The organism is Kocuria sp. HMSC066H03 (assembly GCF_001812045.1).
GTDB lineage: Bacteria > Actinomycetota > Actinomycetes > Actinomycetales > Micrococcaceae > Kocuria > Kocuria rhizophila.
The window spans coordinates 115,344-230,686 of the sequence record NZ_KV807503.1; the positions used below are offsets into that span (position 1 = coordinate 115,344).

At 71.6% G+C, this 115,343-nt stretch carries 93 protein-coding genes, 1 tRNA gene and 5 pseudogenes (2 of these 99 cut by a window edge); 54 read left to right on the top strand and 45 right to left on the bottom strand.

Features of this window, described 5'->3' with window-relative positions; all coding sequences use genetic code 11:
• Together greA and HMPREF2833_RS00495 are read right to left on the bottom strand one after the other, a co-directional pair.
• On the bottom strand, positions 1-51 hold the beginning of the coding sequence (gene greA / locus HMPREF2833_RS00490) for a transcription elongation factor GreA (protein WP_019310182.1). Its footprint begins 447 nt before the window's first position; the window shows 51 of its 498 coding nt (coding positions 1-51); its start codon is at positions 49-51; the stop codon falls past the left edge of the window.
• 165 nt (positions 52-216) lie between these two features.
• Positions 217-705, bottom strand: coding sequence for a DUF4307 domain-containing protein (locus HMPREF2833_RS00495; RefSeq protein WP_019310181.1), 489 nt, complete (start codon positions 703-705; stop codon positions 217-219).
• Positions 706-840: 135 nt separating this feature from the next.
• Here HMPREF2833_RS00495 and mca point away from each other — a divergent pair, with 135 nt between their 5' ends.
• The 3 genes from mca to HMPREF2833_RS00510 all read left to right on the top strand — a co-directional run bounded on the left by mca (position 841) and on the right by HMPREF2833_RS00510 (position 4,545).
• Entirely contained in the window at positions 841-1,755 is a 915-nt protein-coding gene (gene mca, locus HMPREF2833_RS00500) for a mycothiol conjugate amidase Mca (RefSeq protein ID WP_019310180.1), read from the top strand.
• On the top strand, positions 1,752-2,192 hold the full coding sequence (locus HMPREF2833_RS00505; protein ID WP_019310179.1) for a hypothetical protein: 441 nt from the start codon (positions 1,752-1,754) through the stop codon (positions 2,190-2,192). The genes mca and HMPREF2833_RS00505 overlap by 4 nt, the downstream gene beginning before the upstream one ends.
• Positions 2,193-2,316: 124 nt before the next feature.
• Positions 2,317-4,545 carry a thioredoxin domain-containing protein gene (locus HMPREF2833_RS00510; RefSeq protein WP_059280843.1) on the top strand — a complete coding sequence of 743 codons (2,229 nt, stop codon included), beginning with the start codon at positions 2,317-2,319 and terminating at the stop codon, positions 4,543-4,545.
• A 12-nt stretch (positions 4,546-4,557) separates the two neighbouring features.
• Here the strand turns inward: HMPREF2833_RS00510 and HMPREF2833_RS00515 are convergent, their stop codons facing one another.
• Positions 4,558-5,265, bottom strand: a complete 708-nt coding sequence (locus tag HMPREF2833_RS00515; protein ID WP_082698293.1) for a PAQR family membrane homeostasis protein TrhA — start codon at positions 5,263-5,265, stop codon at positions 4,558-4,560.
• A gap of 136 nt (positions 5,266-5,401) precedes the next feature.
• Here HMPREF2833_RS00515 and HMPREF2833_RS00520 point away from each other — a divergent pair, with 136 nt between their 5' ends.
• Positions 5,402-6,163, top strand: coding sequence for an isoprenyl transferase (locus tag HMPREF2833_RS00520; protein ID WP_059280844.1), 762 nt, complete (start codon positions 5,402-5,404; stop codon positions 6,161-6,163).
• 222 nt (positions 6,164-6,385) lie between these two features.
• On the top strand, positions 6,386-7,828 hold the full coding sequence (locus HMPREF2833_RS00525; protein WP_223110450.1) for a PhoH family protein: 1,443 nt from the start codon (positions 6,386-6,388) through the stop codon (positions 7,826-7,828).
• Positions 7,829-7,964: 136 nt separating this feature from the next.
• Here HMPREF2833_RS00525 and HMPREF2833_RS00530 read toward each other — a convergent pair whose 3' ends face one another.
• The gene (locus HMPREF2833_RS00530) at positions 7,965-8,735 is read right to left on the bottom strand and encodes a hypothetical protein (protein WP_070636202.1); all 771 of its coding nucleotides are present in this window, start codon (positions 8,733-8,735) and stop codon (positions 7,965-7,967) included.
• Between the two features lie 79 nt (positions 8,736-8,814).
• Between HMPREF2833_RS00530 and HMPREF2833_RS00535 the strand changes: the two genes are divergently transcribed.
• Positions 8,815-9,354, top strand: coding sequence for a prepilin peptidase (locus HMPREF2833_RS00535; RefSeq protein ID WP_059280890.1), 540 nt, complete (start codon positions 8,815-8,817; stop codon positions 9,352-9,354).
• 73 nt (positions 9,355-9,427) lie between these two features.
• Positions 9,428-9,895: an NUDIX hydrolase gene (locus HMPREF2833_RS00540; RefSeq protein WP_059280846.1), complete on the top strand. Its 468-nt coding sequence runs from the start codon at positions 9,428-9,430 to the stop codon at positions 9,893-9,895.
• A 122-nt stretch (positions 9,896-10,017) separates the two neighbouring features.
• On the opposite strand, the gene HMPREF2833_RS00545 is transcribed toward HMPREF2833_RS00540, so the two are convergent.
• From HMPREF2833_RS00545 to HMPREF2833_RS00560, 4 genes are all read right to left on the bottom strand, one after another.
• Positions 10,018-11,760 carry a pyruvate dehydrogenase gene (locus tag HMPREF2833_RS00545; RefSeq protein WP_019310171.1) on the bottom strand — a complete coding sequence of 581 codons (1,743 nt, stop codon included), beginning with the start codon at positions 11,758-11,760 and terminating at the stop codon, positions 10,018-10,020.
• 346 nt (positions 11,761-12,106) lie between these two features.
• On the bottom strand, positions 12,107-13,513 hold the full coding sequence (locus HMPREF2833_RS00550) for a class II fumarate hydratase (protein WP_070636204.1): 1,407 nt from the start codon (positions 13,511-13,513) through the stop codon (positions 12,107-12,109).
• Positions 13,514-13,854: 341 nt separating this feature from the next.
• Entirely contained in the window at positions 13,855-14,505 is a 651-nt protein-coding gene (locus HMPREF2833_RS00555; RefSeq protein ID WP_180956178.1) for a carbonic anhydrase, read from the bottom strand.
• A 195-nt stretch (positions 14,506-14,700) separates the two neighbouring features.
• Positions 14,701-15,576 carry a DUF4245 domain-containing protein gene (locus tag HMPREF2833_RS00560; RefSeq protein WP_070636206.1) on the bottom strand — a complete coding sequence of 292 codons (876 nt, stop codon included), beginning with the start codon at positions 15,574-15,576 and terminating at the stop codon, positions 14,701-14,703.
• A gap of 137 nt (positions 15,577-15,713) precedes the next feature.
• Between HMPREF2833_RS00560 and glpX the strand changes: the two genes are divergently transcribed.
• Both glpX and HMPREF2833_RS00570 read left to right on the top strand, forming a co-directional pair.
• Positions 15,714-16,721, top strand: coding sequence for a class II fructose-bisphosphatase (gene glpX / locus HMPREF2833_RS00565; protein ID WP_019310167.1), 1,008 nt, complete (start codon positions 15,714-15,716; stop codon positions 16,719-16,721).
• 114 nt (positions 16,722-16,835) lie between these two features.
• Positions 16,836-18,341, top strand: coding sequence for a hypothetical protein (locus HMPREF2833_RS00570; RefSeq protein ID WP_070636209.1), 1,506 nt, complete (start codon positions 16,836-16,838; stop codon positions 18,339-18,341).
• A 50-nt stretch (positions 18,342-18,391) separates the two neighbouring features.
• Here the strand turns inward: HMPREF2833_RS00570 and HMPREF2833_RS00575 are convergent, their stop codons facing one another.
• The 5 genes and pseudogenes from HMPREF2833_RS00575 to HMPREF2833_RS12825 all read right to left on the bottom strand — a co-directional run.
• Positions 18,392-19,147 (bottom strand): SDR family NAD(P)-dependent oxidoreductase, encoded by a 756-nt coding sequence (locus HMPREF2833_RS00575; RefSeq protein ID WP_019310166.1) that lies wholly within the window; start codon positions 19,145-19,147, stop codon positions 18,392-18,394.
• The gene (locus HMPREF2833_RS00580; protein WP_029603238.1) at positions 19,144-20,136 is read right to left on the bottom strand and encodes a lipid II:glycine glycyltransferase FemX; all 993 of its coding nucleotides are present in this window, start codon (positions 20,134-20,136) and stop codon (positions 19,144-19,146) included. The genes HMPREF2833_RS00575 and HMPREF2833_RS00580 overlap by 4 nt, the downstream gene beginning before the upstream one ends.
• A 55-nt stretch (positions 20,137-20,191) precedes the next feature.
• Positions 20,192-21,871, bottom strand: a complete 1,680-nt coding sequence (locus tag HMPREF2833_RS00585; protein WP_019310164.1) for an LCP family protein — start codon at positions 21,869-21,871, stop codon at positions 20,192-20,194.
• A 202-nt stretch (positions 21,872-22,073) separates the two neighbouring features.
• Complete coding sequence (gene purE / locus HMPREF2833_RS12820; RefSeq protein ID WP_275439788.1) at positions 22,074-22,577, bottom strand: 5-(carboxyamino)imidazole ribonucleotide mutase; 504 nt, start codon at positions 22,575-22,577, stop codon at positions 22,074-22,076.
• A 90-nt stretch (positions 22,578-22,667) separates the two neighbouring features.
• Positions 22,668-23,798: pseudogene (locus HMPREF2833_RS12825) on the bottom strand (5-(carboxyamino)imidazole ribonucleotide synthase); the annotation flags it as partial.
• Positions 23,799-24,034: 236 nt separating this feature from the next.
• Here HMPREF2833_RS12825 and HMPREF2833_RS00595 point away from each other — a divergent pair.
• Entirely contained in the window at positions 24,035-24,700 is a 666-nt protein-coding gene (locus HMPREF2833_RS00595; RefSeq protein WP_019310162.1) for a GtrA family protein, read from the top strand.
• Here the strand turns inward: HMPREF2833_RS00595 and HMPREF2833_RS00600 are convergent.
• Positions 24,697-25,413: a TIGR03089 family protein gene (locus tag HMPREF2833_RS00600; RefSeq protein ID WP_070636211.1), complete on the bottom strand. Its 717-nt coding sequence runs from the start codon at positions 25,411-25,413 to the stop codon at positions 24,697-24,699. The two genes, HMPREF2833_RS00595 and HMPREF2833_RS00600, sit on opposite strands and share 4 nt — an antisense overlap.
• A gap of 222 nt (positions 25,414-25,635) precedes the next feature.
• On the opposite strand from HMPREF2833_RS00600, the gene HMPREF2833_RS12800 reads away from it, so the two are divergent.
• Genes HMPREF2833_RS12800 through HMPREF2833_RS00620 form a run of 4 tightly spaced genes read left to right on the top strand, consistent with a single transcriptional unit; the run spans position 25,636 to position 28,838 of the window.
• A complete protein-coding gene (locus HMPREF2833_RS12800; RefSeq protein WP_059280853.1) occupies positions 25,636-26,205 on the top strand; it encodes a WhiB family transcriptional regulator in 570 nt (189 codons plus the stop codon).
• A 5-nt stretch (positions 26,206-26,210) separates the two neighbouring features.
• Positions 26,211-26,798: a DUF3499 family protein gene (locus HMPREF2833_RS12770; protein WP_070636213.1), complete on the top strand. Its 588-nt coding sequence runs from the start codon at positions 26,211-26,213 to the stop codon at positions 26,796-26,798.
• Between the two features lie 58 nt (positions 26,799-26,856).
• A complete protein-coding gene (locus HMPREF2833_RS00615; protein ID WP_070636427.1) occupies positions 26,857-28,128 on the top strand; it encodes a L,D-transpeptidase in 1,272 nt (423 codons plus the stop codon).
• A gap of 59 nt (positions 28,129-28,187) precedes the next feature.
• Entirely contained in the window at positions 28,188-28,838 is a 651-nt protein-coding gene (locus HMPREF2833_RS00620) for a TIGR01906 family membrane protein (RefSeq protein ID WP_246829051.1), read from the top strand.
• Here HMPREF2833_RS00620 and HMPREF2833_RS00625 read toward each other — a convergent pair.
• Positions 28,822-30,456 (bottom strand): dolichyl-phosphate-mannose--protein mannosyltransferase, encoded by a 1,635-nt coding sequence (locus tag HMPREF2833_RS00625; protein ID WP_019310156.1) that lies wholly within the window; start codon positions 30,454-30,456, stop codon positions 28,822-28,824. The genes HMPREF2833_RS00620 and HMPREF2833_RS00625 overlap by 17 nt on opposite strands.
• Positions 30,457-30,554: 98 nt before the next feature.
• Between HMPREF2833_RS00625 and rsmI the strand changes: the two genes are divergently transcribed.
• A complete protein-coding gene (gene rsmI, locus HMPREF2833_RS00630) occupies positions 30,555-31,475 on the top strand; it encodes a 16S rRNA (cytidine(1402)-2'-O)-methyltransferase (protein WP_083310879.1) in 921 nt (306 codons plus the stop codon).
• A 143-nt stretch (positions 31,476-31,618) separates the two neighbouring features.
• On the opposite strand, the gene HMPREF2833_RS00635 is transcribed toward rsmI, so the two are convergent.
• Genes HMPREF2833_RS00635 through HMPREF2833_RS00645 form a run of 3 tightly spaced genes read right to left on the bottom strand, consistent with a single transcriptional unit; the run spans position 31,619 to position 36,446 of the window.
• On the bottom strand, positions 31,619-34,096 hold the full coding sequence (locus tag HMPREF2833_RS00635; RefSeq protein WP_244246126.1) for a transglutaminase TgpA family protein: 2,478 nt from the start codon (positions 34,094-34,096) through the stop codon (positions 31,619-31,621).
• Complete coding sequence (locus HMPREF2833_RS00640; protein ID WP_019310153.1) at positions 34,093-35,478, bottom strand: DUF58 domain-containing protein; 1,386 nt, start codon at positions 35,476-35,478, stop codon at positions 34,093-34,095. The genes HMPREF2833_RS00635 and HMPREF2833_RS00640 overlap by 4 nt, the downstream gene beginning before the upstream one ends.
• Before the next feature lie 17 nt (positions 35,479-35,495).
• Positions 35,496-36,446: an AAA family ATPase gene (locus HMPREF2833_RS00645; protein ID WP_019310152.1), complete on the bottom strand. Its 951-nt coding sequence runs from the start codon at positions 36,444-36,446 to the stop codon at positions 35,496-35,498.
• A 179-nt stretch (positions 36,447-36,625) separates the two neighbouring features.
• Between HMPREF2833_RS00645 and HMPREF2833_RS00650 the strand changes: the two genes are divergently transcribed.
• Complete coding sequence (locus HMPREF2833_RS00650; protein WP_070636220.1) at positions 36,626-37,627, top strand: TatD family hydrolase; 1,002 nt, start codon at positions 36,626-36,628, stop codon at positions 37,625-37,627.
• Positions 37,628-37,704: 77 nt separating this feature from the next.
• Here HMPREF2833_RS00650 and HMPREF2833_RS00655 read toward each other — a convergent pair whose 3' ends face one another.
• Positions 37,705-38,898: a hypothetical protein gene (locus tag HMPREF2833_RS00655; protein WP_141564913.1), complete on the bottom strand. Its 1,194-nt coding sequence runs from the start codon at positions 38,896-38,898 to the stop codon at positions 37,705-37,707.
• A gap of 196 nt (positions 38,899-39,094) precedes the next feature.
• On the opposite strand from HMPREF2833_RS00655, the gene rsmA reads away from it, so the two are divergent.
• The 6 genes from rsmA to HMPREF2833_RS00685 all read left to right on the top strand — a co-directional run bounded on the left by rsmA (position 39,095) and on the right by HMPREF2833_RS00685 (position 44,911).
• Positions 39,095-40,045 carry a 16S rRNA (adenine(1518)-N(6)/adenine(1519)-N(6))-dimethyltransferase RsmA gene (rsmA, locus tag HMPREF2833_RS00660; protein ID WP_019310150.1) on the top strand — a complete coding sequence of 317 codons (951 nt, stop codon included), beginning with the start codon at positions 39,095-39,097 and terminating at the stop codon, positions 40,043-40,045.
• Positions 40,042-41,031 (top strand): 4-(cytidine 5'-diphospho)-2-C-methyl-D-erythritol kinase, encoded by a 990-nt coding sequence (locus HMPREF2833_RS00665; RefSeq protein WP_070636222.1) that lies wholly within the window; start codon positions 40,042-40,044, stop codon positions 41,029-41,031. The genes rsmA and HMPREF2833_RS00665 overlap by 4 nt, the downstream gene beginning before the upstream one ends.
• Positions 41,032-41,156: 125 nt before the next feature.
• Positions 41,157-42,599, top strand: coding sequence for an RNB domain-containing ribonuclease (locus HMPREF2833_RS00670; RefSeq protein WP_070636224.1), 1,443 nt, complete (start codon positions 41,157-41,159; stop codon positions 42,597-42,599).
• 57 nt (positions 42,600-42,656) lie between these two features.
• Positions 42,657-42,971: an antibiotic biosynthesis monooxygenase family protein gene (locus tag HMPREF2833_RS00675; RefSeq protein WP_019310144.1), complete on the top strand. Its 315-nt coding sequence runs from the start codon at positions 42,657-42,659 to the stop codon at positions 42,969-42,971.
• A 62-nt stretch (positions 42,972-43,033) separates the two neighbouring features.
• Positions 43,034-43,672, top strand: coding sequence for an HD domain-containing protein (locus tag HMPREF2833_RS00680; protein WP_070636226.1), 639 nt, complete (start codon positions 43,034-43,036; stop codon positions 43,670-43,672).
• Between the two features lie 195 nt (positions 43,673-43,867).
• Positions 43,868-44,911 (top strand): GTP-binding protein, encoded by a 1,044-nt coding sequence (locus tag HMPREF2833_RS00685; protein ID WP_101888483.1) that lies wholly within the window; start codon positions 43,868-43,870, stop codon positions 44,909-44,911.
• A gap of 24 nt (positions 44,912-44,935) precedes the next feature.
• Here the strand turns inward: HMPREF2833_RS00685 and HMPREF2833_RS00690 are convergent, their stop codons facing one another.
• Positions 44,936-46,795: an ABC-F family ATP-binding cassette domain-containing protein gene (locus HMPREF2833_RS00690; RefSeq protein WP_039102237.1), complete on the bottom strand. Its 1,860-nt coding sequence runs from the start codon at positions 46,793-46,795 to the stop codon at positions 44,936-44,938.
• A 225-nt stretch (positions 46,796-47,020) separates the two neighbouring features.
• On the opposite strand from HMPREF2833_RS00690, the gene HMPREF2833_RS00695 reads away from it, so the two are divergent.
• The 4 genes from HMPREF2833_RS00695 to HMPREF2833_RS00710 all read left to right on the top strand — a co-directional run bounded on the left by HMPREF2833_RS00695 (position 47,021) and on the right by HMPREF2833_RS00710 (position 50,470).
• Positions 47,021-47,767 carry a hypothetical protein gene (locus tag HMPREF2833_RS00695; RefSeq protein WP_019310140.1) on the top strand — a complete coding sequence of 249 codons (747 nt, stop codon included), beginning with the start codon at positions 47,021-47,023 and terminating at the stop codon, positions 47,765-47,767.
• A 56-nt stretch (positions 47,768-47,823) separates the two neighbouring features.
• A tRNA-Gln gene (locus HMPREF2833_RS00700) sits at positions 47,824-47,895 on the top strand.
• A 22-nt stretch (positions 47,896-47,917) separates the two neighbouring features.
• Positions 47,918-49,435: a bifunctional UDP-N-acetylglucosamine diphosphorylase/glucosamine-1-phosphate N-acetyltransferase GlmU gene (gene glmU, locus HMPREF2833_RS00705; protein ID WP_050899458.1), complete on the top strand. Its 1,518-nt coding sequence runs from the start codon at positions 47,918-47,920 to the stop codon at positions 49,433-49,435.
• Positions 49,436-49,489: 54 nt separating this feature from the next.
• Positions 49,490-50,470 carry a ribose-phosphate diphosphokinase gene (locus tag HMPREF2833_RS00710; protein ID WP_019310138.1) on the top strand — a complete coding sequence of 327 codons (981 nt, stop codon included), beginning with the start codon at positions 49,490-49,492 and terminating at the stop codon, positions 50,468-50,470.
• A 237-nt stretch (positions 50,471-50,707) separates the two neighbouring features.
• Here the strand turns inward: HMPREF2833_RS00710 and HMPREF2833_RS00715 are convergent, their stop codons facing one another.
• Complete coding sequence (locus HMPREF2833_RS00715; RefSeq protein WP_070636228.1) at positions 50,708-52,366, bottom strand: GH25 family lysozyme; 1,659 nt, start codon at positions 52,364-52,366, stop codon at positions 50,708-50,710.
• 334 nt (positions 52,367-52,700) lie between these two features.
• Positions 52,701-54,179 (bottom strand): sugar transferase, encoded by a 1,479-nt coding sequence (locus tag HMPREF2833_RS00720; RefSeq protein WP_070636230.1) that lies wholly within the window; start codon positions 54,177-54,179, stop codon positions 52,701-52,703.
• Between the two features lie 722 nt (positions 54,180-54,901).
• On the opposite strand from HMPREF2833_RS00720, the gene HMPREF2833_RS00725 reads away from it, so the two are divergent.
• Both HMPREF2833_RS00725 and pth read left to right on the top strand, forming a co-directional pair.
• On the top strand, positions 54,902-55,537 hold the full coding sequence (locus HMPREF2833_RS00725; protein WP_070636232.1) for a 50S ribosomal protein L25/general stress protein Ctc: 636 nt from the start codon (positions 54,902-54,904) through the stop codon (positions 55,535-55,537).
• A gap of 247 nt (positions 55,538-55,784) precedes the next feature.
• The gene (gene pth / locus HMPREF2833_RS00730) at positions 55,785-56,372 is read left to right on the top strand and encodes an aminoacyl-tRNA hydrolase (protein WP_039102231.1); all 588 of its coding nucleotides are present in this window, start codon (positions 55,785-55,787) and stop codon (positions 56,370-56,372) included.
• Between the two features lie 120 nt (positions 56,373-56,492).
• Here pth and nhaA read toward each other — a convergent pair whose 3' ends face one another.
• The gene (nhaA, locus tag HMPREF2833_RS00735) at positions 56,493-57,788 is read right to left on the bottom strand and encodes a Na+/H+ antiporter NhaA (RefSeq protein ID WP_019310133.1); all 1,296 of its coding nucleotides are present in this window, start codon (positions 57,786-57,788) and stop codon (positions 56,493-56,495) included.
• Positions 57,789-57,900: 112 nt separating this feature from the next.
• Complete coding sequence (locus HMPREF2833_RS00740; protein ID WP_070636234.1) at positions 57,901-58,401, bottom strand: DUF2505 domain-containing protein; 501 nt, start codon at positions 58,399-58,401, stop codon at positions 57,901-57,903.
• A gap of 502 nt (positions 58,402-58,903) precedes the next feature.
• Between HMPREF2833_RS00740 and HMPREF2833_RS00745 the strand changes: the two genes are divergently transcribed.
• From HMPREF2833_RS00745 to HMPREF2833_RS00755, 3 genes are read left to right on the top strand one after another with little or no spacing between them, the layout of a single operon-like run.
• Complete coding sequence (locus tag HMPREF2833_RS00745) at positions 58,904-60,196, top strand: glycosyltransferase (RefSeq protein WP_246829052.1); 1,293 nt, start codon at positions 58,904-58,906, stop codon at positions 60,194-60,196.
• A 37-nt stretch (positions 60,197-60,233) separates the two neighbouring features.
• Positions 60,234-62,093, top strand: a complete 1,860-nt coding sequence (locus tag HMPREF2833_RS00750; protein WP_070636237.1) for an alpha/beta fold hydrolase — start codon at positions 60,234-60,236, stop codon at positions 62,091-62,093.
• Between the two features lie 7 nt (positions 62,094-62,100).
• The gene (locus tag HMPREF2833_RS00755) at positions 62,101-63,633 is read left to right on the top strand and encodes a lipopolysaccharide biosynthesis protein (protein ID WP_070636239.1); all 1,533 of its coding nucleotides are present in this window, start codon (positions 62,101-62,103) and stop codon (positions 63,631-63,633) included.
• Here the strand turns inward: HMPREF2833_RS00755 and HMPREF2833_RS00760 are convergent.
• The 4 genes from HMPREF2833_RS00760 to HMPREF2833_RS00775 all read right to left on the bottom strand — a co-directional run bounded on the left by HMPREF2833_RS00760 (position 63,606) and on the right by HMPREF2833_RS00775 (position 67,991).
• Positions 63,606-64,691: a glycosyltransferase gene (locus HMPREF2833_RS00760; RefSeq protein WP_070636241.1), complete on the bottom strand. Its 1,086-nt coding sequence runs from the start codon at positions 64,689-64,691 to the stop codon at positions 63,606-63,608. The two genes, HMPREF2833_RS00755 and HMPREF2833_RS00760, sit on opposite strands and share 28 nt — an antisense overlap.
• 69 nt (positions 64,692-64,760) lie before the next feature.
• On the bottom strand, positions 64,761-66,140 hold the full coding sequence (locus HMPREF2833_RS00765; protein WP_070636242.1) for a hypothetical protein: 1,380 nt from the start codon (positions 66,138-66,140) through the stop codon (positions 64,761-64,763).
• Positions 66,137-67,321, bottom strand: coding sequence for a glycosyltransferase (locus HMPREF2833_RS00770; protein WP_223246114.1), 1,185 nt, complete (start codon positions 67,319-67,321; stop codon positions 66,137-66,139). The genes HMPREF2833_RS00765 and HMPREF2833_RS00770 overlap by 4 nt, the downstream gene beginning before the upstream one ends.
• Positions 67,311-67,991 (bottom strand): YveK family protein, encoded by a 681-nt coding sequence (locus tag HMPREF2833_RS00775; protein ID WP_070636246.1) that lies wholly within the window; start codon positions 67,989-67,991, stop codon positions 67,311-67,313. Before HMPREF2833_RS00775 ends, HMPREF2833_RS00770 begins: the two co-directional genes overlap by 11 nt.
• Positions 67,992-68,232: 241 nt before the next feature.
• Here HMPREF2833_RS00775 and HMPREF2833_RS00780 point away from each other — a divergent pair, with 241 nt between their 5' ends.
• Together HMPREF2833_RS00780 and HMPREF2833_RS00785 are read left to right on the top strand one after the other, a co-directional pair.
• Positions 68,233-69,270, top strand: a complete 1,038-nt coding sequence (locus HMPREF2833_RS00780; protein ID WP_070636248.1) for a glycosyltransferase family 2 protein — start codon at positions 68,233-68,235, stop codon at positions 69,268-69,270.
• A gap of 64 nt (positions 69,271-69,334) precedes the next feature.
• Entirely contained in the window at positions 69,335-70,132 is a 798-nt protein-coding gene (locus HMPREF2833_RS00785) for a sirohydrochlorin chelatase (protein WP_070636250.1), read from the top strand.
• On the opposite strand, the gene HMPREF2833_RS00790 is transcribed toward HMPREF2833_RS00785, so the two are convergent.
• Positions 70,105-70,944: a uroporphyrinogen-III synthase gene (locus HMPREF2833_RS00790; RefSeq protein WP_070636252.1), complete on the bottom strand. Its 840-nt coding sequence runs from the start codon at positions 70,942-70,944 to the stop codon at positions 70,105-70,107. The genes HMPREF2833_RS00785 and HMPREF2833_RS00790 overlap by 28 nt on opposite strands.
• 231 nt (positions 70,945-71,175) lie before the next feature.
• Here HMPREF2833_RS00790 and mfd point away from each other — a divergent pair, with 231 nt between their 5' ends.
• The 3 genes from mfd to rfbD all read left to right on the top strand — a co-directional run bounded on the left by mfd (position 71,176) and on the right by rfbD (position 77,471).
• Positions 71,176-74,961 carry a transcription-repair coupling factor gene (gene mfd / locus HMPREF2833_RS00795; protein ID WP_070636254.1) on the top strand — a complete coding sequence of 1,262 codons (3,786 nt, stop codon included), beginning with the start codon at positions 71,176-71,178 and terminating at the stop codon, positions 74,959-74,961.
• 75 nt (positions 74,962-75,036) lie between these two features.
• Entirely contained in the window at positions 75,037-76,035 is a 999-nt protein-coding gene (gene rfbB, locus HMPREF2833_RS00800) for a dTDP-glucose 4,6-dehydratase (protein ID WP_070636255.1), read from the top strand.
• The gene (rfbD, locus tag HMPREF2833_RS00805; protein ID WP_070636258.1) at positions 76,032-77,471 is read left to right on the top strand and encodes a dTDP-4-dehydrorhamnose reductase; all 1,440 of its coding nucleotides are present in this window, start codon (positions 76,032-76,034) and stop codon (positions 77,469-77,471) included. Before rfbB ends, rfbD begins: the two co-directional genes overlap by 4 nt.
• A 77-nt stretch (positions 77,472-77,548) precedes the next feature.
• Here the strand turns inward: rfbD and HMPREF2833_RS00810 are convergent, their stop codons facing one another.
• Entirely contained in the window at positions 77,549-77,977 is a 429-nt protein-coding gene (locus tag HMPREF2833_RS00810) for a hypothetical protein (protein ID WP_070636260.1), read from the bottom strand.
• A gap of 104 nt (positions 77,978-78,081) precedes the next feature.
• A complete protein-coding gene (locus HMPREF2833_RS00815; RefSeq protein WP_019310117.1) occupies positions 78,082-78,894 on the bottom strand; it encodes a purine-nucleoside phosphorylase in 813 nt (270 codons plus the stop codon).
• Between the two features lie 75 nt (positions 78,895-78,969).
• Between HMPREF2833_RS00815 and HMPREF2833_RS00820 the strand changes: the two genes are divergently transcribed.
• A complete protein-coding gene (locus HMPREF2833_RS00820) occupies positions 78,970-80,394 on the top strand; it encodes an NAD(P)H-quinone dehydrogenase (RefSeq protein WP_070636431.1) in 1,425 nt (474 codons plus the stop codon).
• A gap of 88 nt (positions 80,395-80,482) precedes the next feature.
• On the opposite strand, the gene HMPREF2833_RS00825 is transcribed toward HMPREF2833_RS00820, so the two are convergent.
• The 3 genes from HMPREF2833_RS00825 to HMPREF2833_RS00835 all read right to left on the bottom strand — a co-directional run bounded on the left by HMPREF2833_RS00825 (position 80,483) and on the right by HMPREF2833_RS00835 (position 84,714).
• Complete coding sequence (locus HMPREF2833_RS00825; protein WP_070636262.1) at positions 80,483-81,895, bottom strand: MFS transporter; 1,413 nt, start codon at positions 81,893-81,895, stop codon at positions 80,483-80,485.
• Between the two features lie 264 nt (positions 81,896-82,159).
• Positions 82,160-83,971 carry an acetyl/propionyl/methylcrotonyl-CoA carboxylase subunit alpha gene (locus HMPREF2833_RS00830; RefSeq protein WP_070636264.1) on the bottom strand — a complete coding sequence of 604 codons (1,812 nt, stop codon included), beginning with the start codon at positions 83,969-83,971 and terminating at the stop codon, positions 82,160-82,162.
• Between the two features lie 104 nt (positions 83,972-84,075).
• Positions 84,076-84,714 (bottom strand): Maf family protein, encoded by a 639-nt coding sequence (locus tag HMPREF2833_RS00835; RefSeq protein ID WP_070636266.1) that lies wholly within the window; start codon positions 84,712-84,714, stop codon positions 84,076-84,078.
• A 411-nt stretch (positions 84,715-85,125) separates the two neighbouring features.
• Here HMPREF2833_RS00835 and HMPREF2833_RS00840 point away from each other — a divergent pair, with 411 nt between their 5' ends.
• The 3 genes and pseudogenes from HMPREF2833_RS00840 to HMPREF2833_RS00845 all read left to right on the top strand — a co-directional run bounded on the left by HMPREF2833_RS00840 (position 85,126) and on the right by HMPREF2833_RS00845 (position 87,378).
• Positions 85,126-85,545: a hypothetical protein gene (locus tag HMPREF2833_RS00840; RefSeq protein ID WP_070636268.1), complete on the top strand. Its 420-nt coding sequence runs from the start codon at positions 85,126-85,128 to the stop codon at positions 85,543-85,545.
• A gap of 139 nt (positions 85,546-85,684) precedes the next feature.
• Positions 85,685-86,412 (top strand): annotated as a pseudogene (locus tag HMPREF2833_RS12055) (integrase core domain-containing protein); the annotation flags it as partial.
• Positions 86,413-86,514: 102 nt separating this feature from the next.
• Positions 86,515-87,378: an SDR family oxidoreductase gene (locus HMPREF2833_RS00845; protein WP_070636270.1), complete on the top strand. Its 864-nt coding sequence runs from the start codon at positions 86,515-86,517 to the stop codon at positions 87,376-87,378.
• Between the two features lie 156 nt (positions 87,379-87,534).
• Here HMPREF2833_RS00845 and HMPREF2833_RS12615 read toward each other — a convergent pair.
• Positions 87,535-87,702 (bottom strand): annotated as a pseudogene (locus HMPREF2833_RS12615) (IS110 family transposase); the annotation flags it as partial.
• A gap of 435 nt (positions 87,703-88,137) precedes the next feature.
• On the opposite strand from HMPREF2833_RS12615, the pseudogene HMPREF2833_RS12830 reads away from it, so the two are divergent.
• The 3 genes and pseudogenes from HMPREF2833_RS12830 to HMPREF2833_RS12835 all read left to right on the top strand — a co-directional run.
• Positions 88,138-88,350 (top strand): annotated as a pseudogene (locus HMPREF2833_RS12830) (DDE-type integrase/transposase/recombinase); the annotation flags it as partial.
• Positions 88,351-88,440: 90 nt separating this feature from the next.
• Positions 88,441-88,884 carry a nuclear transport factor 2 family protein gene (locus tag HMPREF2833_RS00855; protein ID WP_070636272.1) on the top strand — a complete coding sequence of 148 codons (444 nt, stop codon included), beginning with the start codon at positions 88,441-88,443 and terminating at the stop codon, positions 88,882-88,884.
• A gap of 174 nt (positions 88,885-89,058) precedes the next feature.
• Positions 89,059-89,855 (top strand): annotated as a pseudogene (locus HMPREF2833_RS12835) (IS481 family transposase); the annotation flags it as partial.
• Here HMPREF2833_RS12835 and HMPREF2833_RS00865 read toward each other — a convergent pair.
• The 5 genes from HMPREF2833_RS00865 to HMPREF2833_RS00885 form a co-directional block, all read right to left on the bottom strand.
• Positions 89,849-90,319 carry a DUF779 domain-containing protein gene (locus HMPREF2833_RS00865; protein ID WP_083310881.1) on the bottom strand — a complete coding sequence of 157 codons (471 nt, stop codon included), beginning with the start codon at positions 90,317-90,319 and terminating at the stop codon, positions 89,849-89,851. The pseudogene HMPREF2833_RS12835 and the gene HMPREF2833_RS00865 sit on opposite strands and share 7 nt — an antisense overlap.
• A 27-nt stretch (positions 90,320-90,346) precedes the next feature.
• Positions 90,347-91,870 carry an acetaldehyde dehydrogenase ExaC gene (locus HMPREF2833_RS00870; RefSeq protein WP_070636276.1) on the bottom strand — a complete coding sequence of 508 codons (1,524 nt, stop codon included), beginning with the start codon at positions 91,868-91,870 and terminating at the stop codon, positions 90,347-90,349.
• Between the two features lie 143 nt (positions 91,871-92,013).
• Positions 92,014-93,477: a dicarboxylate/amino acid:cation symporter gene (locus HMPREF2833_RS00875; RefSeq protein WP_070636435.1), complete on the bottom strand. Its 1,464-nt coding sequence runs from the start codon at positions 93,475-93,477 to the stop codon at positions 92,014-92,016.
• 104 nt (positions 93,478-93,581) lie between these two features.
• Positions 93,582-95,318 carry a DUF885 domain-containing protein gene (locus HMPREF2833_RS00880; protein ID WP_070636278.1) on the bottom strand — a complete coding sequence of 579 codons (1,737 nt, stop codon included), beginning with the start codon at positions 95,316-95,318 and terminating at the stop codon, positions 93,582-93,584.
• 55 nt (positions 95,319-95,373) lie between these two features.
• The gene (locus HMPREF2833_RS00885; RefSeq protein ID WP_070636280.1) at positions 95,374-96,480 is read right to left on the bottom strand and encodes a MauE/DoxX family redox-associated membrane protein; all 1,107 of its coding nucleotides are present in this window, start codon (positions 96,478-96,480) and stop codon (positions 95,374-95,376) included.
• Positions 96,481-96,839: 359 nt separating this feature from the next.
• Between HMPREF2833_RS00885 and HMPREF2833_RS00890 the strand changes: the two genes are divergently transcribed.
• Positions 96,840-97,589, top strand: coding sequence for a hypothetical protein (locus HMPREF2833_RS00890; RefSeq protein ID WP_070636281.1), 750 nt, complete (start codon positions 96,840-96,842; stop codon positions 97,587-97,589).
• Between the two features lie 109 nt (positions 97,590-97,698).
• On the opposite strand, the gene HMPREF2833_RS00895 is transcribed toward HMPREF2833_RS00890, so the two are convergent.
• The 3 genes from HMPREF2833_RS00895 to HMPREF2833_RS00905 all read right to left on the bottom strand — a co-directional run bounded on the left by HMPREF2833_RS00895 (position 97,699) and on the right by HMPREF2833_RS00905 (position 100,058).
• Positions 97,699-98,037, bottom strand: coding sequence for an acyl-CoA carboxylase subunit epsilon (locus tag HMPREF2833_RS00895; RefSeq protein ID WP_070636283.1), 339 nt, complete (start codon positions 98,035-98,037; stop codon positions 97,699-97,701).
• On the bottom strand, positions 98,034-99,617 hold the full coding sequence (locus HMPREF2833_RS00900) for an acyl-CoA carboxylase subunit beta (RefSeq protein WP_047979345.1): 1,584 nt from the start codon (positions 99,615-99,617) through the stop codon (positions 98,034-98,036). The genes HMPREF2833_RS00895 and HMPREF2833_RS00900 overlap by 4 nt, the downstream gene beginning before the upstream one ends.
• A gap of 159 nt (positions 99,618-99,776) precedes the next feature.
• Positions 99,777-100,058, bottom strand: coding sequence for a YciI family protein (locus tag HMPREF2833_RS00905; RefSeq protein ID WP_070636285.1), 282 nt, complete (start codon positions 100,056-100,058; stop codon positions 99,777-99,779).
• Between the two features lie 129 nt (positions 100,059-100,187).
• On the opposite strand from HMPREF2833_RS00905, the gene HMPREF2833_RS00910 reads away from it, so the two are divergent.
• The 4 genes from HMPREF2833_RS00910 to HMPREF2833_RS00925 are packed head-to-tail and all read left to right on the top strand — an operon-like array spanning position 100,188 to position 103,756.
• Complete coding sequence (locus HMPREF2833_RS00910; RefSeq protein WP_070636287.1) at positions 100,188-101,084, top strand: biotin--[acetyl-CoA-carboxylase] ligase; 897 nt, start codon at positions 100,188-100,190, stop codon at positions 101,082-101,084.
• A complete protein-coding gene (locus HMPREF2833_RS00915) occupies positions 101,081-101,689 on the top strand; it encodes a hypothetical protein (RefSeq protein ID WP_070636289.1) in 609 nt (202 codons plus the stop codon). Before HMPREF2833_RS00910 ends, HMPREF2833_RS00915 begins: the two co-directional genes overlap by 4 nt.
• The gene (locus tag HMPREF2833_RS00920; RefSeq protein WP_070636291.1) at positions 101,682-102,842 is read left to right on the top strand and encodes an adenylate/guanylate cyclase domain-containing protein; all 1,161 of its coding nucleotides are present in this window, start codon (positions 101,682-101,684) and stop codon (positions 102,840-102,842) included. The genes HMPREF2833_RS00915 and HMPREF2833_RS00920 overlap by 8 nt, the downstream gene beginning before the upstream one ends.
• Positions 102,839-103,756: a PP2C family protein-serine/threonine phosphatase gene (locus HMPREF2833_RS00925; protein ID WP_070636292.1), complete on the top strand. Its 918-nt coding sequence runs from the start codon at positions 102,839-102,841 to the stop codon at positions 103,754-103,756. The genes HMPREF2833_RS00920 and HMPREF2833_RS00925 overlap by 4 nt, the downstream gene beginning before the upstream one ends.
• Positions 103,757-103,997: 241 nt before the next feature.
• Here the strand turns inward: HMPREF2833_RS00925 and HMPREF2833_RS00930 are convergent, their stop codons facing one another.
• The gene (locus HMPREF2833_RS00930) at positions 103,998-106,112 is read right to left on the bottom strand and encodes an acyl-CoA dehydrogenase family protein (RefSeq protein ID WP_070636294.1); all 2,115 of its coding nucleotides are present in this window, start codon (positions 106,110-106,112) and stop codon (positions 103,998-104,000) included.
• Positions 106,112-106,828, bottom strand: coding sequence for a TetR/AcrR family transcriptional regulator (locus HMPREF2833_RS00935; RefSeq protein WP_223246117.1), 717 nt, complete (start codon positions 106,826-106,828; stop codon positions 106,112-106,114). Before HMPREF2833_RS00935 ends, HMPREF2833_RS00930 begins: the two co-directional genes overlap by 1 nt.
• A 72-nt stretch (positions 106,829-106,900) precedes the next feature.
• Here HMPREF2833_RS00935 and HMPREF2833_RS00940 point away from each other — a divergent pair, with 72 nt between their 5' ends.
• From HMPREF2833_RS00940 to HMPREF2833_RS00965, 6 genes are all read left to right on the top strand, one after another.
• Complete coding sequence (locus HMPREF2833_RS00940; RefSeq protein ID WP_070636296.1) at positions 106,901-108,298, top strand: acetyl-CoA C-acetyltransferase; 1,398 nt, start codon at positions 106,901-106,903, stop codon at positions 108,296-108,298.
• A gap of 49 nt (positions 108,299-108,347) precedes the next feature.
• Entirely contained in the window at positions 108,348-109,730 is a 1,383-nt protein-coding gene (locus HMPREF2833_RS00945) for a 3-oxoacyl-ACP reductase (protein WP_070636298.1), read from the top strand.
• Between the two features lie 4 nt (positions 109,731-109,734).
• The gene (locus HMPREF2833_RS00950; protein ID WP_070636299.1) at positions 109,735-110,814 is read left to right on the top strand and encodes a MaoC family dehydratase; all 1,080 of its coding nucleotides are present in this window, start codon (positions 109,735-109,737) and stop codon (positions 110,812-110,814) included.
• A 227-nt stretch (positions 110,815-111,041) separates the two neighbouring features.
• Positions 111,042-113,384 (top strand): NAD-dependent DNA ligase LigA, encoded by a 2,343-nt coding sequence (gene ligA / locus HMPREF2833_RS00955; RefSeq protein ID WP_070636301.1) that lies wholly within the window; start codon positions 111,042-111,044, stop codon positions 113,382-113,384.
• Complete coding sequence (locus HMPREF2833_RS00960) at positions 113,381-114,265, top strand: inositol monophosphatase family protein (protein ID WP_019310092.1); 885 nt, start codon at positions 113,381-113,383, stop codon at positions 114,263-114,265. Before ligA ends, HMPREF2833_RS00960 begins: the two co-directional genes overlap by 4 nt.
• Before the next feature lie 430 nt (positions 114,266-114,695).
• Positions 114,696-115,343, top strand: the 5' portion of a protein-coding gene (locus tag HMPREF2833_RS00965; protein WP_083310882.1) for a LysM peptidoglycan-binding domain-containing protein. 36 nt of this gene lie beyond the right edge of the window; 648 of the gene's 684 nt are visible here — the first part of the coding sequence; its start codon is at positions 114,696-114,698; the stop codon falls past the right edge of the window.

Consider the following 115,343-nt stretch of genomic DNA (forward strand, 5'->3'; position numbering starts at 1 on the left):
GAGCCGGTCGTACGCTTCCTGGGTGAGCCAGGCTCCCTCTTGTGCAGGCACTGTGCCTCCGTTCTCCGGTGTCCGTCGCCCTGACGGTCACGTGTGAAAAACCCCGCCCCGGGGCGAGCCGTGTGGCCCAGCGCTTCCGGGTCGGGGATGTGGTCTTCGGGCAAGTGTAGAGGACGCTGCGCCCGCACCCCAAAGTGACGCGGGGCACTCGGTGCGTCAGCCGGAGGTGTTCCAGCAGGAGTCCACGCCCGCGGTGTTGGCCAGGTTGGTGGTGCGCACGGGCACCCGGTGGGTGCTGGTGCGGCCGTTGAGCTCGTCCTCGGGGACGTGGCCGATCGTGACCTCGTTCCACCCCACCACGGCGTACTGCTCGTTCAGCGCCTGCACGGCGCACGTGACGGTCTGGTCCGGGTCCTTGGTGAGGTCGAAGTCCGCGTAGACCTGCCCGGCGTCCATGATCTTGAAGCTGACGTCCTTGGCCACGGGCTGCTGGGACTCGCCCCGCACGATCCACGTGACGAACAGTGCCGCCACCAGGGTGGCCGCCACCGCAATGAGGATCCAGCCCCTTGCCCCGGGGCCGCGGCGGGGCGTGCCCGCCACGGTGCGGTGGCCCGATCCGTAGCGCTGGGAGAGCACCCGCTCCGTGGCGGGCTCCTCCGGCGTGCGCCGGGCGTCGGAGGGCTGGGAGGTCGCGGAACTCATGGCCTCCACTGTACCCAGCGGGAATGGGTGCGCACTGGGCGGACGGGCCACCGTCCGGCGGGTTCGGGCGGCGTGATCGGCGTAGGATACCGGGGGTTGTCATTTTCGCTTCGACGTCTTGGAGGCATCCGTTCGGTGACGGACTATTCGCAGCTTCGTTTGTTGGCCATCCACGCCCACCCGGACGACGAGTCCAGCAAGGGCGCGGCGACCATGGCCCACTACGCCGGGCTCGGCGCCCGCGTCATGGTGGCCACGTGCACCGGTGGTGAGCGCGGTTCGATCCTCAACGCCGAGATGGAGGGCGACGTCCGGGCCGAGCGGGACCTGCCGGGTCTGCGCCGCCACGAGATGGCCTCGGCCGTGTCCGCTCTGGGAGTCGAGCACCGCTGGATCGGGTTCGTGGACTCCGGGCTGCCGGAGGGCGATCCCCTGCCCCCGCTGCCGTGGGGCTGTTTCGCCCTCCAGCCCCTGCAGCGCGCGGCCGCGCCGCTGGTGCAGCTGGTTCGTGAGTTCCGCCCGCACGTGATCCTGAGCTACGACGAGAACGGCGGGTACCCCCACCCGGACCACATCCAGACGCACAAGGTCTCCATGGAGGCGTACCTGCGCGCAGGAGACCCCGCGGCGTACCCGGGAACGGGGGATCCCTGGACGCCGGCCAAGCTGTACTACGACCGCGCGTTCAACCCGGAGCGCTTCCTGGCCCTGCACGAGGCCCTGGAGGCCCGGGGGCTGACGTCCCCGTACGCGCAGCGCATCGCCGCGATGCAGGAGTCCGATCCCGAGGGCCACCAGCCGCCCGTGCCCCGGCACGAGACCACCACGCAGGTGCGCTGCCCGGAGCAGTTCCCCGCCCGGGACCGCGCGCTGAGCAGCCACCGCACCCAGGTGGATCCCCGCGGCATGTTCTTCGCGGTCTCCGCCGAGACCCAGGCGGAGGTGTGGCCCTGGGAGGACTACACCCTCGCGGAGTCCCGGGTGGAGACCAGCCTGCCGGAGACGGATCTCTTCGCCGGGATCGACCCGACCACGACCCCACGGAAGTGAGTGCCGCCGTGCCCACGCTGCTGACCGTTCTGACCGCCGCGACCCCCGCTCCGAGCCCCGACACCACCCTGAAGCCGGGTCTGGATCCAAGCCAGGTCTCGCCCGGGCTCGTGGGCTTCCTCATGACGTTCGTGCTGACCGCCGCGGTGGTTCTGCTCGTGATCGACTTCAACCGCCGCAACCGCAGGCTGCGCTACCGCGCGCAGTACGCCGAGCAGCGCGCTGCGCAGGAGGAGCAGGCCCAGGGGGCGGCTCCGGCAGCGGAGCACCTCGCCCCCCGCCACGGTGGTGCGGAGCGGACGGCGTCCGCCGGGGACGGTTCGACCGGGGCGCGGTCGGCGAGCGGCCGTCCACACGACGTCGCCCGCCCCCACCGCGGCGACGGCGATGCCGCCCGCCCGGACACCGTCGACGGTTCGGAGCAGCCCCGCTCCTGACGTCCGGGCGGTACCGACCGCGCAGCGCGCCGTCCGTACCGCGAGCATTGGCGCGGGAGCGTTCCGCGCTCCGGCCACCCCGCCGGGTGGGTGGGGTGGCGGGGCGCTGTGAGACGGTGGTGCCATGACGAACCGTCTGGCGCACGCCACCAGCCCGTACCTGCTGCAGCACGCCGAGAACCCCGTGGACTGGTGGGAGTTCTCCCCGGAGGCCTTCGCCGAGGCCCGGGAGCGCGACGTCCCCGTGCTGCTCTCCGTGGGCTACGCGGCGTGCCACTGGTGCCACGTGATGGCCCACGAGTCCTTCGCGGACCCGCAGACCGGGCACCTGGTCAACGAGCACTTCGTGGCCGTCAAGGTGGACCGGGAGCAGCGTCCGGACGTGGACTCGACCTACATGGCGGCCACCCAGCTGCTCACGGGCCAGGGCGGGTGGCCCATGACGGTCTTCCTCACGCCGGAGGGTCGCGCGTTCCACGCCGGGACCTACTTCCCGCCGCGCCCAGTCCAGGGGCGACCGTCCTTCCGGCAGGTGCTCGCCGCCGTCACCGAGGCGTGGACCGAGCGCCGCGACGAGGTGCTGCGGGGCGCGGACCAGGTCACCGAGGCGCTGTCCCGGCACCCCGAGCTCGTGGAACGGATGCTCGCGGAGGCGGGGCCCGCCGTCGTCGTGCCCTCCGGTGGGGAGGCGGACGACGCCGCGGGACGGCTCGTGGGTGCGTGGCTCGACGGCCTGGAGGTGGCGCGCGACGCCGCCCACGAGGGGTTCGGCACGGGCGCCAAGTTCCCGCCGTCCCCGGTGCTCGACGCCCTGACGCGAGTGGCGCGGGTGCCCTCACCGGAGACGACAGGACCCGGCTCGGCTGCCGCGCTCGGGCAGCCCGGTGCCGATTCGCGCGCCGACGAGGCGGCGGACGCACCGGTTGTCGAGGGCTCCGCCACCGGTCGTGACGGCTCCGGTCGCAGCGGCCCCGAGAACGGGTCGACCGGTTCCGCGCACGCGGCCGCCGAGCAGCGCCGACGGTCCGCGCGCGAGCTGCTGTGCGCCACCCTGGACGCGATCGTGCGGGGTGCTCTGCAGGACCACGTGGGCGGCGGATTCTTCCGCTACTCGGTGACCCCGGACTGGTCCCTGCCGCACTTCGAGAAGATGCTCTACGACAACGCCCAGCTGCTGCGCGTGCTCGCCCGCACCGTGGAGCTGCTGGAACGCGACGGCACGGACCCGGCGCGCGCGGCCCGGTACCGCAGGGCCGCCGAAGCCCTCGTCGAGTGGCTGCACCGCGAGATGATCACGGGAGAGGGTGCCTTCGCGGCCGCGCTGGACGCGGACAGCACCCCCGCCGCGGACGAGCCGCACGCCGAGCGGGAGGGCGCCTACTACACCTTTGCGCGCGACCGGGGCCCCCGGAGCGGAGCGGACCGGGGACACCCCGAGCCCGTCACCGCGAGCTGGGGCGAGGCCGGGGCCCTCACGGGAATCCTCGACGAGAGCGTGCGGCACGAGCTGTGGGAACGACGCGTGGCGCGCGAGGCACCCCACCGGGACGACAAGGTGGTCACCGCCTGGAACGGCATGATGGTCACGGGTCTCGCGGAGGCGGCGGTGCTGCTCGACCGGCCGCAGTGGCTGGAGACGGCGGGCACGGCGGCGCAGTTCCTGTGGGAGCGGCACTGGGACCCCGAGCGGGGGACGCTCGCGCGGACCTCGCGCGGCGACGTCGCGGACCCCCACGAGGGCGCGCTCGAGGACCACGCGTGCTTCGGGGCGGGACTGCTCGCCCTGTACCGCGCCACGGGGGACACCACGTGGTACGAGCGCAGCTGCGAGATCGCGGACGTGACGGTCCGGCGCTTCCTGCGGGGCGGTCGCGTGCTCGAGACCGCGGAGCTGGACGACACGCTCGCGGCGGCCGGTGCCACGGGGCGCGCCGAGCCGTTCGACGACGTCGCCGCGTCCAGCGCCGCCGTGCTTGGCCGGTGGCTCTCGGAGCTGTCCCGGCCCGAGGTGGGCGGGCGCGAGAGCGGGGACGTGGTCGCCGCGGTGACGGCGGCGGCCACGGGTGTGGTGCTCAAGGCACCCACGGCCGCCGGTGGGATGGTCTCCGCGGTGCTGGCGGGGCAGCAGCCGCCGCAGCTGCTGCAGGTGGCGGACGCCTCCCCGGAGCAGTGGCGCGAGGTGCTGGAGGGCGTGGGCGCCGCCCGCGTGCTGAACACCCTCGCCCTGGAGTCCCGTGTGGCACCGTACGGCGCGCCGCAGGACACCGGCTCCGGGTTCACCGTGTGGCGGTGCCGGGACGGGCGGTGCGAGCTGCCCGTGCACTCGGTCGAGGAGCTGCTGCGCCGGCTCTGAGCGGTGCTCGGTTCAGGACGCGAACATGGCGAGCATGATCGAGATGTAGTGGCACACGAAGCCCACGATGGTGCACGCGTGGAAGACCTCGTGGAAGCTGAACGTTGCGGGGCGCAGCCGCGGCCACTTGGTGGCGTAGCAGACGGCGCCGGCGATGTACGCGGCGCCGCCGCAGATCAGCAGCACCGTGGCCGGGACGTTCACCGCGAAGAACGCGGGCAGGTACAGCAGGGCGATGCACCCCATGACCACGTAGAGCGGGGTGTACAGCCACCGGGGCGCACCCAGCCAGAACACCCGGAAGAGCACGAGCAGCGCGCCGATGGACCAGATCACGGCGAGCAGCACGGTGGCCGGGCCGCTGGGCAGGAAGCTCACGGCCAGCGGGGTGTAGGTGCCGGCGATGATCAGGGCGATGTTGGAGTGGTCCAGTCTGCGCAGCACCGCGTTCATGCGGGCGCCCCAGTAGAAGCGGTGGTAGATGGCAGAGGTCCCGAACAGCATCACGGCAGTGATCGTGTAGACCAGGCACGCCAGGCGCAGCTGCAGCGTGGGTGCCACCACGATGGCCACGACCCCCATGGCGATCGCGAACGGGCTGAAGCCAGCGTGGATCCACCCGCGCCAGGCGGGCTTCTTCTCCACCGTGAGCTCGCCGTGGCGGGTGTGTCGGACCACGGTGGGGGGTGCGGGGGTCTGGGCCGCACGATCTTCTCGCATGCTGGGTACCACTGCCTTCCAGGACGGCCCGGACTGCGCCGGGGCGGTGGGGCGCTGCTGGACTGCGCTTGACCTACGGGTAGTTTAGAACGTGTGGAACCACGCAGGCCGACGCGAAGCAGGGGGTAGGAACGCCGTGAAGCTCCCCCGAGTGCTGTACTCCTTCTACGAGCATCGCCTGGCCCGCACCCTCGCACCCGAGGAGCTGCCCCACCACGTGGGTGTGCTGGTGGACGGCAACCGACGCTGGGCCAAGCAGTTCGGGGCCACCACGGAGGAGGGCCACCGGGCCGGGGCGCGCAAGATCGTGGAGTTCCTGCGCTGGTGCCACGAGCTCGACGTCCAGGTGGTCACCCTCTACATCCTCTCCACGGAGAATCTCAACCGCCCGCCCGAGGAGCTCGAGGCGCTGCTGGACATCATCACCCAGCTCATGTGCGAGCTGCAGGACGAGGGCATCTGCCGCATCCAGCCGGTGGGCGCACTGTCCACGCTGCCTGCGGCGCTGCAGGAGCAGCTCGAGTGCAGCGCCCGCAGGACCGCCGACAACCCCGGGCCGCACCTCAACATCGCGGTGGGCTACGGCGGGCGCCAGGAGATCGTGGACGCGGTGCGCGAGGTCCTCGCGGACGCCGCCGCCCGGGGGGAGTCCCTCACGGGGATGGCCGAGTCGCTGAGCGTGGAGCACATCTCCGACCACCTCTACACGCGGGGGCAGCCGGACCCGGACCTCTTGATCCGCACCTCCGGCGAGCAGCGGCTCTCGGGCTTCCTGATGTGGCAGTCCGCCTACAGCGAGTTCTACTTCTGCGAGGCCCTGTGGCCGGACTTCCGCCGCGTGGACTTCCTGCGGGCGCTGCGGGACTACGCCCGCCGCCAGCGCCGCTTCGGGGGCTGACGGGCGGCGCACCGTTCCGGCCCGCGGAGGCGTTCACCGATCCGTGGGTGCGGTCATCGGACACGGGCGTTCACCGTGGTTCCCACGGGGATGCCGGGCGGTGCCGTTTCCACGGCGGATGTTCACGCCTCGTTCACCGCGGGGCCGGGGCGCTCTTCCTCTCGGCTCCTAGCGTGGAACCACCCGGCACGTGCCGGCCCGAACCCGCGTGGAAAGGCCCCCATGAGCAGCGACACCTCCGTGGCACCCGTTCGTTCCGCAGGACTTCCCGGCCAGGACGCACCCGTGGGGATCGCGCCTTCCGCCGGGGCCTCCGGTTCCCCGGTGGACCCGAGCGGCCTGGCCGGAGCAGCGCAGCCCGCGGACACAGCCCGCGCGGTGCGCAGCTACGTGATCGACACCTCCGTGCTGCTCTCGGATCCGCGGGCCCTGCTGCGCTTCGCGGAGCACCGTGTGGTGGTGCCCATGGTGGTGATCACCGAGCTCGAGGCCAAGCGTCACGACCCGGATCTGGGCTACTTCGCGCGCAAGGCGCTGCGGCTGCTCGACGACCTCCGCGTGACCCACGGCGGGCTGGACCGCCCCGTGGAGCTCCCGGGTGGTGGGTGCCTGGCGGTGGAGCTCAACCACGTGGCGGACACGGTGCTGCCCCAGAGCTTCCGGCTCAAGGACAACGACTCCCGCATCCTCTCGGTGGCCGCGAACCTCGCGCAGGAGGGTCACGACGTGTGTGTGGTCTCCAAGGACCTCCCGATGCGCGTCAAGGCCTCCGCCCTGGGTCTGGCTGCGGACGAGTACCGTGCCGAGTGGCTGGGCGGGGACGACGAGTACACGGGCGTGGCCCAGCTGGACGTCCCGGACGACGTCGTCTCCGGGCTCTACCTGGACGGGCACGCGGAGGTGGAGGGGGCCCGTGAACTGCCCGTGAACACCGGCCTCGTGGTGCGCTCCTCCGCGGGCAGCGCGCTGGCCCGCGTGCAGCGCGACGGGCAGGCGCGGGTGGTGGCCGCGGACAAGGACGTCTTCGGCGTGCAGGGCCGTTCCGCGGAGCAGCGCCTGGCGATCGACCTGCTGCTGGACCCCTCCGTGGGGATCGTGTCCCTGGGCGGGCGCGCGGGCACGGGAAAGTCCGCGCTCGCACTGTGCGCTGGGCTCGAGACCGTGCTGGAACGTCGCGAGCACCGCCGCATCATGGTCTTCCGCCCCCTCTACGCGGTGGGCGGCCAGGACCTCGGCTACCTGCCTGGCACCGAGGAGGAGAAGATGAACCCGTGGGGCCAGGCGGTCTTCGACACCCTCTCCGCTGTGGTCTCCCCGGCCGTGGTGGACGACGTCGTGGCGCGCGGCATGCTCGAGGTGCTGCCTCTGACCCACATCCGTGGGCGCTCGCTGCACGACGCATGGGTGATCGTGGACGAGGCCCAGTCCCTCGAGCGCAACGTGCTGCTCACGGCGCTGTCCCGGATCGGGCAGAACTCCAAGGTGGTGCTCACCCACGACGTGGCCCAGCGGGACAACCTGCGGGTGGGTCGCCACGACGGCGTCATGGCCGTGGTCGAGGCGCTCAAGGGTCAGGAGCTGTTCGGCCATGTGACCCTCACCCGGTCGGAGCGCTCGCCCATTGCCGCGCTCGTCACGGACGTCCTGGAGCGTCACGACGTGTGACGCGCCCCGTGCACGGACGGCCGCGGCGGCGTCGGGCGGGGGACGACGCCGCCCGGTCCGGTGGGAGGGGAGCGGCGTACCCTCGGCGTCCCCCACGGCCGCGATGCCGAGTGTGGGACCGCACGTGGCAGTGCGGCTACGAGGCGGCCACGGGCCAGGGCACGTGGCGGGAGACGTCCGTGAGGTCGAAGTCCTGGCGGGTGAAGAGGTCGTCCAGCATGTACTCGTCCACCGCCTCGATCACGAGCCGGTGGCCCTGCCCCGCGTGGGGGCCCCGGAGCACGTGCGAGTAGACGCACACGCTCGTGGCGGTGTCCACCGCGATGCGTGTGGGGCCGGGGGCCAGGGGGTGGGCGTCCGTCACGGGGCGGTAGCGCGGCGTGGGCTCCACGGTGGCGCACCACACGCGGCGTCCGGCGAAGGCCCCCGCCACCACGGAGTGCAGCGCAGCGGGGCGCTGCTCCGGGAGGTAGGGAGGCACGGGCGCCGACCCCACGCACTCCACGGGATCCAGGATCGCCTGCCAGCGGCCGCCGCCGAACACCGGGTCCCCGTAGGCGGCCTCGGGTCGGCGGGTGACCAGGCCGTGGTCGTCGTAGAGCGGCGCCACCAGGGCGGGCGGGAGCAGCCACGAACGGGGAGTGTCTGTGACGTAGAAGTCGTCACGGGAACGCTCCAGGGACGTGGAGGTGTAGAGGGGCTCACCGTGCAGCGTCTCGACGCGCAGGTCCGAGGGGCGCCGCAGCCACGCCCGCACGGGTTCCGCGGGCGTGGCTGCGGCGCCCCCCACCCAGTGCAGTGAGAACCGCAGGGTGTCCCAGCGCCACGGCGAGGAGCGGCAGAGGGCCGCGAAAGTCTCCTCGGAGGCGTCCGGGTGGGCGGGCCGGGTCTGCCAGGGAACGCTCATGGGCCCAGTCTACGAAGCCGCCCTGCACAGCCCCTGCAACATCTCCGGCAGGCGGCTGGGCGGTGCCTACCATGGCCCCATGATGCAGCCCAACTCGGCGGGCATCGGGGGATTCGTGGGGGACCACCTGCAGGAAGCGGCACTCAGTGCCCAGCTCGCGGCAGTGCTGTGCGCGCTGGCCGTCCTGGTGCTCGCGTGCTCCGGGGTGTGGCTCGCGGCCACCGACATCCGCGAGCACCGACTCCCCGGTTCCGTGGTGCGACCGCTCTACCCCGTCACGGTCCTGCTGCTGGGCGCCGCGGCGGTCCTCGGGGACGACCCCGAGCGGCTCGGGTGGATGCTGTGGGGGATGCTCATCATGGGTGGGCTGTTCCTGGCGCTGAGACTGGCGCATCCCGCGGGCATGGGACTCGGGGACGTCCGGCTGGCGGGTGTGCTCGGGATCCTCACCGGCTTCTCCTCCGTGACGCACACCGTGGTGGCGCTCGCGGCCACGTTCCTGCTCGCGGGCGCCTTCTGCGCTGTGCTGCTGCTGTCGGGGAGGGCAGGACCCACCAGCCGCATTCCCCTGGGGCCGTTCATGATCGTGGGAAGCTTGGGTGTGGTGGCGTTCGTGTGACAGGGCCCTCCTGAACCCGCCCACCGCCGCAGTTCTGCACCCCTGCACCCCTGCACCCCGAGGAGATCACCCCATGGCCGTCCCGGACTTCATCCAGCAGCTGCGGCGCAGCATCGGCCACGACCTGCTGTGGCTGCCCGGCTGCACCGCCGTGGTGCTGCACGAGGGCAAGGTGCTGCTCGGACGGCGCGCGGACAACGGGAACTGGGGGCTCATCACCGGCATCGTGGAGCCGGGGGAGGACCCCGGTGTGGCCGCCCGTCGGGAGTGCCTGGAGGAGACGGGGGTGGAGATCACCGTGGATGCCCTGGTGCGGGTCAAGGCCGGAGGGGAAGTGGAGTTCCCCAACGGGGACCGTTGCCAGTTCCTGGACCACACGTTCCTGTGCAGCTACGTGGGCGGGGACGCGCGGGTCGCGGACGACGAGTCCCTCGAGGTCGGCTGGTACCCCGTGGACGCCCTCCCGGAGATGCCTGAGCACCAGGCCGAGCGGCTGCACGCGGCGCTGGAGTTCACGGGGCGCACCGGCTTCGAGAGCTGAGCCCGCGCCCGGACACGCGACGACGCCGCGGGGGCGGCCCCGCGGCGTCGTCGTCCGTGCGTCCCCGGGCGGTAACGGGCCCCGCCGGGAAGGAGCCAGCCGGGACGGACCCGGCCGGCGGATCAGCCGCGCGGGATGTTGCGCAGGTTGGAGCGGGCCATGGAGACGGCCTCGCCGGCGCCGCGGTTGAGCACGATGCGGGACATCGCAGTGGCGAAGCCGAAGACCTGGTCCTTCTTGATCTCCGGGGGGATGGACAGGGCGTTGGGGTCGGTGATGACCTCCACCACGGACGGGCCCTGGTGGGCGAGCGCGGTGGTGAACGCGGACTCGAGGTCCTTGGGCTTCTCCACCCGGATGCCCTGCATGCCCATGGCGGTGGCGATCTGCGCGTAGTTCGCCTGGGGCACGTCCACGCCGAAGTCCGGCAGCCCGTCCACGAGCATCTCCAGCTTGACCATGCCCAGCGTGGAGTTGTTGAACACCACCACGGTCACGGGCAGGTTGTAGGCCGCGAGCGTCAGCAGCTCGCCCATGAGCATGGAGAGCCCGCCGTCACCCGACATGGAGATGACCTGGCGTCCCGGCTCGGCCAGCTGCGCGCCGATCGCCTGCGGCAGGGCGTTGGCCATGGACCCGTGCAGGTAGGAGCCCAGGATGCGGCGGGTGCCCAGCGGATTGATGTAGCGGGCGCTCCACACGTTGCACATGCCGGTGTCCGCGGTGAACACGGCGTCGCGGGCCGCCACCTGGTCCAGGATGGACGCCGCGTACTCCGGGTGGATGGGTGTCATCTTCTCGACCTTGCGGGTGTACGCCCCCACGGCCTTGTTCATGAGCTTGTCGTGCTTGGCCAGGGTCTTGTCCAGGAACGAGCGGTCGGACTTGACCGTGAGCTCGGGCAGCAGCTTGAGGATCGTGGACTTCACGTCACCGTGCACGGGGATGTCCACGCCGGTGCGGCGCCCGATCACGGTGGGATCGGTGTCCACCTGGATGGTGGTGACGTCCGGGAGGAACTGGTCGTACGGGAAGTCCGTGCCGAGCATGAGCATCACGTCGGCGTCGTGCAGCCCCTCCGCCGCGGCACCGTAGCCCAGCAGCCCGGTCATGCCCACGTCGAACGGGTTGTCGTACTGGATCTGGTCCTTGCCCCGCAACGAGTGGCCCACGGGGGCCTTCAGGGTGTCCGCGAGGGCAATCACCTCGTCGTGGGCGCCGGCCACGCCGATGCCCGCGAAGATCGCGACCTTCTTGGCCGAGTTCAGGGCCTGCGCCATGCGCTCGACCGTCTCGTCCGAGGGAACGACGGCGCTCGGTGCCGGCACGGCGAACGGCCGGGCCTCCACCGCGACGTCCGAGTCCGCGAGGTCACCCGGCAGCGTGACCACGGAGACGCCGGGGCTGGTCACGGCGAACTGGATCGCGGAGCTCACCACGGCGGGGCACTGCTGCGGGGTGCTCACCAGCTCCGAGTACACAGAGCACTCGGTGAAGATCCTGTCCGGGTGGGTCTCCTGGAAGTACTCGGAGCCGATGTACTGCGAGGGGATGTGGGAGGCGATGGCCAGCACGGGCGCACCGGAGCGGTTGGCGTCGTACAGCCCGTTGATCAGGTGCAGGTTGCCCGGTCCGCACGAGCCCGCGCACACGGCGAGCTTGCCGGTCAGCTGGGCCTCGGCGCTCGCGGCGAACGCACCGGCCTCCTCGTGGCGCACGTGCACCCAGTCGATCCCGCCCTTGGCGGAGCCGCCGGTGCGGCGCACGGCGTCCACGATGGGGTTGAGGCTGTCGCCGACCACGCCGTAGATGCGCTCCACGCCGGCTTCCACGAGCTGCTGGACGATCTGTTCTGCGAGCTTCACACTGTCTCCTCGAAGGAACGGCCCGCCGCGGGAGCACCCGGGCGGGCATCACGAATGTCTCTGCCCTCCAGGGTAGACCCGGATCCTTGCAGCCGAAAAGATCTGTGGGCAACGGAACACCGGCGCGTGCGGTGTCCCACGAGGGCCCCGCAGCCGCTCGGTCCCGCGCCGGACGGACGGGGACCGGGCGCGCGGACCCAACCCTGCGGCGTCGTCCGCGCGGCGCACTGCGGGGCCGGCGCGAGGTCCCCGGCCCGGAACCGGAAGGACCCGGCCACCCCTCACGGGGAGGCCGGGTCCTGTCACGCGCCCGCCGCGCAGGCGGGCGCGGCGGTCAACCGGTGGCTCAGTGGTTGCCCGTCATGGTGGTGACGTCCAGCGCCTTGTCGAGCTGCTCCTCGGTGAGCTTCTCGCCGTCCATGTAGCCGAGCTCGATGGTCGCCTCGCGCACGGTGACCTTGTTGGCCACGGCGTGCTTGGCGATCTTCGCGGCGGCCTCGTAGCCGATGGCCTTGTTCAGCGGGGTCACGATCGAGGGGGAGGCCTCGGCCAGGAAGCGGCAGCGCTCCTCGTTGGCCTGCAGCCCGTCCACCATCTTTTCCGCCGCCACGCGGGAAGAGTTGGCGAGCAGGCGGATGGACTCGAGCAGGTTCGCGGCCATCACGGGGATGCCCACGTTCAGCTCGAACGCGCCGTTGGTGGAGGACAGCGCCACGGTGGTGTCGTTGCCGATCACCTGGGCCGCCACCTGGATGGTCGCCTCGCAGATCACGGGGTTGACCTTGCCCGGCATGATCGAGGAGCCCGGCTGCAGGTCCGGGATGTGCAGCTCGCCCAGACCGGTGTTGGGCCCGGAGCCCATCCAGCGGATGTCGTTCATGATCTTCATGTAGGAGTACGCGATGTTGCGCAGCTGCCCGGAGGCTTCCACCAGGCCGTCGCGGTTGGCCTGCGCCTCGAAGTGGTTGCGGGCCTCCGTGAGGGGCAGCCCGGTCTCCTCGGAGAGCAGCTCGATCACACGCGCGGAGAAACCGTCCGGGGTGTTGATGCCGGTGCCCACGGCGGTGCCGCCCAGGGGGACCTCGGCCACGCGCGGCAGGGAGGCGTCGATGCGCTCGATGCCGTAGCGCACCTGCGCGGCCCAGCCGCCGAACTCCTGGCCCAGGGTCACGGGGGTGGCGTCCATGAGGTGGGTGCGCCCGGACTTCACGACGTCCTTGAACTCCGCTGCCTTCTTCTCCAGGGAGGTGGCGAGCACGTCCATGGCCGGCTTGAGGTCGTTGATCAGGGCGTTGGTCACGGCCACGTGCACCGAGGTGGGGAACACGTCGTTGGAGGACTGCGAGGCGTTGACGTGGTCGTTCGGGTGGACCTCCACACCGGCGGACTCCAGCGCCCGGGACGCCAGCGTGGCAAGCACCTCGTTGGTGTTCATGTTCGAGGAGGTGCCGGAGCCGGTCTGGAACACGTCGATCGGGAAGTCGGCGTCGTACTCGCCGGAGGCCACGGCGTCTGCTGCGTCGCGGATGGCCTGCGCGCGCTGCGCGTCCAGCACACCCAGCTCCTCGTTGGCGGTGGCGGCGGCCTTCTTCACCTGGGCGAGGGCCCTGATGTGCTCGCGCTCCAGGGTGGTGCCGGAGATGGGGAAGTTCTCCACGGCGCGCTGCGTCTGCGCACGGTAGAGCGCGTTCTTGGGAACGCGCACCTCGCCCATGGTGTCGTGTTCGATGCGGTACTCGGTGTTTTCAGCCATGGCCCCAGTTTAGGCGCCCGCACCGCCGCGCGCCCGCTGCTTCGGTGCACGCGCGGCCGCATGACGGACGACGACGCCGCCCGCCCGGGTGCCGCAGCGTCGTCGCCCGCCCGGAGGCCTTCGCACGGACCTCCGGTGGGGAACCCGCACCCGCAGCTGCACGCCTCCGCGCGGACCGGGACGCTCTCATGTGTCGATAGTGCACAAGATGGGCCGTGATGCTGCGTTTGCTCCACACCACAGCATCACGCGGGTGTGCGGGGCGGGGCGGGGCCGCGGCGGGGCGGGGCTGCGGCTGTGCGATGCGGGCGGCGCGGGGCGTGAGGTAGGCCCCGGGAGGCTCAGGCCTCGCCGAAGGCGGGGTCCTCGCTGTAGACCAGCTCGGCCTTGCCGTCCGCGAGGTGGTAGAACACGCCGATCACAGCGGCGTCCCCGCGGGTGACTGCAGTGGAGATCGCGGCGGAGTGGTCCATGAGCCGTGCGGCGGTCTGCCGGGTGTGCTCCACGACCATGTCCTGCAGGTCCGCGTCCCCGGCGCGCTTGGCCTCCAGGACGGACGGGGTGATGCGCTCCACGAGGTCGCGCTGGAAGCCGCGGGGCAGCTGTCCGGACTCCACGGAGTCCTTGGTGGCCGTCACCGCGCCGCACGAGTCGTGGCCGAGGACCATGATCAGCGGCGTGCCGAGCACCTCGATCGCGTACTCCAGGGAGCCGAGCACGGCGTTGTCGATCACCTGACCGGCGGTGCGGATCACGAAGGTGTCACCGAGGCCGAGGTCGAAGATGATCTCCGCGGCCAGCCGGGAGTCGGAGCACCCGAAGATCACGGCGAACGGCTTCTGGGACTGCGCGAGGTCCTTGCGGCGCTGCGCGTCCTGGTGAGGGTGCTCGGTCTCCCCGGCGATGAAGCGGGCGTTGCCGTCCTGCAGGGCGCGCCACGCCTCGAGCGGGGTGCGGGGGGTGTGGTCCACGGCGGTGGTTTGAGTGCTCACGCAACGGCTCCAGGGTGCTCGAAGGGTACGCGGGCGCCGATCGGGCCCGCATCGGTTCCAGGGTAGACCGGCTCACGCCGTGGTTCTGCGGGGCCGCGGACAGCGGCCTGAGTCCGGTCGGTCAAGGCGATCTTGGCGGTCCCGAGGTCCCTGAGCTCCCGCACCGCAGGGGCCACCCCTGGACACGGCGGGGGATCAGGAGCCGGACAGCGACTGCGCGACCTGCTCGAACTCCGCGTCCGGTGCCTTGCCGCTGAGCACCACGGTGGAGTCCTTGAGGTCGGCGACCCACGCCGTGTACTCCTCCTGCTTGTCCGTGGCTTCGCGGTGGTGCAGGGTCCACGTGACCCCGCCGACGGTCTTCTCGCCGGTCTGCGGAGCCTGCTCGGTGCGCTGCGCGAGCCACGTGGGGTTGGGCTCGGCCGTCTGCACGAGGTCCACCAGGTGGTACTCGGGGGAGAGGTATCCCACGTTCCACAGCGGCACGCCGTCCTCGGAGTTCTCGGTCCAGCGCGCGTAGTTGGCGCTCCACCCCTCGGGCAGCTGCGGGGCCGCCGGGGTGAAGGGCGCCTGGTCCGCCACGAACGCGGCCTCCTGGCCCACGTCCACGTTCGCGCGGTAGGGCTGTCCGTCCGGCTTGGGCTGAAGCCACAGGAACGGCAGCAGCAGGAGCATGAGCACCACCATGGAGATGACCATGCCCCGGATGGGGGCGTTGATCCGCGCCGCCTGCTTGGTGGTCAGCTGGGGGACGGGCTGCTCGGCGTCCCCGGCGTTCTCCGTGCCGCTGCCCACGCCGCCCGGTCCACTCTCCGGGGCGGCGCTCTCCGCACCGGGGACGGGACCAGCGCTCCCGGAATCACCCTCGATGCTGGGAGGGGAGGACGCACCGGGGGTGCTGGTTGCACCGGAGGCGGGCGGGACCCCGGGACCGTCGACCGCGCCGCCACTGTTCCCGGGAACGGCCGCGGCGCCGTCGGTGCCGGCGGGGGAGCGGTGGGCGGCGGCGCCGTCGGCGGGGTGATCGCCGTGGGCGGAGCGGGGGTCGGGGCCGGAAGCAGAGGAACTCACGCGCTCCATTGTGCCGTGCCCGCGCGGACCGTCCCAACAGCGGGGCCCGGGGATATGCTGGGGACACCCGTGGTGGTGCCCCGGGTCCCCGCAGCACGCGGACCGGGCGCCGCCGTAACTCGAAGGTGAGGAACAACGTGGCAGAGACGACCCAGCAGGGCTCGGGAAATGTGGCGGACCGCAACTTGGCACTGGAGCTGGTGCGTGTCACGGAGGCCGCGGCGATCGCGGGCGGCCACTGGGTGGGCGCCGGTGACAAGAACAGCGCGGACGGCGCGGCCGTGGACGCCATGCGCTCGTTCCTCTCCACCGTGGACTTCAACGGCACCGTGGTGATCGGCGAGGGCGAGAAGGACGAGGCGCCCATGCTGTTCAACGGCGAGCAGGTGGGCAGCGGAGCGGGGCCGGCCTCGGACGTGGCCGTGGACCCGATCGACGGCACCCGGCTCACCGCGTTGGGCATGAACAACGCGCTCGCGGTGATCGCCGTGGCGGACGGCGGCTCCATGTTCGACCCCTCGGCCGTGTTCTACATGGACAAGCTCGTGGTGGGCCCCGAGGCCGCGGACATGGTGGACCTGCGCCTGCCCGTGAAGCAGAACATCCACCTGGTGGCCAAGGCCAAGGGCGTCAAGCCCAATCAGGTCACCGTGTGCGTGCTGGACCGCCCGCGCCACCAGGGACTCGTGGAGGAGATTCGCGCCACGGGTGCCCGCACCCGCATGATCCTGGACGGGGACGTGGCCGGGGCGATCGCCGCGTGCCGCGAGGGCACCGGAGTGGACATGATGATGGGCATCGGCGGCACCCCGGAGGGCATCGTCACCGCGTGCGCCGTCAAGGCCACCGGCGGCGTGATCCAGGGTCGGCTGGCCCCCACGGACGAGACCGAGCGCCAGAAGGCCGAGGAGGCCGGGCTGGACGTGGACCGCATCCTCACCACGGACGAGCTCGTGACCTCCGACAACTGCTTCTTCGCCGCCACCGGCATCACGGACGGCGACCTGCTGCGGGGTGTGCGCTACCGCGGCCGCACCATCACCACGCAGTCCATCGTGATGCGCTCGCACTCTGGCACGGTCCGCATGGTCGAGGCAGAGCACTTGGCCACCAAGTGGGAGAAGTACGAGCGCCGCCAGGGCTGAGCCTCCACATCCCCCACGAAGCGCGTGCCCACCCGAGTTCGGGTGGGCACGCGTCGTTGGTGCCGGCCGCTAAGCTGGGGCGCGGTGCATCGGGCCCGAGGAGAGGAAACAGGCGTGGCGTTGAGCGTGACCCCGTGCGGCAACCGGAAGAGCTGGGACGCCCGCGTCCGGGTCACCGGAGGGCACCCGGACCTGCTGTGGGGCATCGGGGAGGCCGAGGCCCTCACGGGCGAGCGCGTGAGCGTGGAACGGGTGGCCGTGGACCGCGCGAACCAGACCGTGGGCTACGGGCAGCTTCTGGTCCACGCGGAGGACCGCCACACGGTGGTGGACGCCAAGTCCCTGCACGTGAAGAACCCGCGGGACCTCGTGACCGTGCTGGCCGCGCTGCAGGACCACGCCCGGGACGCCCACCACGCCGCGGTGCTGCGGGTGAGCCCCGACACGCACGCCACCGTGGCGCTGGCCGCCGAGCTCGCGGAGGCCGGGTACCGCCGCAGGGACAAGCCGCGCCGCGGGGAGGCCGGACCGCGTCACCTGGTGGTCCGTCTCGGTGAGACCGAGGGCGAGCTGTCCCGGAGATTGTCCAGCGCCACGCTGCAGCGCTGCCGTGGAGGGCTGCGGGACTCGGGGATCCGGGTGCGCCGTGTGGACGCCGCGGACCGGGACCTGTCCCACGTGGGTCTGCGCACCCAGCACATCAGGGATCTGCTGCGGGCCGTGGGGGACGACTCCGTGTTCCTCGTGGCCACCGAGTGCCCGGAGGAGGGTGGCGCGGAGCATGCCCTGGGCTACCTGTGGTTCGTCCACAACGGGGAGTCCGCCATGATCCACCGCTCGGGTTTCACCGACCGCGCGCGCCAGCTCGGGGTGGACGACGCCCTGCTGCTCACGGGCCTCGTGCAGCTGCAGCAGCGCCAGGTCCACAAGGTGCTCGCCGGGGACCCGGACCAGCCGGGCCAGCCCATGGTGCTGCGCGAACTGGCCACCGAGGACCACGAGGTGCTGGGCACGTGGGAGTTCCCGCTCGTGGGCGAGTTCCAGGTGGCGGGACGCGCGGAGAAGACGCGGCGCCGTTTCTTCGGGCGACGCCGCCCGGCCGCGCCGCAGAACGACCTGCTCCCCGAGGCGGGCGAGGACCCGGGAACGCTGGCGGCTCACGGGGCGCCCGACTCCGAGGGACGTGCGCGTCCTGGGGCGCCGTCACGGCACCCAGCGCCCCAGGTGACCGGTCTCCCGAGCCCTGGGGACGAGCCGCTCGCTCCGGTCACCCCCATTGCCGCCGCGGTGGACGCTGACCCGGACCTCGCGCGACCGCAGGATCTCGCCCCGCACGGTGACGCCGCACCGGCCCACGGAGCGCAGGAGCCCGCGCAGGACAAGCACTCAGGAGCTCGCAGCCGTCTCCTCGTGGGCCGACTCAAGCGCGGCGCGGGGCGCGGCGGCACCGAGTCCGGCGGTGCCGCACCGAGTGCGGGGGCGGCGGCAGAGAGTGGGCGGACGGCGTCGTCGTCCACCGGCGGTGGGGAGCCGGAGCCCAGTGAGAACCGGGCGAGCGCCCTGCTGCGGCGGGCCGTGGCCGAAGGACGCGCCGCCGTGAGGGACGCCGCCCGCTGGTAGCGCCACCCGGCGCCGCACTGGCGCCGTAACCGGCCCCGGGGAACCGGGCGTCAGGAGCGCCCCGACACCCTGTTGGCCACCCGTGCGCTGAGCGCGTGCGGCACGAGACCGGTGATGCGCTCCAGGACGTGGTAGGCCCGCGGGAACACGAGCCGCGAGCGTCCGCGCTCGAGGGCGGACAGTGCCGCTGCCGCGAGGTCCTCCGGCCGGGCCGACCGCCCGAGGTCGATGGCGGCGGCGTCCGCCACGGCGAAGAAGTCGGTGTCCACGGGCCCGGGATTCACGCTCAGCACCCGCACGCCGTGCTTGCGGGCCTCCACACCCACCGCGAGCGTGAAGCGGTCCACGAACGCCTTGGACGCGCTGTACGTGGCCATGGACGGCAGCGGCTGGAACCCCGCCACGGAGCCGATGTTGACGATTGCCCCGCTGCGGGCGGCGGTCATGGTGCGCAGCGCCGCGTGGGTCAGGGTCATGAGCGCGCGCACGTTGACGGTGAGCTCCTCGAGCTCACGGTCCAGATCGAGCGTGGCGAACTCGCCGTGGCTGCCGAAACCGGCGTTGTTGACCAGCAGGTCCACGGGGTCCTGCTCCAGGACGCGCACGAGGGCGTCGATCCCGTCCTGGGTGCCCAGGTCCGCGGCCACCGTGCGGGCCACCCCGCCGGTGACCTCGTGGGAGAGGGCGGTGAGCTTCTCCTCGCTGCGCCCGGTGAGCACCAGCGCCCAGCCCCGCTCGTGCAGCGCCCGGGCGAACGCCCGGCCGATCCCTCCCGTGGCCCCGGTGACCAGCGCGGTGCGGGTCACGACGCCGCTCCGCGGGTGCGCAGCGACCGCAGCTTCCGCCGGGCGGCCACCAGCCCTTCCCGGGCAGCCCTCCCGCCGTTGTAGGCGGCGTACCCCGCACGGGACACCGGGAGGTCCCATGTGCCCGCATGGGACACGGGTTCGCCGCCGAAGGACTTCTTGAAGGACGTGAAGCCGTACCACTCGTGCTCGGGGCCGGCGCCCTCCGGCGCGGTGCCGAAGAGGTCGAACCACGTGAGGCCCTTCTCCCGGGCGTCCATGATCATGGTCACCACGAGCGGGATCCCGGCCGAGAGCCTGCGGTGCTCCTGGTCCATGGCGGCGTGCGCGTAGGTGCGGGTGTCCGCGGAGTCGTACACGAGCGACGCCGCGATGGGCGTGCCGTCGAGCTTCGCGAGGTAGAGGCTCGCCGCGCCCACCGGCATCAGGGTCTCCGCGGCGGCGCGCAGGTAGTCGTCCTGCTGGCGGTTGAAGTTGCGGCGCGCGGCGGTGTCCTCCAGGAACTCGAGCAGGTACCGGACGTCCCGCGGGTCCTCGGAACGCTCGATGCTCACGCCCTTCTTGTGGATGTTGCGGTACAGGTTCCGGTTGGTGGACTTCATGTCCTTGAGCAGGTCCTTGGGATCCCTGCGCAGGTCCACCACCTGGGTGTGCCCCGGCTGCACCTGGCGCGGGGAGCGCTTCATGCCCCGGCGCTCCAGTGACGCCTCAGGGGCCTCGCCCGCCCGTGCGGGGTTCCCGTTGACCGGCTCCACCCGCACGAACCAGCAGCGGTGCGCCCTGGCCTGGGTCGCGAGGTCCGCCAGCGCGAGGTCGAACGCCTCGGGGGACTCGGCCTCGGGGCCGTAGGGGCAGTAGAGGTAGCGCCCGGTGCGGCCGCCCTCGACCGTGGCCAGGTACCGCCACCCCGGGCCCTCGGCCTGGACCACTCGGTGACCGATGCGTTGCTGGAACTGTGCCCATTCGGGGGACTGGAGGATGTTTGCCACGCCCCCACTGTACCGATGCGCCGCGGAGCGCGCCGTGGCCCGGATCGCACGGGGACTAGGGCACCGAGCACGTGCCGTTCGGCGAGAGCTGCTCCTCGGAGGGCACCCTGGCCAGCGCCGGGCGCACGGTGCTGGTGCCGGCCGCGGAGACACCCGCGGCGGGCCCCGTGCCGGCCCGGGCGGCGTCGGCGGCCCCCACGGACGACGACGCCGCGGTGCCCGCCGCCTGCGTGTCCCGGCCGTCTGCCTTCTCCAGGACGCCCGCGAGGTCCGCCTGGAACTGGGCGTAGTCCGGATAGGTGGGGAAGCTCTGGTCGTAGTACGGCGGACCCGCGGCGTAGGACTGCAGCTCGTGGTTCTGGGCCTTGCTGGCCACGGAGACCATGGAGCCGATCGAGGACTGGGGGATGTCCGTCTCCAGGATCTGCTCCCCGGACGCCGCGAGGTCGTCGAAGTTGGTGAGCACCGTGCGGGGATCCAGCTGCGAGATCATTGCGGCCTGGACGCAGCGCTGACGCGCCTGCCGGTCGTAGTCCGTGGCCCCCTCGCGGGAGCGCGCGTACCAGAGTGCGTGGTAGCCGTCCATGTGCTGCGTGCCGGGTTCGATCCACCCCAGGATCGGGTTCTTCTCGCCCGTCTCGAGGTTGGTGCCGCCCCCGATCGGCACGCGGCCGCCCACGGTGATGTCGATCCCGCCCATGGCGTCGATGAACGCCTCGAAACCGTCCATGTCCACGAGCGCGTAGCCCTGGATCTTCAGGCCGGTGACCCCCTCGGCGGCCTCCTTGGTGGCCTGGGCGCCCGGGTCCGCGACGCCGGGGTAGAGGTCCTGGTGGTTCTGCATGACGTCCGTGTAGATGGCGTTCATGAGGCACTCGTCCCCGCAGTTGAAGCCCTCCGGGTACACCGAGGCCATGGGGGAGTCCGCGGGGAACGGAACGTTCTGCAGGTTGCGCGGGATGGACACCGAGACGGTCTGGCCCGAGGAGGCGTCCACGCTCATCACGGACATGGAGTCCGGGCGGCGGCCCTCCCGGTCCTCACCCGCGTCACCGCCCATGAGCAGGATGTTGTAGCGCCCGTCGGAGGGCGCGAACGGGAGGCCCTCCGCGAACGTGTTCGAGATCGCACTGCGAGCCACGGACACCAGGTGCGCCGCGTACCCGAGTCCGCCACCCGTCACGAGCATGGCGAGGACGGTCACCAGGACCACGGCGCGGCGCATCCCGGTGCTCAGCAGGCCGGGTCTGATCAGGCGCAGGGTGTCGAACCACAGCAGCACCCACCCGACGGCGAGGGCCACCAGGACCACCATGAGCACCAGGGACGTCACGGCGCCGGTCAGCACCCAGACCACGGCGGTGCGCCACACGAACCACAGCACGAGCGCCGCGAGGAGCAGGCCCCACACGAGGGCCGTGACGCGCACGGCGGCACGCCCGAGCCGGCGGTTGCCCGCCACGAGCTGCGCGGAGCCCGGCACGAGCAGCGTGACTCCCAGCAGCCACCACGCACGCCTGGTGCGGGTGGCCGGGGCGGCGAAGCGCGGGTGCACCAGGGGATCGCCCACCCGCGACCTCGCGCGGCGGGGCCCGTCGTCCGGGTGGCGGGCGGCCGTGGCACCCGCGAACGGGTTGCGCTCGTCCCCGGGGCCGGCGTCAGCGACCTGCTCGTAGGCCCTCGTGGCTGAGGGGTGGGCGGCAGCGCCGTCGGGGCGGTCGGTCGATCCGTTCACGTGCAGCTCCGTGCGGGAGGGGAAGGTGGTGCGGGTCCGCGGGAGCGGTCCCGCGGGGCCGGGGTCCGGTGCCTCGGGGGGAGGGACTCCGACGCGCTCATTGTGCCCTGTCCACCCGGGTGGGTGTCGAGGTGCGGGATGCCCGGGCGAGTCCGCCGCGGGACGGTGCCGGGGCGGCGTCGTCCGGCGGGTGCGCGGACGGTCAGGCGCCGGAGCCGACGCCGCGCGCCACCGTCTCGCGCAGGGCGGCGCCCTTGCGGTGCGCCGCCTCGGACAGCTCGCTGGCGAATTCCTGCAGCCGCCCGCGCAGCTCGGTCCCGGAGAGATCGGGGGAGGAGGCGAGGACGCGGGCCGCAAGCAGACCCGCGTTGCGCGCGCCGTCCACGGACACCGTGGCCACGGGAACGCCCGCGGGCATCTGCACGATGGAGAGCAGCGAGTCCATGCCGTCGAGGTTCTTGAGGGAGACCGGCACACCGATCACGGGCAGCGGCGTGACGGACGCGAGCATGCCCGGCAGGTGGGCCGCCCCGCCCGCGCCGGCGATGACCACACGCAGTCCGCGCTCGTGCGCGGTGCGCCCGTACTCGAGCATCTCGGTGGGCATGCGGTGCGCGGAGACCACGTCCGCCTCGTAGGGGATCCCGAGCTCCTCGAGCGCCTGCGCCGCGGCGGACATCGTGGCCCAGTCCGAGTCCGAGCCCATGACGAGACCCACGATCGGGGCCTCGGCCTGCGTTGCGGGAACGGCACCCCACGTGGTGGTGCGCCGGGGATTCACCGTCTCGGAGCCGTCGGCCTGCTCGCCGTCGCGGACGATCGCGGCGGCACGGGTGGCGACGGCGCGCAGCCGCTCGACCTCGTGGGTGCCTCCCACGGCGTTGACGTGCCCGATCTTGCGGCCGGGGCGCACGGACTTGCCGTACGTGTGGATCTTGGCGCGCGGCTCCGCGGCCATGGCGGCGGGGTAGGCCGAGAACAGGTCCTGGTTGCTCCCACCCAGCACGTTCTTCATGACAGCGGCGCCCGCCACGGGATCCGTGGCTCCCAGCGGCCAGTCCAGCACGGCGCGCAGGTGCTGCTCGAACTGGCCGGTCACGGCGCCGTCCATGCTCCAGTGCCCGGAGTTGTGCGGGCGCATGGCCAGCTCGTTGACGGCGAAGCCGGCGTCCGTGCCGGGCGTCTCGAACAGCTCCACGGCCATCACGCCGGTGACGCCGAGCTCGCGGGCCAGCAGCAGGGCCGCCTCCTGCGCGGCGGCGGCGACGCGCGGGTCCAGACCCGGAGCCGGGGCGATCACCTCGTTGCACACGCCGTCCACCTGGATGGACTCCACCACGGGCCACGCGCGGGTCTCGCCGGAGGGACGCCGGGCGACCATCGCGGAGAGCTCCCGGGAAAAGGGGACGGCCTCCTCCGCGAGCAGCCCCGCGCCGTCGGCCGCGCGGGCGCTGCGCTCGAACCACTCGGCGGCCGTTCCACGGGCGGCGGCCTCCGGGCCGTCCACGAGGAGCACCCCCTTGCCGTCGTAGCCGCCGCGCGGGGTCTTGAGCACCACGGGCCAGCCCGTGCTCTCGCCGAAGGCCACGAGGTCCTCGGACGTGTGGACCTCCGCCCAGCGCGGATTGGGAAGACCCAGCCGTTGCACGGCCTGGCGCATCACGAGCTTGTCCTGTGCGTGCACGAGCGCATCCGGGCCGGGACGCACGGCCACGCCCTCGGACTCGAGGGTGCGCAGGTGCTCGGTGGGCACGTGCTCGTGGTCGAAGGTGAGGACGTCCACGTCCGCCGCGAAGCGACGCAAAGACTCCAGATCGGTGTGGTCACCTGTGGGTGCACAGTGCACGGCAGGCACGGCGCTCGCGTCCGAGGACTCTGCGAGGACCCGCAGCTGCACTCCGAGAGCGGTGGCGGCGGGGGCCATCATGCGGGCCAGCTGACCGCCGCCCACGACGCCGATGACGGGACCGGTAACGGGAGAATTCACCGGCCCAGGATACCGTCACACGCCGCGCCCAGTCATGTCGGAGTAGGATGCAGACATTTACCGCAGAACGCCGAACGACCCCGTCCGGGGCTCGGCGGGTCCGTGGCGGCGCCCCCAAGGGGTAGCCGGGGCCAGGACCGTCCACCTTCCCCGAGTAGCAGATTGAGATCGAATCCTTGAACAACCTGGCTGACCGCGCTCACGCGCTGTGGGAACTGTTCGTCAAAGAGCTCACCAAGTTCGGACTGGTGGGTGCCGCGGCCTTCGGCATCAACGCCAGCCTGGTGTGGCTGCTCATGCACACGCCGCAGTTCTCCGACAGCCACATCAAGGCCAAGGTGGTGGCCACGGTGGTGGCCATCATCTTCTCGTGGGTGGCCAACCGGATGTGGACGTTCCGGGAGAAGCGCCAGGACGACAAGAAGAAGGAGCTCGTGCAGTTCCTCGTGGCCAACGGGATCGGCATGGCCATCGAGCTGGGCTGCCTCGGGGTGAGCTACTACGTCCTGGGGCTGACCTCCGCCACCGCGTCCTTCATCTCTGGCACGGTCATCGGCACCATCCTGGGCACGATCTTCCGCTACTTCGCCTACCGCTTCTGGGTCTTCCGCACGGAGCTGGACCAGGATCCGGACTTCGCGGACAGTGCGGACGAGGAGTTCGCGTTCATCACGAGCCAGATGCCCTTGGTCCACGACCACGGCACCCAGGGGCGCCGTGCGGACACCGCCCGCCGCGGGGACACGCCGGACGACGCCGCCGGGACGTCCCCGGCCTCCGGCTCCACGACCGAGCGCCCCACCCCCACACCCTCCGACGACGACATCCGCCGCGCGTCCTAGAGGGACACGGCGCGTTCCTGGTCCAGGACGTCAGCGGTCGCGTCCTCCGGGCGGGCCGTGATCAGCACGGAACCCCCCAGCACCACCGTGCCGAGCAGCGTGAGCAGCTCCGTGTCGCCCCACCCGTCGGCCAGGGGCAGGTGCACCGTTGCCGGGTGCTCGGCCATTCCGGACGGGGTGGCCGCGAGGGCCCGCGCCACGAGGTCGCCGTGCAGCACTGCGGATCCCAGGGCCTCGGCCGAGGGATCCGGGGCCTCGAACCCCGTGTAGACGTCCGGCATGGCGCGCACCTCGTCCGCGAAGTCCACGGCACCGTCCGGCAGGGGAGCGGCGCACGAGAAGGCCAGCGCGGGACCGGCCACCACGAGCAGCAGCTGCGCGGCGGCGTCGTCGTCCGGGGCCGACTCCAGGTGGGCGTGGATGACGGAGTCCGGTTCCGGCCGGTGCGTGAACTGCACGCGGGCGCCCACCCGCAGGGCGGCGAGCGCGATCACCACGAGCCGCCAGTGCGGAACGGGGGAGACCGTGACCACGTCCGATGCGGCCACGTCCAGCTCGTCCACGAGGAGGCCCGCGGCCTTCTCCACCCAGTTGACCAGGACGCGGCCCGACAGCTCGACGCGTTCGGGGCCGTCACGCCAGACCAGAGCGGGAGTGGGGCGCTCGGAGACCGTCATGAGCGCCTGGGCGAGGTCTCTCGGTGTGCGTCCCACGAAGAAACTCCTTAGGGTAAGTGACGGCGCCCCGGGTTCCCGGGCGGCGCGCCGGAAGAACCGGTCACCTCAGGATACTCGGCTTGACCCCCCGGACTTACACGCGTGTAATTAGGGGGTCCACCCGGCCCCCGTGGGTGAACCCGATCACGGCGCACGGGCCGGGACAACCGGGCTGGTTGAGGGCACGAGACAGCGAACGCGTGGGACGGAAGGACTGACATGGGAGAGGCCGCACGCCGCCGGATCGACGGTCGCGAGGACTCCGGAACCGATGCGAGCGGGGGCACCGTCCCCGTGGACTGGTTCGTCGATCCCGTGGATCAGGCCCGTGGTGCCGCCGGGGTGACCACCCTGGACGACCTGGCCTCCGCCTTCCTGGCAGCCCACCCCGAGGTCGCCGGCGACGTGCTGCTGCGCTCCGACCGCAAGAAGCCCCGCGACGCCGAACCTCCCGCACCCGCTCCCCAGGACTTCAGCGGCATGGAGGTCCACGACGTCCAGAGCGTGGATGCCTCCGTGTGGCAGGCCGTGGCCGGTCTCTACTCCGTGAGCGAGGGCGATGCCGAGGGCGAGCTCGCGTGGCAGACGGACGCGCTGTGCGCCCAGACGGACCCCGAGGCGTTCTTCCCCGAGAAGGGCGGGTCCACCCGGGACGCCAAGCGCGTGTGCGAGGCGTGCCCCGTGAGCGGGCAGTGCCTCGACTACGCCATGACGAACGACGAGAAGTTCGGCATCTGGGGTGGGCTGTCCGAGCGAGAGCGGCGCCGGCTGCGCCGCCGGGGACGCTGAGTCCCGTGCCGGACGCCGCCGCACCTCGCCGCAGCTGCTCCAAGCTGACGTGCAACCGCGAAGCCGTGTGCACCCTCACCTACGTGTACTCCGACTCCACCGCCGTGATCGGGGCGCTCTCGGCGCGCCGCGAGCCCCACGCCTACGACCTCTGCCCCGCCCACGCCGACGCCCTGACCGCGCCCCGCGGCTGGCGCATCGTGCGCCTCGAGGCCCCGGGTGGCTGGAGCCGCGACGACCTCGACGACGTGGTCCAGGCCGTCAGCACCGACGACCTCCCGCCCGCCCGCCGAGCGCCCGGCCGGGGCCCCTCCCTCGGAGCGGCCCGACCAGCCCGGGGTGCCCGCGCGCTGCGGGACGTCTCCTACCGGGTCCCGCCGGCGCAGGACGCGCCGGACGGCGCCCCCGGCACCCCGGTGACCGACCGGGACGGGACCGAGGACGCGGGCCGCATCCGGTCCGCTCCCGGCAGCAGGTCCAGGGAGTATCCTGAACCGACGCAATCAGTTGCGAAGGCACATTCCCACCCTGCACCGCCCCGCTCCGTCGCGATGCCCGACGAGCTGCGCACGCCGCACTGGCGCCGTCCCTGACCGTTCGGCGCCCACCCGCGGCGCACGTGGGCCGGTGGATCCCCCTGTGAGGTTCTCCATGACGTCCTCGTCACCACGCCGCCCGTCCCCGGAGCAGGCCGGGCTCCGCGTCCGCGGGTCCCGCTCGTCCCGCGCTCTCGCCCTGTCCGCCCTGGGTCTCGTGGCGCTGCTGGGTCTCACCGCGTGCGGCGCGGGCTCGGGGGACGACGCCGCCGCGCCCGGTTCATCGACGAGCGGCACCACGGCCTCGCAGCACGCGTCGGCCGCTCCCGAGGTCAGCGTGACCCCGGCGGCGGACACCGCGATGGTCAACCCCGTGGACCCGGTGGTCGTGACGGCGTCCGGTGGAGAGCTCACGGACGTGACCGTGACCGCGGCGGGCACCGGAGAGACCGCGAAGGGTTCCCTGGACGAGAACCGCGGCGAGTGGCGCTCCACGGAGCCCCTGGCGTTCAACGAGAGCTACACCGTGTCCTACACCGCCCGCAACGGCGACCAGCAGCGCACGGGGCAGAGCGCCTTCACCACGGTGGACGCCGCGCACGAGGCGGACGTGAGCATGAACGTGAGGGACGGCGAGACCTACGGGGTGTGGCAGGTTCCCGAGTTCACCTTCTCCGAGCCGGTCACCAACAAGGCGGCCGTGGAGAAGGCCATCACCGTGGAGGGGGCCCACCAGAAGGGCCAGTTCCGCTGGTACTCGGACCAGAAGCTGCGCTTCCGTCCGGACAAGCCCTGGGCGCCCCACTCGACCGTGACGGTCTCGGCGGACATCCTGGGCACGGACCTGGGCAACGGGATGATCGGCAACGGGAACAAGACCGTGACGTTCACCACCGGGGCCGAGCAGCGGGCCTACGTGGACAACACCACCAAGACCCTCGTGTCCTACGTGGACGGCAAGCAGACCGGCAGCTGGCCCGTGACCCTGGGCAACCCGGACTGGCCCTCCACCACGGGCAAGAAGGTCATCATCGAGCAGGCCAAGTCCTACGAGTTCAAGGCCTCCTCCCTGGACCTGAAACCCGGCGACCCGCACTACTACCCGCCGTTCGACGCCTCCAACGTGTCCCGGCTGACGTGGAGCGGGGAGTTCATCCACCAGGCCCTGCCCTCTGCGCTGCCGGTGCTCGGCGTGGCGAACGTCTCCCACGGCTGCGTGGGCATGCCCCCGGAGGGTGCGTCCTACATCTACGACGTCTTCCGGCCGGGGGACATGGTGGAGGTGGTCAACACCGAGTACCCGCAGGCGGACCCGGACGACGGCTACGGTGACTGGAACATCCCGTTCGAGCACTACGCGGACGAGAACTGGCACGGCAACTGGTGAGCGCGCCCGGTTCTTCCGCGGCCCCGGCCCGAGCACCCCGCCCCACGCCGCTGCAGCGCGTGCTCCAGGTGTTCCTGGGGCTCTCCCTGCCCGTCCTGTGGCTCGCGGTGGGCGTCCGCCTGGTGGCCACGCCCGCGTTCCTGTGGCTGGAGTACCACCGCCCGGGCTTCCCCGCCGACCCGTGGGGGATGGGTCTCAACGAGCGCATGACCTTCGGCTCGTACGGGCTGGACTACATCATGAACCTCGCGCCGTCCGAGTACCTGGGTGGCCTGGTGAGCCCCGAGGGCGGTCTGGCGTTCACCCCGTCCGAGGTCTCCCACATGACGGACGTGCAGCACGTCATGCAGTGGGGACTGCTGCTGGCCGCCGTGCTGCTGGTGCTCAGCGCGCTCGCGGGCTGGTACCTGCACCGCACGGCGCCGGGCACCGCCTCCGCCGCGTGGTTCTGGGGGGCCTGGCTCACCGTGGCCCTGCTCGTGGTTGCCGCGGCCACCGCTCTGCTGGGCTGGGAGCAGTTCTTCACGGCGTTCCACTCGCTGTTCTTCAGCTCCGGGACGTGGACGTTCAGCGTCACGGACACGCTGATCCGGCTCTACCCCACCCAGTTCTGGGTGGACGCCGCCGTGACCGTGGCCATCGTGGCCCTGGTGGGAGCGTTCACCACCGTGCTGGTCACCCGCCGCCGGGCCCTCAGATCCAGGAGCTGAACCACATCCGCCAGCGCCAGTGCTCGTAGGGGATGGTCTGGGCGGTCCACACGGGCCAGAAGAACACGAACAGCGCGGCCACCACGAGCAGGTAGACGAGTGTCACGGTGCGCCACCTGCGGGCCCACACGGGGGAGACCACCCGTTCCCGCTCCGCAGCCACCTCGGAGCCCGCCACCGCGCCGCCCCGTGGCACGCCCAGCCTGCCGGTGAGCACCCCCACCGCGCCGGCGATCAGCAGCGCCATGGCCGGGAAGTAGGACAGGGCGTAGAAGAAGAACATGGTGCGCTCGGGGTATAGGAACCACGGCAGGTAGCCGGCCGCGTAGACCCCCACGAGGGCCCCGAAGCGCCAGTCGCGGCGCACGATCCACAGCCACACCCCGAGCAGCACGGCGGCGATCCCCACCCACCAGATGGCGGGGTTGCCCACATTGAGGATCGCCTGGCTGCACGCGTCCACGGTGCAGCCGTCCGTGCCCGCGCCCGGTGACTCGTAGTAGTAGGACGTGGGACGTCCCATGAACGGCCAGGTGGCCGGGCCCGCCATGTAGGTGTGCGGGGAGTCCAGGCCGGTGTGGAACGAGTACGCGGACACGTGGTACTCCCACAGGGAGCGCAGGGCCGGGGGCAGCCACTGCGGGCCCTCCCCGGGGTGCAGCTCGGCCCAGTGCCGGTCGTAGCCCGAGTCCGTGAGCAGCCACCCGGACCAGGTGACCACGTACGTCACGAGCCCCACGCCGATCATCGTGAGGAAGCCCCACGGGCCGTCCTTGAGCACCGCTCCCGTGAACCAGTGCCGGGCCCCGGCCACGCGGCGGGCGTTCATGTCCCACAGCACCACCAGGATCCCCAGGGCGGCAATGCTGAACAGGGCGTTCCACTTCACGGCGGCCGCCGCACCGCACGCCACGCCCGCGGCCACCCGCCACCAGCGCACCCCCAGCCACGGGCCCAGGGCGGAGCCGTTCCAGCGGGCGACCAGGCGGCGTCGGCCGTCGTCCCGGTCCAGCAGGGCGAAGACGAACGCGAGCAGCAGGAAGAACATGAGGAAGATGTCCAGCAGCGCCAGCCGGGACTCCACGAGGTGCAGCCCGTCCAGGGCCGTCACGAGCCCCGCGATCGTGGCCAGGGACACCGAGCGGAACAGCAGCCAGCCCGCCCACCAGACCAGGGCGATGGTCAGCGTGCCGAACAGCGCGGCGGAGAACCGCCAGCCGAACGGGTCGTCCGCGCCGAACAGCCACAGCCCGATCGCGATGAGCCACTTGCCCAGTGGCGGGTGCACCACGAAGGACGGCTGGTCCTCCACCGCGGGGATCATCCCCGAGACGAAGCCCTCGTCCGCGTTCTCCGGCCACTGCTGCTCCGTGCCGTGCAGCAGCAGCGAGTAGGCGTCCTTGAGGTAGTAGGTCTCGTCGAAGACCACGGCGTGCGGGGAGGACAGGCCCAAGAAGCGGACCACACCGCCCAGGACCGTGACAAGCAGCAGGGGAACCCACCACAGGTGCGGCAGCCGGGTCACGGCGGGCAGCAGCAGCTCGCCCAGCGAACGGTCGGAGCCGCGGACGGCCGGGGGGCCTGCGGGGGAGAGGGCAGTCGAGGGCACGCACCCCATGGTAGGGCGCGGACCCCGAGGGACCGCGCGGTGCGGCCGCGGCTGCGCGGACGGGGCGCCTGCGCGCCGCGACTGGACGGGGTTCGTAGAGTGGGACTGTGAATTCGCACGTATCGACCCCGTCACCCGGCAGCGACGAGCAGGCACCGACCGAGGACGGCCCCCGAGGGGGCGGCCCCGGCGCCGTGGTCGTCGTGGGCACCCCCATCGGCAACCTCTCGGACGCCTCCCAGCGACTGAAGGACGTGCTGCGCACCGCGGACGTCCTCGCCGTGGAGGACACCCGCACCCTGCACCGTCTCGCCACGGGGCTCGGCGTCACGGTGTCCGGGCGGATTGTCACGCACCACGAGCACAACGAGAACTCCCGCGCCGGCGAGCTGCTGGACGAGGTCCGGGCGGGGCGCACGGTCGCGGTGCTCTCGGACGCGGGCATGCCCACCGTCTCGGACCCGGGTTTCCCACTGGTCCGCGCCGCGGCGGAGGCGGAGCTGCCCGTCTCGGTGCTGCCCGGCCCGTCCGCCGTGCTCGCGGCGCTCGCCGTCTCCGGCCTGCCCACGGACCGCTTCACCTTCGAGGGGTTCCTGCCGCGCAAGACCGGGGAGCGCGCGGCCCACCTGTCCGCGCTCGCGCAGGAGCCCCGCACCATGGTCTTCTACGAGTCCCCGCACCGGCTCGCGGAGATGCTCACGGCGGTGCGCGACGCCCTCGGTGGGGACCGCCGCGCCGCGGTGTGCCGGGAGCTGACTAAGCTCCACGAGGAGGTGCTGCGGGACGACCTCGACGGGCTCGTCGCGTGGGCCATCGGGAACCAGGTGCGCGGCGAGATCGTGGTGGTGGTCCACGGTGCCGCGCCCGCGCCCGCGCCGGAGCCCGAGGACCTGGTGGGGGAGGTCGAGGCGCTCGTGGCCTCGCACGAGATCAAGCTCAAGGCCGCCGCGCGCCAGGTGGCCACGGACCGCGGCGTGAGCACCCGCCGGTTGTACGACGCCGTGATCGCCGCCCGGGGTCGCGCCTGAAACCCGCGGGAGCCCTCGCTCGCCGTCGGTTCTGAACCGCCGCAGACGTCCCGCCCGCGGTTGGGCCCGGGACGGGCCGGACGCTCCGCGCTGATGGACGACGCCGCCCGCCCGCTCCGGCGCGCGGGCGGCGTCGTGCGGTGTCAGCGGCGAGAGCCGCCGAACAGGGAGGGCGGCCACCACGTGGCCCGGAACCGCTGCCCGCGGGAGGCCCGGTGGCGGAACTCGTCCCGGATCCTCGCAAGGTCCTCCGGGGTGGCCCGGGGGCTCCACGAGGGGTCCGGTGCGCCGTAGCTCGCGCTCTCCAGGTCCGCCACCACGCGGTCCACGGACGGCTGCGCCGCAGGGATCCCCGCCGCGAGCCGGCCGGCCCGCGCCCGCGGGGTGTCCGAGACCCGGGAGGCCGCGCCGTGGTCCACGGCGAGTGCCCGGAACTCGTCCCACGCGGCGTTCGCCCGGCGCTGCGGGGTCAGCGAGGTGTCCTGCATCGCCCGGACCCGTGCCCGCCGACGCCGCCCGCGCAGCCACCGGGGCAGCGCCGCGAGCACGAGCAGCAGCGGGACCGCGATCGCGGCCGCGACGGCCCACCACGGCAGCGGCAGCCCTGCCGGCTGCTGCTCCCGCGGGGCGGGCTCGTCCGTGGCGCCGCTCTGATCGGGCTGCGGTGAGGCGGGCCCACTGGGCTGGTCGCTGGGAGCCTCGCTCGTGCTGGGCTCGGGCTGCGACGCGTCCGGCGCGGGGGAGGTGGCGGCGTCGCCCTGGTCCTGGGGGGTCTCCGGTGCCCAGCCGGGTGTGCTCGGGACGCCGGGGGTCGGCTCGAAGCGCACCCACCCCACGTTCTCGAAGTACAGCTCGGGCCAGGCGTGGGCGTCCCCGGTGCCCACCGCGAACGAGGTGCCGCCGTCCGCGGTGGCGGCCGTGGGGAGATAGCCCACGGCCACCCGGGCGGGGATTCCGACCTCGCGGGCCATCAGGGCCATGGCGGGAGCGAAGTGCCCCGAGTAGCCCGTGCGGGTGGACATGAACGTGTCCATGGAGCTCATCCCGCCGGCGTCGTAGCCCTGGGCCAGGGGAGCGTTGACGTCGTGCTGGAAGTCCCGGCGCAGGTGGTTCTGCAGCGCCAGGGCGCGGTCGTAGTCCGTGCCCGCTCCCTCCGTGAACTGCCGGGCGGCGTCCGAGAGGGACTGCGGACGGTCCGAGGGCAGCTTGAGGTACTCGGTCATCGTGGGGTCCGCAGACGCCGGTGGTGCCTGGCGCAGGGTCTCGGGGGTGGGCCGCGGCTGCACCGAGGTCACGGTGCAGCTCGCACCGGACATCCCGGTGGCCGCGCTGTGCACGGTGAGGTCCTGCGGGTTCCACGCCCATCCGTCCTCGCCCAGCCCGGCGATCTCTGCCGGGGCGTAGGGGGCGGGCAGCCAGTGCTCGTCGTAGTCCTCGAACGTGACCTTGGTGGTCACCTCCGTGCCGCCGGGCACGGCCTCGCGAGCCGCGCCGCCGAGCGCGGAGAGGTTCTCGTCCAGGCCGTCCGTGTCCGGGAACCACTCGTCCTGGGAGAAGTCCGAGAGGGTCAGCAGGCGCATGTACTGCGCCTGGCCGTCCGAGGTGGTGTAGCTGAAGCGCTGGGCGTCCTCCGCCGAGCGCAGGTCCTGGCCCACGGCGCGCAGCGGCCCCACGCCCGACGCGCGCCCGGACGTCAGCGAGCTGCCCTGGGGGAACGCCCCGTTGAAGAACCCCGGCATCACCGAGGGCACGAGCAGCACGACCGCGAGCACCCCCGCGACCACGAGCAGGGCGCGCGGCAGGCCACCCGGTGCCGGGGCGATCCGGCGGTCGCGGGTGGCACCCCAGATCCGGGATCCGGCCAGCAGGGCGAGCGCGGCGAGGGCGGCGGCCGCCAGGCCGAGCGTGCTGACACTGCCGGGCAGGGTCAGGGCGGGCACCAGCTGCAGCGTGAGGATTCCCACGCACGCCAGCCCCGCCATGCGCAGGCCCACCAGAACGGTCTCCATGAACACCGTGACCAGGCCCACCAGGGCGCACAGCACGAAGGACAGCCCCGGATCCTCGCCGTAGGGGGCGGCGTCGCGGGCCACGAAGTCACCCGAGGACTGCCAGAGCGAGGACGCCGCGGAGAAGGTCTCCCCGGTGGGCACGAACCCCAGCAGCGCGTGCTCGCCCAGGTGCACCACGGTCAGGGCGAGCAGCAGGGCCGCGAGGCCCAGCACGGTGACGAGCACCGAGGGCAGCCGCAGCCAGCGGGCGGCACCGGTCACCAGCAGCACGGTGACCACGGTGGCCGCCACGGGCAGCACCCACCACGTGCCGCTCAGGGCGTCGGCAAGGCCCACGCACCCCAGGGCGGTGCTCACGAGCAGCAGCAGCGACAGCTCCGGCACCCGCAGCCGGGGCGTCGCGCCCGGCCCACCGGTCGAGGTGGTGCGGGCCCCGCCAGCACGACGACTCCGCGGAGCGCCCCCCGCAGGGCCGGTACCGGCGCGGGCGTCGTCGTGGCGTGGTGCCCCGGCTGCGCCGTGCGGGGTGGGCGCACCGGGTGCGTTGTCCGCCGGGTGCGGCGTGCGGTCCCACGGCGTGCGGCGGGACGAAGGATCGGGGGAGCTCATGCGGTGGTCCTTCGGGGGGTGCGGCGCATCATCTCGTCCATGCCCAGCTGGGTGGTTCCCGGGGCGGGAGGACGGGGGGCCATCAGGGTGCCGCCGCCGCGCAGGGCCAGCCAGGCGGCGTCGACGTCGGTCCAGCAGCTCACGAGGACCACGGACCAGCCCGCGGCCTCGAACACGGCCGCGCCGGCGGGGCGGTTCAGCGGCGGGTCCACCACCATGACCACCGAGTTCGCCGGGCAGCCCGCGGTGGCCTGCACGTAGCGGCGGGCGGCCGCCTCGGACAGCCGGCCCGTGAAGAGCATCACGGGGTGGCTGAGTCCCTCGCGGTCGAGGCGCGCGGTCAAGGGGTCGTGCGCCGCCTCCGGCTCGGGGCGGGGCACGGGCGCCACCCGTGCCAGCCCGTGGACCACCTCGGTGGCCGTGGTGTCCGTGACCGCGGTGTCCCGCAGCTCGGCGCTCTCCGCGTCACCGCGCGGCAGGGCGCGGCCCTGGTCGTCCAGGGCGTGGACCACGGTCTCGCGGCGGGTCAGGTGCTCCAGCACGGAGGCGGTCGCGCGCACGGCCCACTCGAACTCCTCGGTGGACTCCAGGACCCCGGCCCGCACCGTGGCGCCGGGCCAGTGCGGCGCCACGCAGTCCAGGACCAGGACAGCCCGGCGCGTGCTGCGCGGATCCTCCTGGCGCACCATCAGCTCACCGTGCCTGGCCGACGCCGCCCAGTGCACCCGGCGCATCGGGTCACCGTGGCGGTACTCGCGCGTGGTCACGTTGTCCGGCCCCGGCTGGGGCTGCGCGCGGCGGGACGGATCGTTGCCCGTCTCCGGGACGATGGAGGCCCCGTGCTCGCTGAGGGGCTCGGGATCGGGCGCCACGTGCAGGGACGTGCGCTCGGCGACGTCCAGCAGCTCGGTCACCACCCCGAACGGATCGCTCACGCGCACCGTGGCGGGGCCCAGCTCGTGAACCCCCCGACGTCGCGGGCGCACCGTGTACGTCACGGGCGCGCCGGACACCGGGACCGAGAAGTCCTGGTCCGCGCCCAGCAGCGGGTCCACCGTCTCGTGGACGTCCACGGCGGCGCGCTCCGAGGAGGTGGACCCCGGGGTGCGCGCACGGGAGCCGAAGGCGGAGCGGCGTCGGATCCTCAGGGCCACCAGGGCGGCGTCGCCGAGCGTGACCAGGGCAGGGTCCACCGAGCGCTTGAGCAGCACCCGGGGCTTGACGAGCCACATGGCGAGCGAGGCCAGCAGCGGGACGCCGCCCAGGAAGAGGGACAGCGCCAGCACGTCCTTGCGTCCGAGCCACGTGGCCGCCGCGAGGCACAGCACCGCCGCGACCAGGAAGCACCACCCGCGCGGCGTGAACTTGGCGCGCGAGTCCACGCGAGAGGTGGTGGCCCTCATCGGGTCTGCGGGGCGTCTTCGGTGGGGACGCGGACGTCGTCGAGGATGCCGCGAACGATCTCCTGGGTGCTGTCCGCACCCGAGCGGCGCTCCAGGATGAGGCGGTGGGCGAGAACCGGAACCGTCACGTCCTTGACGTCGTCCGGCAGCACGTGGTTCCGACCCGCCAGGGCGGCGTGCGCGCGGGCGGCCGCCTGCAGCTGCAGGGCGGCGCGGGGGCTCGCCCCCAGGCGCAGGTGGGGGTGGGAGCGTGTGGCCTGGCACAGCGCCACGATGTAGCGGCGCACCGCGGTGGACACGTGCAGGGACGCCACGTGCTGCACGAGCAGGCGGGCTTGGTCCACGTCCAGCACGGGCTCCAGCCCGGCCAGGGGAGAGCCGGCACCGTGGTCCGAGAGCATGGCGACCTCCGCGTCCGCGTCCGGGTAGCCCATGGAGATCCGCGCCGTGAAACGGTCCCGCTGGGCCTCCGGCAGCGGGAACGTGCCGTCCATCTCCACGGGGTTCTGCGTGGCCACCACCATGAACGGGGACTGCAGCCGGTACGTGGTGCCGTCCGCGGTGACCTGACCCTCCGCCATGGCCTCCAGCAGGGCGGACTGGGTCTTGGCGGAGGCGCGGTTGATCTCGTCCCCGATCACGATGTTCGCGAACACCGGGCCCGGCTTGAACTCGAACTCCCGGCGCACCTGGTCGTAGACCGACACGCCGGTGATGTCCGTGGGCAGCAGGTCGGGTGTGAACTGGATGCGGCTCACCGAACCGCCGATCGCCCCCGCCAGCGTGCGCGCGAGCATGGTCTTGCCCACGCCCGGAACGTCCTCCACCAGCAGGTGGCCCCCGGCCAGCAGCACCGTCAGTGCGGTGCGGGTCTCGGCGGGCTTGCCGTCGATGACCGCGTTCATGCGGTCCAGGACGGCCTGGGTGTGGGCGGCGAAGTGTTCCATGTGTCCTCGTCTCACGGGCATGGGGGGCGGGGGTGGTCCGGGGACCATGTTCTCAGGAATTGCGCGGGTCCGCGCGCATTGCGGCCGCACCCCTGTCCGGGTCCGTGGGCGGCGCGCGGACCCGGGCGGCGCGGATCGGCGCGGGCGGGCCGGGCGGCGTCGTCGCCTATCGTGGAGCCGTGATCGAGACAGCCCTGACCGAGTCCCTGTGGCCGCACGGCGAGCGCCCCGCCCCCGTTCCCGGTGAGACCCCCGCCGCCTACGACCCCGAGCGGTACGCGCTGGCGGCCGGCGCCCCGAACGGGGAGGGCACCGAGCGGCGTGCGGACACCGACGTCCACGGGCAGAAGCGCAACCTCCGATTCCCTGCGCTGCCGGAGCCCCTGCCGCACCCCGTGGTGGACAACCACACCCACCTGGACATGCAGGACGGGCTGGTGCGCGTGTCCGTGGCGGACGCCGTGGCCACCGCGCGGGACGCCTCCGTGGCCGGCGTGGTGCAGGCCGGGTGCGACGTGAAGTCCTCGCGGTTCGCGGCGGCGGCGGCCCAGGCGGTGCCCGGTGTGCTCGCGGCCGTGGCGCTGCACCCCAACGAGGCACCTCAGCTGGCGCGCCGCGGTGAGCTGGAGGCGGCGCTGCGGGAGATCGACGCGCTCGCGGCGCAGGACCGGGTGAGCGCGGTCGGGGAGACCGGGATGGACCGGGTGCACACCCCGGAGGAGGGGCTGGCGGCGCAGGAGGAGTCGTTCCGCGCCCACATCGAGCTGGCGAAACGCCACAACCTGGCGATGCAGATCCACGACCGCGAGGCCCACGAGGACGTCCTGCGCATCCTGCAGGACGCCGGGGCCCCGGAACGCACGGTGTTCCACTGCTTCTCCGGGGACGCGGAGCTCGCGCGGGTGTGCAACCAGAACGGCTGGTACATGTCCTTCGCCGGGACCGTGACGTTCAAGAACGCCAAGGCGCTGCAAGAGGCCCTGCGGGTCGCGGATCCCGCGCTCGTGCTGTGCGAGACGGACGCCCCGTTCCTCACACCCCACCCGTTCCGGGGCCGGCCCAACGCGCCGTACATGGTGAACCACACGGTGCGCGGGATGGCGCAGCTGCTGGACGCGGAGCTGGAGACCCTGTGCCGCCGGATCTGGGACAACGCGCGGACGGTGTACGGGCAGTTCTGAGGAGCGGCCCGCGCCCGGTGACGCGTGGGGAGAGGTTCTGCCGTGGTTGTCGCAGCAATCCGGGGCAGAACCTCTCCTCAGGCGCCGAGCCCGCGCGGGTGGCCGGTGGGCCCGTGAGTCCGCCCGAGCCCGCGTTCCAGCCACTGCAACCAGGCGGCGCGTCGTCGGGGGTCCCGGAGGTCGTCGTACACGAGGACCCTCACGGCCCAGCCCAGGTCCCGGAGCACCTCGAGCCGGTGCATCTCGTCCTTGTACGCCGCGAAGTCCGTGGTGTGCACCCGGCCGTTGAACTCGAGGGCGAGCTTCGGCTCGCGCCACGCGGTGTCCAGGTAGCGCGTCCCGTACGGGGTACGGACCTCCACGTTCATCTCCGGGGCTGGCAGACCCGAGGCGACCACGATCAGCCGCAGCAGCGTCTCCATGGGGGACCACGTGTTCGCCGCGGTGCGCCCCAGGGCCACTCGCACGGCCCGCACGCCGCCGGAGTGCGGAGGCATCAGGTCCAGTGCGCGGCGGAGGACGTCCGGGGTGCAGGTCACGGGTTGGAACCACGGCGGCTCGGAGCAGCCCTCCGGGGTCCACACGCTCTGGGATCCTGGCGTGATGGGAGCGGCGCCCCGCTTCTCCGAGCGCGGTGGGGCGGAAGACATCGGCGCTCCCTGCGGGGTGGAGCGCCCGTGAACAGGGAGACCCGGTGCCGGTTGCTCCTGGGCAGCGGGGAGCACCCGGGTCACGGATCCCGCGCTGAGGAGCGCGTCCAGCGTGGCGGTGATGGCCCAGCTCTCCATCATGGGCGCCGCTGCCACGAGGGCTTCGACCGGGTCCACGAGGGGTGCACCATATGGACCGAGCACCGTGGGGGTCCCGAGCGACCTGCTGATCCGCACGTCCGGCAGGTGGGAGTGGAACCTCGTGACGTCCCACGCGAGATGCACCGTGGACGTCAGATGGTGCCTGAGGTCGTGACCGTGCGGCGGTCGTCGGCCCCGCAGCACGGTACGCACCCAGCTGTGGCCCGCGGGAACCGGAAGCCCGAGCAGCTGCAGTGCCGTGAACCCGGTCAGCCTGAGCGGGGACCTGGCGGAGGAGAGGTGCTCACGCAGCAGCACCGCGCGCTGCACAGCGGTGGGCGGGGATTCGGAGAGGCACCACACTCCCTGCGCGAGCCTGTGGGCACGGGGTGCCGCGCGCAGCCGGTCGCTCCGACCTCCGGCGCGGGCGGTCGTGAGGAGCCGGGGCAGGGGCTGGTTGCGTGTTGGATCGGTGGCCACGACGGCACGCTAGCCACGCCACTTCCGGGCAGAAAGGGAGCGGAGCAGGATGTGGAGCGACCGGCCGCCCCGGGGGCGCAGCGTCCAGGGAGAAGTTCTACCCCGAAGTTTGCAGAAATCCGGGGCAGATCCTCTCCTCAGACCACATCCGGGGGAGCGGAGGTGCCCCGTCCTGCCCGCCCCGTAGGATTGTCCGGTGACCGAGCACAGCGCAGCCGGGCCCCTGCTGGGCCCCGCGGAGATCAGGGAACTCGCCGATCGGGCGGGCATCCGCCCCACCAAGACCCTGGGTCAGAACTTCGTGATCGACCCCAACACCATCCGCCGCATCGTGGCCGCCGCGCACCTCACGCCGGAGGAGCACGTCCTGGAGGTGGGGCCCGGGCTGGGGTCGTTGACGCTGGGGCTGCTGGCGGCGTCGTCGGCGGTCACGGCGGTGGAGATCGACCCGCCGCTCGCACGGCAGCTGCCGGAGACCGTGGCCCGCTTCTTCCCGGACGCCGCACCGCGGCTGAGCGTGGTGCAGGCCGACGCCGCCCGCGTGCGTGAGCTGCCCGGCGGCGCCGAGCCCACGGCGCTCGTGGCCAACCTGCCGTACAACGTGGCCGTGCCCGTGCTGCTGCACATCCTGGAGACCTTCCCGAGCATCCGGCACGGGCTCGTGATGGTCCAGGACGAGGTCGCGGACCGCCTGGCCGCCGGCCCGGGCTCGCGCGTGTACGGCGTCCCGTCGGTGAAGGCCACGTGGTACGCGGAGGTCGGCAAGGCCGGGGTGATCGGGAAGAACGTGTTCTGGCCGGCGCCCAAGATCGCCTCGGGCCTGGTGCGGCTCGATCGCCGTGAGCCGCCCGCCGAGGAGCGCCTGCGGGTGCCCACGTTCGCCGTGGTCGACGCCGCGTTCGCCCAGCGGCGCAAGACGCTGCGGGCGGCGCTGAGCGGCTGGGCCGGCTCCGGTGCGCGCGCGGAGGAGATCCTGCGTGCCGCGGGCGTCGACCCCGCCGAGCGCGGGGAGAAGCTCGGGGTCGCCGACTTCGCGCGCATCGCGGAGGCCGCCAACGCCCTGGCCGCCGACGACGCCCCGCCCACCTCCCTGGCCGAGGCCACCCCCGTGGTGGGACGGGACGAGTCCCCGGGGGACCCGGCATGACCTCGGCACTCCGGCGGGTCACCGCGAGCGCCCCGGCCAAGACCAACCTGCTGCTCCACGTGGGCAGCCCCACCCCGGACGGCTATCACCCGCTCGAGACCCTGTTCGTGGCGGTGGACCTGCGGGAGACGGTCACGGCCACCCTGGATCCGGCCTCCGCCGGGGCGGCTGTCTCGGTCACGGTGGAGCCGGCTCCGGGCAGCGAGTACGCGCGCATGGTCCAGCAGGGTGCGGTCGCGCTGTCCGACATCCCGCTGGACGAGCGGAACCTGGCGGTGCGTGCCGCGCTGGCGGTGTGCGACGCCGTGGACGTCCCCGTTCCGGCACTCGCCCTGCACGTGCGCAAGGCCGTACCCGTGGCCGGCGGCATGGGCGGAGGGTCCGCGGATGCGGCCGCCGCGCTCGTGGCGGTCAACGAGCTCCTGGCGGCGCACCTCGGGACCGCTCCGCTGACACCGGGCGAGCTCTCCCGGCTCGGCGCCCGTCTGGGCGCGGACGTCCCCTTCATGCTCCTCGGTGGCGCGGCACTCGGGCGCGGCACGGGCACCGAGCTGGAACCGGTCCCCACCAGCGCCCAGCTGCACCTGGTCTTCGTCCCGCAGGACCGGGGACTCTCCACTCCCGCGGTGTACCGCCGGTGGGACGCGGCGTACGACCTCACGGCCCACGGCGCACCGGACCCGGTTCCCGCGCAGGCGCTCGCCGCGCTGGACCCGGCGGACCCCGAGGCGCTCGCGTCCCTGGTCCGCAACGACCTCCAGCCGCCGGCCGTGGACCTGCTCCCCGCGCTCGCCGGCGTCCTCGACCACGGCGTGGAGCTCGGGGCGCTCACCGGCTGGGTGTCCGGCTCGGGGCCCACGGTGTGCTTCCTCGCGCGCTCCGCCGACACCGCAGGGCAGCTCGTGCGCGCCTTCTCCCACGAGGGGTGCCGCGCGCTGGCCACGGCGGCACCGGTGCCCGGCGCGCGGGTGGACGCGCGCGGATGAACCCGGCCCCGGGGACGCCCCGGGGCACAATCGGGTCAGCACACGTGCGTCAGCGCGGTTCGACCGGACCGGCGGGCGCGTCCGGCCGGAACGGCCCGGGCGCCGCAGCCGGGTGAGGAGTCAGCATGGCCATCCGTCCGCAGCAGGTCCACCCCGTTCCCCAGCCGCTCGTGGCGGCGCTCGAGTCCCTGCGCCGCGAGCTCGCCATCCCGGACGACTTCCCGCCGGAGGTGCACGACGCCGCCAGGGCGGCCGCCGGCGCACCCCGCCTTCCGGAGACCGACCGCACGGACCTGGACCTCGTGACCATCGACCCCGAGGGGTCGCGTGACCTGGACCAGGCGGTGTTCATCGAGGCCGCCGGGGACGGGTTCACGGTCTGGTACGCGATCGCGGACGTCGCGGCGTTCGTGAGCCCCGGGGATCCCGTGGACGAGGAGGCCCACCGGCGTGGGCAGACACTGTACGCACCGCACCAGCGCACCCCGCTGCACCCGCCCGAGCTCTCGGAGGACGCAGCGAGCCTGCTGCCGGACGGGGTGCGCCCCGCGGTGCTGTGGCGGCTGGGCCTGGACGACCGCGGTGGACTCGTCAGCACCGGCGTGGAGCGTGCGCTGGTGCGCAGCCGGGCGCAGCTGAGCTACCGCGAGGTGCAGGAGCAGCTGGACGCGGGCACCGCCCCGGAGGCCCTGCAGCTGCTGCGGACCGTGGGGCAGCTGCGGGAGGCCGTCGAACGCGCGCGTGGCGGTGTCAGCCTCCGCATCCCGGAGCAGGAGGTGGTGGTGGAGCAGGACGAGTGGCGTGTGGTGCACCGCAGCGCACTGCCGGTGGAGGGCTGGAACGCCCAGATCTCACTGCTGACCGGGATCGCGGCCGCCCGCCTCATGCTCGACGCCGGCGTGGGGCTGCTGCGGGTGCTGCCGCCCGCCACGGACTCCGCCATCCGCAGGCTCCGGGCGGTGGCATCCGCCCTGCAGATCCCGTGGCCCCAGGAGACGTCCTACCCGGAGTTCGTGCGGGGTCTGGACCCGGAGCGGGGAACCCACGCGGCCATGCTCCACGCGTGCACGCTGCTCTTCCGGGGTGCGGGCTACGAGGCGTTCGAGGGGCAGCCGCCCGAGAACAGCGAGCACTCGGCACTGGCCACTCCCTACGCCCACGTCACCGCGCCCCTGCGCCGGCTCGTGGACCGCTACGGCAGCGAGGTGTGCCTGGCGGTCGCGGCGGGCCGCCCGGTGCCGGACTGGGTGCTGGGGGCACTGCCGCAGCTGCCCACCGAGATGGAGACCTCCGGGCGCAGGGCCTCCGCGTACGAGCGCGGGATCGTGAACATGGTGGAGACCCTCGTGCTCTCAGCCTACGTGGGCCAGGAGTTCACGGCCACCGTGGTGGACCTCAAGGAGGACGGTTCGCGCGGGACCATCGTGATCCGGGAACCGGCCGTGGAAGCGAGCCTCAAGGCTCCCGGTCTGCGCCTGGGCAGCGAGATCCGGGTGCGACTGCTCAGCGCGGACGTGGCGGCCGGCCGCAGCGAGTTCGAACCGGTGACGGGTTCCGCCTCCCGCTGATCCGTCACACCCCGGGCCTACAGTGGGAGGGACCGCACAACGCACCAGGAGGCTGACATGTCCGTCGTGAAGATCAACGCCATCGAGGTTCCCGAGGGTTCCGGGCCGGAGCTGGAGGCCCGCTTCGCCGCGCGGAAGCACTCGGTGGACGGGGAACCCGGGTTCGAGGGCTTCCAGCTGCTGCGCCCCGTGGCGGGGGAGAACCGCTACTTCGTGGTGACCACGTGGGCCACCCAGGAGGACTTCGAGGCATGGCGGGACGGCAACGCGAAGGCCGCCCACGCGGGCGGTCCGGGCGGCGCCCGCAAGCCCGTGGCCACCGGCGCCTCTCTGCTCGAGTTCGAGGTCGTGGACCTGAACGCCGAGGGCTGAGCCTGCCCCGGACCGGAGCGACATTCCGCCACCGCCACCCACTTCCAACCGAGGAGCACTCCATGACCGACACCGTTGCCGGGATCGCCGTTCCGGACACCGCCCTGACCCGTGACGTGACCGAGTACATCCGGGACACCGAGGACGACCTGCTCTACCACCACTCCCGCCGCGTCTACTTCTTCGGGGCGCTGCTCGGACAGGCCCAGGAGCTGAGCGTGGACCACGAGCTGCTGTACGCGGGCGCCATGTTCCACGACCGCGGTCTCACCGAGGACCACAAGGACTCCACCCTGCGCTTCGAGGTGGACGGCGCCAACGAGGTGTTCGAGTTCCTCATGGAGCGCGGCGCGTCCCGGGAGCGCGCGCACACCGCGTGGCTGGGCATCTCGCTGCACACCACCCCGGGGATCCCCGAGTTCATGGCACCCGAGGTCGCGCTGGTGAGTGCCGGCGTGGAAACGGACGTGCTGGGCATGCACTTCGACCAGGTCACGGACGCCCAGCGCCGGGCAGTGGTGGAGGCCCACCCCCGTCCGGACTTCAAGAACCGCATCCTCACGGCGTTCCACCACGGGATGGAGCACCGCCCGGGCTCCACGTTCGGCACCATGAACGCCGATGTCCTGGCGCACTTCGACCCCTCCTTCGAGCGTGACGACTTCGTGGAGATCATCAGGACCAACGACTGGAGCGAGTGAGACCGCCACGCTCCCGGCCCGTGCGGCCCCGACCGGACACCCGGTCGGGGCCGCATTTTCCTGTGTGCCGCTCGTGCGTCATAATGAGAACGATTATCAGAAAGCGGTGAGGTGTGCGCCGTCGTCCGCGGTGGCACGGCTCCCGCGCGCGGCGGGCACGGGCAGCCCCGCCGCACAACCAAGAGGGAGGCGAGCGTGGACCCCGTCGACGTGATGGCAGTGGTGGGCGCGTGCGCCCCGGAACGGGCGCGATTCGCGCGGGAGACCGCCCGGCGCACCGGACGCATGCTCGTGTCCGCCCAGCGGGTGGGGGCGTCCCCGGAACCGGTGGCGGAGGCCATGTCCCTGCTCCCGTGGTGCTCCCGGCCCCAGGGTGCGGTCGTGGAGTTCCCCGAGTGCACGGACGTGACGGAGGTGATCGGCGCGAGCGCCGCTGCGGACTCCGGTGTGGTGCTCACCGGGGTGCTGTGCGTGGTGGACGCCGCCCACCTGCTCGCGGACCTGCACCGGGAGGACTGCGTGATCCACCCCGCCCTGCCACACACGCGGCCGCGCCACACCGCCCGCGCCCTGCTCAGTGTCATGTGCGTGGAGTTCGCGTCCGCGGTGGTGCTGGTCAACTGGGAACCGCTGACCACGCCGGAGCTCTCCACGGTGTTGGCGCTCGTGAACCACCTGGGCCCGCGAGCCCGCCTGCGCCTGCACCACGGCGAGCGGGATCCGTGGCTGAGGGAGATCGCCGCGTCCGCCACGCGCTACGACGTCACCCAGGAGCGCTCCGGGTGGGTGACCCTGCTCAACCGCGAGCACGATCCGTACATGACGGACCCGCGGGTCACGGCGCTGCACTACGAGAACGTCCGGCCGCTGCATCCCGGGCGTCTTGCCCGGCTGCTGGACCGGCGGATCGAGTCGGGGGAGTTCGGCACGGTGGTGCGCTCGGCGGGGTTCTGCCGTCTGGCCACGCGCTCGCACGTGATCGCGCGGTGGAACCACGTGGGACGGATGATCTGCCTGTCGCCCCTGGCGAGCGACGCGCACGTGGCGGAGGGGGAGGAGCTGCTCGCCCTCGGTCAGGACCTCGGGATCATCGGCCTGGACCTGGACGTCCCGGCCCTGCGCGAGGCGCTGGACGACGCCGCGCTCACGGACGAGGAGCTCGCGGCCGGTCCCGGTGCGTGGGCCGCGTTCGAGGACCCCTTCCCGGTCTGGCCCACCCTGAGCGACCGCTCGGGCTGACGGTCCCGGCGGGCTGCTCGCCGGCTACTCGAGGGCCTCGCCGAGTTCGAGCCACCGCAGCTCGAGCTCGTCGACCTGCTCCTGCAGCTGCGACTTCTGCGCCGCGAGCCTGCCCAGGCCCTCGAAGTCGGAGGGGTCCGCCGCGGCCATCGTGTCGTCCAGCGCCGCCACCTCGCTCTGCAGCTTCTGCAGCTTGCGCTCGACGGCGCCCAGCTCCTTCTGCGCGGCCCTCGCCTCGGCGCCGCCCAGGGCGGGTTTGCCCGTGGGCCGGGACGCGGCGGCGTCGTCCACGGCGGCGGTGGAGGACGGTCCGGCGGCGAGCGGGTTGGAGGCGCCCGAGGACCCCGCGGCGGAGCCCGAGGCCGCCGCGGAGGACAGCTTCAGGTACTCGTCCACCCCGCCGGGCAGGTGCCGGAAGCGGCCGTCCACCACCGCGTACTGCTGGTCGGTGACGCGCTCCAGCAGGTAGCGGTCGTGCGAGACCACCAGCAGCGTGCCGGGCCACGTGTCCAGGAGGTCCTCCATGGCGGCGAGCATGTCGGTGTCCAGGTCGTTGGAGGGCTCGTCCAGGATCAGCACGTTGGGCTCGTCCAGCAGGATGAGCAGCAGCTGCAGGCGCCGCTTCTGCCCACCGGAGAGGTCCTTGACCGGGGTCTTGAGCTGCGCGGAGGTGAAGCCCAGCCGTTCGAGCAGCTGCGTGGGCGTCATCTCCTTGCCGCCGGTCACGTACGAGGTCTTCTTCTGGGCCACCACGTCCGAGACGCGGTCGTCCGCGACGTCCTTCAGCTCGTCCAGCTGCTGCGTGAGCGTGGCGATCTTGACGGTCTTCCCCCGCTTGACCCGTCCCGTGGTGGGCTGCACGTCCCCGGTGACCAGGCCCAGCAGGGTGGACTTGCCCGCCCCGTTGACGCCCAGGATGCCCGTGCGCTCGCCGGGGGCGATGAGCCACGTGACGTCCTCGAGCACGCGGGTGGTGCCGGAGCCGTCCGGGGCGGGGAAGAAGACCGAGACGCCCTCGATGTCCACCACGTCCTTGCCCAGCCGGGACACGGCCATCCGGGACAGGGAGACGGTGTCCCGGGGCGGCGGCACGTCCTCGATCAGGGTGTTCGCGGCCTCGATGCGGAACTTCGGCTTGGACGTGCGCGCCGGTGCTCCGCGGCGCAGCCACGCGAGCTCCTTGCGCATGAGGTTCTGCCGCTTCTGCTCCACCACGGCGGCCTGGCGGTCCCGCTCCACGCGCTGCAGCACGTACGCGGCGTACCCGCCCTCGAAGGGTTCGACGACGCGGTCGTGCACCTCCCAGGTGTCCGTGCAGACCGCGTCCAGGAACCAGCGGTCGTGGGTCACCACGGCCAGGGCGCCGGAGTTGCGTGACCACCGGCTGTTCAGGTGCTTGGCGAGCCACGTGATGCCGTCCACGTCCAGGTGGTTGGTGGGCTCGTCCAGGAAGATCACGTCCCAGTCCCCGGTGAGCAGGCTCGCGAGCGCCACCCGGCGCCGCTGACCTCCGGAGAGCTGGCCCACGGGGGTGTCCCAGTCCACGTCCGAGACCAGTCCGGACACCACGTCGCGCACCTTGGGGTCCGCGGCCCACACGTAGTCGGGGACGTCCCCGACCACGGCGTGGCCCACGGTCTGGTCCGGGTCCAGCGTGTCTGCCTGGTCCAGCATGCCCACCGTGGTCCCGGAGCGCACGGTCACGCGCCCGGAGTCGGGCGCGATTCGCCCGGCCAGCAGCCGCATGAGGGTGGACTTGCCGTCCCCGTTGCGACCGACGATGCCGATCCGGTCACCCTCGTCGATCCCCACGCTCACCGCGTCGAACACGGTCTTGGTGGGGTACTCGAGGTGCAGGTTTTCTCCGCCGATCAGATGAGCCACCCGCCAAGGATACAAGCGGGCGGCGGGCTCCCCGGGCGCCGTCGTGACCCGTGCGTGGGGCCCACCGGCGAACGACGACGCCGCACGGCCTGGTGGCGAACGGCCAGGGCCCCGCCCGTCCCGGGGCGCCGGCCGGCGGCGTCGTCGCGCGGGCCGCTGACCGCGGAACGCGCACCCGGGCGCCCGCGTCCACCGCTCCCACCCGGGCGTGGGAGACTGAGTGCCATGCAGTCATCTCAGGGCGGGGAAGAGCTCGCGGGAACCGTGCTGGACGAGCCCCAGGACCTCGCGGCGGCCGTGGCCCGTGTGCGGGAGCACCCCGGGCCGGTCGAGATCACCATCGGGGCGGACCGCCCGGTGGGATCCCACATGGGCTCCAGGGTGCGCCGCCAGGCCGCCCAGCAGCTGCGCGAGGCCGGGGCGGACCCGCTGCTGCTGCGGGCGCCCGTGGCCGTGGACGAGGACATGCCGGACGAGGGCGTGCTCGCGGAGGTCGACGACGCCCTGGGCGTGTGCCGCGGGGTGGGCGCCGGGATGCTCGTGCTCGCCCTCGGCGGGGTCTCGCACCGCGGACGCCAGCGGCAGCGGCTCTACTCGATGCTCGCGGCGCTCGCCGAGGCCGCCTCACACCAGGAGGTCCGCCTCATGGTCCAGAACGCCACCGCGGTGGAGGAGGTGGTCATGCTGCTCGCGCTGCTCGACCGCGAGTTCGAGCAGGGGAGCCTGGACGTGAGCTCCGCGGACGTCACCTCCATGGCGTGGGACGTCTCCCGCTCCCGGGCCGCCGGGCAGTCCGACGACGACGCCTGGCACTGCGTGCGGCGCGCGGCCACCCGGGCGCAGGTGGTCGTCCGGGGGATCACTCCGGAGGACGCCGTGACCCTCGCGCGCACCCTGCCGGGCTTCCGCGAGGAGCGCGCCGCGGGGCGGATCCTGACCGTGCTGAGCCGCGGAACCCAGGTGCTACAGTGAATTTTCGTGTGCCCGCGGGCGCACGTCCCTTTGTTGGCGCCCACGGGTGACAACGCTCCGCCATGGTGTAATTGGCAGCACACCGGCCTTTGGAGCCGTGAGTCTAGGTTCGAGTCCTAGTGGCGGAACGCACGACACATCGAGGCGCAGATGGCCCCCACCGCCTCACGAGCACCCAGAGGAGTCTGGCCCGTGAGCACCCCTCCGAACGCCACGACCGGGGAGAACCCCGCCGCGATCATCGTTCTCGCCGCCGGCAAGGGAACCCGGATGAAGTCCAAGAAGCCCAAGATCCTGCACGAGATCGGCGGGCGTTCCATGCTCGCGCACGCGCTCAAGGTGGCGGGTGAGCTGGAGCCGCAGCGCATCGTGGCGGTGATCCGGCACCAGCGTGATCTCGTGGCCGAGCACATCGCGGACGTGGCACCGGGCGTGCTCACCGCGGACCAGTCGGACGTTCCCGGGACGGGCTCCGCAGTGGACGCGGGCCTCGAAGTGCTCGATGCAGCAGCCCCCGTGAGCGGCACCGTGCTGGTGACCTACGGGGACGTCCCCCTGCTCACGGCCGAGACCCTGCGTGCCTTCGTGGCGCACCACACCGAGCACGGCAACGCCGTCACGGTGCTCACCGCGGACCACCCCGAACCGGGCAAGTACGGCCGCATCCTGCGGGACGCCCAGGGGCGGTTCACGGAGATCAAGGAGTTCAAGGACGCCACGGAGGACGAGCGCGCGGTCACCGAGGTCAACTCCGGGATCTTCGCGTTCGACGCCGCGGTGCTGCGCGACGCCCTCTCCCGAGTGGACACGGACAACGCCCAGGCCGAGAAGTACCTCACGGACGTCCCCCGCCTGGCACGCGAGGCCGGGCACCGCGTGGACGCCCTGAAGATGGCGGACTACATGGAGCTGGAGGGCGCCAACGACCGCGTTCAGCTGGCCGCCCTGGGCCACTACCTGAACCAGCGCACGCTGGAGCGGCACATGCGCAACGGGGTGTCTGTGGTGGACCCCGCCACCACGTGGATCGACGACACCGTGGAGCTCGAGGCCGACTCCACCGTGCTGCCCGGCACCCAGCTGCACGGCAGCACGCGGGTGGCGGAGGACGCCGTCGTGGGCCCGGACACCACCCTCACCAACGTGACCGTGGGCCGTGGCGCCACCGTGGTGCGCACCCACGGCAGCGACTCCGAGCTGCGCGCGGGCGCCACCGTGGGCCCGTTCGCCTACCTCCGCCCCGGCACGGTGCTGGGCGAGGACGGGAAGATCGGCACGTTCGTGGAGACCAAGAAGTCCACCATCGGGCGCGGCTCCAAGATCCCGCACCTCTCCTACGTGGGGGACGCCACCATCGGGGAGAACTCCAACATCGGCGCTGCCTCCGTGTTCGTGAACTACGACGGTGTGAACAAGCACCGCACCGTGATCGGCAACGACGTCCGCATGGGCTCCGACAACATGTACGTGGCACCCGTGACCGTGGGCGACGGCGCCTACTCCGGAGCCGGGACCACTGTGCGCAAGGACGTCCCCGCGGGCGCCCTGGTGCTCACCGAGGGCAAGCAGGTCATTGTGGAGGGATGGGTGCAGCAGCACCGTCCCGGCACGGCCGCAGCCCGCGCGGCGGAAGCCGCCCAGCAGTCTGAGCGCGAGGACCGCGCCTGACAGGGCGCGCCACGCGAGCAGGAACCACGAGGAATTCAGAGAAAGCGAGTTCACATGACCGGCATCACCAACACGGGTTCGAACCGGATGGTTCTGCTCTCGGGTCGGGCGCACCCCGAGCTCGCGGAGAACATCGCGCGTGAACTGGGCACCGAACTGGTCCCCACGGACGCCTACGACTTCGCCAACGGCGAGACGTACGTGCGCTTCGGCGAGTCGGTGCGCGGCGCGGACGCCTTCCTCATCCAGTCCCACCCGGCACCCATCAACCAGTGGCTCATGGAGCAGCTCATCATGCTGGACTCCCTCAAGCGGGCGTCCGCCAAGTCCATCACCGTGGTGAGCCCGTTCTACCCATACGCGCGGCAGGACAAGAAGCACCGCGGCCGCGAGCCCATCTCCGCGCGCCTGATCGCGGACCTCTACAAGACCGCGGGCGCGGACCGGCTGATGTCCGTGGACCTGCACACCGCGCAGATCCAGGGCTTCTTCGACGGCCCCGTGGACCACCTCATGGCCATCCCGCTGCTGAGCGACTACGTGCGCTCCGTGGTGGACGTGGACAACGTCACCGTGGTGTCCCCGGACACCGGGCGCGTGCGCGTGGCCGAGCAGTGGGCCGAGCGCCTGGGCGGTGCGCCGCTCGCGTTCGTGCACAAGACCCGGGACATCACCGTGCCCAACCAGGCGGTCTCCAAGGAGGTCGTGGGCAACATCTCCGGGCGCACCTGCGTGCTGATCGACGACATGATCGACACCGGCGGAACCATTGCCGGCGCCGTGCAGGTGCTCAAGGACCAGGGCGCCAAGAACGTGATCATCGCCGCGACCCACGCCGTGTTCTCCGGACCGGCCGTGGAGCGGCTGTCCTCGTGCGGAGCGGACGAGGTGGTCGTCACCGACACCCTGCCCGTGCCGCCCGAGCACCAGTTCGAGAACCTCAAGGTGCTCTCGATCGCGCCGCTGATCGCCCGCGCCATCCAGGAGGTCTTCGAGGACGGCTCGGTCACGAGCCTCTTCAACGGCCACTCCTGACGCCCAGCCGTTCCCGGCCCCGGGCCGGAACCTGGAGAGCCGCCCACGTCACCGGACGAGGGCGGCTCTCTCGCGTGCAGGCCAGGTTGCGGGGGCGGGGTAGGTCAGGTTGCGGGGGCGGGGTCGCCCACGTTCCGGTGCGGGGCTGGCCGGGGCCTGACCGGGCCCGGCGGACACGGCAACGGCGGCCCGGTGCTCCGGGCCGCCGTCGGACGGGTGTGCAGGGGGATCCGGGGCTCAGATCTTGAGGACCCGCACGTGCCCGGTCTTGGTGTTGTAGCCGATCATGTAGCCCTTGGAGAATGTCTGGCGGATCTCGTCCCCGCGGCGGTACTCGTCAGTGGTGGGGAAGCCCATGCCGCGCTCCATGCCGCCCTGGGCCCAGCGCTTGCCGATCGCGCCCTGTTCCTTGATGGCGTGCGAGCCGTTTCGGGGGGTCCACATGACCTTGGTGGTCCGGCCGTTCGGAGCGCGGAACACCTGGTAGGCGCCACCGGGGAGGGGCCGCTCCTCGGTCGAGGGGAAGCCGTAGCCGTACTCGCTGCCGGCACCCAGGAACTTGGCGCCGATGCTGGACTTGTTTCGCAGCATGTGGGCCCCGCTGCCGGGGTGCCAGTAGGCGGTGCTGATCACGCCGTTGCGGGAGAACTGCTGGTACTTCCCGCCGTACCCCGCGTTGCGCTCGTTGGAGACGGGCTGGCCCCACGTGGCGGCACCGCCGGTCTTCTTGTACACCGCGCCGATGCCGCCGCTCACCGTGTAGCCGGACGGACGCCCGCCCAGGGGCTGGTAGTTCGCGGACGAGGCCAGGGACTGGAACTGCTGCCACGAGCCGCCGTACACGTTGGAGTCACCGGAGAACGGGCCGCTGTCCGAGAACTGCCACAGGTCGTAGCGGGACCAGCCGTTGGGCATGTAGCCGGGACTGGTGACCCCGTAGGACGCGAGGTGCAGCGGGTGGTTGTTGAACTGCGCGGTGTTGCCGGTGCAGGTGCTCCACCAGTCGGCGGTGGTGTAGATGGCGGGCAGTCGTCCCGTGCGCTGCTTGTAGCGGTCGGAGAAGGACTGGATCCACGAGTTCATCTGGGCGGGGGACATGTCGTAGCACGTGTTGCCCAGCGAGGCGTACGGGTTGTACTCGATGTCCAGCAGCCCCGGCAGGGTCCGGCCGTCCGCGGACCAGCCGCCGCCGTTGCTGATGAAGAAGTCGGCCTGCGCGGCGCCCGAGGTCTGGCTGGGCAGCGCGAAGTGGTAGGCGCCGCGGTTCATGCCCACGGCGTAGGAACCGGTGTACTGGTCGTTGAACGCCTCGGAACGGTAGCCGATGCCCTCGGTGGCCTTGACGTAGGCGAAGCGCGCGCCGTTGGCGTACTCCGCGCTCCAGTTGACCGCGGGCTGCCAGCCGGAGACGTCCATCCCGGCGATCCCGGCCGGACGCCAGGAGTTCTGCTGGATCACGAGCGACATGGAACCCGCGGGGCCCACGCCGGTGTCCGCTGCCTGCGGTGCCTTGGTCCCGGTGGCGCCGCTGCTCGGGGTGCTCGCGCCGGACGGGGAGGTCGACGCCGCAGGGCCGCTTCCCAGCACGGCCTTCTCGACCTTCTCGAGCTCCTTCTCCGAGGCGGGGGACAGCTTGGTGGTGTCCTCCATGGTCTTCATCTTCTGGCCCATGGTGGCCCCGGGGTTCTTGTCCCCGGTCTTCGGCGGGGCGGCGGGCAGCTGGGGATCCTGCACCACCGTCTCCAGCTCCTCCGTCTCGACCGAGACCACGTCGCCCTTGTCCGGGTTGAGGTTCTGGTGCGGGTCCTCGGCCGCGGAGGCCGGGAGGAAGCTGGTGACGATCAGCGCGGCGGCGGTCACGGCGGCGGGCAGCACTGATGTGCGGGGGGAGGTCATAGGCCTGGCCTTACTGCATGAGGGGGAGCCGCTCGGCAGGGGGGAAGGCGAGCAACCTGGGGGAACGCACTAGAAAGTGTAGAGGTTCACACAGGAATTCGAGGGATCTCACGCCCGGGTTCGGGCGACGCGGAGATGACGGGTGCGTGACCATCCCGTGGCCCCGAGGTGACGGCTGGCCCCCGACGGCGCCCGCTTGAGCGGACTGGTCGAGGTGCCCCGTACCCGGTTGCTCCTGACCGCCGGCGCCCTCCCGAGCGGAGTGGTCGAGGTGCCCGTACCCGGCCGCTGCGCTCCTGGCCGCCCCGTTCCCCAGCCCGTCCGGGAGTGCTGCTCAGTAGGCGCCGTCGGAGGCGAAGACGGCGCGCACGGTGCGCAGCATGATGACCATGTCCTGCACGGGGGACCAGTTCTCCACGTAGTAGAGGTCCAGGCGGACGGTCTGGTTCCAGTCCAGGTTGGAACGCCCGGACACCTGCCACAGGCCGGTGATGCCGGGGCGGACCCGGAGTCTGCGGTAGACGTGCTGCTCGTACTTGTCCACCTCGCTGGCGAGCGGGGGCCGGGGGCCCACCAGGGACATGGAGCCGTTGAGCACGTTGATGAACTGGGGCAGCTCGTCCAGGCTGTACCGGCGCATCCACTTGCCCGGCTTGGTCACCCGGGGATCGTCCTTCATCTTGAAGAGCACACCGCCGTCGGACTCGTTGGCCGCGAGCAGGGCGGCCTTGCGCTCCTCGGCATCGGTGTACATGGAACGGAACTTGAGCATCTTGAACCGGGTGCCGTCGATCCCCACCCGCTCCTGCGCGAAGAACGCCGGACCGCCGTCGTGCGCCTTGACCAGGATGCCCAGCACGAGCATCACGGGGAAGAGCAGGATCAGCGCGGTGAGCGAGCCCGCGATGTCGATGCACCGCTTCACGATCTTCTTGGCCCGTGTGAACCGCGGCGTGGCCACGTGGATCAGGGGAAGCCCGGCCAGCTGCTGAGTGTGGATGCGGGGACCGGCCACGTCCGTGAGACCGGTGTTCATGACCAGGCGGATGCGCTCGTCCGCGAGGGCCCAGCCGAGGTGGCGGATCTCCGTGGTGCTGAGCGGCACCGCGGCCGCCATCACCAGGGTCTCCACGTCGTGCTCGCGGCAGGCCCTCATGATCCCCTGCACGCTCGGACGTTCCTCGGACGCCAGTGCGTTCTCGGGCAGGCGGACGGACGCCAGGGAATCGGGCAGCTTGTGGTGCGACGTGGGCATGTAGACCACCACGGGGTCGAAGCCCGCGTCCGGGCGGCTCTGCAGCTCGCCCACGAGCTCCACGGCGCCCGGAAAGCGGCCCACCACCATGGTGCGGGACATGTTGAGCCCCCGGGAGCGCCGGCGCATGAGCTGGCGGCGGGTCCACATGCGCCCCCCGAGCAGGGTGAGCGTGCCCACGGGCAGGGCGATCAGGATGTACCCGCGCGCGGTGGGCACGTTGAAGGCGTAGGACGCGATGGCGATCGCGGCGAAGAGTGTGAGCGACGCCGTGACCACCTGCTTGGCCTCTTCGGCCCCGTTGCCGATCAGACGCACCCCGCGGGTGCCCCTCAACTCGAGCCACACCCACCAGCCGAGCCCGAGCAGGACGCCCACCAGCCAGTAGGGGATGGGCAGCTCGTCCAGCTGCAGCAGCCCCTGGAGCCGCCCGAACCGCAGTGCCTGGGCCGCGGCCAGGGCGATGACGAGTGCGACGGCGTCGTAGACCCTCAGCTCGCGCTGGTAGCTCTCACGCCAGGACAGATGCTCGTGCTTGTGGCTTGCCTTCTGGAACACGGTCGACGAACCTTCCCCCAAAAACCGTTCGACGGCGAGACGCCCCACGCGCTCGCTCGGTGCTGGTCCGATGTGAGGCGGCCCCAGCACACGGTGTTCATCTCCCCCGAGATTTACGCCCGCTAACACCTGAATATACCCCCTCACCTGGTCAAATACCCCGCAATGACATGATTCGGGGCTGATGTGGGGACACGGACCGCGAAGGATCGCGGCGGGCCGTGGACCGGATGGGGGTCAGTTGTCACCCGCCCTGGTGGCGTCGGCGAACGCGTTGTCCCCACCACGGGTGCACACCCCGACCGCTTTCCGGGCGGGGCCCGGATCCCGCCCCTGAGTGCGCGAGCCCCGGGGCGGGGGCGTCCTCGGGTGGATGCGTCCTCGGGCGGATTCGTCCTGGGGGAGCGGGTAACGGGGGTGGGCGAACGGCGCCCGTGAGGCGCGCCCCGCCCCGCGCGGGCGGCGTCGTGATCCCCGCCGGCCCGCGGCGCCCGTGGTATCCTGTGCGGGTTGCCAAGGCGAGGGGGCGTGCGCGCCCCGTTATCGACGACGGCCTGTGGATCCTTTCGATCCGCCGCACCCGGTGCAGACTTCCCGGGCGGTGGGCGGAGTGCCGCACCACGTCGGTCGCAGACCGCCCGAACGTCCGGTGCCACCCGCACCGCGAGCGCGCGGACGGTCTGACGGTGACCAACCAGACCAACGATCGAAGGAGCACCATCATGGTGGATGTCATCACCATTCCCGCAACTCTGCGCACCGACTTCGGCAAGGGCTACGCCCGCCGCGTGCGCGCCAACGACCAGATCCCCGCCGTGATCTACGGCCACGGCGCCGAGCCGCTGCACGTGATCCTGCCGGGCCACGAGATGATGCTGGCCTCCCGCAACTCCAACGCCGTGCTGGAGATCAACGTGGACGGCGAGGGCCACCTGGCCATGATCAAGGAGGTCCAGCGCCACGCCGTGCGTCCCGAGATCCTCCACATCGACCTGCTGACCGTGCGCCGCGGCGAGCGCGTCGAGGTCGAGATCCCCGTGCACGTGGAGGGCGAGGTCGCACCGACCGCCATCCACAACGTGGAGGAGAACGTCCTCGTGGTCGAGGCCGACGCCCTGAAGGTTCCCGAGTACCTCGAGGTGGACATCGCGGACCTCGAGGCCGGCGAGCACGTCTACGCCAAGGACGTCACCCTGCCCGGCAATGTCACGCTCGTGTCCGACCCCGACCTCCTGGTCGTCAACGTCTCCGAGCCGATCGAGCAGGACCTGGGCGAGGAGCCCGAGACCGAGGACGAGGAGACCGAGGGCGAGCAGTCCGAGGGCGAGTCCGAGGAGTCCTCCGAGGACAGCGAGTAAGGACCGGTCCCAGGTCGCGCCCGCAGGCGGACGCGACGCGGTCTCGGAACGGCGGCGGGTGCCATGGGCGCCCGCCGCCGTTCTGTGTTCCGGGCACCGAGGAGCGCGCCGGCCAGCCCGGACGTACAGTCCTCGGGGAGTTCCCGGGGGCGCCGAGGGCCCCGGTGCCAGGCAGGTTCCGGAATGCTGGGGGACGGGGCGCGGGATTGCGCACGGCACGAGAGTCACGACGAGTGAGGAGCAGGACATGGGCGATCGCACCCTGGTGGTGGGACTGGGAAATCCGGGTGAGCGCTACGCGGGCACGCGGCACAACATCGGCGCCATGGTGGTCGCGGAGCTCTCGGCGCGGGCAGGCGCACGGCTGTCGGCGCACAGGGCGCGCGCCGCGGTGGCCGAGACGCGGTTGCGCCCGGGCGCCCCGAGGCTCGTGCTGGCCCAGCCGCTGAGCTACATGAACCTCTCCGGCGGACCCGTGAGCGCACTGGCCGGGTACTACTCGCTGGGGCTCGAGGATCTCGTGGTGGTGCACGACGACATCGACCTCCCCTTCGGGGCCGTCAAGCTCAAGCGCGGCGGCGGGGAGGGCGGCCACAACGGGCTGCGGGACATCACCAAGGCCATGGGCGGCAAGGACTACGTGCGCGTGCGCGTGGGTGTGGGCCGCCCGCCCGGACGCATGGACACCGCGGACTACGTGCTCAAGAAGTTCTCCGGCGCGGAGGCCAAGGAGCTGCCGCTGCTGGTGTCCGAGGCCGCGGACGCCGTGGAGATGCTCACGGAGCAGGGGCTCACCGCCACCCAGCAGCACGTCCACCCGCGCAACCCCGCCTGACCAGACGGGTCCCACCCCTCGGACCAGCGGCTGCGCGACGGAGGGGACGAACACGAGCAGCGCCCCTTTCCACACGGAAAGGGGCGCTGCTCGTGGTGGGGCGCGTGCGGCGTCGTCGACTCAGTCCAGGGTGTCGGGATCGTGACCGGCGGCCCGCATGGCCTTGTACTTGCGGTTGCGCGGGGCGATCAGCGCGGCACCCACGATCGCGGCCAGCAGCGAGCCGCACAGGATGCCCACCTTGGCGTGGTCGCTGTGCGGGCTGCCCTCTCCGAAGCTCAGCTCCGCGACCAGCAGGGACACCGTGAAGCCGATGCCGGCCACCACGGACATGCCCAGCATGTCGAACCACGTGTAGTCCCGGTCCTTCTCCGCAGAGGTGAACCGGTCCATGAGCCACGCGGCTCCGAAGATGCCCACGGGCTTGCCGATCAGCAGACCGGCCACGATGCCCAGGGCCACGGGGTCCGTGGCGGCGGCGGTGATGCCCTCCCAGCCGCCCACGGCCACGCCCGCGGAGAAGAACGCGAACACCGGGATGACCAGCCCGTTGGACAGCGGCCGGAACCGGTACTCCAGGGCGGGAGCCAGGCCCATGCGGGGGTCCTCCTGGCGGATGATGCGCGGCTCCTGCTTCAGCACGGGAACCATGAAGCCCAGCAGCACACCGGCGATCGTGGCGTGGATCCCGGACTCGTACACGAGCCACCACGTGATCACACCGATCGGCAGCAGGATGACCCACGCCGCCCAGTGCTGCGCCATGAACCAGCCCATGTACTTGTGGGTGAGGAACCAGAACAGGCCCAGCATGACGGCGGCACCGGCCAGGAACCCGAACTCCACGCTCTCCGTGTAGACGAAGGCGATGATGGCGATCGCGATGAGGTCGTCCACCACGGCCAGGGTCAGCAGGAACGTGCGCATGGCCACCGGCAGGGACGATCCCACGACCGCGAGCACCGAGACCGCGAAGGCGATGTCCGTGGCCGTGGGGATGGCCCAGCCGTGCAGCGCCGTGGGGTCACCGCCCGAGGCCAGGTTGATGCCCAGGAAGATCAGCGCCGGAACCGCCACGCCGCCCACGGCGGCCACCACGGGCAGGATGGCCTTGCGCAGGTTGTGCAGCTCCCCGTCCACGAACTCGGCCTTGAGCTCCAGACCGGTGAGGAAGAAGAAGATGGCGAGCAGCCCGTCCGAGGCCCAGTGCCCCACGGTGTGCTGCAGCCCGGCCACCTCTCCCGGGCCCACCTCGGCGTCCCGGAGCCCGAAGTAGGCCTCGCTCCACGGGGAGTTGGCCACCACGATGGCCAGGACCATGGCGATCAGCAGGAGGAGCCCGCCCGTGGTGTCCTTGCGGAGGAATGTGGTGATGCGTCCCCCGGATTCCGGGGCCGTTTGCGTGTCCGTGCTCACTACGAGGATCTCCCAACGCGCGCACCGTGGTTGGTCCGCGACTGTCGTGTCGGATGGGGGACGGCCGGGCGGCACGCGGGGTGCCGTCCGGCCGTCCGGGGCGTTGCTGGTGTCAGTGCTGGGCGATCCACGCCTCGGCCTGGCGGGCCTGCAGGGTCAGGGCCTTGCCGATGTAGGGCTCGGCCGTGGCGGCGATCTTCTTGCCGACCAGCGGGATGTTGGCCTGGACCTCACCGGTGACGTCCACGGAGGTCTCCTGCTCGCCCAGGGGCTTGACCTGCTGCTGGGCGGTGGCGCCCACGGGCAGGCCGGAGGCCTTGATCTCGGTGCGCACGGTGCGGGAACCGTCCGCGGCGGGGGCGTCGTAGGTGTCCACCTGGGTGAACTTCACGCCGTTCTTCACGAACTTCTTGACGGCGTCCGGCAGCTTGTCCGAACCCATGCTGCGCACGGTGGTCGCGGTGAACGCGGTGGAGGTGTCGCCGTTGACCTCGAAGGATTCGAAATGCGCGCCCCCGAGCTCGGTCACGTGGCGCACGAACGCCTCGTCCACGAAGGTCTTAAGGACGGTGTCCACGGGGGCCTTGATGGTGGTGGATGCATTGACGGACATGGTGCTCCTTGCGGGATCGGTAGCGGTTCGTCGGTTCCGCGCCCGTGGTGACCGGCGCGGGTGCTTCCGTCCATCCTAACGGCGGGAGGGCGGGGCGCCGCCCTCGGCCCGGGCCAGGGGGAGCCACCCCCGTGACCGCCGCAGGATCAGGGGCGGTGCCGGGGTGTCCGCCAAAGAGCGGGCAGGAAACTGGCTCCTGACGGCAACTGGCAGGGTGTCCGCCTCTCTAGACTGATCTCCGGCCGTCCCGGGGGTTCTGGACGCGGCGGCCGAACGGCGGGGTGGGGATCCCGCACGGCGCGCAAGCACGCGCGCACCTGACCGCACCCCGCGACCTCCGCGCGGACGCGCAGCCATGGGGGGTTGAATGTTTCTGCAGCATCCGCGTTCAGCGGGTCACGGCGCGTCGCCGGGCACCGCGGCGACGTCGGCGACCGTGGCGCCCGGACCGGCGCCACGGGACGTCCCCGGGCCGCGGGGCGGCCACCCCGTGGTGCTCCACGTGGTCGAGGCCTTCGGCGGCGGCGTGGCGGCCGCGGTGCGCGACTACGCCCGCGCCACGCCGGAGTGCGAGCACCACCTGCTGTGCCACCTGCGGCCCGAGGCCGTGAACCTCGAGGCGCAGTGGGACGGCGACTTCACCTCGGTGCGCACGCTGCCCGGGGGGCACCTGGCGAACATCAAGGCCACGCGCTGGGCCATCCGTGAGGTCAAGCCGGACGTGATCCACTCCCACTCGAGCTACGCGGGGGTCTACGCCCGCCTGGCCGTGGGCCACCTGCCGCGCCGCCGCATCGACACGCTCTCGCCGCTGAACGCGCCCGCGGCGCCCACCACGCGCGCCGAGCGCCACGGGGACCTGCTCTCGCACGCGGACCTCGCGCCGTCGGGCCAGGACCAGGTTCCCGCGGGGCTCGCAGAACCGCGGGAGCAGGGCACGGGACGACGCCGCACGCGCGCCGTGCCGGCCCCGCTGGACAGTGCCCTGCGGGAGCTCACGAGCAACAAGTACCTGGACGTCTCGCTGTCCCGGATCAAGCAGGTGTACACGCCGCACGCGTGGTCCTTCTCCCGCCTGGACCGCTCCCGCCTCACCAGGCTGGGCTACTGGGTCCTGGAGGGCGCGCTCGCGGCACGCACGGACGTGCTCGCGGGCTGCTCCAAGGCCGAGAACAACGTGGCGCACTGGGGACCCATCTCACCGCACACGGTGTACGTGCCCAACATCGCGCACCCGCACGGGGGTCCCAGGCGCCGACCGGAGCCGGGAGCGCCGCTCGTGGTCGCGGGAGCCGGGCGCCTTGCCGCGCAGAAGGACCCGGTGTTCTTCGTGCAGGCCGTTGAGGCCATCCGTGCGGCCGGGCACCGCGTGGCCCCGCTGTGGATCGGCGGCGGGGACGCGGACGTCGAGCAGCTCCTGCGGGAGCACGGCGTGGAGGTCACGGGCTGGGTGGGGCACCACGAGGTGCGCGAGCACCTGCAGCGCGCGGACGTCTACCTGCACACGGCGCGCTGGGAGGGCTTCCCCATCACCGTGCTTGAGGCCGCGCTCAGCGACATCCCGGTGGTCGTGCGCCGGATCCGGGTGTTCGACGACGCGGGGCTGCCCGTCGTCGTGGACACCCCGGAGGACGTGGCACGGCGCTGGGCGGAGATCACGGACGAGCGGGCGCGGGACGAGGTCTCGGCGTGGGCGCGCAAGGCGCTGTGGGAGAACTGCTACGCGGTGCAGCGCCGCAGGCTCGGCGAGATCTACGGGATCAGCGTCCCGCTCGCGGAGCACACGGACGCGTGAACAGCGCATCACAGGGGAGAGACCGGGGGAGAAGACCATGACCGTCATCGAGGCACGAGCACCAGAGGTGGACAGCCGACCCACCGCACCCGCAGGGGTGCGGGGCGCGGGGATGTGGACGGGCGCGGGAGAGCGCGCCACCTTCACGTGGCTGCACACACCCGAGAACGGACGCACGCGGGGACTGGTGGTGATCGCCCCGCCCGTGGGTCGGGAGCACGTGCAGGCCTACCGGCCGCTGCGCCAGCTCGCGATGCTGCTCACGGGGGCAGGATACTGCGTGGCGCGCGTGAGCTACCGGGGCGTGGGGGACTCCCACGCGCTGTCCCCGGAGGAGGACCTGCTCGCCGAGTGGGAGCGCAACATCCTGGACGCCACCCGCCAGGCCCGCGAGGTGTGCGGCATCGAGGACCTGCCCGTGTTCGGCATCGGCTACCGGGTGGGGGCGGGGCTGCTCACGCGCTGTGCGGAGCACTTCGACCGGGTGCTCGCGTGGGAACCCGTGAGCGGCGCCGTGTTCGTCAAGCAGTGGGCGCGGCTGCGCCGGGCCACGCTCCCCGAGATCCCCGTGGGGGAAGGGGTGGACCTCATGGGCCTGTGGCTCACGGACGAGCAGGCGCGGCAGCTGTCCACCCTCACGGACCCGCGCAAGCTCCCGGAGCTGCCCGGCAACGTGGAGATCCACCGCGAGCAGGACCAGCCCCGCGCCAAGGTGATGTACGGCGTGGAGTCCCTGGACGTGCGGGTGCACTACGACGTGCTTGAGGAGCTGCTGTGGCGGCTGCCCCGCCCGCAGCTGGTGGATTCCGTCTGCGGGGGCAGGGGACCGCAGCGCAACGTGTTCCGGGCTCCCAGCGGTGAGCTGTGCGCCGAGGAGATCGTGGTGGTGGATCCCCAGGGCTACCCCGGGGTGCTGACCGGGCCCGTGCAGGACGAGGCCGCTGCGGTGGCACCGTGGCCGGGCAAGCCCACGACGTTCTTCGCCCCCGGGGCCTCCGAGCCGCGCGACGGCTCCACCCTGTGGTCCGAGACCGCCCGGCGGCTCGCGGGGCAGGGCGTGGTGAGCCTGCGGGCGGACCGGGACGGTGCGGGGGACCGTGTCCTGCTGTGGTCGGACCGGGACCCCAACCCGTACCGGTACCTCAACGCGCAGGCGCTGCGGGAGCAGGCCCAGTGGCTCGCGGACCACTTCCACACGGACGTGGTGGCCACGGTGCTGTGCTCCGGTGCGTGGGCCGCCCTGCGTGCCGCGCGGGAACCCGCGGGGATCGCCGCAACGTCCATGGTCCTCGTCAGCCAGAACGAGTGGCGCATGAACCAGAAGTTCTTCGACGAGCTGCGGCTGAGCTACGACGGGGACGCCAAGCTGCGCGCCAAGACCGCGGCCCGGCCCGCGGAGGCGTCCGGACCGCACCCGGGCAGCAGGCGCGGGGACGGGCGGACCGAACCGGGCCGCGCGGCGTCGGCCCCGCACGGCGCCGAGCGCGCTGCGGCTCCCACGGTGCCGGAGCGGGCCCGCACGGCCCTGAGCGGTGCGCGGGTCTGGGCCACGGACCGGCTGGGGGACGCCAAGCAGGCGGGATCCCTCGCCCTGCGCCACCACACGCCGGAACCGGTGTGGAACCTGATGGCCCGCAGCCCGGCGGCGTCGATCCCGGACCACGTGCTGGAGCGGGCGAGCCACAACCGGTCCGTGACCCTGCTGGTGGGTCCGGACGACGAACCCCGCTACCGGGAGACCATGGCGGACCGGGCGGTGACCCGGCTGCAACGGCGCGGCCGGGACATTCACGAGCACTTCGTGCCGCACGTGGACCACTCGGTGCTCTCGCGCACCGCACGCAACCTGATCGCTCGTCAGCTCGACGAGGTCTTCGCCCAGTGGAAGGTCCAGTAGCACCGTCATGCCAGACACCCCCGCCGCCCCCGCGCCCCGGACGGACACGTCCCGCGTGGGAGCCAACATCCTGTGGAACTACATCTCGGGATTCACGAGCGTCTTCGGGCTGCTCCTGCTCTACCCCTTCGCCATCGCGATCGTGGGGGCCGAGTCCTACGGCCTGTGGGTCATCGCGTTCAGCGCGATCCAGCTGCTCACAATGTCCGACTTCGGCCTGGGCACGGGCATCGTGCGCACCCTCGCGGACCTGCCCGACGACGCCGCCCACCGGCGCCGCCGGGAGAGCTTCGTGGCGGTGTCGGTGGGAGTGTTCCTGGTGCTCGCCGTGGTGCTCACCACCCTGTACTTCGTGGTGTTCCCGCTGTACCTGGGAACCGTGGCCGTCCCCGAGCGGGACCGCCACGCCGTGGTGCCCATGGTGGTCGCGGCCGGGATCACGCTGTTCGTGTCCGTGCTGGGCCGTGCGTGCAACTCGGTGCTGTGGGCGCTGAACCGCCCGGACATCGAGCGCAAGGCCGCCGTGGTGTCCATCCTGGGACGAGCCGCGGGATACGTCCTGCTCATCCCCCTCCAGGGGGGACTGATCGCCCTGGTGCTCGTGGAGTGCCTCTCGCTGCTGCTGCCGCCGGTCGTGTGCTTCATCGCCGTGCTGCGCCGCTTCGGACTGGCGCGTCCGCTGCCCGGGGCGTGGCGGGAGCAGGGCCGACCGCTGCTGCGGATGTCCTCCGTCCTGTCCATCGGCTCGCTGTCCCTGCTGGGCGTGTACCAGCTGCCGCTGTTCGTGGTGGGTCCCACCCTCGGGCTGCAGGCCGCCACCGCGTTCGGCGCGCTCATGCGCGTGAGCCAGAGCGCTCGTCTGGTGGTCAGCTGGATCGCCATGCCGTTCGCCTACCCCATCAAACGGGCCCGTGGTTCCGAGGCCGCGGAGCACATCCGCGTGGCCATGACGGTGTCCCTGCTGGTGGGGCTCATGATCAGCATCCCGCTGCTGGCGATCCCCACGGAGCTGCTGACCGTGTGGCTCGGCTCCAAGATGGCGTTCGCGGCACCGGCCCTGGCCGTGGTGGTCGTGGGTGTGCTCGCCGAGTCACTGGGTCAGGTGCCCACCCTGGTCATGACCCTGCGGGGCAGCCCGCTCGTGGCCTCCCTCATCAGCCTCGCCGTGCTGGTGGTCACCCTGCCCGCGGTGTGGCTCGCGGCCCGGACGGACAACCTGGAGATCGTGATGGCGGCCTCCGTGGTGCCCCTGGCGCTCGCGGTGCCCGTGCAGCTGCACTTCAGCGAACGTGCCGAGCCCAGCGGTGTGAAGGCGGAGAACCTCCGCATCTGGGCGCTCATGGTGCTCGCCGCCGGGGTGGGCGCCGTCGTGTTCGCCGTGCTGGGGCGCGTGCTCCCGGACGTCCTCTCCATCGCGGTGTGCGCGGTGGCGCTCGGTCTGGTGTTCCTGGCGGCGTTCCGCCGGATCCGCCGCCGGGACCACGAGCTCAACGTGGCCCAGCGGGAGGTCGTTCAGGACTCCGCGGTCAGCTCTTCGTAGAGCTCGCGGTAGCGCCGGGCGGCGCCGCGGATGTCGAACTCGTCCCGGGCCAGCTCCCAGCTGCGACGACGCAGCTCGTGGCGCTGCCCGGGGCCCAGTTCCAGCAGCCGGCACACGGAGTCCGCCAAGGACGCGGGATCGGACATGGGCACCACGGCCCACGGCTCCACGGCCAGCAGCCGTGCGTCCCCCGTGTCCGTGGTGACCACGGGGAGTCCTTCCCCCAGGGCCTCGATGCCCGCCATGGGCAGGGCCTCGTGGTTGCTGGAGAACACCATGGCGTGCGCGGAGCGGATCAGCCCGCGCACGTCGGACACCGAGCCGCGCAGGGTCACGGCGTGGTCGATGCCCAGCCGTTCCAGCTCTCGGGTGAGCTCCGTGTTCTCGGGATCCACGCGGTGACCCGCGCAGACCAGCCGGGCGCGGGGGTGGCGCTGCAGCACCCCCGCGAAGGCCGCGAAGAGCGTGGGGTGGTCCTTGGACGGCGCGTGGCGGCCCAGGTGCAGCAGCAGCGGATCTCCCGACGGCTCCGGGGCGGGCTCCGCGGCGGTCACGGAGCCGTTGTGCACGATCCGGATCTGCTCGCCCGGGAAGCGGTAGCCGAACTCCACTGCGAAGTCCCGCGCGGACGGTGAGCACGCCACCACCGCGTCGAAGCGTGAGGACAGTTTCGCGGCGATGCGCCACACGATCCCCGCCACGCGGCTCGAGGCCTGGTCCAGGCTGGAGTGCAGCGTGGACACCCGTACTGCCCCGTGGGGGGTGAGCGCGTTGACCAGGTCGGACTGCTGCAGGTGGGAGTGCACCACGTCGATCCCGTGCCGCTTCACGAGAGTCCGCACGGCCCGCACGGCCGCCACGGGGAGCACGTCACGGCGGCTCATCCCCGCGTAGGTGGTGCTCGTGGCCGCGGCCTCGAGGCGAGGGGACAGCGCCCCGGGGGAGAGCAGCACCAGCAGGTGCGCCTCGTCCCCGGCCTCACGGCTCAGCAGCAGCTGCTCGATGAGGGTCTGCGCGCCGCCGGTCTCGGCGTCGTTGACGATGTGGAGAACTCGCACGGGGCGGGCCTTTCTGCAGAGCGGTGGACGGGAGGGCGGGCGCGGCGCGCCGGCCAGCGGGTCAGGTGGTCAGCGAGTGGTCTGGTGTGCGGTGAGTGGTGCGGGACGCCCGGTTGCCACCGGAGACCCGGACTCGTCCGGGACCCGGGCACGCGAGAGTTCCAGGCCGAGGCACACCCCGGCCACACCCCACACCCAGAAGGCGGAGTCGTAGCTGGTGGTGCCGCCGGCCACCACGAACCACACCACCAGGGTGCACGCGCCGAGCCACAGGGGATTGCGGCCCCCGGAGCGCAGGCACAGGACGGTCAGGAAGATGATGAGCGCCAGGCCGAAGAGCATCCCGCTCTCGAGCACCACGCGGCCGATCACGGAGTAGATGTCTGGCAGCGGGTTGTAGTGCTGCAGATCGCCCAGGGGTATGCGGCCCGTGAGGAACAGCTCGTTGGAGCGGCCGCGCCCCACACCCCACAGGAACGCGGTGGGGTCCGAGAACAGGTAGCGCACGGAGGCGATGATCGAGGACCCGCGGTCCGCCCAGGACCAGTTGAAGGACTCGCGGCGGTCCCGCAGGACGTCCAGGCCCACGTAGACGGCGCCGGCGAGACCCAGGGGCACCAGCAGCACGGCGGCCCATGCCCGGCGCACGGCGTAGGGCGCGATCGCGGCGATCAGCACGACTCCCAGCACCACCACGGCGGCACCTGATCCGGAGATCGCCACGGCCCACAGCACGAGGGCCATGGCCACGACGTCCCGCGGCGTCATCCTGCGCCCGTGGTGGCGCACGACCACCACGAGGGCCATGGCCATGAGGGACAGCGTGCCCACCATGAAGGAGGTCTCCGGGAAGAGCCCGAAGGGCCGGCGCACGTACATGATGAACGTCTCGCTGAACTCGGAGACGTTCGCGTAGCCGGGCAGGCTGTAGAGGCTCTCGAGTGGAATGGTGTCGAAGAGGTCGAAGAACACGTACTTCTGCACGAGTGTGTACGCGGCACTGAGCAGGATGGTCCAGCTCAGCCACGCGATGGCCCGGGAACCCAGGAAGAGGGTGGCCGCCGCAGCTCCGGCTACGGGGAGTGTGTAGACCAGCCACGTGAAGGAGCCCGAGACCAGCAGGGGCTGCGGCGTGAGGAACATCCGCACGAACGAGGCCAGGAACGGCACCGCGCCCACCAGCAGAGCGGTCCACATCACGGGCATGTGGCGGGTGCAGCGCAGGATGAGCGCCACGCAGACCACGCTGGACAGCGGGAGGTTGGTGTTGGACCCCAGCGGCACCGCGGCGTAGGGCAGGGCGGAGAGCACGATCAGCGCCCCCGACAGGGCACGGTCCAGGGCCGTGCCGTGGACCGAGCCGTCCGTGCGGTTTGCGGCGGTGGTCAGGCCCCGGCGTGCGGTCCCGCGCGATCCGGCTCCCGGGACGGGGAGGACGGCCGTGCTCATGAGGTCCAGGTTCCCAGCACCGCGGCCACCGTGGGCTGCCAGTCGGCGTGGTCCCGGCCGGAGACGGCGCGGCGGTCGCGCCGTGGCGTGGCGGCGTCGTCGTACACCGCGCGCAGGGTGGCGCCGAACGCCCGGGTGTCGCGCACGTCGGCGGCGGTGAAGCGGTCGTAGCCGCGGGCCTGCGCGCGCAGGGAGGGCAGGTCCGAGGCGACCACCGGGGTGCCCGCACCCACGGCCTTGGCCAGCACACCGGAGTGCGCGTCGAAGTGCGTGTAGGGCAGCACGATCACCGCGGCCTGCTGCACGAGCGCCGCGAACTCCTCACGGCTGAGGAAGCGGTCCTCGAGGTCCACGCTGGGGTGGTCGGCGGCGAGGCGCGTCAGCTCGCGGCCCAGCTCGGGGGTCTCGGCGGCGCCGCGCACCAGCAGCGGCACCCCCGCGTCCCCGGCGGCGCGGATGGCCAGCTCGATGCCCTTGTTGGCCCGCATCTCCCCGATGCACAGGGCGAACGGCTCGGCGGGGAGCTTCGCGCTCTGGGCGGGCTCCGGATCCAGTCGGGAGGACACCGGCAGGTCCACGGCCGCCACGGGGCGGCTCGTGCACCCGCGCACGATCTGGGCCTGCTCGGCGCCGTGGGTGACCACCCGGTCCGCGTGCCGCGCGCACGAACGGTCCAGCCACAGCAGGAAGCGCTCGCGCGGGGAGGCGGAGTCCAGGTCGAAGTGCGGCTGGGCGTTGTGCACGAACACCGCGGTGCGCTGGTCCCGGTGTGCTCGCAGCACACCCGGCAGCGGGTACTTGGTGGAGTCCAGGGCGAGCACGGCGGTGCGGCCCACCCGTCCCGCCGCTGCGCGCACCGCGAGGTGCTCCCGGACGAGGTCCCACACCTGCAGACCGGCGCGCAGCGCCTTCCCTGCAGCCGAGCCCGGCACCCGGGTGCGTCGCGGCGGGACGGTCTCCACGATCCGCACCGGGTGGTCCTCGCCCCACCCCAGGTAGTCGCGTGCGCCCGGCCGGGACACGAGCTGCACGGTGGCCACGCCCTCGTCCGCGCACAGCGCGAGCGCGAGGTCCGCGGCGTGCTCCAGCTGGCCGCCGTACTCGGTGGGGCACACCACGACGACGTCGCGGGGCCCCGTGGTCGGGGCGGGCTCGGCGCTCACGCCGCGCTCAGTGCTCATGGTCCGCGGCGGCGTGGGCACGGCGGCTGGCGCGCTCGGTGGTGGCACGCTCCGAGGTGGTCCGGTGACCGCGCAGCAGAACGAGGAGCAGACCCACGACGAGTCCCACGAGCGTGCCGAGGGCGGTGTTGATGGCCAGGGACGGCCCCGCCTGCCCCTCGGGCGGAGCGGCCTTCTGCACCACGTTGAGCTTGACGGTGGCGGGCTGGGCGCCGTCCTGGGACGGCGGGATGGTCTCGAGCTCCTGGCTCACGGTCACGAGGCTTTCCGCGGTGGCCTGGGCGAGGTCTGCGGCGCCCTGCGCGGAGGAGGACGTGGCGGTGATGGTGATCATGGCCGTGTTCGGCTGGTTGGTGGCTACGAGGTCCTTCTCGACGAGCTCCGCGGGAGTTTCCTCCAGGTGGAGCCGGTCCACCACGGGCTGCACCACGGAGCTGGTGGTGGCCACCTGCGCGTAGGAGCCGGCGCGGGCCACGGCGAACTGCTCGCCCATCTGCAGGTCCGTGACCGACCGCGGGTTGGCCACGTTCACGAACACCTGTGCCTGGGACTCGTAGGAGCTGGGCACCACGATCGCGGCGACGACGCCCGCGAGCGCTCCCAGCACCGTGGCGAGCACCACGAGTGGCCACAGCTGCCGCAGGCAACGGACGTACTGACTCAAATTCATGTCTCTCCCCCTGGAACCCGCACCCGGCGAGAGCCGCCGGGCACACGACGGTCCCCTGATCCCCTCGTTCGTGCACCAGAACTCTAGCCAGGATCACGGACCGCGATCCCCGGAAACGGTGTGTTCGGGACAAACGTGCCCCATAGTGTGGACGGATTCGCGGGAGGAGGGCCCGGCCGCGTTCCTAGACTTGTCCGGGTGGCCGTGCCAGCGGCCGCACGGGACGATCGACGGGGGAGAGATGACGGACCAGGGCGCGGGGGCGGCAGCCGCGGCGGAACCGCTCGTGAGCGTGGTGATCGCGGTGTACAACGGCCAGGACCTGGTGGGGCAGGCCATCAGCAGCGTGCTGCGCCAGACCCACTCGAACATCGAGGTGTTCGTGGTGGACGACGGCTCCACCGACCGCACGCCGGAGGTCCTCGCGGGGTACCAGGCGGTGGACCGCCCGGGACGCCGCGTGCGCGTGCTGCGGCAGGAGAACGCCGGGTGCGGGGCGGCCCGCAACCGGGCGCTGGAGCAGGTGCGGGGCGAGTTCGTGACGTTCCTGGACGCGGACGACGAGCTGCTGCCCCACCACCTGGAGACAATGCTGCGCCGCTACCGGCAGCTGGGGGAGGAGCCCGGGCGGGAGCGCACCGTGGTCTACACCAACGCGTGGCAGTGCACACCCTCCGGGATCAACGCGGAGCGTGTGGTGTACCGCGAGGCCATGCCGGCGCCGGACGAGCAGCGCAGCGTGATCCTGGAGTACAACATCGGCCACCTCTTCGGGCTGTTCCCCCGGGAGTTCTTCCGCGAGGTGGGGGTGTTCGACCCGGAGCAGGTCTTCGTGGAGGACTGGGAGCTGTGGCTGCGGGCCGTCTACTCCGGGTGGCGCTTCGACCGCGTGGACGAGGTCACCGTGATCCTCTCGTGGTCCGGGGGCTCCATGCAGTCCCAGCGTGACCGCATGGCGGCGGGCGAGGAGATGGCGCTGCGCAAGACGCTGGCCCGCTTCGAGCAGCAGCTCAGCCCCGAGGAACGCGAGAAGCTGCTCACCCGCCTGCGCAACGGATCCCCGCTCGCGGCGGCGTCGGAGGCGGAGCAGGCCCTGCGCGAGGGCCGTGCGGCAGACGCGCGGCGTCACCTGGAGACGGCCGCGCAGATGATGCCGAGCCAGCGACGCGTGGTGCTCAAGGCGAAGATCGCCCGCGTCCCGGGCGGGATGCGGTGGCTCGTGCGTCGCCAGCGGGCCGTGGACCGCAGCGTGGGGTACACGGACGCCATGCGGCGCTGACCGGCGTGTGGCAGCAGACCCCTCGTGCGGTGCCCGGCCGCACGCAACGGAGCGGGGCCCCACAATGGACAGGGTGAGCACCTCGTCGAACACCCCGCCCGTCCTTCTCGCGTGCGCCCACGGGACCCGTGATCCCGGTGGGCAGCAGGCGGTCGCGGCCCTCGTGGCCGCGGTGCGCGAACGGCTTCCGGGAGTCCGCGTGGTGGACACGTGGGTGGACGTCCAGGAGCCGGACCTCGTGGCGCGCACCGCCGAGCACGCCGGGCAGCGCGCCGTGGTCGTTCCGTTGCTGCTGTCCGCGGGCTACCACGTGTTCGTGGACATGGCCCGGGCCGTGCAGGGCTCACCGCACCACAGGGTGGCCGCGGCCCTCGGACCCGACCACCGGCTCGCGCGCGTGCTGGCCCGCCGGCTGGCCGAGGCACTCGACGCCGCTGGGGAAGCGGCCCCGGAACCGGTCGACGAGATCGTGATGGTCTCCGCAGGCTCCTCCGACCCCCGCGCCGGTCAGGACTGCGAACGGGTGGCGGCCATGCTCTCCGAGGTGCTCGGCCACCCCGTGTCCTCGGCCTACCTCTCCGCGGCCCGCCCGTCCCTGCCCGATGCGCTCGCGGCGGCCCGTGGCCGTGCAAACCCGGGGGACGACGCCGCAGGGTCGCCCCGCACGGATGCCGCTCCCGCGCGTCCTGGGCGCGTGCTGCTGGTCCCGTACCTGCTGGCCCCCGGGTTCTTCCACGGCCGGGCGCTCGCCGCGGGAGCGGACGTCACGGCCGAACCGCTGCTCGTGCACCCCGGCGAGGTGCCCCCGGAGCTCGTGGAGCTGGTGCTCGAGCACTACCGGGAGGCCGCCTCCAAGGCGTGATCGCACACGGCCCTGACCATGGCCCCGAGCCGGAAGCGCTCCGGGACCACAGCGGGGATTCCGGCCTCCTCGAGCGGCTGCACGCACACGGGCCCGATGGCCACGGCGGTGCAGCGCCCGTCCCGCAGGGCCCGCTGGAGGTCCTCGAGCACGCCGAGGGCGCGGGCGGCGTCGAAGACCGCGTCCACGGCCGGGGCTGCCGTGAAGGTCACGTAGTCCACGCGCCCCACGACCGCGTCCCGCACGAGTGCGGCGAGCCGTGAGCCCTCGTCGGCGGAGTCCCACCGGTACGGTGCCACGGTGCGCACGGGCAGACCCGCGGCGCGCAACCGGTCCAGCTGCTCCTCGTCCGGGGTGCCGTGCACCTGCACCGTCACGGTGCCGCGGGGTGCGGGATCCCCGGCGAGCAGCCGGTCCACGAGCTCCGCGGTGCGTCCCGAGGAGCCCGTGTACGCGCACGGGATTCCGCTCGCCCGCAGCTGCCCCGTGGCCTTCGCCCCGCGTGAGAGCACGGTGGAGGCCCGCAGCGCCGCGAGCAGCTCCTCGCCCAGTCCGTGCTCCTGTGCCACGGCGAGCCAGCGCTTGAGCCCGTAGCCCGTGGTGACCAGCACGGTGCCCGGGGCGGAGGCGATCAGGTCCCGGGTGGCGGCCAGCACGCCGTCGTCCTCGTCCGCGGGCGTGAGCTTCAGGGCCGGCGCGTAGCGCACCCGCGCGCCATGGCGTTCGAACGCCCCGCCCTGCTCCGAGGCGCGGCGGTGGGCGGTGACCGCCACGGTCAGTCCGGTCAGGGCGGGGTGCTCGGGGCTCGTCATGCTCCCAGGGTAGGAGGGGACGCCGACGCCGCACGCACCCCTCGGGCCTCCGCGGTCCCGGCCCGGCGCCCGCGGTGTCCGAGGCCCCGAGTAGGCTGGGGCGCGATCCGCCCGGCCCGTGCACCACGGCGAGGGTCGGGGCCAGGCCCCGCCCGGCGTCGTCGTGCCCCGCGCCGGGTCAGACCGCGCGCCGCCGCGCCACCCGCCCCACACACCAGGAGCCCGCCACTCATGTCCCTGACCGGTCTGCTCACCGCGCTCACCGAGGACCGCAGCTTCGCGAACATCCGCACCCAGGCCGCGCGCCCGCTCGCGGAGCGCTCCCCGGAGACGATCATCAGCGCCACGGACGGACTGCGCGCCCCCGTGCTCGCGCAGATCGCCGCGGGTCTCGCGGACGACGCCGCGGCGTCGGCTCCCGGGAGCTCCGGCGCCTCCGCCGCGGGGGCCCACGCCCCGGTGCTGCTGGCCGTGACCGCCACGGGCCGTGAGTCCGAAGAGCTGCAGGCCGCGCTGGGCTCCTACCTGCCGAGTGAGCAGATCGCGAACTTCCCGTCCTGGGAAACCCTGCCGCACGAGCGGCTGTCCCCCCGCTCGGACACCGTGGGGCAGCGGCTGAGCGTGCTGCGCCGACTGGAGCGCACCGACCCCTCCGAGCAGCCGCTGCGCGTGGTCGTGGCGCCGGTGCGCTCGGTGCTGCAGCCCGTGGTCGCGGGGCTCGGGCAGATGGAGCCCGTGACGCTGCGCACCGGGCAGGACTACGACTTCCAGCAGCTCGTGGCGGAGCTGGCCGGTGCCGCCTACTCGCGCGTGGACATGGTCACCCGGCGCGGGGAGTTCGCGGTGCGCGGCGGGATCATCGACGTGTTCCCGCCCACCGAGGACCACCCCGTGCGCGCGGAGTTCTTCGGGGACGAGCTGGACGAGATGCGCTGGTTCGCGGTGGCGGACCAGCGCACCCTCACCACTGCCGAGCACCCCCCGGTGATCGTGGCCCCGCCGTGCCGCGAGCTGCTCATCACCCCGTCCGTGCAGTCCCGCGCGGCCAAGCTCAAGGACCAGCTGCCCGGCGGGCGGGAGATGCTCGAGCGCATCGCCGGTGGGCAGTACGTGGAGGGCATGGAGTCCCTGGCCCCGCTGCTCGCGGACGAGATGGTGCAGGTGCTGTCCCTGCTGCCCGGGGGCTCCATGACCGTGGTGCTCGAGCCCGAGAAGGTCCGGGCGCGCGCCCACGACCTCGTGGCCACCAACGAGGAGTTCCTCATGGCCGCGTGGGACTCCGCCTCGGGCGGCAGCGACGCGCCCCTGGACATCAACGCGGCGCTGGACACGGACGACGACGCCGCCCGCACCCTCTCCTCCGGCTCGTTCCACACGATCGCCGAGGTACGCGAGCTCGCCCTGGAGCGCTCGGTGGGCTGGTGGGCCGTGACCGGGCTGAACGTCAACGCCGTGACCACCTCCGAGATCAGCGCGGACACCTCCGACGAGGAGGTCCACCTCGCAGACACGGACGCGGACACCCTCACCGTGACCGCGCGCGAACCCACCCGGTTCTCGGGGGATGTGCCGGCCGTGCTGTCCTTCCTGGGGGAGCGGGCGCGCGAGGACTGGCGCATCGTGCTGGTCACGGACGGCCCCGGACCCCTGCAGCGGCTGAGCGAGCTGCTGCACGGGGCGGACGTCCCCGCCGCCCGCCACGACAGCATCGACGACGCTCCCCAGCCCGGCCTCGTGGAGCTGACCACCGCTCGCGCCGGGCGTGGCTTCGTGCTCGAGGCGCAGCGGATCGCGCTGCTCACCGAGGCGGACGTGCTGGGCCGCTCCAGCACCTACGACAACCGCGCCGAGCGCAAGCTCCCGCAGCGCCGCAAGCGCAACCAGGTGGACCCCCTGGCCCTGCAGAAGGGCGACTACGTGGTGCACGAGCAGCACGGCATCGGGCAGTTCATCGAGCTCGTGCAGCGGCCCATCGCGGGCGCCATGACCGCTCCCGGCCAGCCGAAGCCCGTGCGCGAGTACCTCGTGCTGGAGTACGCGGCGTCCAAGCGCAACGGGCCCAAGGACCGGCTGTTCGTGCCCACGGACCAGCTCGACCAGGTGAGCTCCTACGTGGGCGGGGAGGCGCCGTCGCTGTCCAAGATGGGCGGGGCGGACTGGAACAAGACCAAGCGCAGCGCCAAGAAGGCCGTCAAGGAGATCGCCAACGAGCTGATCCGGCTGTACTCGGCGCGCATGGCGTCCAAGGGCCACGCCTTCGGCCCGGACACCCCGTGGCAGCGCGAGCTGGAGCAGGCGTTCCCGTACATCGAGACCCCGGACCAGCTCACCACCATCGACGAGGTCAAGGCGGACATGGAGCGGCCCATCCCCATGGACCGGCTGATCTCCGGGGACGTGGGCTACGGCAAGACCGAGGTGGCGGTGCGCGCCGCGTTCAAGGCCGTGCAGGACGGCAAGCAGGTGGCGGTGCTCGTGCCCACCACGCTGCTTGCCCAGCAGCACTCCGAGACGTTCGCCGAGCGGTTCTCGGGCTTCCCCGTGCGCCTGGCCACGCTCTCGCGATTCCAGACGGCCAAGGAGTCCAAGGCCACCATGGAGGGGCTGCGCAGCGGCGCGGTGGACGTGGTGATCGGCACCCACCGGCTGCTGAGCAAGGAGATGCAGTTCAAGAACCTGGGCCTCGTGATCATCGACGAGGAGCAGCGCTTCGGCGTGGAGCACAAGGAGAAGCTCAAGGCCATGCGCACGGACGTGGACGTGCTGGCCATGTCCGCCACGCCCATCCCGCGCACCCTGGAGATGTCCATGACGGGCATCCGCGAGACCTCCACGCTGGCCACCCCGCCCGAGGAGCGCCACCCCGTGCTCACGTACGTGGGCCCCTACACGAACAAGCAGGTCTCCGCGGCCATCCGGCGCGAGCTCATGCGCGAGGGCCAGGTGTTCTTCATCCACAACCGCGTGTCCACGATCGAGGCGCAGGCCAAGGAGCTCGCGGAGCTCGTGCCCGAGGCGCGGATCGCGGTGGCCCACGGGCAGATGACCGAGTCCCGCCTGGAGCAGATCATCGTGGACTTCTGGGAGAAGAAGTTCGACGTGCTGGTGTGCACCACCATCGTGGAGACCGGTCTGGACATCGCCAATGCCAACACACTGATCGTGGACCACGCGGACCGCTACGGGCTCTCCCAGCTGCACCAGCTGCGCGGCCGTGTGGGGCGCGGGCGCGAGCGCGCCTACGCCTATTTCCTGTACCCCGCGGAGAAGCCCCTGAGCGAGACCGCTCTGGAGCGGCTCAAGGCCGTGGCGGCGCACAACGAGCTGGGCTCGGGCATGCAGCTGGCCATGAAGGACCTCGAGATCCGCGGCGCGGGCAACCTGCTGGGCGGTGAGCAGTCCGGGCACATCGCGGGCGTGGGCTTCGACATGTACCTGCGCCTCGTGGGCGAGGCCGTGGCGGAGTACCGCGGGGACCAGGACACCGGGCCCGCGGAGATGAAGATCGAGCTGCCCGTCAACGCCCACCTCCCGCACGACTACGTGCCCGGGGAACGGCTGCGTCTGGAGGCCTACCGCACCATCGCGAACGCCGCCACGGAGGACGCCGTCGCGGAGGCGGGCAACGAGCTGAAGGACCGCTACGGGCCCCTGCCCACGCCGGTGCAGAACCTGCTGGAGGTCGCCCGGTTGCGGATCCGGGCGCGCGCCGCGGGCCTCACGGACGTGGCCACGCAGGGCACCATGGTCCGGTTCTCACCCGCCGAGCTCAGCGAGTCCCGCGAGATGCGCCTCACGCGCCTCTACCCGGGAGCGCAGATCCGTCCGGTGCCGGGCACGGAGGAGCGCATGGTGCTGATCCCCAAGCCCAAGACCGCGCGGATCGGCGGCAAGGACCTCGTGGACGGGGACATTCTCGCGTGGGCCCGCGAGGTGCTGGACGCGATCTTCCCGGTGCTCGACCCCGCCGCCGCGGGCACGGACGCCACTGCGGGCACGGACGACGCCGCGGGGTAGCGGCCCCGGGGACGTCGGCCCCGCGACCCATCGGCTGCGCGCGTCCTCCGTTCGGGGCTCCTAGGATGAACAGTCATGGGACATCTGCTCGTGACCGGCGGCGCCGGGTTCATCGGGGCCAACTTCGTGCACCACGTGCTGGCGCACACGCAGCACTGCGTCACGGTGCTGGACAAGCTCAGCTACGCGGGCAACCGCGGGAACCTGGCGGTCGCTGACCCGGCCCGCTACGACCTGGTGGTGGGGGACGTCGCGGACGCGGGCGTCGTCGACGACCTGGTGGGAACGGCGGACGCCGTGGTGCACTTCGCCGCCGAGTCCCACAACGACAACTCCCTGCGGGACCCCTGGCCGTTCGTGCAGACCAACGTGGTGGGGACCTACACCCTGCTGGAGGCCGCTCGGCGGCACGGGACGCGGTTCCACCACGTGTCCACGGACGAGGTGTTCGGGGACCTGGCCCTGGGGGACCCGCAGCGCTTCACGGAGGACACCGCGTACCGGCCGTCCAGCCCGTACTCGGCGACCAAGGCGGCGTCGGACCACCTGGTGCGCGCGTGGGCACGCTCCTTCGGAGTGGAGGTCACGCTGTCCAACTGCTCCAACAACTACGGCCCCTACCAGCACGTGGAGAAGTTCATCCCGCGCCAGATCACCAACGTGCTCACCGGGCAGCGGCCCAAGCTGTACGGCGCGGGAGAGAACGTGCGGGACTGGATCCACGTGGCGGACCACTCCGCCGCCGTGCTGCGCATCCTCGAGTCCGGAGTCCCCGGCCGCACGTACCTGGTCGGCGCGGACGGCGAGCGGGACAACCTCACGGTGCTCCGGGAGATCCTGCGGCTCATGGGCCAGCCGGAGGACGCGTTCGAGCACGTGACGGACCGCGCCGGCCACGACCGCCGCTACGCGATCGACGGCTCCCGCACCCGCGCGGAGCTGGGCTGGGAGCCGCGCTGGACGGACTTCTCGGAGGGCCTCGCGGACACCATTGCGTGGTACACCGAGCACCGGGACTGGTGGGAGCCCGCGAAGTCCGCCACCGAAGCCGCCTACCGGAAGGCCGGACAGTGAACGCCCAGGACCTCACCGTGCACACCACCGCCATCGACGGCCTGCGGTTCGTGGAGGTGCCCGTCCACGGTGACAACCGCGGCTGGTTCAAGGAGAACTGGCAGCGCGCCAAGGCGGTGGCGGCCGGGTTGCCCGACGCCTCGTTCGTGCAGCACAACATCTCCTTCAACGGCTCCCGCGGCACCACGCGCGGGATCCACGCCGAGCCGTGGGACAAGTACGTCTCGGTGGCCACCGGGCGGATCTTCGGCGCGTGGGTGGACCTGCGCCAGGGGCCGGGCTTCGGCACCGTGGTCACTCACGAGGTCACCCCGGGCACCGCGGTTTTCGTGCCGCGCGGCGTGGGCAACGCGTTCCAGACGCTCGAGGAGGCGACCGCCTACACCTACCTGGTCACGGACCACTGGCGCGCGGACGCCACCGCCGAGTACTCGTTCGTGAACCTCGGTGACCCGCGGCTGGGCATCGAGTGGCCCGTGCCGCTCGCGCAGGCTGAGCTCTCGGACAAGGACCGCGCGCACCCCGCGCTGGACGACGTCGCCCCGCTGGCTCCCGCGCCCGTCCTCGTGCTGGGAGCCCGCGGCCAGGTGGGTGCCGCTCTCACCGAGCTGCTGACCGCGAGCGAGCTGCCGTTCACGTCGTGGACGCGCTCGGAGCTTGACCTCGCGGACCCGGCCTCCTGGCCCGCGGAGATCAGCTCGGGGGACGCCCTGCGCCGGTACCGCGCCGTGGTCAACGCGGCCGCCTTCACGGCAGTGGACGCGGCCGAGAGCACCGAGGGCAGGGCGGCCGCCTGGGCGGTCAACGCCACGGGTGTGGGAGCACTCGCCGCGGCGTGCGCCCGGGCCGGCACCACCCTGGTGCACTTCTCCACGGACTACGTGTTCGACGGCGCCCTGCCTCTGGGCTCGGCGTACGCCCCGGAGGATCCCGTGGCGCCGCTGTCCGTGTACGGGCAGTCGAAGGCCGCGGGGGAGACCGCCGTCCGCGCCTGCCCGCGGCACTACGTGATCCGCACCAGCTGGGTGATCGGGGAGGGGAAGAACTTCGTGGCCACCATGGCGGACCTGGCGCGCCGCGGGGTGGACCCGGCGGTGGTCGCGGACCAGCACGGTCGACTGACCGCGGCGGCCGATCTGGCGGCGGGCGCCCTGCACCTGGTGGACAGCGGCGCCGCGCCTGGCACCTACCACCTCACCGGCTCCGGTGAACCGTGCACCTGGGCGGAGATTGCCCGCTGGGTGTTCGAGGAACTGGGGGCGGACCCGGAGCGGGTGCGGCCGGTCGGGACGGCCGAGTACACGGCGGGGAAAGTGGGCATCGCACCCCGGCCGACCAACAGCTGCCTGGACACCACCAGCCTGGAGGCCACGGGGTTCTCCCCCCGGGACAGCCGGGCCGTGGTGCGGTCGGTTCTCTCCACCACCCACGACTGACCGCACGGTGACGAACACGAGAGAGCCCCGCTGCCTCACGAGGAGGCGGCGGGGCTCTCTGCGGTACTGGGCCGGAATCAGACGGCGCGGTCCTGCTTCTGCTCGCCGGAACCCACGGCGCGCTGCGCCATCTCGGACGCGTTGCGCGGCAGGTCCAGGGTGACCTCGGTGCCACCGGTGGAGTGCTTGGCGGTGGCGCCGCTCAGGAACAGGGTGGGGACCATCAGGGCCAGGCCGTAGGCCAGGATGCCCACCATGAAGAGCCACCAGCTGTCCGGGTAGGTGCTGAACAGCCACAGGCTCACGAGGATGGTGACCATGCCGCCGCCGAAGAGGATCGCGTTCTTCACGATCTCGCCCTCGCCCGAGTACTGCGGTGCGCGGCGGCCGTGGCGCTCGGTGGTGGTGCGGGTGGCGTGAGCGTCCGCGGCGTGGCTGCCGTCCTCCGTGGTGCGCCCGGTGTGCGGACGGTGCGCGTTGGACTCGGCTTCCGATCTTCTGACCATGAGTTCACCCTTTCAGACCGCCGTGGCGGGCCCAGTACTGTCGTGCAGCCAGTCTAGTGCCTGGCACCCGGACTTGCTGACATTCCGTCGCCGGATGCGGTGGCTCAGAGCCTGCCGGCGATGTCCGCGAGCAGCCGGGAGATGCGGGGCCCGGCGGCGCGGCCCGCCTCCAGGACCTCCTCGTGGGACAGCGCCTCGGGGCTAATGCCGGCGGCCGCGTTGGTCACCAGAGACATCCCCAGGATCTCGAGGCCCGCGTGGCGTGCCGCGATGGCCTCCAGGGCGGTGGACATGCCCACGAGGTCCGCGCCGAGCACCTTGGCCATCTGCACCTCTGCCGGAGTCTCGTAGTGCGGGCCGGGGAACTGGGCGTAGACGCCCTCGTCCAGGGAGGGGTCCACCGTGCGGGCGATGTCCCGCAGCCGCTGGGAGTAGAGGTCGGTGAGGTCCACGAACGTGGCTCCCTCCAGCGGGGAGCGCGCGGTGAGGTTGAGGTGGTCGCGGATCAGGACCGGGGTTCCGGGAGCCCAGTCAGGGTTGAGTCCGCCGCAGCCGTTGGTGAGGATCATGATCTCGCTGCCCGCGGCCGCCGCGGTCCGAACACCGTGGGACACGGCGCGCACGCCCTTGCCCTCGTAGAAGTGGGTGCGGGCGCCGATCACCAGGGCGTGGGAGCCGTCCGCCAGGCGGATCGAGCGCAGCGTGCCGCCGTGGCCCTCGAGCGCGGGCTTGGAGAAGCCGGGGATCTCGTGGGCGGGGACCTCGGACACGGTCTCCCCGAGCAGGTCCGCCGCTCCACCCCACCCGGAGCCGAGGGTCAGGGCGATCTTGTACCGGTCCACGCCGGTGCGTTCCCGCAGGGCGTCGGCGGCCTGCTGCGCGAGCTCGAAGGGTTCCTGGGCCGTGGTGTCAGTCATGCCACCATCCTAGGCACGCACGGCTGCCGCGTCAGCGTGTGGGCGCGCCCCGGTAGGCTGGGGCGCATGGCTGACATGACTGTGCAGAGGGAATTCGCGGACCAGAAGCTCGTGATCATCGGCGGCGGCCCCGGTGGCTACGAGGCCGCCCTCGTGGCGGCGTCGCTCGGGGCGGACGTCACCGTGGTGGAGGAGCAGGGCATGGGCGGCTCCGCCGTGCTCACGGACGTGGTGCCGTCCAAGACGCTCATCGCGTCCGCGGACACCATGAACCGTTTCGCCTCGGCCCGTGACCTGGGTGTGCACGTGGGCGACGACCTCGACGCCACGGAGGAGCTCAACAACCTGCGCGTGGACCTGGACAAGGTCAACGTGCGCCTGCTGCGCCTCGCGGCCACGCAGTCCCGGGACATCAAGCGCGGCCTGGAGCGCGTGGGTGTGCGGGTGGTGGTCGGCCGCGGGAAGATCGTGGACCGCTACACCGTGGTGGTGGACCCCAGCGACGACGAGCCCTACGAGCTGAAGGCGGACGTGGTGCTCGTGTCCGTGGGCGCCCACCCGCGCGAGCTGGACACCGCCAAGCCGGACGGTGAGCGGATCTTCAACTGGAAGCAGATCTACCAGCTCACGGAGATCCCCGAGAAGCTGATCGTGGTGGGCTCGGGTGTCACCGGTGCGGAGTTCGCCTCCGCGTACAACGGTCTGGGCTCCGAGGTCACCCTGGTCTCCTCCCGCGAGCAGGTGCTGCCGGGCTCGGACAAGGACGCCGCCCAGGTGCTCGAGAACGTGTTCGAGCGCCGCGGTCTGCGCGTGCTCTCCCGCTCCCGCGCGGACGCCGTGGAGAACACCGGCGACGGCGTGCGGGTGACCCTCTCGGACGGCCGCAAGATCCGCGGCACGCACTGCCTGCTGGCCGTGGGCTCCATTCCCAACACCGCGGACATGGGTCTCGAGGAGGCAGGGGTGGCCATGACCGAGTCCGGCCACATCCGCGTGGACACCGTCTCCCGCACCACCGCCCCCGGCATCTACGCCGCGGGCGACTGCACGGGCGTCATGCCGCTCGCCTCCGTGGCCGCCATGCAGGGCCGCATCGCCGTCGCGCACATCCTGGGTGACACCGTTCACCCGCTGCGTACGGACGAGGTGGCCTCCAACATCTTCACGTCCCCGGAGATCGCGTCCGTGGGCATCACCCAGCAGGACGTGGAGGCGGATCCCGCCATGTTCACCGGAATGACCATGAACCTGGCCACCAACCCGCGCGCCAAGATGATGGCCGTGGACGACGGCTTCGTGAAGATCTTCGCGCGCCGCGGCAGCGGCACCGTGATGGGCGGCGTGGTGGTGGGCCCGCGCGCCTCGGAGCTGATCTTCCCGATCGCGCTCGCGGTCACCCACCGCCTGGGCGTGGACGACCTCTCGGACACCTTCGCGGTCTACCCGTCCCTGTCCGGGACCATTGCGGAGGCCGCGCGCCGCCTGCACGTCCACCGCTGACCCGGCCCCGGGGGCGGTACGACGACGCCGCGGTGACCTTTTCTGCGAAGGTCACCGCGGCGTCGTCGTGCGCGGGGCGGGGGGAGGGCTACTCCACGACCACCCGGGCGGCACCCACGGTGTTCATGTCCACGTGGCGGGTCTCGGGGGAGAACCACAGGGCCACCAGCGTTATGAGCGCCGCGACGGACAGGTACAGCCCCACCGAGCCCACTCCGTAGTTGGCGTTGAGCATCACGGCGATGTACGGCGTGATGGCCGCGCCCAGGATCGAGGCCACGTTGTACGCGATCCCGGAGCCGGTGTAGCGCACGTTGGTGGGGAACAGCTCGGGCAGGATCGCGGACATCGAGCCGAACGTGAGGCCCATCAGGGTCATGCCCACGGTCAGGAAGAACAGCACGCGCGGCAGGGAGGCCTCGGCACCCGTGCCCACGAGGGACGGGGCCATGACGATCCCGAACGTGAGCCCGAAGACCAGGATCAGGGACGTGATCACCAGCTGGGACGAGCGGCGTCCGAAGCGGTCCGCGAGCCAGCCGGAGACGGGGACCATGGCCGCGAACAGCAGCACGGAGAGCAGCTGCAGCACCAGGAACGTGCGGTAGGGGATGCCCAGACCACCGGCGGCGGGCTTGCCGATGCCGTAGGAGAGGATCCACGCGGTCATCAGGTAGAACAGCACGTAGGTGGCCAGCATGATGAACGTGCCCTGGACGATCTGCACCCACGAGGTCTTGAACACCTCCAGCACGGGGGCGGTGACCTTCTGCCCCTGCTTCTCCGCGTGCTTGAACACGGGGGTCTCCTCGAGCTTCACGCGCACCCACAGGCCCAGCAGCACCATGACCACCGAGGCCAGGAACGGGATGCGCCAGCCCCACACCAGGAATGCGTGGCTGGTGCTCGGGTCCTCACCGGCGGTGCCGAACTGCATGAGCACCGTGAGCAGCAGGAAGAAGCCGTTGGCCAGGATGAATCCGAACGGCGCACCCAGCTGGGGCCACATGGCGGCGCGGGCCCGCTTGCCCTCCTCGGCGTACTCGGTGGCCAGCAGCGAGGCGCCGGACCACTCGCCACCCAGGCCCACGCCCTGGCAGAAGCGCAGGATGGTGAGGATCAGGGGCGCCCAGATGCCGATCTGGTAGTACGTGGGCAGCACGCCGATCAGGAACGTGGCGATGCCCATGGTCAGCAGGGCGCCGATCAGGGTGGCCTTGCGGCCGATCCGGTCCCCGAAGTGCCCGAAGATCACGGAGCCGATGGGTCGGCCGAAGAACGCCGCGGCGAACGTGGCCATCGAGGCCAGCAGCTTGGCGGTGTCGTCGTTGCCCGTGAAGAACAGGGCGGGGAACACGGCCACGGCGGCCGTGGCGTACACGTAGAAGTCGTAGAACTCGATCGTGGTTCCCACCAGGGAGGCCAGGATCACGCGGCCGCGCGGCACCCTCTGGTTCAGGGACGGCGAGCCGGGGCCCGCGGGGGAAACGGTCGTGGACATGGAGCTCCTCATCGGCAGTCGGTTCGAAGAATGACTACAAGATAGGGGCGCGGATACCACATGGTGAATTCAGGTGTCCATCATGTGAGACATCCCGTTGACGTCCTGCGGGTGGCCGTTCCGGGGGCCTCGACCGGTACCCCGCACGAGATTCCGGTCGTCGGGGGTCCGGCGCAACGCACGAGGCCCCGGTCCGCAAGGAAACGGCGCAACGCACGAGGCCCCGGTCCGCGGGGGACCGGGGCCTCGTGAGGGCGAGGGGACTCAGGACTCGATGGTGGCCAGCACGGTGCCCGCAGAGACCGTGTCCCCCTCGGAGACCTCCAGGTCCTTGAGCACACCGGCCTTGTGGGCCGTCAGCGGCTGCTCCATCTTCATGGCCTCGAGCACCACGATCAGGTCGCCCTCGGCCACCTCGTCCCCGTTGGACGCGGCGATCTTCACGATCGTGCCCTGCATGGGGGAGGTCAGGGCGTCGCCGGAGGCGCCTCGTGCGGCCGTGCCGCCGCGGGCGCCGCGCTGCTTGCGGGGCTTGGCCTGGGCGGGCGCCGCGGAGCGGGCGGTGCCGGGCAGCTGCGGCATGGTGACCTCCAGCCGCTTGCCGCCGACCTCCACCACCACGGTCTGCCGCTCGGGCTCGTCCGCGGCGGGCTCGGGGGACGCGGCGAACGGCTCGATGCTGTTGTCGAACTCCGTCTCGATCCACCGGGTGTGCACCGTGAAGGGGGTCCCCTCCGGGGTGGCGAAGGCGGGATCGGAGACTACTGCGCGGTGGAACGGGACCACGGTGGGCATGCCCTCGACGGTCATCTCCTGCAGGGCACGGCGGGAACGCTCGAGCGCCTGCGTACGGGTGGCTCCGGTGACGACGAGCTTGGCCAGCATGGAGTCAAAGTTCCCGCCCACGGTCTCGCCGGCCTCCACACCGGAGTCCACGCGGACGCCCGGTCCGGAGGGGACCGTGAACGTGGTCAGGGTGCCGGGGGAGGGCATGAAGTTGCGCCCGGCGTCCTCGCCGTTGATGCGGAACTCGATGCTGTGCCCGCGCACCTCGGGGTCCTCGTAGCCCAGGGCCTCGCCGCGGGCGATCCGGAACTGCTCGCGCACCAGGTCCAGGCCCGAGACCTCCTCGGAGACGGGGTGCTCCACCTGCAGGCGCGTGTTGACCTCCAGGAAGGAGATGGTGCCGTCCTGACCCACCAGGAACTCGCACGTCCCGGCGCCCTGGTAGTTGGCCTCGCGAAGGATCGCCTTGGAGGACTCGTAGAGCCGCCGGTTCTGTTCCTCGCTCAGGAACGGCGCGGGGGCCTCCTCCACGAGCTTCTGGTTGCGGCGCTGCAGCGAGCAGTCCCGCGTGGAGACGACGACCACGGTGCCGTACTGGTCCGCGAGGCACTGGGTCTCCACGTGGCGGGGAGCGTCCAGGAAGCGCTCCACGAAGCACTCGCCGCGGCCGAACGCGGCGGTGGCCTCACGCACCGCGGACTCGTAGAGCTCGGGGATGGCGTCCCGCTCGCGGACCACCTTGATGCCGCGACCGCCGCCGCCGAAGGCCGCCTTGATCGCGATGGGCAGACCGTGCTGGTCCGCGAAGTCCAGAACCTCCTGGGCGGAGGAGACGGGGTCCGCGGTGCCGGGCACCTGGGGCGCGTTCACCTTCTCGGCGATGTGCCGGGCCGCGACCTTGTCACCCAGCTGGGCGATCGCGGCGGGCGGCGGGCCGATCCACGTGAGGCCGGCGTCGATCACGGCGGCGGCGAACTCCGCGTTCTCGGAGAGGAAGCCGTAGCCCGGGTGGACGGCGTCGGCACCCGAGCGCCGTGCGGCGTCGAGCACCTTGTCGATCCGCAGGTAGGAGTCCGCGGCGGTGGTGCCGCCCAGGGAGTAGGCCTCGTCCGCCATGCGCACGTGCAATGCGTCCCGGTCCGGGTCCGCATACACGGCCACCGAGGTGATGCCCTCGTCACGGGCGGCACGGATCACGCGCACCGCGATCTCCCCCCGGTTGGCCACGAGGACCTTGGTGAGGGGGCGGGTGCCGGTGGCGGCCTCTTGCTGCCGCGAGGTGGTTGTCACGTGTGAACTCCTTGTCGACTCTCTGCCGAAAGGCTAGTGCCCCCCGCCGGGGAACGCCTAAGCGCGGGGGTACCGCGGTGCGGTAACTGTGGAAGATCTACAAATCATTGCGCCCCACCCTGTGCTGCGGCACCCCACCACGAGGATGCCCGGATCCCTACCCCGGCGAGCAGGGTACGCAGGGTGGACAGGCTCAGCCCGATCACGGCGTTCGGATCCCCGCCCACCCGTTCGATGAACTGGGATCCCCGCCCGTCCAGGGTGAAGGAGCCCGCGACCTGGAGGGGCTCACCCGTGGCCACGTAGTCCTCGATCTCCTCGCGCGTCATGGAGGCGAAGTGCACGTCCGCGGAGCAGATCAGGCCGTTGCCGGATGCCTCGCCCGTGCGCGCGTCCACGAGCCAGTGGCCCGTGTGCAGCGTGCCAGTGCGCCCGCTCATGGCGCTGATGCGCTCGATCGCGACGTCCGGCTCGTACGGCTTGCCGTAGGGGGCGCCGTCGAGCTCGAACACGGAGTCGCAACCCAGCACGAGCCGCCCCTCCGCTTCCGGAAGCGCTGCGACGGCCTCCGCCTTGGCGCGGGCAAGTAACAGTGCCGTCTGCGGAGGGGTCTCGGGGGTCTCCGCGGCCACGAGGGCGTCCTCATCCACGTGGGAGACGATGGCGCGGTACGGGATGTGTGCGCGCTCCAACAGGGATGCGCGCGCCGGTGATTGCGAGGCCAGGACGAGAGCGGGGTGCACGCCCCTTACTCTACGGCGGATCTGATGAGGGGACGTCGGTCCGGTGAGGAGGGGTGTGCTCGCGGGAAGGCCGCGACCGTACAAATAGGGGCAACCTCAAGCATCTGCATGTAATCTATTACGTTGGCCGCGCGCGTGGAGAGGGAGGTGGCTCGGATGGTCGAGATCGTGCGTCGTGGTGCGCGCATTCCACGGGCCCTCTCCGGCGTCACCGGGTCCCGACCAGCGACAGCATCCCACGCCTCGAACGGGCCCGGGCTGGCGAACGGGCCGTCCATAGGAGCCGGTCTCCCGCACGGGCCGTGGCTCTCGGACGGCATCGGCCTTACGAACGCCACCGGGACACCACCGGCGCGGCCTTCGCGATGGCTGTCCCGCCCCCTGACGTCGATACTGCTGGACGCCCTGGCCGTGACCCTGGCTCTGATCCTTGCCAACCAGGTGGTGGCTCGAGGCGCGGTGATCGCCCTGCCGGGCGACGCCGGACTCACGTACCCGCAACTGTCCGTTCCACTGGGAACTGGGTGGCTCGCGGCGCTCGCCACATGCCGACGGGTCGTGCGGCTGCCCCGTGGTTATTGGCGCACCGAGTGCCGCTGCATCGCTCGTGCCGCGTTCATCGTGCTCGGTGCGGTGTGCATGGCGGCCGTGGTCCTGCCGCTCGGCATCGACCGCCCGTTCATGGCCGTGACGTTCGCCGCGGGGCTGCTCCTGCAGCTCGTGAGCCGGTGGCTCATCCGGCGCGCCGCCCTCCGCCGACGGGACGACCGCGCGCGAACGGCGGGCCCGCACCTGGGATCCGAGGCGCGGAGCGCCGCCGTTCACGAGTGACGCGGGCCCGATGAAGGTGGTTCCCAGCTGTTGTGGGGGATGGGGTTGTTGACACGGGTGTGGTGGTGAGATGAGGAACGGGCTGCTCGTCGCGGGATGGAAGTTCCTACACCACCCACCCGTACGAGAAAGCCCGTTCATGACCCACGCTAATGCACCCCCTGACCCCGACCGGCCTTCTGCGGATGGTGCACCGTCATCTTTACGATGGTGTGCCCTAGGCCCATGTGGCTGCAAAGTTCCGGGTTTCCCGGCCCACTGTGGCCACCTGGGTGGCGCGTTACCGTGCTGAGGGCGAAGCAGGACTGCGTGATCTCACCCCGTCCGGGGAGAACCTGCAACGCCCACCCCAACGTATCCGTGCCGGATGGGCCGGGCACATGATCCACCTGGATGTGAAGAAGCTCGGGAGAATCCCCGACGGTGGTGGTTGGTGGGCCCTCGGGCGAGACTCCCGCCAAGCCCTGGCTTCCGAACGCGCCCGCAAGCAGTGTGGCGGGTACACCTACCTTCCCAGCGCCGTGGACGGGTTCTCCCGGCTGGCCTGCACCGAGGCCCTCGAGGATGAGAAAGCAGCCACCGGCAACGGTGCCAACTACGCAGGCGTTGAGCTTCACCCGCACCGTGGAAGCACTGGCCAGCAGGCACTAACGGATCCGCCCCTACACGCCACGGCACAACGGCAAATCCGAACGCTATAACCGGTTACTGGTCGATGAGGTCCTCTACGCCCGCCCCTACGCCAGCGGGCAGGCCCGCCGGGAGGCGGCCGGGGTGTGGGTGAACCACTTCAACTACCATCGGCCCCACACCGCCTGCGCCAACCAGCCCCCGGCCTCACGCACCCCCGGATGCAGAATCACTAACTTTCATATCAGTGCCTTACTGCGAAGTGCGTACCCTCTTTTCGGAAGTGATCGGAAGGTGGGGTGGTTGTACCTTCCGTTAAGGACCCCATGGAAGGACATCATGAGCATCGTTATTACCGGAGCTACCGGCCAGCTTGGCCGCCAGGTCGTGGAGACACTGCTGGAGCGCAACGTTCCGCCGCAGGAGATTGTGGCCGCAGGGCGTGCAGTTGAGAAGATCGCGGATCTGGCACAGCGCGGTGTCCATGTAAGGAAGATGGACTACGCCGACGCGGCCTCCGTAGGAAAGGCCATGAAGGGGGCCACTAAAGTCCTCCTGATCTCAGGTTCCGAGGTGGGCCAGCGGGTGGAGCAGCACCGTACCGTGATCGAGGCCGCTCAGCGCGAGGGTATCCAGCTGGTTGCCTACACGAGCATCGCCAACGCAGACGGCAGTGGGATGAAGCTGGCCGTCGAGCACCAAACCACCGAGACCCTCCTGGAGCAGTCCGGCGTTCCTTTCGTCCTGTTGCGCAACAGCTGGTATCTGGAGAATTACACCGACCAATTGTCGGGCGTGCTCGCTCAGGGTGCCCTCGTCGGCAGTGCCGGCAACGGTCGGGTGAGCGCCGCCTCCCGCGCAGACTATGCCCAGGCGGCCGCCGCAGTGTTGCTGGCCGACGACCAGGCTGGCAGGCTCTATGAGCTCGGCGGTGACAAGCCATTCACCATGGCCGAGCTTGCGGCAGAGATCAGCGCCGCGGCCGGCAAGCACATCTCCTACCAGGACCTGCCGCCGCGCGAATACGCCGCAATGCTCGTCAGGGTCGGAGTGCCCGAGGGGGGCGCGGAAATCCTCGCAGATTCTGATCTGGGAATAGCCCGCGGAGACCTCCTGGTGAACTCTGGAGACCTGAACAGGCTCATCGGACGCCCGGCCACGTCCATGGCTGAGGCTGTTCGTTCGGCTGTCGCCGCAATCTAACCTCTCGGTAGAACCTGCATGAGTGGGTAGTTCTGTTTGTCCAACCATTCAACCGGACAACCAGAACTACCCGCCGGCCTCGCCCCTGCCGGCAAACCCCACGCTGACGTCCGATGGTGACGTCTGCCGAGGGGTGTCCAGAGTCTTCTACGTCGGTCAAGAGCCATTCACGCTCGGGGTTGTAGCGTTGAGGGTTCGATAGACGTGACGGGCTAGGTAGTGCTTGATGCAGCGGCGGATCTCTCGGTCGTTCCTTCCTTCCGCTCGGCGCTTGGTGACGTATAGCCGAGTCTGGGCGTCGTAGGTCATCTTGGTGGTCGAGACCGGACGTGGGGAACGAGTAGGTGGTAACTGATCGTTAGCGTCGAGAGGCGCTGGCGGGGGAGGATGTCATCATGGCTGGTCCTTATCCCAGAGAGTTCCGGGAGGACGTTATCGCGGTCGCTTGCCATCGTGAGAGCGGCGTCACCATCAAATAGATTGCTACCGACTTCGGTACCGGCGAAGCGACCCATGCAGAACTGGCTCCGTCAGGTCGACGTGATGAAGGAAATTGGCCTGGTCAGACTGTGTCGGACGCGGGGGATGCTCGGGAGCTGAAGAAGCGGATCCGCCTCCTCAAGCAGGACAACGAGGTGCTCAGCAGGGCTGCGGCGTATTTGTCGCAAGCGAATCTGCGCCTCGGCGGCTGCCCACACTGACATACCCGCTCGTTGCCGAGCTCGCCGGCGCGGGAAGGGGAAGACACCGGGCCCGCCGGTGTTCGAGGACCACCACCAGCGGGTCTTTCGCGCCGACGAGCCGGACCGGCTCTGGCGGAGAGATATCACGAGGCATTGGACGAGGGAGGGCGCGCTCTACTGTTGCGCGATCAAAGACGTGTTCTCCAACCGCGTCGTCGGACACTCAATCTCGAACTGGATGACCGCGAAATTTGCCGTCCACGCGGTCCGCAACGCACTCGCCCGCCGAGGTGACGTCGCCGGGTGCCTGCTGCACGTCGCCCGTGGCCAACGCCCGCAAACCACTGACACATCCGATCCCAGGTCAAGGAGCCATCACATGACCCAAACCCGTAACCCCATCCCACCGTTCACCGCCGAAACCGCCGCCCGCAAGGTACAGGCCGCCGAAGACGCCTGGAATACTCGAGACCCCGAGACGGTCGCCCAGGCCTACAGCGTCGATACCGTGTGGCGAAACCGTGACCAGACGATCACCGGTCGGGACCAGGTGATTGCCTTCCTCACCGCCAAGTGGGATCGGGAACTCGACTATCAACTCCGCAAGAACCTGTGGGCGTTCACCGACGATCAGATCGCCGTGCGATTCCAGTACGAGTGGCACGACCATGACGGCCAGTGGTGGCGCTCCTACGGCAATGAGCTGTGGCGTTTCGAAGCACAGGGCTACATGACCCATCGCGAGGCCAGCATCAACGACCGTCCCATCGGTCAGGAGGAGCGACGCGTCACCCCAGGTCACGGCGAACTTCCCACCTGGTGAGCCTGTCGCCCAGCCATTGAATGCCCCCAGTCTGCCGAGATGACGGGTGGGTGCATACCTCCGAGGCTGGACCATTCGCGTGACAGCACCGACCAAGTGGCCGACGACCGTACGGTCGCCGGCCACTTCGTATCTGAAATGCCTTACGTGTCCCATGGCAACGCCGCTCTCACACCGCGCCACTCGCCGAGCAAGGCCGGACAGACCACGACGAAGCGCTGCATCCAGCTACGTCTGCGTCTGCGCGAGGGACCTGCGCAGTTGGTCTACCGGCTGGGGACCGCCCCGTCGACAGACCACCGGATCCTGGTCGACGCGCACCTGAATCGGCTCTCCCACGCGGACCGCGCGACCGGGGAGCCAGTCCGGCGCTACGAGCACGACCATCCCTGCTCAATGCTCCACGTCGATGTGAAGAAGCTGGGCAACATCCCCGACGGCGGGGGCTGGCGCTACGTCGGTTGCCAACAAGGTGACCGCGACCGGGCCGTCACCCCAGACAAGCCGCGCAACAAGTGGCGGGACCCGTTGATGGGCGGGGCCTATGTCCACACCGTCATCGACGACCACTTCCGCGTCGCCCACGCCGAGATCCACGACGACATTGCCCTCACCGCCACTGCCGTCCTCGTGCGGGCCGTCGAGTGGTTCAACCAGCGTGGTGTCACCGTCGAGAGGTGCTGTCCGACAACGGCGGCGCCTACCGCTCACACCTATGGCGAGACACCTGCGTCGACCTCAGCATCCGGCACAAGCGCACGAGGCCGTATCGGCCACAGACCAACGGGAAGATCGAGCGGTTCCGCCTCACCCTGGCCGACGGCTGAGGCTACGCCCGCTGCTACACGAGCGAGGCCGAGCGCCGCGGGAAACTCGAGGGCTGACTGCACTACTACAACCACCACCGCCCCCACACAGCCTGCGGGAACCAGCCACCCTTCTCACGATTGACCAACGTCTCCGATCAGTACACCTCGATCCCACACAGTTCGCTGCGGGTGAGGAAGCGCCGGCCCGTGGGGGCCTCGAGGGAGAAGCCCCCACCGCGGCCGGGAACGGCGTCGATTACTAACCGCGTGTGCCGCCAGTACTCGAACTGCTCGGCGGAGATCCAGAACTCCAGGCCCCCGAGATCCTCGCCGGTCGGGGACGGCAACCGGGCAGTGCCCAGCAGGACATCGGCCGCGCCCGTGCGGAACTCACCGGCGGGGAAGCACATGGGCGAGGAACCGTCACAGCATCCCCCGGACTGGTGGAACATGAGGGGTCCAGGTTGCTCCCACAGTTCCTGCAACAGGGCCACCGCGGGCCGGGTGAAACCGACCCGTGAGGTGGTCTCACCGGGTACCGCAGCGGTCGCCTCGAGCACCACGGGGTGTTCGGGATCCGCGATGTCCGCCGGGGACGGGTCCACCGGTGATGAAGGGGTGCTCATGACGGTTCCTCGCCTTCCGGTCACGGTCTAGAAGAAGCCCTGCGCGTTCTCGGTGTAGCTCACGAGCATGTTCTTGGTCTGCTGGTAGTGGTCGAGCATCATGAGGTGGTTCTCCCTGCCAATGCCCGAGGACTTGTAGCCGCCGAACGCGGAGTGCGCGGGGTAGCTGTGGTACTGGTTCACCCACACGCGCCCGGACTGGATGGCGCGCCCGGCCCGGTAGGCGGTGTTGCCGTCGCGGGACCACACGCCCGCGCCCAGGCCGTAGAGGGTGTCGTTGGCAATGGAGATGGCGTCCTCGTAGGAGCCGAACTTCGCAACCGAGAGCACCGGGCCGAAGATCTCCTCCTGGAAGATCCGCATGGAGTTGGTGCCCTCGAACACCGTGGGCTGGACGTAGTAGCCGCCCGCGAGGTCGCCCTCGAGCTCGGCGCGCTCGCCGCCCACGAGGACCTTGGCGCCCTCCTTCTTGCCGATGTCCAGGTAGGAGAGGATCTTCTCCAGCTGGTCGGTGGAGGCCTGCGCGCCGATCATGGTGTCGGTGTCCAGGGGGTTGCCGGCCTTGATCTGCTTGACGCGCTCGATGCCGTCCGCCAGGAAGGAGTCGTAGATGGACTCCTGAATCAGGGCGCGGGACGGGCACGTGCAGACCTCACCGGAGTTCAGGGCGAAGAACGCGAAGCCCTCCAGGGACTTGTCGTAGAACCCGTCCTTCTCCCGTGCCACGTCCTCGAAGAAGATGTTGGGGGACTTGCCACCCAGCTCCAGGGTGACGGGGATGATGTTCTCCGAGGCGTACTGCATGATGAGCCGCCCCGTGGTGGTCTCACCCGTGAACGCGATCTTGCGGATCCGCTTGTTGGACGCCAGCGGCTTGCCGCACTCCACGCCGAAGCCGTTGACGATGTTCACCACGCCGTCCGGGACCAGGTCCTGGATCAGCCCCATGAGCACCATGATGGACGCCGGGGTCTGCTCCGCGGGCTTGAGCACCACGCAGTTGCCCGCGGCCAGCGCGGGGGCGAGCTTCCACACGGCCATGAGGATCGGGAAGTTCCACGGGATGATCTGGCCCACCACGCCCAGGGGCTCGTGGAAGTGGTACGCCACGGTGTCCTCGTCCAGCTGGGACAGGTGGCCCTCCTGCGCGCGGATGGCACCGGCGAAGTACCGGAAGTGGTCGATGGCCAGGGGGATGTCCGCGTTGAGCGTCTCCCGCACGGGCTTGCCGTTGTCCCAGGTCTCGGCCACCGCGATGGTCTCGAGGTGCTGCTCCATGCGGTCCGCGATCTTGTTCAGCATGAGCGCGCGCTGCGCGGGGGTGGAGGCGTTCCAGGAAGGGGCGGCGGCCCAGGCGGCGTCGAGCGCGGCCTCGATGTCCTCGGCGGTGCCCCGGGCCACCTCGGTGAACGCCCGGCCCGTGACTGGGGTGACGTCCTCGAAGTACTGGCCCTTGACCGGCGGGACCCACTGGCCCCCGATGAAGTGCTCGTAGCGGGGCTTGAAGGTGATGACGGATCCGTCCGTGCCGGGCTGGCTGTACACGCTCATGGTGACCATCCTTGGATCGGTAGTGAGGTGGATCACAGCCTAGTGCCCAGCGCTGACATGATCGACCCCCCGCATGCCACGGGGCGGCCCGGGATCAACCCGAGCCGCCCCGTTCGCAGAAGGTGCCGGCGGTGACGCACGTGCTACACGGTGCGCTGACCGTCCGTCGCCCCGGGTGAGGTCTGGGACAGCGTGGCACCGGACGCCGACGCCGCGTGCTCCGGTTCGCGCGCGGAGGTGCCGTTGCCGGGGAGGCCGGGGGCGGCGTCGTCGTCCTTGAACGGGCGACCGGCCAGCGGGGCGTTGTAGCGGGGGAGGTCCAGGATGCCCTCGCGCTTGGAGACGACCGTGGCCACCAGCGCCTGGCCGGTGACGTTGAGCGCGGTGCGGCCCATGTCCAGGATGGGGTCCACGGCCAGCAGCAGGCCCACGCCGTCCAGGGGCAGGCCCAGGGTGGACAGGGTCAGGGTGAGCATGACCGTGGCACCGGTGGTTCCGGCGGTGGCGGCCGAGCCCAGCACGGAGACCAGCGCGATCAGCACGAAGTGCATGGGCATGAGCTCCACGCCGTAGAACTGGGCCACGAAGATCGCGGCGACCGCCGGGTAGATCGCGGCGCAGCCGTCCATCTTGGTGGTAGCACCCAGCGGGATGGCGAAGGACGCGTAGTGCCCGGGCACGCCCAGGTTGGACTCGCTCACGCGCTGGGTCACGGGCATGGTGCCCAGGGAGGAGCGGGACACGAAGCCCAGCTGCATGGCGGGCCACACACCGGCGAAGAACTGCTTCACGGACAGGCCGTTGAGCTTGACGATCACTGGGTACACCACGAACGCCACCAGCAGCAGCCCGGCGTACACGGTGAGCACGAAGCTCACGAGCGAGCCCATGGAGGTCCAGCCGTACTCGAACACGGCGGTGCCGATCAGGCCCAGGGTGCCCAGCGGGGCCAGGCGGATGATCCACCACACGACCTTCTGCATGATGGCCAGCCCGGACTTCATGAGGTTCAGGAAGGGCTCGGCCTCCCGGCCCACCTTGAGGGCGGCGATCCCGACCACCAGGGAGACCACCAGGATCTGCAGGATGTTGAAGTTCACGGTGGTCTTGACCGTCTCGGGGTCGATGACCTTGGACGTGGTCTCCAGGCCCAGGAAGTTCACGGGGATCAGGCCCTTGAGGAACGCGAGCCACGAACCCTCCGTGCCGGAGTAGGTCTCGGGCTGCGGCTGGCCGGTGCCCACGCCGGGCTGGACCACCACGGCCAGCACCATGCCGATCACCACCGCGATCAGCGAGGTGACGGCGAACCACATGAGGGTCTTCCACGCCAGTCGGGCGGCGTTGGAGACGTCGCGGAGGTTGGCGATCGAGGAGATGACCGCGGTGACCACGAGCGGCACCACGGCTGCCTTGAGGATGGTCACGTAGCTGGAGCCGATGGTGCCCAGCGTGGTCATGAGCCAGTTGGGGCTCTCCTCGGGGTCCCCGCCCATGGCAGAGGCCAGGGACCCCAGGAGAACGCCCGCGATCAGGGCAATGAGTATCTGCCACCCGAAGGAGGTCATCCACCGCGGCAGACGCCGGGTACTTTCTGCGGAATTCATGTGCGCCACGATAGGGCGGCGAATGGTAATCCGCACACCCCTCGTGACGAACTGTGACGCCCGGATCCTGGGACAGCCCGGGGAAGCCCCCGGGAATCCGCTCCCTACAGCGCCAGGGCGTAGGTGAGTGTGTCCAAGCCCACGGAGCCCAGCCGCAGCGCGCGGCTGTGGAAGCGCTTGAGGTCGAAGTCCTCGCCCTCGCGCGCCATAGCCTGCTCGCGGGCGTCGAGCCACATCTGCAGCCCGATCCGGTAGGAGGGTGCCTGCCCGGGCCAGCCCATGTACCGCAGCCACTCGAAGCGCAGGGTGCCCTCCGCCATCGCCACGTTGTGGCGCAGGAACTTCCAGCCGTCCTCGGGGGTCCAGACCTCCCCTGCGCGGGCGCCACCGAGCATCTCGCCGAGCGCCTCGGGGATCTCGAAGCCGCAGTGGAAGCCCACGTCGAAGATCACGCGCACGGTGCGCAGCCGCTGCGAGTCGAGCATGCCCATGCGGTCCCCGGGGTCGTCCAGGAAGCCGAGCTCGTCCATGAGCCGCTCCGCGTACAGGGCCCAGCCCTCGCCGTGGCCGGAGACCCAGATGCCCATGCGGCGCCACTCGTTGAGCTCGCCCGCGTTGGCCAGGGCCGTGGCGCACTGCAGGTGGTGGCCCGGGATGCCCTCGTGGTACACGGTGGTGGTCTCCTCCCACGTGTTGTGCTGGGAGACCCCCTCCGGCACGGACCACCACATGCGCCCCGGGCGGGAGAAGTCCGCGCTGGGCGGGGTGTAGTAGATGATGCCGTCGTGCGTGGGCGCGATGCAGCACTCCAGGGTGCTCATGGGCTCGGTGATCTCGAAGTGCGTCCCGGCCATCTCCGCCAGCGCGGTGTCCGAGAGCTTCTGCATCCACGCCTGCAGCTCCTCGGGGGAGTGCAGCTGCCTGTCGGGGTCCGCGTTCAGGGCAGCCATGGCCTCCTGCACGGTGGCTCCGGGCTTGATCTGCTCGGCCACGGCGCGCTGCTCGGCGTCCAGCTCCAGCAGCTTCTGCACGGCCCAGTCGTAGACCTCGCGGGGATCACGACGCGTGCCCAGGAACGACGCGAGGTGCAGCCGGTAGTCCTCGATCCCGCACGCGTCGGACTCGCGTGCGACCGGGGCGAAGTCCTCGCGCAGGATCCGGGCGATGTCCCGGTAGGCGGCGCGGGCGGCGTCGGACGCGGTGCGCAGCTCGTCCCGCAGGGCATCCGGCGCGCCGGGATCGGCGGCCAGTGACGCGAAGAAGCCGTCGTCGGACGCGTACTGCTCCGCCTGCTGGGAGGCCTCCACGATCTGCGGGGCCGACGGCGGCCGGTTCAGGGAGACGGCCTCGTCCAGTCCCGCGCGGTACTGCTCCAGGGCGGCGGGGATGTTGGCCATGCGCCCGGCGATGTGCTTCCAGTCCTGCTCGGTCTCCCGCGGCATGGCGTCCAGCACCTGACGGATGCCCTGCACGGGCGACTCGATGTTGTTGACCACGGAGACGTCCAGGTTGGCCTCGTGGCGGTCGCGCTCCAGTTCGAGCTCGTTGCGCATGGCGTGCAGGGTCACCCGGTCCACGTGGTCCTCCGGGGTGACCTCCTCCAGGCGCGCGAGGGTGGAGCGGACGAGCTCGGCACGGGCTGCACGGCCGGCGGGACCGAAGTCCGGGTACTCGGTCTCGTGCCCGGGGAAGCCCAGGAAGGTGGCGTCGCTCGGGTTCAGGGCGAGGCTCTCGTGGAAGTAGGTCTCGGCGAGCTGGTCCGCCGCCGTGGCCGTGCGCTGCGTGGAACCCAGGGGTGCGAGGGGTTCAAGGGACGGGGATGAGGTGTCGGTGTGAGTCACAGGATGTAACCCTAGTCACACCGGCGACACGGACAAGCACCGCCGCGCACGGCGGTCACCCGGCAAAGCGCTCCGCGAGCTCGTCCAGCAGCTCCAGCACGGCTCCGCTGCCCGCCACCGGTCCGCCCGCGAGCAGCCCGTCCGCGCCCAGCACCACGGCCCAGGGGTTGCCGGGCCGGTCGAAGACGGTGGCCGCGGCCTGGTCGGCATCCACCAGCGCCGCGCCGCGCAGGGCCTCCGGAAGCTGCTCGCGCTCGTCCTCGTGCGCCACCACGGCGTGCAGCGCCACCGGGCCGGTGTGGCTCCCGAGCTCCGTGAGCCGCTCGATCACGGGGGCGCACCAGCCGCACGTGAGGCTCACCGTCACCAGTGCGCGAGCTCGAGTGGCGGACAGACCCCGCAGCGTCACCACCTGGCCGTCCGCGGTGGTGAGCCCCGCGTAGGGGATCGGCAGCCGCTCGTAGTCCTGCGGCTCGTCGTCCGCCGGCTGCGGCACCCCGGACTCGGGGGCCGGCCCCTCCATCGCGACCGCGTCCGCGGCGGCCGTGCCGGGGCTCACGGACGGCGACGCCGCGGCGTCGCCGTCCTCGCGCAGGGTGCGGGGCAGCGGTGGGACGCGGGCGACGTCGCTCGGGTCGCCGGCCCCGCCGCGTGCGGGCTGCTCGCTCCAGAGGGTGAGCAGCACGAGGAGCACGGGGATGGCGAGGCCGGTCACGCCCCACCACGGCAGATGGAGCACGGGGCCGTGGAACACGACCGCGGACAGGACGAGTGCCAGGGCGGCCGTGAAGGTGAAGGCGGCGTTGCGCACCACGGTGCGGCGTGAGACCGGCGCACGGGAGAGTCCGCCGAAGCACCCGCACGAGGCAGGATCAGGTGCCCGAGTGCCCTGGAGGACCACCACGGTGAAGACGGTGAACAGTGCCGTGGCCGCAAAAGTGCTCAGCAGCAGGAACGGGCCGGAGCCGAGGAGGAGGCACGCGGCCAGCAGAATCTCCCCCCAGGGGAGGGCGCGCTGCAACCAGGGGGCGCGCAGGGCCCGGGGGAGCGGTGCGGTGGTGAGGATGGTGCGGTCGGTGTCCGGCACCGCGAGTTTCGCCGCGCCGCTGAGGAGCAGCACGGTCGCGAGCGAGACGAGGGCGGAGACGGCGATGACAGTCACCGGACCATTATCCCCACCGTGCTGGGTCGCGGCCCCGTGCGCTGGACAGGGGCCTGAGGCGGGTGCGCGCCCGGACGGGGGGTCGGGGTGAACACACAGATGACAGGAACGGGTGTCCATGTGGACGCATGTATTATCGGCATCGAGTTCGGAACTATCTGTTTCCTAACACAGGGGTCGGGGCGTTCGTCCGGGTCCGATACCCCTGACAGACCGCGGAGGATCCCACCATGAGCCCGAGGGCACACGTCATGGCACGGCACTGCACATCCCCCACGACGCTGAGCGCGCAGGGCCGGGGCTCTCGTGCGCCCCGGGAGTCCCCCCACGCCACTCCTGTGCCCGCCGGAGCGGCGACAGTGTCCCGGCGCACTCTCGCGAAGGGCGCGGCCTGGTCCCTGCCCACCATTGCGCTGGGAGTGGCGGCGCCGGCGTACGCGGCATCCACGGACGTCTACGGACCCACCATCTGCAGCTTGTTCTATCCGGCGGGTGCGAGCACCAGCTACCAGGGACTCCAGGTGTACCTGGGGGTCTACTCCACGAGCACGGTGATCCCCAAGGGGACCGAGTTCGCGTGGACGGTGACCATGTCCGGTGGTTCCAACAATGAAGTTCCCACCCTCAACTACAGCCAGAACTCACGGTGGTCACTCGGTGTGAGCCCGGTGTCCGGGTCCCTTGCCCCTAGCTTCACTGTTCACCTGCGGGTGCTGCAGGATGGTGTGACGCAGTCGGAACTCAATTGCAATCCCGCACTGATCTGGAACGACACGTACACGATCTCCCCCGGTTCGAGAGTGTCCATCCAGGGCACCACCACCATTTCCGACCCGAGCCTGGGGCAGGCGAAGACGTCCTCACTCGAGTTCAACGTGGCCAAGCGATACCCCACGTCGGTGAACACGACTGGGCGTCGCCCGCACCGGTACCTCAGCAAATCGGGGCTCCAGACCTGCTACCCCGAGATCAAGTACGTCATGACCACTGCCTCCAACGCATCGACCTGCGGCGACGACGGCAATGACACCTCCACGACCTATCCGGACGGCACGTGCGCGAAGCTGGCGGGCACGTCCGGTCAGCAGGTCCTTCCCGCGAAGTGCTGACCGCAGCACGGCACGGCAGACCGGGCAGAGGAGCAGACCGGCAACCCCTCGGCGCTGGTGTGCCCCGTCCCGCAGGCGCGCTGTCCCGCTGCTGCGTCGTCCGGAGCCGCTACCGCTCCGGCTGCGTCCACCGCCAGGCCCCGCGGCCGGGCCGCAGACGCAGGCCGAGCCGGAGTCTGCGGGACTGGTGGCGCGGCGCACGGCGCGGGTGGGCCGGGGGTGCGTCCTGCGGCTCGGGCAGCGCGCCGAGGACGGCCACCAGGGCGGCCAGCTCCTCGGGACTCGGGTTGCCACGCGTCACGGTGAACAGCGGGTCCGCGTCAGTGGTGGCGTCCGGCAGCGTGGCCACTGCGGCGTGGCGGGCGTCCACGGGCATGCGCGGTGCGGTGCCGGACGTGTCGGCCCCGGTGCGGCGGTCCCGGGACCGCGCTGACTCCGGCGTGCTCACAGCGGGATGTTCCCGTGCTTCTTGGCGGGCTGAGAGGCCCGCTTGTCCGCGAGCCCCCGCAGCGCCTTGATGATCTGCTCCCGGGTCTCGGAGGGGCAGATCACGGCGTCCACGTAGCCCAGCTCCGCGGCCTGGTAGGGGTTGAGGAGGTCCTCCTCGAACTGCTGTGCGAGCTCGGCGCGCAGTGCCTGGGCGTCCTCGCCGTTCTCCTCGGCGGCCTTGAGGTCCCGGCGGTAGAGGATCTCCACCGCGCCCTGGGATCCCATCACGCCGATCTGGGCGGTGGGCCACGCCAGGTTGATGTCCGCGCCCAGCTTCTTGGAGCCCATCACGATGTACGCCCCGCCGTAGGCCTTGCGGGTGATCAGCGTGATCAGCGGAACGGTGGCCTCGGCGTACGCGTACAGCAGCTTGGCGCCGCGGCGGATGATGCCGTTGAACTCCTGGTCCGTGCCGGGAAGGAATCCGGGGACGTCCACGAACGTGAGGATCGGGATGTTGAAGGCGTCGCAGTGGCGCACGAAGCGCGCGGCCTTCTCGGACGCGGCGATGTCCAGGGTGCCGGCGAACTGCATGGGCTGGTTGGCCACGATCCCCACTGTGTGGCCCTCCACCCGCGCGTAGCCCACCATCACGTTGGGTGCGTAGAGCTCCTGGATCTGCAGGAACTGCCCGTCGTCCACGACCGTCTCGATCACGGTGCGCATGTCGTAGGGCTGGTTCGCGGAGTCCGGGATCAATTCGTCCAGGGCGAGGTCCTCGTCCGTGACCTCGTCCACCTGGTCGTGGTCCAGCAGCGGAGAGTCCTGCAGGTTGTTCCCCGGCAGGTACTCCAGCAGCTCGTGCACGAAGTCGAAGGCGTCCTGCTCGTCCGAGGCCAGGTACGCGGCGGTGCCGGTGCGCTCGTTGTGGGAGCGGGCACCACCCAGGGTCTCCATGTCCACGGTCTCGCCGGTCACGGTCTTGATCACGTCCGGGCCGGTGATGAACATGTGGGAGGTCTTGTCCACCATCACCACGAAGTCGGTGAGGGCGGGGGAGTACGCGGCACCGCCGGCGCACGGGCCCATGATCAGGGAGATCTGCGGGATCACGCCCGAGGCCCGGACGTTCATGCGGAAGATGTCCGCGAACATGGCCAGGGAGGCCACACCCTCCTGGATGCGGGCGCCGCCGCCGTCGTTGATGCCGATCACGGGGCAGCCGTTGCGCAGGGCGAACTTCTGGACCTTGACGATCTTCTCGCCGTTGACCTGGGACAGCGAGCCGCCGAAGACCCCGAAGTCCTGCGAGTACACGGCCACGAGGCGCCCGTCCACGGTGCCGTAGCCGCTCACCACGCCGTCACCCAGCAGCTTCTTCTTCTCCATGCCGAACATGGTGCTGTGGTGCACGGCCAGGGCGTCGAACTCCACGAAGGAGTCCGGGTCCAGCAGCATCTCGATCCGCTCGCGCGCGGTGTTCTTGCCCCGGGAGTGCTGCTTCTCCACGGCGCCCTGTCCTGCCGGCGCGGCAGCCTCCTCGCGGCGCTGCCGGAAGTCGGCGATCTTGCCTGCTGTGGTGGACAGGTCGTGGCTCATGACACCTCGCGTGGTCGTGGTCGGGGCGGGGCGCGGCCCCTCGGAATCCACCCCAGTGTAGTTGTCGGTCCCGGGCGTGCACTTGTAGGAGTTCCACAACTCCGGGGCCCCGTCACCGCACGCGGCGCCCGGGATCTCCCGCCGCTCGGGGGTGTGGGTTCAGTCCGAGCCCACGGCTCCGATGGTCACGGACCACTCGCGGACCACGTGCTCGGTGACCGCGCCGTGGACCACCAGGGGGTCCTCCCGGATGAGCTGCTCCACGTGCTCGGCGCTGTCCGCGCGCAGCACGATCAGCGCGCCGTCGTCCCCCAGGGGCCCGGAGGCCAGGTTGACGCCGCGCTCCTGCAGCTCACGCAGGAAGGCTCGGTGGGCGGGGCGGTGCTCGGCCAGGATCTCGGACGGGCCGCCGTAGGTGTAGGTCAGGGCGTAGACGCTCATGCTCGGGATCCTCCGGCTCGACGTGGGGGTCTGGGCTGACGGATCCCAGCATATGCCCGGGCCGTGCGGGTACACCTAAGCTGGAGGAAACCCCGACGGCCACGCCGTCCCGTCCTGTGAGGAGCAGACATGCACGCCACGGAGCAGCAGCCCGCCGCGGACTACCCCCAGTCCGACCTGGAGGACGCGCTGCGATCCCACGGCTACCGGTCGGTGACCGTGGTGGACACCGTGGGCTCCACGAACACCTGGTTGTCGGAGCGGGTGGCGCCGCGCGCCGGGGACCAGGGGCGCGGGAACGGCCTCGAGGCCGTGGTCACCGGTTTCCAGAGCCAGGGCAGGGGGCGGCTGGACCGCGGCTGGATCACGCCCCCGGGCACCGCGGTGACGTTCTCGGTGGCCTGCACCCCCGTGGACCGCTCGGGCCGTCCGTGGCCGCAGGACCTGCTCCCGTGGCTCACCCTGCTCATGGCGCACAGCATCACCGGGGCGGTGCGGGAGCTGACCGGGGTGCCCGCCGTGGTCAAGTGGCCCAACGACGTCCTGGTCCGCGACCGCAAGCTCTGCGGCATCCTCGCGACCATGGTTGCGCCGACTCCCGGTGCGGCACCCACCGTGGTGGTCGGTGCCGGCATCAACGTGAGCCAGCGCGAGCTCCCCGTCCCCACCGCCACGTCCCTCGCACTCGAGGTGCAGGACTCCGACGCCGTCCCCAGCCGCGCCGGGCTGCTCACCGCGGTGCTTGGCCGGTTCGCGGACACCCTGGACCGCGCGTCCCAGGACCCCGTGGGGCAGCTCGGCCGCGGGGGAGAGCTGCGGAGCGAGGTCGAGGCGCAGCTGGACACCCTCGGCCGTGAGGTCAGCCTGCAGCTGCCCGGCGCACGGGATCCGCTGACCGCGACCGCCACGGGCCTGGGAGACTCCGGTCAGCTCGTGGTGCGCGCCCGGGACGGGAGGGAGCACGAGTACTCCGCGGGCGACGTCGTGCACGTGCGCCCCGCGCACGGCGGGGGCGGCCCCGCATGAGTGGACGGCACGGCCTGGAGCTGGCACCGGGCGAGGAGACCGTGGTGGCCACGCGTCCGCACCCGCTGGCGCTCGCGGGCCCCGCGGTGACCGCCTGGCTCACGGTCCTGGTGTACTCGGCGCTGCGCCGGGTCCTGGACCTCACGTGGCGTCCCACGGACGCGCCGTGGACCGGACTGCACACGCTCGTGGGGTGGTTGCTGCTCGCGGCCGCGCTGCTGCTGGCGTGGCGCCGGGTGGCGGTGCCCGTGTGGCGGTGGTGGCGCACCCGCTTCGTCCTGACCACCGCACGCCTGGCGCTGCTGGGGCCCCCGGCGCGTGACGGCGCCGTGTCCCTGCCGCTCGACGCCCTGCAGTCCGTGCGTGTCACGCGCGGCGCCACCGAGGTGGGTGCCGCGCGCGAACACCTGGACCGCGGCACCGTGCTGGCGGATTTCGGGACCCTGGGTGGGCTCAAGCTCGCGGGTGCCCCGCAGCCCGCGCGTCTCACGCAGCTCGTGCGGGAGTCGGCGGCGCAGGTGGGCAACTACAGTGGGGGAGGCACCATCCCGGGGCCGGGACGCCCCGGCCCGCACACCGCCCAGCAAGGAGGACCGCGTGGCTGAAGACCCCTCGGAATCCCCGCAACCCGTGGTCACGGGCCCGCAGACCGAGCAGCTGAACCTGAACCTCCACAACCCCGTGCAGTCCAACCTCTACGGCTCGGAGGAGTCGCAGGCCGCGGTGCGCCACCTGGACTCCCTGCTGCTCGGCTCCCAGCGGAACCTGCGCCGCCGCGAGGCCGCCCACGAGGCGGACCTCTCCTCGGCCTCCGCGCGCAAGATCTGGCGGGCCCTGGGCTTCCCCAACCTCAGCGACGACGACGTCTACTTCACGAACGAGGACGTCCGCGCCCTCAAACTGGTGTCCAGCCTGGTCCAGGACGACAAGCTCAGCGAGGAGGCGGCGCTGTCCCTCGCGCGCTCGGTCGCGCAGCTCACGGACCGCATGGTCGTGTGGCAGGTCGAGGCCCTCGTGGAGGACATGGTGGCCCACCGTGACATGACGGACGCCCGGGCCCGCCGTGAGCTGCTCACCCTGCTCCCGGACCTGCTGCAGCCGCTTGAGCAGCTGCTCGACTACGCGTGGCGCCGCCAGCTCTCGGCGGCCGTCCAGCGCCTGGCCATGCGGGGGGAGCGCCCGGACGGCTCCACGGTCATCCTGCACGACGCCGCTCCGGACGTCGGCGCCTCGGCGCTGCCCCTCGCGCGGGGCGTGGGTTTCGCGGACCTGGTCTCCTACACCTCCCTCTCCCGGCAGATGAACGAGCGCACGCTCGCCAACCTGGTGCAGCGCTTCGAGAAGCGCTGCGCGGAGGTCATCTCGATCGGCGGCGGCCGCGTGATCAAGACCATCGGCGACGAGGTCATGTTCCTCTCGGAGACCCCCGAGGGCGGGGCCCAGATCTCGCTCGCGCTGGCACGGATCATCAAGGAGGATCCGCTGCTGCCCCAGGCGCGCGTGGCCTTCGTGTGGGGCCGTGTGCTGCCCCGGCTGGGGGACCTCTACGGCCCCACCGTGAACCTGGCCTCACGGCTCGTGGCGCTCACGGAACCGGGCGGCGTGGTGGTGGACGAGTCCACCGCCCGCGTGCTCCGGGGGGACGAGCGCTTCGTCCTCGAGCCGCAGCCCACCCGCAACGTCCGCGGCTTCGGGGACGTCCGCCCCGTGGCGCTTGCCCAGGGCTGCGGACCCCTACTGGAAGACGAGGTCGAATGACCGCTCCCCTGACCATCCGATCGGGCGGTGTGACCGACCGCGGACTGCGTCGAGAGACCAACGAGGACGCCCTGATCGTCACCGACACCATGTGCGCCGTGGCGGACGGCATGGGTGGGCACGAGGCCGGCGAGGTGGCCAGCGCCCTGTGCGTGTCCACCCTGGGTGCCTCGGAGCTGTTCACGCTGGAGGACTTCCGCGACTACCGGATCGTGGAACCTGCACCCGGCTCGGACGTGGCCCGGTTCCGGGCCACCATCGACCGGCAGCTCAAGCTGGACCCGGACATTCCGGCCGAGGCGCTCGACGCCGTGCACCGGGTGCGCTCGGTGCTGTGGGAGGCGGACCAGGCCATCCAGGCCCAGTGCGGCACGCGTGCCGGCACCACGGTCACCGGGGCGTGGCTCGTGCAGATCGCGGGCACGTGGCTGTGGATCGTGTTCAACGTGGGGGACTCCCGCACCTACCAGCTCACCGGACCGCGGGTGGGGGAGCCCGTCACGGAGGAGTCCGGGCCCGTGGGGGTCTCCCAGCTCACGGTGGACCACTCCGAGGTGCAGTACCTGGTGTCGATCGGCCAACTCACTCCCGCCCAGGCCCTGGTGCACCCGCGCCGCAACGTGATCACCCGTGCGCTCGGCACGGGGCAGATCTGGGAGCCGGACGTCGTGGTGCTTCCCGCCGTGCCGGGTCAGCGGCTGCTCATGTGCTCGGACGGCCTCACGGGGGAGCTCTCCCCGGTGCACATCGCCCGGGTGCTGCACTCGGTGCAGCACCCCAAGGAGGCCGCGGACGTTCTCGTGCAGGCGGCGCTGCGCACGGGCGGGCGGGACAACGTGACCCTTGTGGTCGCTGACGTCCTCACCGCGGACGACCCCCGCGCGAACACCAGTTCCATCCCGCGCGTGCGCTGAGAGCACCTTTCGACCATCCACCCGCAGGCAGCGCCCCCTGCTCCGTTCCGCGCGTGCGCCGAGCCGACCTCTCGGCCGTCCACCCGCTCGCGGCACCCCGCTCCGCCCCGCACGCGGAAGCGGCCCCGCGGCGTCGTCGTGGTTCGACGACGCCGCGAGGCCGCTTCTCTGGCTGGCGCGCGGTGCGCTGTGCCCGGCGTGCGCCGCCCCGTGTCAGGGACGGCGCACGCCTGCGGGCCGCTCAGCCGTGGTTGCCGCGGGTCTGGGCACCCGGGTCCTTGGCGGGCTTGGGCTCCTTGACGGGGGCCTTGCCGCTCGCGCGCAGCCGGCGGTAGTAGTCCGCGGCCTCCTTCTGGCGCTCGGCCTCCACGGTGCCGCCGATCTCCGCGCGCAGCAGCTCCGGGGAGAGCCCGAAGGCGTCCACGAGCTCCAGGGAGTAGGGGCGCAGCCGCGCGATGAGGCGGTTGATGTAGGACTCCAGGGCGCGGCCACGGCGCATGGACAACCGGCCGTAGGAGAGGTACCAGGCAAGATCCCGCTCGATCAGGCTCAGCCCGAAAAGGTCGCGCAGCCACGTGAGCACGCGCTTGGTGTCCGGGTCCTCGATCTTCTCCAGACCGGCCGTGAACGCCTCCCACTGCAGCAGCTGGGCGTGCGAGCGGGCGGCTTCCAGCAGACGGTTCTGGTTGTTGTTGAACGCCTCGGCCTGCTCGGTGCGGGACTTGCGGGCCGCGGCGCGCAGCTCGTCTGCGATGTCCCCGATCATGGTCTGCACGCGGTCGGTGAGCAGCGCACGCTGGGCCGCGGGGTCGCGCAGCGCGTTGACGGACTTGCGGGAGTCGCCGGTGTCCGAGAACGCCTGGGTGAGCTTGCGCAACCCGGAACGGTTGAAGCCGGCCTCGGTGGCGCGGTCCGCGACGTAGCGGGCCATGACCCCCACGTCCGCGTTCTTGAACTCGGCGGAGTAGTCGTTGAGCAGCCGCTTGGCCACGAGCTGCAGCAGGATGGTGTTGTCACCCTCGAAGGTCACGTAGACGTCCAGGTCCGCGCGCAGCTCCACGAAGCGGTTCTTGGCGATGAACCCCGCGCCGCCGCACGCCTCGCGGCACTCCTGCAGGGTGTCCAGGGCGCTCCAGGTGGACATCGGCTTGAACGCCGCGGCCAGGGTCTCGAGCTCCTGGCGGTTGCCGTCGGACTCGTCCTCACCGGAGAAGACCTCGTGGAACTTGTCCAGCAGCTGCTGGTGGGCGAAGGTCATCGCGTAGGTCTCCGCGATGCGCGGGATCAGCCGGCGCTGGTGGCGCTGGTAGTCCAGCAGCGTCTGCTCCTCGATGTCCGAGTCCGTGGTGAACTGGCGGCGCTGCTCCGCGTAGCGCACGGCGATGCTCAGGGCGGCCTGGTTGGCGATCGTCGCCGCACCGTCCAGGGACACTCGGCCCTGGACCAGCGTGCCGATCATGGTGAAGAAGCGACGGCCCGGGGAGGGGATGGGGGAGGAGTAGACACCGTTCTCGTCCACGTCCCCGTACTTGTTCAGCAGGTTGGTGCGGGGCACGCGCACGTGGTCGAAGTGCAGGCGGCCGTTGTCGATGCCGTTGAGCCCGCCCTTGCGGCCGTCGTCCTCGCCGCCCACGCCGGGCAGGAACTCGCCGTTCTCGTCACGCAGCGGAACGTAGAGGCAGTGCACCCCGTGGTTGGTGCCGTTGACGATCAGCTGCGCGAAAACCGTGGCCGCGCGGCCGTGCACCGCCGCGTTGCCCAGGTAGTCCTTCCACGCCGCCTTGAAGGGGGTGTGGATCTCGAACTCGTCCGTCTCCGGGATGTACGTGGCGGTGGTGCCGATCGAGGCCACGTCCGAGCCGTGCCCGATCTCCGTCATGGCGAACGCGCCGGGCATGCTGAGGTCCAGGATGGACGGCAGCCACTTCTCGTGGTGCTCCTCCGTGCCCAGGTTCAGCACTGCGGAGCCGAACAGGCCCCACTGCACGCCGGACTTGATCTGCAGCGAGGGGTCCGCGAGGACCAGCTCCTCGAACGCGGAGAGGTTGGCGCCGGGGCTCATGGCCCCGCCCACGCTCTCGGGCATGCCCAGGTACTGGGGCCCGGCGTCAGCGAGCAGCTTGAGCTGCTCGTACGTGTGGTTGCGCTGGTCCTCCACGGACTGGTTGTACTGGGAGTGGAAGCGGGGATCCTCGGCGCGCTTGCGGGCGGCCAGGCGCGCCTCGGGCCAGCGGCCCAGGAGGATCTTGCCGAGCTCTGCGGTGTCGAGCGCCGAGGGGGCGGCAGCCCCGTCCTCGGGCAGGTCCTCGATGCGGTCGGTGTCGGGAATGGTTCCGCTGACCTGGGTGGTGCTCATCATGACTCCTGAGGGGTGTCGCGGACGGCGGGGCCGTCCTGGGTACGGGCTTGTCGGGAAGGCGTCGTCGCGGCGGAGACCGCCGCGGACGTGCTGGCCACGGGGCGCAGACCCTCCACGGCCCACGTGGTGATGATGCGACTCATGGTGTGGCGGTCGGGCGTTCCCGGGGCGTCCCCCTGCGCGAGCCAGGCCTCTCCGGCGCCGCGGACCATGCCCACGGTGGCCGCGGCCCAGCTGCGCAGGACGCCGTCCCCGGTCTCCGCCTCGCCGTAGTGGCGCTCGTACTGCTCCATGAGCAGGTCCCGCACCGAGTCGATGAACCGCTCGATGGTGGAGCCCTGCTCCTCCGGGGCGGTCACCACGAAGCGGTAGACCTCCGCGGAGCCCGCCACGGACTTGAGGTACTCGGAGACCAGCGCGTGGATCATGGCCGCGAACGTGTCGGCCTCGCTCACGGCCGCCACCATGCGGCGTCGCATCCTGGTCACGAAGTACTCGCCCACGGCCGCCTGCACGCCGGACTTGTCCGTGAAGTAGCGGTAGAACACGGACTTGGACGTGCCGCACGCCGTGGCGATCTCCTCCATGGAGATGGCAGCACCGTTCGCGGCCACCGCGTCGCGGGCGGCCGTGATCAGCTCGGTGCGCCGCTTGGCGCGGTGACGCTGCCAGCGGCTGTTCCTGCCGTCCACGGGGGTCGTGACCTGTTTCACGATACTGAGAGTATCAGCTACTCTGGGTATCAAGTGACCCACGTCGCACACACCCCCTCTCAAGGAGCAGACATGAGCGAGAACACGCAGAGCACCCCGGCCAAGACCTCGACCGCCCAGGGCACCGGCGCCACGCCCGCGGCAGGGTCCGCCGCAAAGCACTCCGCGGGCACCTCCGGCACCCGCCCCGTGGTGGTCGCGGGCAACCGCATCCCCTTCTCCCGCGCGGGCGGCGCCTACGCCAACGCGTCCAACCAGGACATGCTGACCGCGGCGATCGACGGCCTGGTGGCCCGCACCGGGATTGCCGGTGAGCGCCTGGGTGCCGTGGCGGCCGGTGCCGTGATCAAGCACTCCCGCGACTTCAACCTGACCCGCGAGTCCGTTCTGGGCTCCGCCCTGGACCCGGCCACCCCGGCCTACGACGTCCAGATGGCGTGCGCCACGGGCATGGAGACCGTCAGCTCCATCTCCAACAAGATCCGCCTGGGCCAGATCGAGGCCGGCATCGCCGGCGGTGTTGACTCCTCCTCCGACGCTCCGATCGCCGTGAGCGAGGGCCTGCGCCGCGCACTGCTCAAGCTGCAGCGCGCCAAGACCACCATCCAGAAGCTCCAGGCGTTCAAGGACGTCCGCCCCGCGGACCTCGCGCCCGCCGTGCCCAGCTCCGGGGAGCCCCGCACGGGCCTGTCCATGGGTGAGCACCAGGCCCTGACCACCGAGCACTGGGGCATCACCCGTGAGGCCCAGGACGAGCTGGCCGCCGCCTCCCACCAGCACCTCGCCGCCGCGTACGACCGCGGGTTCTTCGACGACCTGGTCACCCCGTTCAAGGGTCTGACCAAGGACAACAACATGCGCCCGGACTCCACCGTGGAGAAGCTGGGCAACCTGAACCCGGTCTTCGGCAAGAAGCTCGCGGGGGAGGCCACCATGACGGCCGGCAACTCCACCCCGCTCACGGACGGCGCCTCCGCCGTGCTGATCACCTCTGAGCAGTGGGCCGCTGAGCACAGCCTCACCCCGCTCGCCGAGGTCGTGGACTCCGAGGCCGCCGCGGTGGACTTCGTCACCGGAAACGAGGGCCTGCTCATGGCCCCCGCCTACGCTGTCCCGCGCCTGCTCGCCCGCCACGGGCTGACCCTGCAGGACCTGGACCTGGTGGAGATCCACGAGGCGTTCGCCTCCACGGTGCTGTCCATCATGAAGGCCTGGGAGTCCCCCGAGTTCTGCAAGGAGCGCCTGGGCCTGGACGCCCCGCTGGGCTCGATCGACCGATCCAAGCTCAACGTCAACGGCTCCTCGCTGGCCACCGGCCACCCGTTCGCCGCCACCGGCGGGCGCATCGTGGCCTCCACCGCTAAGGAGCTCGCCGCCCGCGCCAAGGCCGAGGGCAAGCCCCAGACCGCGCTGATCTCCGTGTGCGCCGCGGGCGGCCAGGGCGTGGCCATGCTGCTGCGCTCGGTCTGAGCACCCACCACGGCAATCGAGACACCACGAGATCAGGGAGAAACTTCACGTGACGGACACTTATCTGGACATGGTCAACTCGGGGCTCGGCAAGCAGCTGGCCTCCAAGCTGGGCCTGCCCCGGCCGGTCACCCTGCGCCGCTACCAGGCGGGCGCTGACTTCCCGGACGGCGCGGTCCTCGTGCTCGGCAAGGGCACGGCGGGCGACGCCGCGGCGTCGGCACTGCTCGGCTGGAACCTGGACGTGCGCCGCCACGCGGCGGACGTGGACCGCGTGGGTGCGGTGCTGATCGACTACACCGGCATCGAGAGCCCCGCGGACCTCGGCGGCCCGGCGCTGGAGCTGGCCTCCGCGCTGCGGAAGCTGCGCCCGGGTGGACGCGTGATCACGCTGTCCCGCCCGGCGCCGGGGATCGGCACCGGAGCGGCGTCGGGCACCGTGGCGGGCGCGGAGCAGCTGGCTCCCGCCCAGGCCGCGGCGCGCCAGGGCGTCGTGGGCATCCTGCGCTCGATCGCTCAGGAGATGCGCGGCGGCGTGACCGCCAACGGCATCCTGATCGCGGACGGTGTGGCCGGGGACGCCCCGAGCGTCACGGGCGCCATCCGCTTCTTCCTCTCGGGCCGCAGCGCCTACGTGGACGGGCAGTTCCTCACGGTCGGCGACGACCGCGGTGACGCGGGCGTGGACTGGGAGCACCCCGTGGCGGGGAAGGTGGCCGTGGTCACCGGCGCCGCGCGCGGTATCGGCGAGCAGGTCACCCGCACGCTGGCCGCCTCGGGCGCCACCGTGGTCCCCGTGGACGTGCCCGCGGCCGGGGACGCCCTGAGCAAGCTGGCCAACGAGCTGCGTGTGCCCGCGCTGCAGCTGGACGTCACGGACCCGCAGGCCGGGCAGAAGATCCTGGACCTCGTGGCCTCCCGCTACGGCCGCCTGGACCTGGTGGTGCACAACGCCGGGATCACCCGGGACAAGATGCTCGCCAACATGGACGAGGCCAAGTGGAACTCGGTGATCGCGGTGAACATCGAGTCGCAGCTGCGGATCAACGAGACGCTGCTGGCCTCCGACAAGCTGGGCGCCACCCCGCACATCGTGTGCCTCGCCTCCACGAGCGGCGTGGCGGGCAACCGCGGCCAGACCAACTACGCCGCCTCGAAGGCCGGCGTGATCGGTCTGGTGGCCGCCACCGCACCGCTGATCGCCGCGAAGGGCGGCACCATCAACGCGGTGGCCCCCGGCTTCATCGAGTCGGACATGACCGCCAAGATCCCGGCCGCGCGCCGTCAGATCTCCCGCCGTCTGAACTCCCTGCAGCAGGGCGGTCTGCCCGTGGACGTGGCGCAGACCATCACGTTCCTGCTCTCGGACGCCGCCGGTGGCATCAACGGTCAGACCCTGCGCGTGTGCGGGCAGAGCATGGTGGGGGCGTGATCGCGTGAGCGCCACGGAGTCCGTTCCCTCCGTTCCTGCGGGCTACGAGCGCACCACGCCCTCGGGCGCGGTGAAGCTGCCCGCCCTGTACGCGAGCGCCGGGGCACGTGCGGCCACGAGCGCGGCGGGCGGCGCGGCGTCGTCGGCCTCCCGCAAGGTGCTGCCCGCGCTGCGGAAGTCTCCCGTGGGGCGGGTGCTGCCCGCGTCGCTGCGCACACCGGGTGCTGAGAAGGTCTCCGGTGCGCTCGAGCTGCCGCGCGTGGCCCACGTGGTCGAGGGACTGTCCGCCGATGCCGAGTGGCACGAGAAGTTCTGCCGCGTGGTGCACGCCAGCCTGCGGCCCATGGCCCCGGGCTCCGCGGAGACCGCAGTGTTCTCGGGTGCGCTGCACTCGCTCGCGTTCCCCGTGGCCATGTCCGTGCTCACGCGCAAGGACTTCCCGCTGCCGGTGCTCGGCATGGTGCACATCTCCAACACGGTCCACCACGTCTCGGACGTGGCCGTGGGGGAGCGGGTCACGGCCACGGCGTGGACCGAGAACCTGCGCGCGCACCGCGCCGGGACCATGCTCGACGCCGTGGTGACCCTCACGCGCGAGGACGGCTCGGTGGCGTGGGCCGGACGCTCGGGCTACCTGGCCAAGGGCGTGCACACCGCGATCGCCGGTGACGCGCCCCGCGCGGGCACCGAGGACGAGGCGCAGCGCGAGCACGCACCGTTCGAGGCGCCGCAGCCCACCGGGCAGTGGTCCCTGGGTGCCGGGACCGGCCGTGAGTACGCCGCGGTGAGCGGGGACTACAACCCCATCCACCTCTCGGACCCCTCGGCCAGGGCCCTGGGCATGAAGGGTGCGATCGCCCACGGCATGTACACGGCCTCGCGCGCGCTCGCCATGACCGGTGTGCCCTCCGAGGTGCCGTTCACGTGGTCCGTGGAGTTCGCCACCCCGGTGCGCCTCCCGGCTACGGTGGCGGTCGCGGTGGACGACGACGGTCGGGGCGCCCACTGGAGCGCATCTCGCGTCCAGGTGTGGGACCCCAAGCGGGGCCGCCCGCACGCGGACCTGCGGGTGGCCGCGCTGTAGCGGTGCACTGTTCACCGGGCCCCTCGGATCCACGGATCCGAGGGGCCCGTTGCGTGCCGCGGGTGCGTTGCGCGGGCGTGGTCACCGTGAGCTGGTGGCGCTGCCGTGGGGCGGGGCGGTCGCGGGGGAGGTGCCCGGTGCCCGGCCGGGGCGCGCCGCGTGACGGCCGTGGAGGGGCGCGGGGGCCGTCGCTCGTGCCTGTCGGAGTCCTGGGTCACAATGGTCCGGTGAGCACAGTCAACGCCAAGGGCGCGCAGCCCGCCACGGACGCCAACGGCCAGAGTCTCAACCCCGAGGAGCCCAGCGAGGCCCTGCGAGAAGAGTACGCGCAGCTCTCGGACCGGGTCCGTGAGGCCCGTGCCGCGTACTACGTCCACGACCAGCCCGTGATCTCGGACGCCGAGTACGACCAGCTCTACCGCTCCCTGGAGGAGTTCGAGGCGCTGCACCCCGAGCTCAAGGCCAACGACTCTCCCACCCAGGAGGTGGGTGGGGAGGTCGGAGCGGCCTTCAGCCCGGTCAAGCACCTGGAGAAGATGTACTCCCTGGAGGACGTGTTCTCCACGGACGAGCTCGTGGCTTGGCTCGAGCGCGCCGAGAAGCAGGTCGCGGAGCTGCCCGGCGCCCCGGGGGTCGCATGGCTGAGCGAGGTCAAGATCGACGGCCTGGCCGTGAACCTGCTGTACCGGGACGGCGTGCTCGTGCGGGCCGCCACGCGCGGTGACGGCACCACGGGCGAGGACATCACCCACAACGTGGCCACCATCACGACCATCCCGCAGCGGCTCTCCGGGGAGAACCTCCCGGAGGAGGTGGAGGTGCGTGGCGAGGTGTTCATCTCCTCGAAGGACTTCCGCACGCTGAACGAGGCCATGGTGGAGGAGGGGCGTGCGCCCTTCGCCAACCCCCGTAACGCCGCCGCTGGCTCCCTGCGGCAGAAGGACCCCCAGGTCACGGCCCGGCGGCCCCTGTCCATGTTCGTGCACGGCATCGGGTACGTGCGCGGCGTCGACCTCGAGACGCAGTCGGAGGCGTACGAGATCTTGCGCGGGTGGGGTCTGCCCGTGAGCCCGTACTCCCGGGTGCTCTCCACCGTGGCGGAGGTGCTCGAGTTCATTGCCGAGTTCGGGGACAAGCGGCACGGGCTGCTGCACGAGATCGACGGCATCGTGGTCAAGGTGGACGACCGCCGCACCCAGTTCCGCCTGGGCTACACCTCCCGCGTGCCGCGCTGGGCCGTGGCGTACAAGTACCCGCCGGAGGAGGTCAACACCACGCTCGTGGACATCCTGGTGAACGTGGGCCGCACCGGGCGGGTGACCCCGTTCGGGCTCATGGATCCCGTGCGCGTGGCCGGCTCCACGGTGGAGATGGCCACCCTGCACAACCAGGACGTGGTCAAGGCCAAGGGCGTGCTGATCGGGGACACCGTGGTGCTGCGCAAGGCCGGTGACGTCATCCCCGAGATCGTGGGACCCGTGGTGGCGCTGCGGGACGGCACCGAGCGGGAGTTCGTCATGCCCACCGAGTGCCCGTCCTGCGGCACCCCGCTGCGCCCCGCCAAGGAGGGGGACGTGGACATCCGCTGCCCCAACGCGGAGACCTGCCCGTCCCAGCTCAAGGAGCGGGTGAACCACGCGGCCGGCCGTGGCGCCTTCGACATCGAGGCCCTGGGGGAGGAGGCCGCCAGGGCGCTGACCCAGCCGGTGCCGCTGGACGCACCGGACGGGAGCGACTTCTCCGTTCCGCCGCTGCGCAACGAGGCCGGGCTGTTCGACCTGACCCCCGAGGACCTGCGGGACGTCATGGTGTGGCGGGACTCCCGCCGCACGGTCACGGACAAGGAGACCGGGGAGAAGACGCAGCGGATCACCCCCGAGCTGGTGCCGTACTTCTGGACCAAACCCACCAGGGCCAGGCCCAGCGTGCCGTCCAAGACCACCGAGCAGATGTTCGCCCAGATGGAGCAGGCCAAGGACACCGAGCTGTGGCGCGTGCTGGTGGCACTGTCCATCCGGCACGTTGGCCCCACGGCGGCCCGTTCCCTGGCCACGTCCCTGCGCAGCATGGACGCGATCCGCTCTGCGGACCTGGACACCCTGTCCGGGACCGATGGCGTGGGGCCCGTGATCGCCCAGGCGGTCAGGGAGTTCTTCGACGAGCCCTGGCGGCGCCGCGTGGTGGAGCAGTGGGCCGCCGCGGGCGTGCGCATGGAGGAGGAGGTGGACGAGTCCACCCCGCGCACCCTGGAGGGGATCACCGTGGTGGTCACAGGCTCCCTCGAAGGCTTCAGCCGTGACTCCGCCAAGGAGGCCATTCTGAAGCGCGGCGGCAAGGCCTCCGGGTCCGTGTCCAGGAAGACGCACTTCCTCGTGGCGGGGGAGAACGCCGGGACCAAGCTGGACAAGGCCGAGTCGCTGGGGGTTCCCGTGCTGGACGAGTCGGGGTTCGAGCGGCTGCTCGCGGAGGGCCCGGACGCCTTCGGGGACGAGGAGGGCACGGACCTGGCCGAGGGGGCCGCCGGCGATGCTCCCGGAACCACGGGTGCGACTCCCGCGGAAGGGGAGTGAGGGAACCGGTGGCGGATGCTCTCGAGGGCCTGGGGCCCGGTACGGACGAGCTGCAGGAGCTCCTGGAGGTGGCGCTGGCCGCGGCCGAGGCCGGGGCGCAGGTGCTGCGCGGCCGGGATGCGGCGGCCTTCGAGGCGGTGACCAAGTCCTCGGACGGCGACTGGGTCACCGCGTTCGACGTCGCGGCGGAGGAGGCCGTCACGGCGGTGCTGCGGGAACGCAGGCCGTACGACGCCATCACGGGTGAGGAGTCCGGCACCTGGGTGCCGCCGCAGCGCTCCGGGCTGCGATGGTCCGTGGACCCCTTGGACGGCACCACCAACTTCATCCGGGACATCGTCTACTACGCCACGTCGGTGGCGGCGTGCGACGAGCAGGGGAACTGGCTCGTGGGGGTCGTCAATGCACCAGCCCTCGGCAGGGTGTACTACGGCATCACGGGCCTGGGCGCATGGGTCCGACGCCAGGGCAGGGACACGCGCCTGAGCGGTCCGGTGCCCGGGCAGCGGGGGGCGCTCTACGGCACCGGCTTCTCCTACGACGCCCAGGTGCGTCGTGAACAGTTCGGATCCTTCCTGGACACCATGGAGGACTACTCGGACATGCGACGGCTCGGGGCCGCGTCCCTGGACCTCTGCATGGTCGCGGACGGCACGCTGGACGGCTACTCGGAACGGGCGCTGCACGAGCACGACTGGGCGGCCGGCGCGCTGATCGCCCACGAGGCCGGAGCGGTGGTCCACCGTCCCGACCTCCCCGCCCCGCCGGCACTGTGTGACGAGTCCCACGGCAACGCAGCGCCCGAGCCTCTCCAGCAGCGGGAGGCCGAGTACGAGAAGGCCCGTCTGGCCAGCGTGATCGCCGCCTGGAGCGCGGGATAGCGCGGGGGAAATCTTCCCGTTATCAACGGTGTATCCGGCCGTTATGCACAGCGCGGGGCTCCCTGGGTTGACCCGTCACGCGGGGGTGACCTACCGTGGCTCAGGTTGACCGGCCAGGGTGCCGTGATACATGCCCGCGATGGGGGTTGTCCCCCAAAGCGGGATAACGAAAAAGTAACGAAGCTCTTGAACTCGGGGCAACCGTTACGCTATCGTTATTTACAACTTCCTCAGCGAACTCTCCTGAGCGGAAGTTCGCTACCAGACGCACACGATCCGTCGTCTGGATTGTGCTGGATGCTGCCGCACACCGTACGTCGTCTACATGGCAGCATTCCGTAGTTTCTACCCCTCACACCTAACTGTTATGGGTAGACGACGGCGCGAAGACACCCAGGGATGGGAACGAGCGCAGGTGGCCTGACGGAGCATGATGAAGACTTCAACCGCTATCCGCCGTGGTACCGCTGCTGTCATGATGGGCGGCCTGGCCGTGGGCGCGTTCGCCGTCCCCGCCAACGCTGCTTCCATGGAGACCTGGAACGCTCTCGCCGAGTGCGAGTCCGGTGGCAACGCCTCGACGAACACCGGCAACGGCTTCTCCGGCGCCCTGCAGTTCACCCCGTCCACCTGGGCCGCCTTCGGTGGCCAGGGCTCCGCCCACAACGCCTCGTGGGCCGAGCAGGTCCGCGTGGCCGAGAACGTTCTCGCCGGCCAGGGCTGGGGCGCATGGCCCGCCTGCTCCGCAAGCCTGGGCCTGCACGGCAACGGCGGCGGCGTCGCCTCGGCCGCTTCCGTGGCCCCGCAGTCCACCTCCGTGCAGCAGGCCGCTCCCGCGCCGAAGGCCGCCCCGGTCCAGCAGGCTGCTCCCGTGCAGCAGGCCGCTCCGGTGCAGCAGGCTCCGGTGGCCGAGTACACCGCTCCCGCCGCCCCCGTGCAGCAGGCTGCTCCCGCCGCCGGCACCTACACCGTGCAGGCCGGGGACACCCTGGGCACCATCGCCAACAAGCTGGGTGTGAACGGTGGCTGGGAGGCCCTCTACGCCGCCAACGCCGGCTCCGTGGCCGATGCCAACCTG

Bases quoted from the DNA above. Each gene is read 5' to 3' on its own strand.
- HMPREF2833_RS00495 (WP_019310181.1), bottom strand. From the start codon at position 705: ATGAGTTCCGCGACCTCCCAGCCCTCCGACGCCCGGCGCACGCCGGAG.
- HMPREF2833_RS00510 (WP_059280843.1), top strand. From the start codon at position 2,317: ATGACGAACCGTCTGGCGCACGCCACCAGCCCGTACCTGCTGCAGCAC.
- HMPREF2833_RS00515 (WP_082698293.1), bottom strand. From the start codon at position 5,265: ATGCGAGAAGATCGTGCGGCCCAGACCCCCGCACCCCCCACCGTGGTC.
- HMPREF2833_RS00525 (WP_223110450.1), top strand. From the start codon at position 6,386: ATGAGCAGCGACACCTCCGTGGCACCCGTTCGTTCCGCAGGACTTCCC.
- HMPREF2833_RS00530 (WP_070636202.1), bottom strand. From the start codon at position 8,735: ATGAGCGTTCCCTGGCAGACCCGGCCCGCCCACCCGGACGCCTCCGAG.
- HMPREF2833_RS00535 (WP_059280890.1), top strand. From the start codon at position 8,815: ATGATGCAGCCCAACTCGGCGGGCATCGGGGGATTCGTGGGGGACCAC.
- HMPREF2833_RS00540 (WP_059280846.1), top strand. From the start codon at position 9,428: ATGGCCGTCCCGGACTTCATCCAGCAGCTGCGGCGCAGCATCGGCCAC.
- HMPREF2833_RS00550 (WP_070636204.1), bottom strand. From the start codon at position 13,513: ATGGCTGAAAACACCGAGTACCGCATCGAACACGACACCATGGGCGAG.
- purE (WP_275439788.1), bottom strand. From the start codon at position 22,577: ATGGGCTCGGACTCGGACTGGGCCACGATGTCCGCCGCGGCGCAGGCG.
- HMPREF2833_RS12800 (WP_059280853.1), top strand. From the start codon at position 25,636: ATGGGAGAGGCCGCACGCCGCCGGATCGACGGTCGCGAGGACTCCGGA.
- HMPREF2833_RS00615 (WP_070636427.1), top strand. From the start codon at position 26,857: ATGACGTCCTCGTCACCACGCCGCCCGTCCCCGGAGCAGGCCGGGCTC.
- HMPREF2833_RS00625 (WP_019310156.1), bottom strand. From the start codon at position 30,456: ATGGGGTGCGTGCCCTCGACTGCCCTCTCCCCCGCAGGCCCCCCGGCC.
- HMPREF2833_RS00635 (WP_244246126.1), bottom strand. From the start codon at position 34,096: ATGAGCTCCCCCGATCCTTCGTCCCGCCGCACGCCGTGGGACCGCACG.
- HMPREF2833_RS00645 (WP_019310152.1), bottom strand. From the start codon at position 36,446: ATGGAACACTTCGCCGCCCACACCCAGGCCGTCCTGGACCGCATGAAC.
- HMPREF2833_RS00665 (WP_070636222.1), top strand. From the start codon at position 40,042: ATGACCTCGGCACTCCGGCGGGTCACCGCGAGCGCCCCGGCCAAGACC.
- HMPREF2833_RS00670 (WP_070636224.1), top strand. From the start codon at position 41,157: ATGGCCATCCGTCCGCAGCAGGTCCACCCCGTTCCCCAGCCGCTCGTG.
- HMPREF2833_RS00675 (WP_019310144.1), top strand. From the start codon at position 42,657: ATGTCCGTCGTGAAGATCAACGCCATCGAGGTTCCCGAGGGTTCCGGG.
- HMPREF2833_RS00680 (WP_070636226.1), top strand. From the start codon at position 43,034: ATGACCGACACCGTTGCCGGGATCGCCGTTCCGGACACCGCCCTGACC.
- HMPREF2833_RS00695 (WP_019310140.1), top strand. From the start codon at position 47,021: ATGCAGTCATCTCAGGGCGGGGAAGAGCTCGCGGGAACCGTGCTGGAC.
- glmU (WP_050899458.1), top strand. From the start codon at position 47,918: ATGGCCCCCACCGCCTCACGAGCACCCAGAGGAGTCTGGCCCGTGAGC.
- HMPREF2833_RS00710 (WP_019310138.1), top strand. From the start codon at position 49,490: ATGACCGGCATCACCAACACGGGTTCGAACCGGATGGTTCTGCTCTCG.
- HMPREF2833_RS00715 (WP_070636228.1), bottom strand. From the start codon at position 52,366: ATGACCTCCCCCCGCACATCAGTGCTGCCCGCCGCCGTGACCGCCGCC.
- HMPREF2833_RS00725 (WP_070636232.1), top strand. From the start codon at position 54,902: ATGGTGGATGTCATCACCATTCCCGCAACTCTGCGCACCGACTTCGGC.
- pth (WP_039102231.1), top strand. From the start codon at position 55,785: ATGGGCGATCGCACCCTGGTGGTGGGACTGGGAAATCCGGGTGAGCGC.
- HMPREF2833_RS00740 (WP_070636234.1), bottom strand. From the start codon at position 58,401: ATGTCCGTCAATGCATCCACCACCATCAAGGCCCCCGTGGACACCGTC.
- HMPREF2833_RS00750 (WP_070636237.1), top strand. From the start codon at position 60,234: ATGACCGTCATCGAGGCACGAGCACCAGAGGTGGACAGCCGACCCACC.
- HMPREF2833_RS00755 (WP_070636239.1), top strand. From the start codon at position 62,101: ATGCCAGACACCCCCGCCGCCCCCGCGCCCCGGACGGACACGTCCCGC.
- HMPREF2833_RS00765 (WP_070636242.1), bottom strand. From the start codon at position 66,140: ATGAGCACGGCCGTCCTCCCCGTCCCGGGAGCCGGATCGCGCGGGACC.
- HMPREF2833_RS00770 (WP_223246114.1), bottom strand. From the start codon at position 67,321: ATGAGCACTGAGCGCGGCGTGAGCGCCGAGCCCGCCCCGACCACGGGG.
- HMPREF2833_RS00775 (WP_070636246.1), bottom strand. From the start codon at position 67,991: ATGAATTTGAGTCAGTACGTCCGTTGCCTGCGGCAGCTGTGGCCACTC.
- HMPREF2833_RS00780 (WP_070636248.1), top strand. From the start codon at position 68,233: ATGACGGACCAGGGCGCGGGGGCGGCAGCCGCGGCGGAACCGCTCGTG.
- HMPREF2833_RS00785 (WP_070636250.1), top strand. From the start codon at position 69,335: ATGGACAGGGTGAGCACCTCGTCGAACACCCCGCCCGTCCTTCTCGCG.
- HMPREF2833_RS00790 (WP_070636252.1), bottom strand. From the start codon at position 70,944: ATGACGAGCCCCGAGCACCCCGCCCTGACCGGACTGACCGTGGCGGTC.
- mfd (WP_070636254.1), top strand. From the start codon at position 71,176: ATGTCCCTGACCGGTCTGCTCACCGCGCTCACCGAGGACCGCAGCTTC.
- rfbB (WP_070636255.1), top strand. From the start codon at position 75,037: ATGGGACATCTGCTCGTGACCGGCGGCGCCGGGTTCATCGGGGCCAAC.
- HMPREF2833_RS00810 (WP_070636260.1), bottom strand. From the start codon at position 77,977: ATGGTCAGAAGATCGGAAGCCGAGTCCAACGCGCACCGTCCGCACACC.
- HMPREF2833_RS00815 (WP_019310117.1), bottom strand. From the start codon at position 78,894: ATGACTGACACCACGGCCCAGGAACCCTTCGAGCTCGCGCAGCAGGCC.
- HMPREF2833_RS00820 (WP_070636431.1), top strand. From the start codon at position 78,970: ATGACTGTGCAGAGGGAATTCGCGGACCAGAAGCTCGTGATCATCGGC.
- HMPREF2833_RS00825 (WP_070636262.1), bottom strand. From the start codon at position 81,895: ATGTCCACGACCGTTTCCCCCGCGGGCCCCGGCTCGCCGTCCCTGAAC.
- HMPREF2833_RS00845 (WP_070636270.1), top strand. From the start codon at position 86,515: ATGAGCATCGTTATTACCGGAGCTACCGGCCAGCTTGGCCGCCAGGTC.
- HMPREF2833_RS00855 (WP_070636272.1), top strand. From the start codon at position 88,441: ATGACCCAAACCCGTAACCCCATCCCACCGTTCACCGCCGAAACCGCC.
- HMPREF2833_RS00865 (WP_083310881.1), bottom strand. From the start codon at position 90,319: ATGAGCACCCCTTCATCACCGGTGGACCCGTCCCCGGCGGACATCGCG.
- HMPREF2833_RS00870 (WP_070636276.1), bottom strand. From the start codon at position 91,870: ATGAGCGTGTACAGCCAGCCCGGCACGGACGGATCCGTCATCACCTTC.
- HMPREF2833_RS00875 (WP_070636435.1), bottom strand. From the start codon at position 93,477: ATGAATTCCGCAGAAAGTACCCGGCGTCTGCCGCGGTGGATGACCTCC.
- HMPREF2833_RS00900 (WP_047979345.1), bottom strand. From the start codon at position 99,617: ATGAGCCACGACCTGTCCACCACAGCAGGCAAGATCGCCGACTTCCGG.
- HMPREF2833_RS00905 (WP_070636285.1), bottom strand. From the start codon at position 100,058: ATGAGCGTCTACGCCCTGACCTACACCTACGGCGGCCCGTCCGAGATC.
- HMPREF2833_RS00910 (WP_070636287.1), top strand. From the start codon at position 100,188: ATGCACGCCACGGAGCAGCAGCCCGCCGCGGACTACCCCCAGTCCGAC.
- HMPREF2833_RS00915 (WP_070636289.1), top strand. From the start codon at position 101,081: ATGAGTGGACGGCACGGCCTGGAGCTGGCACCGGGCGAGGAGACCGTG.
- HMPREF2833_RS00925 (WP_070636292.1), top strand. From the start codon at position 102,839: ATGACCGCTCCCCTGACCATCCGATCGGGCGGTGTGACCGACCGCGGA.
- HMPREF2833_RS00930 (WP_070636294.1), bottom strand. From the start codon at position 106,112: ATGAGCACCACCCAGGTCAGCGGAACCATTCCCGACACCGACCGCATC.
- HMPREF2833_RS00940 (WP_070636296.1), top strand. From the start codon at position 106,901: ATGAGCGAGAACACGCAGAGCACCCCGGCCAAGACCTCGACCGCCCAG.